The sequence below is a fragment of the Aquimonas sp. genome (assembly GCF_044377145.1).
Classification (GTDB): domain Bacteria; phylum Pseudomonadota; class Gammaproteobacteria; order Xanthomonadales; family Xanthomonadaceae; genus Aquimonas.
The window spans coordinates 115,344-228,257 of the sequence record NZ_JBILJQ010000001.1; the positions used below are offsets into that span (position 1 = coordinate 115,344).

Sequence of the window (112,914 nt, forward strand, 5' to 3'; positions counted from 1 at the left end):
CTGCTGCAGCCGGGGCGGTGACCGCGAGCGTGGAGCAGGCTCAATCCGCCACGCGTAGAGACTGCCGGCCGGTACCTCGCAGGGGTTTCGAGGGTCGCAGCGGCAGCACCGCCCCGCCCATCGCGGCCGCCATCCGGCTCCGGCGGGCTTCGGCGCCCGCGCGCAGGTTGTCGCCTGGGCTTTTCTGCACCGCGACCTCGCTGGGGCTTGGCGAGCGCATCGCCGCCTAGCAGCCTGTCGGACTTTGGCTGGCCGGGCTGCAAATCCGCCTACGCGGTCCACCTTTCCGCCGATTCCTGACCATGAGAGCCCACTATTGGCCTGCGAATTGTCGAAAAACTGTCCTCGCGCAGTCGGATTTTCGCCTCGACCCCCAAAGCCCGACAGGCTGCTAGTTGAGGGCAGCCAGACCTGACAGGCGCACCGCAATACTTGCAAGACACCTGCTTTCACCTATTGGCATAATCGTCGCCTGTTCTCAGCTAGGTCGCCATGGCCGTTCCCACGCGTCGATTGCACCGTTTCCTCCTGGGCTGGGCACTGCTGTTCGGCCTGGTCATGTTGGTGCGCGCGCTGGGCGGGTTGCAGCCGGCTTCACTGCACGGCTTCGATCTCTTCAGCACCCTGCTGGCTGATCAGCAGCCCAGCACCGAGATCGTGCTCATCGGAATCAACGATGACGACATGCTTCGTTTCGGTTCGCCGCCCTACGAGGACGATCGTTACGTCGATGCCTTCAGCCGGCTGTTCCGCGCCGAACCTGCCGCGGTGATCTGGGCAGGCCTGCGGCCAGTGCACATGGGCAGCGGCGCCGAGGAGCTGAATACAATGATCCGCAGCCAGCCACGCTGGTTTATCGGGGTCTCACCTGCCGGTGCGGCGCAACCGGAGATCCCCGCCCTACCTGCGTTCATGGAGGCCGGCAGAGTCGGTCATCTGACCCAGGTCGCCGACCGTGACAACGCCACGCGCCGGATCTTGCTCTCGCTGCGCAGTCCGGACGGTACAAGGACGCCCCACCGCGGACTGCTTGGCGTCAACGCCTACCTCCAAGCCCGCGAACCGCAGCGTGAGCCGCTGCGGCTGGACGCCGACAGCACCCTGCTGCTGGAGAACGTGCGCTACCCCGCGCACCCGTCCGGGAGGTTCGGCGAATACCTGAGCGGGCTCGATGACTCGGCACTGTGGAGCCACCTGCTGCAGGACGTGAGGCGCGCTGACTATCGCAGCTACAGCCTTTCGCAGCTGTTGGACGGCCAAGTCGACGACGACGCCTTGCGCGATCGACTTCTGGTCGTGGGCACCGACTCCATGCTTCGCTTGCGTCCGGTGATGTCGGCCACCAGTTTTCGTTGGTTCGACGCCCCGCAGTGGCTCAGCACTCTCGTACTCACCGCGCACCAGATCGACAGCCTGCTGGCGCTCGCACGCGGCCAGGCACGGCCATTTGTGGCGCTGGGCGAGCCCGCCACCTGGGTGCTGCTGGGGACGTATCTGGCGGCACTGCTGTGGCTGCTCATGCGCGGCCAGCGCGTATCCGCATGGACTGCCCTGGCAGCGGCTGCGGCCGCCCTGACCCTGGGGCTGGCCCTGTTTGCGCATGCCTTGGGGGTCTGGCTTCCTTGGGTGCCGGCCCTGCTGCTGTGCCTCGGCGCCTTTGTCTGGCGAACCCTGCTCGGGCTTGAGCAAAGCTCACGAGAGCGCGAGCGGGCGGGTTTGCTGCAGAGGGTCATTGATTCACTGCCGGATCCCATGTGCGTGATCGACGCCGGCGGCACCATCAAGGTCGGCAATCGCGCTTTCGGCCGGCTTGCTCTGACTGATCAACTCGGCCGACTGCAGCTCAGCAACGCCGTCGATGCGGACGCCCTCGTACTGCATCTACCCTTTGGCGACGCCGAGCTGCACGTCGACGCGCTCGGGGGAGATCGGCTGCTGCGGGTGCTGGCGTTCAGGCGGCAGGATCAGGTGGTGCAAGACTTCGGCCGGATCGAAGCGGCAGTCGAACATGCACTGGCAGACACCGGCAGCGCCTCGCCGCTGCAGTTGGCGCTGATCGAAGTGGTCGACCATGCCGCACTGGTCGAGCACGACAGTGACAGCTTCGCCGAATTGGCGGCGCGTGAACTGACGCAGCGGATCGCCGCCAGTTTTGTCGAGGCGCGGCTGCTGTGCCGGATCACGCCGGCGATCTGGCTGCTGCTTTGGGCCGCTGATGAAAAGGCCGCCGCCGACCTGCAGGACGGGCTAGCCAATGCCGTCGCCTGGCCCCTCAATCTGCAGGGCCGGGCGCTTTCGGTCGAGCTTCGCTCGGTCACGCGGTCGCTGCCGTCCGCGCCGGTCGCCGGGCTGCGCTTGCTCGTCGACGGTCTGCGCGATCAACTGCGCACATCGGCCGCGGCAACAGTGACCAACCGCCGCTGAGCATCTCCCGGGTCAGTTGAGCGCTGCTGCGTCAGCGGCCGACGCATTGCTCCCGGTACTGCGCCGGCGTCACTTCGAAGGCTTTCTTGAAACTGTTGCCGAAATGCGACTGCGATGAAAAACCGCAGGCCAGGGCAATCTCGACCAGCGGCAGGCCGGTGTCCGCCAGCAGGGCGCGGGCGTGTTCGAGTCGGCGTCCGATGATGAAGGCCAGCGGCGTGGTGCCGGCCTGCTCCCGAAGCAGGCGGACCAAGTAGGTCATCGAACAACCCAGATGGCGCGCCAGATCCTCCACCGCCAGATCAAATGCAAGGCGCGTATCGACGAAACGACTGAGGCTTCGCAGCAAGGCCTGTGCCTCGCTGTCGGACGGAGTCAGCGCATGGTTGAGCAGGTCCAGCAGCGAGCTGTCGAGCGACTCCGGCAAGCTGCCCATCGCCGACTGTGCCAACACGAACTGACACCAGTGTTCGAAGCCGGGCTGATAGCGAGGCGCTGGCGCCATCAGCCAGCCCGCGATGGCAGCCGGTGCCTGCTGCAGCTCGACGATCAGCAGGTTGAAACCGTTCGGGCTGCGCCAGCGCAAAAAGGTACCCATGCGCGCAGCAACCGCCATGCGTGGCGCAAACGACTGTTCGGGGCTCCCCAGCCATTGGGTTTGAGCCAGGCCCTCCATATGGGCATACAGCGTGGTCGGCGCACTGCTGGTTTCGGCGTGAATCCCGGGCAGGCAGGTCTGCCGCCGCACGCGCAGCCGCGCGCTTTCTACCAGCACCCGCGTCGGCGAGGGCTTGCTCAACAGGCTCGACCGGTGCGCTGGGTCATTCGCGCAGTGTCGCCATTCGGGGGTTCAAGCGGAGTGGGTCCGAGTGTGGCTGCCGCCGACCGCGCAAGCATAGCCGCTGCCGCGGCCGCGCGGCCCCACCTGCACCCGGTGGGACCGCGTGGGAAGCAGAACGCCCCCCGGCCTCAGCCGCCCGAGAGGATCAGTTCAGCGGCTACCGCTGCCGCGCCAACGTCACTGACTGAACGGCCCTGTGACCAGCTCTGGGTCGCCGGCAACCTCAACAGGTAGGCGTTGTTGATGACCTGGGTCCGGTTGGGATCACTGAAATAGGCGCCGTGCGAGTAGGCCGGATTGCGATAGCGGTAGCACGCGACGCTGCGCACCCAGCAGGCGCTGTCGCTGCTGATGAAGCGGTCGCCGAAGTTGAACGCCTCACTGGTGAAGGAATGCCAGCGGGCGTTGCCGACGCGGCTACCGGCGGTACTGTTCAGATCGCGCATGAACTGCGAGTCAGAAACCGCCTGGATGCCTTGGGTAGTCCCCGAGAACGCCCCAGCAATGGTGCCGCCATGCGGCACGCCGTAGCTGTAGACGCCCAGGATCGGCATCGCCGCGAGGCTGGGGAAATCCGGATCGCCGCTGGAAGCGCGCGACACAGCCTGGCGCACCACCAGACCGCCCAGTGAATCGGCGATCACCCGCACCGGCCGACCGAAATCGCGGTACTCCTTGGCCACAGCCCAGGCGAAGCGATAGGCAACGTGGCGCAAGCTGGTATCGCGGGTCAGCACGGTGATGTTGGTGGGCGCATCCTGTCTGCGCACGCCGGAATCACCAAGGAAGTTCTTGGTATAGACAGTGCTCTGCAGATTGATGTCGCAGTTGAAGTTGTCGCTGTAGTAGCCGACGGTGCGGATGCGGCCGGAGATGCCGGTGGCGCGCAGGATGTTGTCCTGGTTGGCCCAAATGCCGCGACAATTCCAGGCATCGTTGCCGCCGCTGCCGTTAGCGGAGCTGTTGTAACCATGCAGAAGCAGAACCGTGTCGGTGGCCGCCGCCTCAGCACGCGGCGCAGCGCCGAGCAGCAGGGCAAAGCCGACCGCAGCGGCGGTGAGCAAATGATTGCAGAAAACTCTCATGAGAAACCTCGTTCGGGAAGAAAGCCGGGGGCGCGCAGGCAGCGCAAGCAATGCGCAGCGCTCAATAATGTTATCTCCCGTTTCTTCCTGCGTATTGCACAAACCGCCCGCGGGCTGGCAGAAAAAGCCCGTCGGCTGCCCGATCAACCGGCTGCCGACGGGCCGCGGGATCAGCAGCCCGGCGAGGCAGCCGCCGCCGGCGTGCTGTCAAGAATCACGCCAGCCGGCGCCGAAATCAGACCCGGAATGAAGCCCTGCACGTTCCAGTCGACAGTTTCATTCGGGCGCAGCACTTTGCTGGCGATAGTGGAGGCGGTCGGGCCGGCCGGGCAGCGCACGAAAGCGCGAGCGATCGGCTTCTGCACGCCGTTTTCGCGGATGCGAAACGCACCGTCGTAGTGCCGCGACTTGGCAACCGCGCCGGAACACGCCTGCTGGCCGGGATACGCCGCGATCTGCAGCCTAGCGGTCACGCAAACGCCGCTGCGGTTGGTCGCGGCGAAATTCAACAGATACTCCGCACCGTAGTTGGCGGTGGACCAGGGATCGCTGTCACGCCCTTCGGACTGCCCGGAGTTGTTGGCCGAGTAGTAGCGCAGGGCCGGTGCCCGCTGCGAGGCACTGGAGGGCGTCGGCGTCTGCGGGTTCATCACGCAGCTGCTGCCGACCTGCTGGTTGGGCGGCGCCGAGAGGAATTGCCAGCCGCGCGAGGAGGTAGCGCTGGTAATGCTGGCACTGGTGGAGCCGGCCCAGCGCTCGAACCGGTAGATCCCTGCGGGTCGGCCCCAGCCAATACTGTTGAGGTCGGTGCAGGGCGCACCACCGAACACATTCTGGCTACCGTCCGGGTTGAACGTCGAGGGCACGTTGCCCCAGGCGTACTGACGCTTGCTGAGCGTATTGGCCAGCGATTCCGAGAAATTGTTCGCAGACGCCGCCACCACCCGCACGCGCAGGCAGCCCGAGGTCGCGCGGATCTTGATGCGGGCGTCCAGCGACGCGCCGCGGGTGCCACGCAGCATGAACAATGGAAACGGCTGGCTGATGGTGCGGCCGCTGACGTTGATGAAACGCGAGCCGAAGTTGTCGCTAAGCGCATTGATCCAACTGGGCAGGCTGCCCGTCAGTGATGCCAACGAGACCGAGTATGAGGGGCTCTTGCCCGGATCGAGCGTGGTGGCGGTGTCACCAAGAACGTCGCGTTGGGAGATCGCCGAACCATAGGCATTGAAGGTCGCACTGGAGCCGGCGGGCTCGATCAGCAGGAAGATCCGATCGACCTGCTGATCACTGCCACTGGGTGCTGCCAGCAGATGGTGCATGTAGAACGCGAACTCGCGCATTGAGCCGGACGGACAGGCGCCATCGAGCGTGCCTGTCGTGAGCGCACGGTTGACGGTACCAGCGACGATCGGCGTCATCGGGTCGGTCCCAAGCAGCAGGCCCTCGCGACTGACGCTTTCAGGATTGTTGCTGACGACGATCGGGCTTCCCTCCATGGTGCCCGGCAAGGGCTGAAGGCTGCCGTAGGCCGGTTGAGCCTGGCTGCTGCCGCTCCAGGCGGCGCAGACAGCCAGGACCGCAACACTGAAGGCAAGCAGCGGGTGACGCGTGGATTGGAACATCGAGATTCTCCTAAGACGTGGGCGCCACCGACGCCAGGCTGCGCGGGGCGCCTTACTGTAGGGCCGAGCAGTCGGGCAGGTCTGTCAGAAACGACGCGATGGCTGTCAGGTTTCCACCAACGCCCTTGAACAGTTCACGACTTGCAATTCATCGCTGCGAAAAATGCAACGCCTCCGCATGAATGCACTGACATCGTCAAGCCATCAGCCGAGTGAGGACCCGAGCATCGGAGCCGGCCGCAGGCGCAGATCTGGTTGATCCTGTCGGCGCCGGGAGCTTTCACCGGAACGGATCCCGCAACAGCGGACGAACCTCATCGGCCCCGCGGCCAGCGAGAACGCCGCGCATGCAGGCGCCGAATGCATCGCCAATCGCCAGCGACGTCGACGTCGACGTCGACGTCGACGATCAACAGTTTGATCGGGATGAGCACGCCATTGCGGAGCGCATCCGCACATCAGGCAATGCGTAGGGGTGAAGCTCCGAACTGAGAAAGCTGCCACCTGCGCCCCGAGCAAGAGCAAGCTCTACGGCAACCACAACGAAGCCTTCTTCGCGGCCCGATATGACACCGACTCGGACCGGGTGGCTGCCGATTCTTAAGGCTCGACTGTCTCAACCCAGGCATTTCAATCCCAGCGCGCTGCGCTGCCGGAGGCAGCACCAAGCGCAACGACTCACGCCGCCGGCGGCACCGACGATGCAAAACTCTCGCGCTGCGCCACCGTTTCGAGCCACGCCGCAAGCTTCGGCGCAACCGATCGCCATTCGATCTCGGGCAACCGGAAATCGAGGTACGCCAGCGCCGCAGCCGAGGCCATCGCGCCGAGATCGAAGTGCTGCGCCAGCGCCTCGGCCTCCTTCTCCAGCTCGACCACGCCGCGCAGGATGGCGCTGCGCCAGCGCGTCAGCCAGTCCGGCGAACGCTGCGATTCGATCCGTCGGCCTTCCATCACGCAGGAGACGGCCGCATCGGTGATGCCGTCGGCGAGTGCCTCGCGACGCAGCACCTGCCATCGCTCGATGCCCGACGCAGGGACACTCCGCGGCTCGGCCACGCTGTCCAGATAGGCACAGATCAGCGGGCTGTCGAACAGGGTGAATCCGGGCGCGACGACCAAGGCCGGCACCTTGGCCAAGGGATTGGCGGCCAGCAGTTCGGGCGGGTCGAGCAGCGGGTTGGCGGCCACGATCTGCACCTGTGCCTGCAGGCCTTTTTCGATCACCAGCATGCGTACTTTGCGCGCGTAGGGCGATGTCGCGGAATAGATCAGCTGCATGGCGGGCTCCGGAAAACAGACAGCGCGCACGCTAGCAAATCCGACCAACGCGATGCGACACCGACTGCATACGTATGCGGCCGCGGCTTGGCTTCCCCGTCGCGCGGCGTGCGGGCACACTCGCGCAAACGTGCGCGTCAGACGCACCCACCAACGTGTGAAGGGGCGGGACATGCAGGATCAACGGGTACGTGAAGTGGTGATCGTCGGCGGCGGCACCGCCGGCTGGATGACGGCCGCCGCGCTGTCCAAGGTGCTGAGCAAGGACTACTCGATCCGCCTGGTCGAATCCGAAGAGATCGGCACGGTCGGTGTCGGCGAGGCGACCATCCCGTTGATCAAGGTGTTCAACACCGCGCTGGAACTGGACGAGCAGGACTTCGTGCGCCGCACCCAGGGATCGTTCAAGCTCGGTATCGAATTCGTCAACTGGCACCAGCTGGGCGACAGCTACATCCATGGCTTCGGCAAGATCGGCCAGGACCTCGGCGTGGTGCCGTTCTACCACTACTGGCTGAAGCTGCATCAGCAGGGCCTGGTCGGCCATTTCGACGACTACTCGATCAATACCGCGGCCGCACGCGCCAACAAGTTTCTGCCGGCACGCAGCGACCGCCCGAACTCGCCGATCGCCGATATCGGCTACGCCTACCACTTCGATGCCGGCCTGTATGCGCGCTTCCTGCGCGGCTATGCCGAAGCGCGAGGCGTGGTCCGCAGCGAGGGCAAGGTGGCGACGGTCGAGCAGCACCCGGAGTCAGGCTTCGTCACCGCGGTAACCCTGCACAGTGGCGAGCGCATCGGCGGCCAGCTGTTCATCGATTGCTCGGGCTTCCGCGGCCTGCTGATCGAGCAGACCTTGCAGACCGGCTACATCGACTGGACCCACTGGCTGCCCTGCAACCGCGCGGTCGCGGTGCCCTGCGAATCGGCCACGCCGCTCACGCCGTATACGCGTTCAACCGCGCGCAAGGCCGGCTGGCAGTGGCGGATTCCGCTGCAGCATCGCACCGGCAACGGGCATGTGTTCTCGAACGATTTCATCAGCGAGGACGAGGCCACCGCGATCCTGCTCGCCAACCTCGACGGTAAGCCGCTGGCCGATCCGCGCGTGCTCAGTTTCGTCACCGGCAAGCGGCGCAAGTTCTGGAACAAGAACGTGGTAGCGGTTGGTCTTGCCAGCGGCTTCATGGAGCCACTCGAGTCCACCAGCATCCATTTGATCCAGTCGGCGATCGCGCGGCTGACCGCGTTTTTCCCGCATGCGGGCTTCGAGCAGATCGACATCGACGAGTTCAATGCCCACTCGGATTTCGAGTTCGACAAGATCCGCGATTTCCTGATCCTGCACTACCACGCCACTGATCGCACCGACACGCCGTTCTGGAACTACTGCCGCAACATGGACATCCCCGACAGCCTGCGCCACAAGATGGAGCTGTTCCGCAGCAATGGCCGGATCTTCCGTGATGGCGGTGAACTGTTCGCCGAGCCGAGCTGGGTGCAGGTCATGCACGGCCAGGGCCTGCGCCCCCGCGGCTACCACGCCCTGGTCGACGCGCAGACTGACGAGGCCATCCGCAAGCACGTCGACACCGTGCGCGCGGTGATCGCCAACTGCGTGCAGGCCATGCCGACCCACGCCGACTTCATCGCCAAGCACTTCGACGCCAAGGCGCTGCACGCGGCCTGAGGCCACGCGTGGGCCAATGCAGCACGCGCAGACGGAGCTTGCTGCGTGCGGCTCTGAGGCAAGTCGACGGATGCGCGAGGTGCAGACACACAAAGACAAACCCCCGCCGGGGATGCGGGGGTTTGCCTTGTCGGCCTCGGCATTCCGCTGCCGCGGAATGCCGGCTGCACCGCGAGCGCGGTCGTGGGCCCGGCTCGCTCCATGAGCGCAGGCCATGCGCTCATGATCTGGCTTCAAACCACCGTGGTCCGGCCGCTGACGGCCGGACCAACTAACCCTCAGAACCGGTAGTTGACGCCCAGCAGATAGTTGCGACCATATTCGAAGAACTGCCGCGGTCGGTCTTCGATCTGGTCGAAGTTGGATTTGAACGGTTCGTCGGTGAGGTTGTTGACCTGGAACAGGAAGGTCAGGTCCTTCAGCATGCCGCTCTGGATCTGATAGCCCAGCTGCAGATCGACCACCGCCTCGCCCTCGAAGAAGATCCGGCTTCGGTCGCCGCCGAAGCCCTGCACTTCACCCAGGAACTCCGAGCGGCTGCGGCGGCTGGCGCGGGTCGAGAAGCCCCAGCGTTCGAAATACAGGGTGATGTTGGAGGTGTACTTCGAGAAGCCGGGCAGCTGGGTGGCCGGACGATCCGGACCGTCCGGGCGGATGCTGGTCGAGCTGTCGGTGTAGCTGGCCTGCAAACCGAAGCCCTGCAACGGCTCCCACAGCATGTCGAAGGGCACCGACAGCGCGTACTCGAAGCCCTTCAAGGTGCCGCCTTCGCCGTTGGCGGGGCGGGTGAGTTCGCCGATGGTCGATGCCGGGATATCCACTGGCAAGGTGCCAGGCGGAATCGCCAGACCGGCGAAGTCAAACGGCAGCGCCTGTTCGTAGATGTAGGTGCGCAGGTCCTTGTGGAACCAGGCGACCGACACATAGCCACGGCCGCCGAAGTACTTCTCGTAGGACACGTCGAACGCATTGGCGATCCACGGCCGCAGCTCGGGGTTGCCGCCGCTGCCGCTCCAGATTCGGCGATCGCGGTTGATGCCGAAGCTGGCATTGGCGCGCAGCTGGTCCATGCGCGCGCGCGCCAGCTGGCGGCCGGCGGCGAAGCGCACCGTCTGGTCGTCGGCGATCGACAGGCTCCAGTTCATGCTGGGCAGATAGTTGCGGTAGTCGGCGCCGCCGTTGATCGCATCGCCAACCGGATTGCCGTCATAGGTCGCAAAGCCCGACGAGCTCTGGTCGGTGTCGACGGCCTGGATGCCGAAGTTGCCGACCAGCGGCATACTGCCGATCTCGGTCATCACATTGGCCTGGAAGAACAGACTGGTGGCGCGCTCGTCGATCTCCCAGTTCTTGTTGGCGATATCTCCATTGAAGTTGCCACGACGCCGATACACGCTGTCGAGCGCCGCGCGGGCGTCGTAGCCGAGCAGGCCGGACAAGCCGGCGAAACCGAACGAGGAATTGGTCAGCAGGCTGCCGGGGATGGCAAGGCTGGCGCCATCCCGGCAGGCCTGCAGGCACAGGAAGTTCTCGTTTGACCCGCGGCTTTTCTCGCGATCGGCGATGTTGAAGCCGAACTCGATCGAGCTGATCGCGCCGGATTCAAAGCTGCGCTCCAGATCGACCCGCGCTGAGGTCAGAGTGTCCTCGACCTCAAAATCCTTGACGTAGCCATCCTGGCCCCAGCCGCCGGCATCGATCAGGCGGAAGTTGTTGGGGTCGGCATAGTCCAGGCCCAGATCGAAATCGAAGTAGCCGTCCGGGTTGAAGCGGATGCTGAGGGTATCGACCACACCGGCCGGGAAGCCGGCATAGGTTTCCAGGATGCGTTCTTCGCGCTTCGCATCCGAGCGCGAGAGGTCAGTGCGCAACGCCCAGCTGTCTCCGAACTTGAACTCCTGGTTCCAGCCGAAGGCCAGCAATTCGTCCTCGGCGCCGTTGAAGTCGTTGCGCATCACCGGGTCGAAGCTGTTGAAGCTTGCTTCGCGGTAGGTCCGGGTGCTTGGATCGCGCGTACCGCTGACAAAGCCGCTGAAGCCGAAGCCGAACTCCATGCCACGCTTGAACTCTTCCTTGTCGAACTTCGAGTAGTAGAAGTCGACGATCGAGGAATAGCTGTCGCTGGGGCGGAACTCAACCGCCGCCATCAGGCCATCACGGGTGTTTTCATTCTCGAAGTCGTACAGCTTGCCGCCACAGATTCCACCCGGACCGGTGCCGTCGCCATCGCAATCGTAGTTCCACGCCTCGAACTGATGCCCCTGGGTCGGGTTGTTCAGTCGCGCGTAGCCCAGCGCCAGGCCGATGGTGTTGTCGGCGTACTGGTCGACATAGGACAGGCTGAAGCGATTGCCGTTGTCCTTCTCACCACTCAGGCGGCTCTGATCCAGCCGCGCATTGACCGCGATCACCCGTTCGGAAAAGTTCAGCGGCCGCACAGTCTGCAGATCGACCGTGCCGGACAGGCCCTGACCGATCAGCGAGGCATCCGGGGTTTTGTAGACCACCACCTGGTTGACCAGCTCGGCCGGGTACTGGTCGAACTCGACGCCACGGTTGTTGCCGAGGCTGACCTGCTCGCGACCGTTCAAAGTGGTGGTGGAGAAGTCGCCGGCGAAGCCGCGGATGTTGATCTCGGAAGCGCGGCCGCGATCGCGCTGGGCGGTCAAACCGGGCAGACGCGCGATCGAGTCGGCGATGCTGAGATCGGGCAGCTTGCCGATGTCCTCGGCCGAGATCGCTTCGACAATGGAGGTGGAGGACTGTTTGGTCTCGATGGCGTTCTCGATGCCGCGGCGGATGCCGGTGACTTCGATCACGTCGAGCTCGGCGGCCTCTTCGGCCTTGGCCCGCTCCTGTTCGGCCTTGGCCTGTTCCTCGGCGGTCAGCGTTTGCTGGGCCGCCATGCCGGCATCGGCGTACGCCGTCTGGGCCAGTAGCACCACCGCTGATGCGAGCGCCATGCTCAGCACGTTGCGCTTCATATTCAACATTGTCCCCTCCACTCGATCCTGGTTTGTTTAGCCCGGCAACGCTGCGTTCAACAGTCCGCTGGTCGGGTCTTGTGCTGCATGCGGAGGCCGTCGGCACTCCTTGAACTCTGCTCCAGGCACGGGCCTGGCTGCCGCGGGAAGGCCCCGCCGCGCCAGGACCTTTCCCCGTCCTTTCAGCGCGGGGCGATGGTAGCCCCGGCCCTTTCGCACTGGCTTCGGCCTGCATACGTATTCATGCAAACCCGCGTCTATGCAGGCTTTCTGCGGGCTGCAGCGGGGTGGAATAGTCGGCGTCGGCGAGCGCTCTGGGCGCCCCACTTTCGCCACGAAGCTGTTGCGACGCAGCACCGCTGACATCCCCAGCGAAACTTCGCAGACAGCGCCATGAGCGAATTCGATGCTGCGCACGCACACCTTCTACGGAGCTGCCGATGCCCCTGCACTGCCCCCTCACCCAGGCCGTCAACGGCTTTCGGCCGCGCAGCCGCGGCGTATGCATCGGCATCGTGTTGGCGCTGTTCAACGACCTTGCCATCGCAGCATCGCCCCCCGCTGACGCCACAACTGCGCAGCACATCGCCTCGCCCGACTGGCGCGACCAGGTCATCTACTTCGCCCTGATCGACCGCTTCGACGACGGCGACCCCGGCAACAACGACCAGGGCGCGGGCGAGTTCGATCCGGCCGATTCGCGTCGCTACAGCGGCGGCGATCTGGCCGGGCTCAGCCGCAGGCTCGACTACGTTCGCGGGCTCGGCGCCACCGCGCTGTGGATCACCCCGCCAGTGCGCCACCAGTGGTGGGACGGCGCGGTCAACTACGGTGGCTATCACGGCTACTGGGGCCAGCACTTCATGCAGGTCGATCCGCACTTCGGCACGCTCGATGACTACCGGCAGCTGGCACGCGCGCTGCACGGGCGCGGCATGTATCTGGTGCAGGACATCGTGGTGAACCACACCGGCAACTACATGCGCTATCCCGATGCACACGATCCGAAAGCGCCGGCCAGCGGGTTCGTGATCAACACTGAGGCCCTGCCCACCCAGGCGCCGACGCAGTGGCCGTTCGATCACAACGACGCCCGCGACCCGCAGCAGCGCGCGCTCGACATCTACCACTGGAACCCGGCGATCCGCGACTACGCCAACCCGGATCAGCTGCTGAACTGGCAGATGGCCGACCTGGATGATTTGAACACCGACAACCCGCTGGTGCGGCGCGCGCTGCGGCAGTCCTACGGCTACTGGATCCGCGAGGTCGGCGTCGATGCGTTCCGGGTCGACACGGCGTTCTACGTCGCGCCAGAGTACTTCCGCGACTTCATGCACGCCGCGGATGCAGCGGCGCCGGGTGTGCTCGCGGTGGCGAAGGCCAGCGGCCGCGAGGACTTTCTGCTGTTCGGCGAAGGCTTCGGCATCGACCGCGCGTTCGAGGACACCCAGGCGCGGCGCATCGAAACCTATGCCCGCGATGCGCAGGGCCCGCTGCTGCATTCGATGATCAACTTCCCGCTCTACGGCAGCACACTCGATGTCTTCGCGCGCGGCCGACCGCCGGCCGAGCTCGCGCATCGGATCGAAAGCATGCTGGCCGTGCACGCCGACCCGCACCGCATGCCGAGCTTCGTCGACAACCACGACGTCGACCGCTTTCTCGCCACCGGTACTCAGGCCGGGCTGCAGCAGGCCCTGCTGCTGACGATGACCCTGCCCGGCATCCCGGTGATCTATTACGGCACCGAACAAGGCTTCCGCTCGGTGCGCGGCTCGATGTTCGCCGGCGGCTGGGGCGCGCAGGGCCGCGATCATTTCGACACCGACTCGGCGCTGTATCGCTACCTGCAGCGCGTGACTGCGCTGCGCCATGCCGAACCTGCCCTGCGCCGTGGTCGACCGCGCCTGTTGGCAGCCGAATCCGCTGCGCCGGGTGCGTTGGTCTATCTCACCGAACACGCCGGCGAGGCAGTGCTGACGGCCTTCAACAGCGCCACGGCAGCCAGCCTGTACGGTGCGATCGACACCGGCCTTGCGCCCGGCACGCAGCTGCGTCCGCTGTTCGCGATCGACGGTACGGCGCCATCGCTGCAGGTGGATACCGACGGCCGCATCGACCTCAGCCTGCCGGCGCTGTCCGGCTATGTCTGGAAGGCCGGACCGGTAGTGACCGCTGAGACCGCAGCCGCCTCGATCAAGCACGCACGGCCACGGCTCGACGCGCTGCCCACCGAGCCCGTTCGCGAGCGCCTGCGGGTGCACGGCCAAGCCCGAGCGAACGCCGACCTGCAGCTGGTGCTGGATGGCGATTTCGGCAGAGCGACGGTCCTGCGCAGCGATGCCGAGGGCCAGATCGACAGCGAGCTCGACGTACGCGGCCGGAGCGATCCGGCGCTGACCCATCGGCTGCAGTTGTGGGATGGCGAAGCCGGCCTCGCCTCGTTGTCGCAATCGTTCCGGGTCGAACCGGTGTGGACCGAAGTCGCGGTGGTGACCGACCCGGCCGGCGATGATCATGGCCCTGACGGCCGTTACCGCTATCCGACCGATCCCGGCGGGGCCGGGCGCGGCCTGCTCGATCTGCTCGGCGCGCGCGTCTCAACAAGCGGCGGCAGCCTGCGGCTGGACATCACCCTCGCCGGGCTGAGCCAGGACTGGAACCCCGCCAACGGCTTCGACCGCGTGGCGCTCACCGTCTACATCGAACTGCCCGATCAGGCCAATGGACTGCAGCTGATGCCGCTGCAGAACGACGAGCTGCCCGACGGCCTGCGCTGGCATCGGCGGCTGCGCGTGCACGGCTGGTCGAATGTGCTGTTCTCGCCTGACGGCGCCGCGACCGACAGCGAAGGCACGCCGGTCGGCAGCGCCGGAATCGAGGTCGATCGAGAGGCCAGCCAGATCCGCCTGAGCCTGCCGGCGCGTGCGCTCGGCAGTCTCAGTGAACTCGCCGGCGCGCGGCTGTACGTCACCACCTGGGACTACGACGGCGGCTACCGCCGGCTCAGCCCGGCCGGCGGCAGCATGCAGTTCGGCGGCGGCGACGGCGAGCGTGATCCGCTGTGGATGGATGCATTGCGGATCGACCTGCCGCAGCGGCCTTGAACACCCCGGAAACCTCCGGGGATTCGTGCTGCCAAGCCCGAATGGATGTGCTCACTGGTGGCCGCGCCTGCGAACCTCGCGCGGTCGCAGCCACCGCTAAGCGGCGGAACGTGTGCAGCGGCGTGCCCGGCGTTGACCGGGCACCTCCCCAGCTCTTACTGGAAGCGCATCAGCATGAAGTCGACATCGCTGACCAGGCTGGTGGTGCGCAGCAGCCCGCCGACCACCGTCTTGCCGTCGGGCTGGATCGACACCGACGCACCTTCCGATCGGGTCCACTGGCTGAACATCTGGCCGCTGCCAGTCATCCCGTCGGTGCTGAACGACTCAATGGTCATCTGGCTCAAGGGCGCGACGCCATAATTGCCCTGCGGAACAAACCGCCCGACCACCCGAACACCCGTAGCGGTCGCGGCCACGGCGGCCGGCTCGTTGTAGCTGCAGAAGTCACCGCTGCCGCAGCCCAGGCTGCTGCCACCGCCAGAGAGCGTACGCATGCCGTTGGGATACAGGCTGATGTCACGCGCCCCGCTCGTGGTCAGCCGGATCACCACGCCCATGGACTTCAGGTACCGGCTCGGGTCGATGTCGGCGTTGCTGTTGTAGATCAGATGGGCCGGATTGACGTTGCCCAGCAACAGCACCCGGCCGCTGGCATCGAGCGCCAGATCCGCCAGCAGATCGGTCTTGTCGCTGCCGGGCACGTCGATGGCCTCCACGCGGCGGCCATTGCCGTTGAAGCTCGAATCGAACGCACCGGCCGGCGTGACACGCGCTACCCAGAGATCGACGTCATTGCCGAACAGCGGATCGACCTGCTTCGAGTAAACACTGTTTCCGGCGAAGTAGTAAGCCTGCGTACCAACCGCGATACGCAGCGCCGAGTCGTCCTTGCCTGGGCGGATGTCGAACACGATGGAGCCCGGCGAACCGGCGATACCGGCCGCGTTGAAACTCGTATCGAGCTGGCCGGCGGCGGTGAGCCGCAGCGCGAAGCCGTACTTTTCGCCGCTCGTGAGCACGCCGTTGCCGGTAACCAAGGAGCGACCGTCAGCAAGCACCTTGAGGTCGCTGAACTCGATCGCGCTTGCGTTTGTCGCGCAGTAGGTGAAAACGCCAAAGCTGCCGAACCCGCCGTCCAGCGCTCCCTTCATCACCGCGTTGTCGAGCACCTTGTAGACAACGCCGCAGCGCTTGCCGTTGTTCAGGTCGTTGAAGCCCGCCGCGAGCACGGCTCCGGTATTGCTGGCGTCGAAGGCCACCGCGGTCAGGCCGCTGGATCTGCCCTGGCGCTCGGCGCCGAAGGTGACCCGGCTGGCGCCGCTGCTGCCATTGGAGAACAGAGGGTCCTTGCTGCCATTGGCCAGCCGCTTGAACAGCACGCCAAAGGTCGGCCCGCCGGCAGCGACGAACTCGACCCGCCCGACGCTGTAGATCGAACCAGTGCCCGGCGCGATCGCCATGTCCGTGAACAGGTCGGCCTTGCTGGTGCCGCGGTCGAGGTAGTCCTGAGCTACGCCGCTGCCATTGAAGCTGGGATCGAGGGCGGACGCGTTGCAGCTGAGAATCAGACTGCTGCCCGCAAGTGCAGAGAGGATGAGCGAGGTGAGGCGCATGAGGGTTCTCCAGGGCGAATGAGCGGCGAACTGCCGGTCATGGCTTGAGGAGACGCATTTCAGACGCGAAGCCTGACATCGACGCGTTCGCCGGGTCGATCAGCCAGACCGCAGCGATGAGCGCCACGCACCTCGCCAGGGGGCTGGCTCTCGGCAGACCCCCTTCAGCGAGACCCAACAGCCCCCGCACTGTTCGACGTCGCACAGACAGCAGCGCCGGCTGCGCGCCCACTCTGCGATCACTCACCTGCCCACACCAGCGGGGCCTGACCCCAGTGCAGGCCATCCCCATGCAGCCCGAGGCGCCAATGGCCATCCCACTGCCTCGCGAACCGGCCACCGAGACCGCGCGCAAAGCGCCCACTCGACTAGAGCGCTTCGACGAGATCACCCATGGCGGCCTGCCGGCGGGCCGGAGCAGCTTGCTGCTGGGCGGCCCCGGCTCCGGCAAGACCATCTTCGCGATGCAGTTTCTGGCGCAGGGCGCGCGCGTCTACAGCGAGCAGGGCGTGCTGGTCGCGTCCGAGGAATCCACGGAGCGCCTGGATGCAAAGAGCGCGCGCACCGCCGATGCCCTGAGACACACCCAACTGGATGCGTCTGAAGCGCAGATCGCTCTGCGGAAGGAAGCCCTGCAGGCCCGCAGCAATCTGCGCGCCTTCTGCCTGGCCCAGCGAGCCGGACGCCATCAGATCGAAGTAATCGATGTGTTGAATCAGCCCGACCGGGCGCTGGGCGAGGGCATCTTCACGACCGCGACTTCGAGCAGATTGCTGCCGCCGCGGGTTCGGCGGATGGTCGGCTCCTTGGGAGACACCGACGCTGTCCGCCATGCGCTCAGCCTCGACAGTGACGACGATGCAACCGCCTGAGCCCGCGGTGGACATCAGCGCGGCCGACGAGCTGTCGATGCTGATCGCTTCGCTGCATGAATCCGAGCAGCGCATCGATCTGCTCACCCGCGGCCAGATCGACTCGGTGGCCAGCAGCGATGACCACACCTATCTGCTGCGTCGCGCCCAGGCGCAGCTGCTCGAGGACGCCGCCGCCAAGAACGCGCACATCCTCGATGCACTGCCGGCGCACGTGGCGCTGCTGGATGCCGACGGCGTGATCGTTGCCGTCAACGCTGCCTGGCACAACTTCGCTGAGGCCAATGGCTTCGCGGCCGGCAAGGACGACCTCGGCAGCAACTACCTTGCAGTGTGCGAGCGGGCGGGCGGACCGGGCCAGGCCGACGCCCAGCACGCGGCCCACGGGATCCATACGGTGATCACCGGTGCACGCGCCTGCTTCGCGCTCGAATACCCGTGCCACTCGCCGCTGCAGAACCGCTGGTTCGAACTGCGGGTCACGCCGATCGAGGGCGGCCGCCCCGGAGGCGTGGTGGTGATGCATGTGAACATCACCAGTCGGCGGATCGCCGAGGGCGAATCGGAAGAGCTGCAGAGGCAGTTCGCCGACCTGCTGATGAACATGGACCTGGCCTCGGTGATGCTGGACCTGGAAGGGCGGATCACCTTCTGCAATGAACACCTGCTCCGACTGAGCGGCTGGCGCCGCGAAGAGGTGCTGGGCGCGGACTGGTTCTCGACCTTCATTCCGCCGGCGGTCACCCTGCTGAAAGAGCGCTTCAACGGCATGCTGGAGGAAACCATCACGCCCGGACACGGCGAGCACGCGATCCTGACCCGTGGCGGCGATCTCAGGCTGATGCGTTGGAGCAACTCGCTGCGGCGCTCGGCCTCCGGCGAAGTGGTGGGCACCGCCAGCATCGGCGAAGACGTCACCGAGCAACGCCTGGCGGAGATCCGCCTGCGTCAGCTGAGCCGCGTGCAGCGAGTGCTGAGCGGAATCAGCACCCTGATCGTGCGCGCCACCGATCGCGACTCGCTGTATCAGGGCGCGTGCAGGATCGCGGTGGACAGCGGCGGCTTCCGGATGGCCACACTGCTGCTGGTCGACGCTGACCAAGCCCGGATTTCACTGGCCGCAACCGCCGGCAAAGACCCGACGATGATCGAGGATGTTCGGCAGTCGTTCGCCGATCCGTTGCTGGCGTCCGCTTCGCTGAGCGCGCAGGCCATCCGCGAACGCAAGCTCGTCGTCTGCAACGACTTTACTGGCGACAGCCGTCTGACCATGAGTGACAGCGACCTCGAACGCGGGGTGCGTTCACTGGCCGTGCTGCCGCTGCTGATCGCCGATCGCGCGCTGGGCGTGTTCATCCTCTACTCCAACGAACTCGATTGCTTCCAGCCCGATGAGCTGGTGCTGCTGAGCGAGCTGACCGATGAGATCGCCTTCGCGATGGACCATCTCGACAAGTCGGAGCGGTTGGCCTTTCTGTCGTTCTACGACCCCTTGACCGAGCTGCCCAACCTGCTGCTCTTTCAGGATCAGTTGGATCGCTACATCGCACTTTGACCGAGCTGCCCAACCTGCTGCTCTTTCAGGATCAGTTGGATCGCTACATCGCACTCGCCCGCCAGGACGGCGGACGCGTCTGCGTCGTGATGATGGACCTTGATGGCTTCACCGACATCAATCAGCGCCTGGGCTGGGCGATCGGTGATGAGCTGCTGCGCGCTGTCGCGCTGCGTCTGCGCAAGGAACTGGCCGAGCCGTTCGCGCTCGGCCGCACCGCCGCAGACACCTTTGCCCTGGCCTGCTCCTACCGAACGCAACTGCAGGCGGATCGGCTGCGCGATGACAGCATGGGCGCGCTGCAGCGGCCGTTCGAAGTGGGTGGACATTCGATCAAGCTCTCGGCCCAAGCGGGCATCGCCCTGTACCCGGACGACGGCGAGGACGGGCGTGCCGTGTTCCGCAATGCCGAGTCCGCGCTCAAGCGCGCCAAGGCCAGCAGGCAGAGCTATGTCTACTTCTCGCACGAACTGCACGCCCTGGCGGCGAGGTGGTCGGCGCCGAGGCCTTGATCCGCTGGCAGCATCCGAGCCGCGGCCTGCTGGGCCCGGCCGAGTTCATCGAGCTGGCGGAGGAAACCGCGCTGATCATCCCTATCGGCAGCTGGATGCTGCAGAGCGTCTGTTGCCAGCAGTCAGCCTGGATCGTGGCCGGATTGCCGGTGGTGCCGGTGGCAGTCAACGTCTCCGCTGTGCAGTTCGAGAAAGGCGATCTGCTGCAGGTGATTCGCGCCGCCCTGCTCGACAGCGGACTGCCACCGCGCATGCTGCACATCGAGTTGACCGAATCCGCGGTGATGCGCGAACCCACCGCCGCCGCGGTGACCCTGCATGCCATCCGCGCACTCAGCGTCGAACTCTCGCTGGACGATTTCGGCACCGGCTACTCGTCGTTGGCGCATCTCAAGCGCTACCCGTTCAGCACGGTCAAGATCGACCGCAGCTTCGTTACCCACATCACCAGCAATATCGAGGATGCCGCCATCGCCACCGCGATCATCGCGATGTCGCATCAGTTGGGCCTGCGCGTGGTCGCAGAAGGCGTCGAAACCCAGGGCCAGTTCAACTACCTCAGCGCGCGGTGCTGCGACGAAATGCAGGGCTACCTGTTCAGCCGCGCTGTTGCAGCGAACGACTACGAACACCTGCTGCGCGCAGGCACCCGCCTGCCACTGCCGGAGGGCGGGGATGTCTCCCTTTCCACCCTGCTGGTGGTCGACAACAAACCCGATATCTGCACCGCACTGACGGCCGTGCTGAGCCGCGACGGCTATCGAATCCTCAGCGCAGCCAGCGCCGAGCAAGCACTGGATCTGCTGGCCGTCAACAGCGTGCAGGTGATCCTTGCAAATCAGCGCATGAGCGCAATGACCGGCACCGAACTGCTCGGCAAAATCGCCAGCCTCTACCCCGCCGTGGTGCGCATCCTGATGTCCGCCCACACCGAACTATCGGTACTGACCGCGGCCGTCAACCAGGGCGCGGTATTCAAACTGATCGCCAAACCCTGGGATGAAGACCAGCTCAGACAGCAAGTGCGCGAGGTGTTTGAGCATCAGCGGGCGAGTAGTCATCTGTAGCGATGAGGTCGCCGTGGGCGGAACTTGAGTTGTTCCGCTGGATGCGTGCCTACGGTCGAACAGAAACTGTTTCTCCACTCCGCACGCAAGAGCCGACCGTTCGCGGCCATCGCCTCATCGATGCCTGCGCACTCGTCGCGAACCGGTCACCGGATCCCACACCGGGCCGGCCGTGGACTCGCGGCATGCCGGCCGGGGACCCCACTGAAGGGCGTTGGAGCCACCAAGCCGCAGCCTCCGTCCAGCCTGTCGGGCGATGCAGGCTGGTCCCGAGATCGGAACGGCTCTAAGCCAATTGCCGCGTCGCCAGCGCCGCGAACCGACCGTTCAGGGCCATCAGCTCCTCGTAGTTGCCGATTTCGGCGATCTCGCCGTTGTGCAGGTAGCAGATGCGGTCGGCCTTGATGATCGTCGACAGCCGATGGGCGATGGCGATGCGGGTGGCCTGCATGCGCTGCATGCTTTCGGTGACCATCGCCTGGGTGCGGTTGTCCAGCGCGGAGGTCGCCTCATCCAGCAGGATGATGCGCGGGTTGTTGACCACCGAGCGCGCCAGCAGCAGGCGCTGACGCTGGCCGCCCGACAGGCCGCCGCCGCCTTCAGACACATAGGTGTGCATGCCCATCGGCATCGCGCGGATGTCGGCGCCGAGGCCGACCGCATCGGCGGCGCGCCAGGCGTCATCGATCGACTTCGACGAAGTGCCGACGATGTTGCGATAGATGTCAGTCGGCAGCACGCGGCTGTCCTGCAGCACCACGCCCATCTGCTGACGCACTTCGCGCAGGTCGAGCGCGGCGAGGTCCTTGCCGTCGTAGTAGACCGAGCCTTTCTCCGGCCGCTCGAAGCCGATGATCAGGCGCATCAGGGTGCTCTTGCCCGAGCCCGAGCCGCCGACGAAGGCGATGAACTCGCCGGGCCGGATCGACAACGACACATCGCGCAGGATCCACGGGCCGTCCTTGCTGTAGCGGAAGTGCAGATGCGACAGCTCGATGCCGCCGGACAGCTCGCCGGGGTCTTCTTTGCCGGCGTCGACTTCGGGCACGGCGGTGAGGATGGGTTTCAGCCGCTCGTACAGCGGGATCGCGCGCAGCAGGCCGAGTGAGGCGTCCGACAGTGCTATCACTGCGCCCAGGAAGGCGCCGTAGGCCGCATTGAAGGCAAGGAACTCGCCGGTCGACAGGCCCTGCTGCTGCGGGCCGCCGGAGATGCCGACCACCGTGGCGAACACCGCCATCGACGAGATCACCGGGAACACCTTGTTGAACACGGTGACACCGTTCTGGATCAGACCGACCCGGAACGACAGTCGCCTGCTTTCGGCAAAGGTCACCGCCCAGGCCTTGAACGCGTGCGCTTCGGCGCCGGAGGTGCGCAGCTTGCCGACGCCGCTGAGCATCGTAAGCACCAAGCCAGCCAGCGTGCCGCCAAGCGCGAGGTTCTGCCGCTGCAGGCGGATCTGCAGCAGGCTGGTCGCGAACGACACCGCAGCGAACAAAGCGGTCAGGCCCATAGCCACCACTGCCAGCCGCGGGCTGTACATGAACATCAGGGCGACGAAGAACACGCTCGACAGGGTGCCGAGCAGGGCCGACACGCCGGCACCGGCCAGCAGGCTGCGGATCGCATTGATGCCGCCCGCACGAGTGGCGAGATCACCGGCGCTGTACTCGGAGAAGAAGTTCGCCGGCAGGTTGAGCAGGCGGTCCCACACCGCCGCCTGGATGCTGTAGTCCATCCGCCCCTGAATGCGCAGGGCGGCGATCTGCTGGACCATATTGAAGGCAGTACTGACTACCGCCGCCACCAGCAGGCCGATGCCGAACTGCACCAGCAGGCCGCGCTCGGCGGATGGAATCACCTCGTCGAAAATCTGCCCGGTGAACACCGGCGTCAACGCGCCAAGCAGGCCCACCGCGAGGCCGAGTGCGACCAGCCGGAACGCATCGCCGCCGAGGCCGAGCAGGCCGAAGCGCAGCAGCCCGAATACGCCGACCGGCCCATCAGGAAACGGCCGGTAGAACACCGCGCCGAACGGACCGAGCCGGGTCGAGAAGGCCTCATCAACCGGGCCACGCTCGCCGGTGGCGGGGATCACATACTCGTAGCGATTGCTCGACAGCGGCAGCAGGGCGACCGCGGCATCGCCGTCGGCCAACTGGGCCAGGATCGGACCCTGATCGAGCTGCCACCAGTTGTCGCGCAGGGCGACCGCACGCACCCGGCAGCGCGAGCTGCGCGCCACCGCGTGCAGGCGTGACTCCACCCCGGCGAGCTTGTCGAGGTCGGCCGGCGAGCTGGTCGGAATGTTCTGCGCCGCACCGACCAGGCGCACCGCAGCGGCGAACGGGTGTTCGCCCGGCTGCAGCTTCAGTACCTGGCGGCCGCGGCGCGCGGGTTTGAGCACATCGCGCAGGGCCTGCTCGGCCTGCTCGCGAGCGCGCTCGGTGTGCTCGGCCTTTTCCGACAGACGATTGAACTCGTCGACCGCGGCCAGGCGCTTGTTGATGAACTCGTAGCTGCACAGCGACTCATGGAACAGGGCGAGGCCGTCCCACAGCTCGGGGCGCGCCAGCGCCGAGAGCGCGGGATGACACACGAGGACGGTATCGCCGCCGCCGAAGTTGTCGGCCTGCACCCAGCTGTCTGGCGTCAGCGGGAACCACGCCTCGCGATGCGGCATGCCGAGCGCGTCCAGGCCCAGGAACACCAGATCGCCCTGCTCGGCCTGCAGCCACAGCACATGCTGGGTCGAGCGCGCCAGGGTGCCGTTCTGCAGCGAAACGCTGTCGCCCTGGGCGAGGTTCTTCTGCACCCGCGGTCGCGGCAGGATGTCGCGGGTGAGCGCAGCGGTGAGCTGACCGACCCAGGCGTCCAGACGCTGCGCCAGCTCGGTGGCCAGCGCGCCGTCCTGCGCCGGCTGTTCCAGCACACTGCGATCCAGCCGCCAGGCGCGCGTGCCCAGTTTGCCGACCGCCAGAAAGCCATGGCCGACGCCGAAGGTGTCGAGGTCCATGCCGAACAGCAGATGGTCAGCGAGCACGCTGGTGAAATTGCTGCGGTGGCCCTGCGCCTCGCCGTTTTCGACCGCGACGGTGAACACCTCGACCTTGCCCGATTCGATCCACCACACCGCGGTCGGATCATCGAGCAGGAACGGATTCAGGCCCGACAGCTCCAGCGCCTGACCCTGGCTGCGGAACAGCTCGGCCAATGGGTGATCGGGCGGGCCGGGAACGGCGATGGCGGCCGCGATGGGCAGTTCGGTCGACATGCTCAGTCCTTGATCAGCTCGGCGTACAGGCCGCGCTGTTCTTTCAGTTGATCGTGGGTGCCACGCTGCACGATGCGTCCGCGCTCCATGACGATGATCTCGTCGCAGTCGCGGATCGAGGTCAGCCGGTGGGCGACGATGACGCAGGTGCAGCCGCGCCGGCGGATGGCTTCGTCGATCTCCATTTCGGTGATCGGGTCCAGCGCCGAGGTGGCCTCGTCGAGGATCAGCATGGTCGGGCTGCCGACCAGGGCGCGCGCGATTTCCAGCCGCTGCGCTTGCCCGCCGGAAAAATTGCCTCCGCCTTCCTCGACCTCGGAGGCATAGGCGCCGTCGCGGGTTTCGATCACCTCGGCGATCGCGGCATCGCGCGCGGCGGCCGTCACCAGCGCATCAGGCACGGTCTCGTCCCAGACCGTGAGGTTGTCGCGGACAGTACCGCGGAACAGGAACACCTCCTGATCGATCACGCCCAGCGAGTTGGAGATCAGCCGGTGCGGTAGCGCCTGACGATCGATGCCCTGGAACAGGATCTCGCCGGACCAGGGCGTGTACAGGCCGGCGATGAGCTTGGCCACGGTCGACTTGCCCGAGCCCGAGCCGCCGACCAGGGCCACTCGCTGCCCCGGCTTGATGTGCAGATCGAAGTCTTCGATCAGCGGTTTTTCCAGTGGGCTGTAGCCGAAGCACAGCTTGCGAAGCTCGATCTCGCCGGACAGCTTGATCAGGCCCTTGGCCGCGGGCGAGGTGGTGCGGGCTGCGTCGTAGAAGGCGTCCTGCGGATTGGCCAACACGTCGTCGATGCGGTTCATGTCGGCTTCGAGCTCCTGCAGCGCGCCGCCGAACGCAACCAGGTTGTTCAACGGCCGCACAAAGCTGAACATCAGCGCCTGGTAAGCCACCAGCATGCCGACGGTGAGTGCGCCGTCCATCACCAGCAGGCCGCCGTAGACCAGGATGCTGACGCTGATCAGGGCCGACACCAGCGGCGGCACCGAGGACATGGTGGCCGACAGCGAACCCAGCGCCTGCTCGCTCTTCAGCGCCTTGGCCTGGTAGCCGGCCCAGCGGGTGAAGAACTCCGGCTCCGAGCCGGTGGCCTTGATGGTCTCGATCATGCGCAGGCCGCCCATGGCGGTGCCGACCAGCTTGCCGCTCTCCTGCGCCAGCCGCCGACTGGCGTCGACCCGCGCCCGCGCGACCTGTTTAACCGCAGCGAGGTTGATGCCGGCGAGGCCGATGCAGAGCAGGGTCAATGGCACGCTGTAGAACAGCATCAGCACCGCGTAGAACACGATCAGCACGCTGTCGATGACGAGGGTGACCAGGCGCCCGGAGATCAGGCTGGAGACCTTGTCGTTCAAGGCCACGCGCGAGCCGATCTCGCCCGCGAAGCGCTGCGCGAAATAGCTCACCGGCAGACGCAGGATGTGGTTGAAGAAGTCGGCCGAGGTGCGCAGGGCCAGGCTGGTTTCCAGCCGCAGCAGCACGCTTTCCTGCAGCCAGGTCAGCATCGCCATCACCGCTGCAGTAATCGCCATCGCCCACAGCAGCGGCTGCAGCAGGTCGGCGCGGCCGCCGATCAGGTACTCATCGATGAACAAGCGGCCGAAGGTCGGCACCACCAGACCGGGTATCACCAGGGCCAGCCCGCACAGCACCGCGAACAGCAGCGGCACCTGGGCGCCGCGCAGGCGCTCCAGCAGCTGCCGCTTGAGGTCCGGCGAGGTGCCGCCCTTCTTGAAGTCCGGCCCCGGCTTCAGGGTCAGCACCACGCCCGAGAACGAGCCGTCGAGCTCCTCCATCGAACAGGTGCGCGGGCCGCTGGCGGGATCGTTGAGAAAGGCGCGACCGTTGCGGAAGCCCTCCAGCACCAGGAAGTGGTTGAAGTTCCAGAACAGGATCGCCGGCAGCTCGATGTCGTACAGGGCTTCGAGTTCCTGCTTGTAGCCCTTGGCTTCCAGCCCGTACTTGCGCGCGGCCTTGAGCACGTTCGAGGCCTTGCTGCCGTCGCGCGAGACCCCGCACTCCTGGCGCAGCTCTTCCAGGGTCACGTGCCGGCCGTAGTACGAGAGAACGATCGCCAGCGCCGCGGCGCCGCATTCGACGGCCTCCATCTGCAGGCGGGTCGGCGTGGTATAGCGGCGCGACTTCGGCTGCTTCGCGGGCTTGGCGGCCTTGTCGGCGGCGGGAGCGGCGGCGGCCATCTCAGTTCGCCCCTTCCAGACGCTGGAACATCGGCAGCACGTAGGCGATCGGGCGACGCCGCTCGATCACGATGCCGCCTTCGCTCAAGGTGCCGGAGAACACGCCGGTCGGTGGCCCGTTGCCGGACGACCAGGCAAAGCCCGAGGGCGTGTCGGGGTTCGGTTCGAGCGTGGCGATGACTTCGATCGGCGGGCCTTCGGTCGCCAGCGCCTCGACCAGCGAGTCGTTGCGCAGCACGCGGCGCAGGGCCTCCGGCGAGACCGGGAAGTCCGACACGCTGCGCACCGTCGCCAGCATGAAGCCGTATTCCTCGGGCCGGACGGTACTTGGCGAGATCCGCACCTGCATGCCGGTGCGGATCTTCTTGCCTTCGGCGGCGCCCACATACAGCACCGCTTCGAGCGGGCGCGCTTCGTTCTCCAGCGTCAACACCTGCATGCCCGGTGCGACCAGATTGCCGGGGTCGACCGAGACTTCGAGCACGCGACCGTCGTAGGGGCTGGTGATCACGCTGACCGCATCGCGACGGGCGGACAGCGATGCCAGCTGACGTTTGGCTTCGTCGATCTCGGCGCGGCGCGCGGCGCCGCCCTGCTGGCGGCTGCGCTCCTGCGCTGTGCGTTCGGAGGCGATCTGCGCCAGCCGCACCGCGGTGGCCGCGCGCGCCTGCTCAGCTTGTGCCAGTGCGCTGCGCGTGGCCAGCAAGGCGCTGCGGGTGATCAGGCCCTGCTCGACCAGCTGCGCCTGCACTTCCACACGCTCGCGCAGTGCGCTGGCCTGGCTGTCGAAGTCGGCCATGCTGCGGCGGGTGCTGATGGTTTCCGCATCCAGTGCCGCCAGCGCCTGCGCCAGATTCTCCTGTTCGAGCGGCCCGACAGCCTCGGCCTGGGCGGTGAGTTCAAGCAGGCGCTGCTGCTGGTTGTCGAGGCTGAGCAGCAGGTCGGGCTGGGCCACCTCGGCCAGCACCTGACCCTTGGTGACGCGATCACCGGGGCGCACGTGCACGGCGCTGAGCGGCCCCTGGCTGGCGGCGGTCACCGCCAGTACCGCTTCACCGCGCAGCAGGATGCATTGGCCGCGAATCTGCGTGCCGACGCTGCCGAACACCGCCCAGATCAGCGCGACCAGCAGCAGCAGGGCCAGCCCGACCAGGGCCATCCAGGCGCGCGGCGGGGTCACCTGCATCATCAGGTCGAGCTGCTCGGGCGAGGCCAGCTTTTCCAGTGCAGCCTTGCGGAACAATTTGTTCTCGCTCATCGGGAATCTCCAAGGGCCAAGCTGCCCGACACAATCGGGGCGTTTGATGAGAGGGCGAACGGCGCAGCGGCGCCGGTCGCGAATTCGAGTGCGTACAGGTCGGCCGCCGCAGCCTCGGCGGAGATCGCCTGAGCGACTGCGACCGGGCCGTCGATTGCGGCAGCGGGGTCGGCTTGCGCGGCGGCGTTTGACGAGAAGGCGAACGGCGCGTCAGCACCGGTCGCGAATTCGAGTGCGGACAGGTCGGCCGCAGCGGCTTCGGCGGAGACCGCCTGAGGGTGGCGATCGATAGTGTCGTCGTGGCCGCGGCCCGCGCTGGCGTTGACGGTGGGCGATGACGGTGTCGATCTCGCGGTGGCGGTCGCAGCGCGATCGGAGAACATATCGAGTTCTCCGCAGCTCGATTCCAGCAGCCAGGCCCGACCGGCACCTGCAGGCGCCTGCAGCCCACCCAGGCGCCAGCGCAATTCCAGCAGCTGGCGCGCCTGGGTCTCGGCGCTGGCCAGGGCCTGGGCCGCGGCGCTGTCGGCCAGGCTGCGGCTGTTGAGGACTTCCAGCAGGGAACCCTCACCGGCGCGCAGGCGTGCTTCGGCGCCTTCGGTGGCGCGCTGGTAGTCCTGCGCGGCGCGCCGCCGCAGCGCGAGCTCATCGCTGGCCTGCGCCAGCGTTTCCGCCAGCTGGCGCAGCGCGTGGAACTCACTGCGACGGCGCTGCTCAAGGCCTAGTCGGGCCTGGATCTGCAGCGCCAGCGCCTGTTCGATCTGCCCGCCCGCGCGGCGCCGGCGCAGCTCCAGATCACCGTCCAGGCTGAGCAGCACGGTCGGGCCGCGCAGGGTGTCATCGAAGGCTTCACCCAGGCCGCGCCAGATCTTGGCGCTTTCCGAACGCGCCGAGTAGGCGAACGTGAGGCTCAGGTCCAGCCGCGGGCGCAGGCCGTCCTGGGCCGCCATCAGCATCAGCGCGGCCTGCTCCTCGCGGCTGCGCAGGCTGTCGAAATCGGGCGTGCGCTCAACCCGCGCCTGCCATTCACTCGGGCTGCCAGCACAGCGCGGCAGCGCCGCCAGTTGTTCCAGCTCAGACGCACCCGGCTGCGGCAGCAGCGCATCGGCGGTGAGGCCCAGCCGTTGACGCAGGCTGCGCTCAGCACCGAGCACCGCGGCATCCGCCTGCAGTATGGCCGCGGCTTCAGCGACCGCCTGGGCTTCCGACTGCGCCAGTTCACCGCGGCTCAGCAGATCGCCACGGGCGAGCTCGCGCAGGCTGCCGAGGAGGGCTTCGGCGCGCTCGGCGCGGCGCTCGGCCAGCGCCCGCTGCGCCTGCGCCGCGGCCAAGCCGATATAGGCCTGCAGCGCTGTGTAGACGCTCAGACTACGAGTCGCGGCGTAGTCGCTGCGGGCAGCATCGACGGCGACGACGGCCGCATCACGCGGCGTGCGCAGGGCCAGGCCACCGCCGCGCCCGAGCGGCAGGATGAAGGTCAGGCCGACGCCGGCGCGATAGGCCGGCAGCAGGCCCTGGCCGCCGAAGCGCGGCGAGCGCACCTTGCCGCCGAAATTGCTGACCACGCCATCGAAGCCGATGCTCGGCACCACGCCAATGCCGTTCTCGAAGCGGCGCTGCCAGCTGAGCAGGCCTTCGATCTGCTGGCGGATCTCGACCTCGGGCATCACGCCGAGCTCGGCCCGACTCTGCCGCGCGCTGGCGGCGATCTGCTCGGAGTCGCGGATGATCTGTTCGATGTTGGAGCGGTTGTCGAAGGTGTTCTGCTGCTGCAGCTCGCGCAGGGCGGCCGCCACCGCCGGGTCGCTGGCATCGCGCTGCAGGGCCTCGACCAGCGCTTCGAAGCGCGCGCGCTCGGCGGCGGCATCCGGCGGGTCGCAGATCTCGCGGCCGTTGATCAGGATGATGTTGCCCTCGCAGTCGAGGCTGACCGGGCCGGGACCCGCATCAAGCTCGGCCTGCAGATTGGCGGCGAGGTTGCGGAAGCGCGAGTCGATCTGTTCGAACAGAAAGCGCCGCCCTTCCTCGGCACGCACCTGGGTCGGCAGCAGCTCACCGCGGCCGTAGTTGTAGCTCAGGCTGGCCACCCACTGCGGCTCGAACGCACCGGCGGCGTCGTCGCGCTGGCCTTCGGCGCTGTGCACTTCGGTGGCGGCGAACTCGAGCGCGGGGCTGTCGCCCAACGCTGCTGCGATTACCCAGGCGATGTCGTCGGCCGCGGCCGTGCGCGCCAGCAGCAGGGCCAGCAGCAGCACCTGCGCGGGCGCGCTTCGACTCATCGTGCGGCGGGCGCTGCGACTGGCTTCGCGTCGGACTTCGCGGCCGCAACCGGCAGGCGCGGATCGAGCAGGCTGGCATCCAGCACCAGCAGGTCGACTGCACGGATGCTGGCAGCGCCCTCGGTGTCGAACTGCAGCAGTGCACCCGCCGCATGGCGCAGCGCGACCAGGCCGCTGGCGACGCGGTACTGCGCATTGATCGCCTCCAGCACGGCGGCGGTGCGGCGCTCTTCGGTCAGCAGCAAATCAATCACCGTACCGGCGCCGCCGGACAGGCGCTGACGCTCACCGTCGACGCTGCGGTTCCAGCCGTCGACCGCGCGCTGGCGTAGCTCAAATTCCTGCAGCGACAGCCCCAGCTGCTGGCCGAGCTGCTGCAGCTGGCGCGCCACGCTGCGCTCGGATTCGCGCAGCTGCAGCGCCGACTGCGCCTCGCGCGCCTGCTGCTGCGCGCGGCCGCCGGCGGCGCGGAGGCCGATCGGGCGCTCGTAGCTCCAGTTCAAGGAAATGCTCGGCCCGGTCCAGCGGCCCAGCAGTGAGCCGCGCAGTTGCTCCAGCACGCGTGAGCCCTCGTCGACGCCGGTGGCGAATACATCGATGCCGAGATCACTGCTGCTGCGACGATCCGACTGCGCCTGGCCCAGGCGAAGCGCAGCCGCCGCGCGCTGGCTGAGCGCGCTCTGCACATCGGCGCGCTCGGCCGCGACGGCGGCCCACAGCGCGGGCTCCTGCACGGCGTCCAGATGGCTGACGCGCAGCTCCAGCGGCAGCGCATCGGCCGCCAGCGGCAGGGCGAGCGCGGCATCGTGGCCGATCGCTGCGGCCAGCGCGGCCTGACCGACCGCTCGGCTACGCTGCGCCGCCAGCTGGGCGGCTTCAGCCTGCGCCAGCGAGGCATCCGACAGGGTGGCTTCGCTGCCCGGCAGCAGGTCGGCGCGGATCAGCGCCGCGGTCAGCGTGGCCAGCTGCCGCTGCCGCTCCAGCGAGTCCATGAGCACGGCCTCACGACTTTGCAGGGCGACCAGCAGCCAGTAGCGATCGACCACGTCCGCGACCACCGCCGACAGCTGGTACAGCAGGGCCGCTTCGGCCGCACGCTGTTCGGCCGCAGCGGCGTCGATCTCGCTGCCCGGCGCACCGCGGCCCGCGCCCAGCGGCAGGTTGAAGCGAAAGCCGATCCGGCTGCGGTAGAGATCGAGCACGCCGGAACCGCCGTCCTCGCTGGCGCGCGGCTTGCCGTCCTTGTTGAAGCCGAACACCGACAGGTTGGCGTAGGCCGCGGCGCTGCCGCCGCTGCGAAATGCGCGGCGCAATTCAAGGTTGGCGGAGACATCGTGCGAGACCTCGGCATCCGGCACTTCACCCAGCCGAGCCAGCCGCTCACGCTCGCGCGCTTCCTGCGCGGCGGCATCGGTGGCGCGGCGTCCGGCCGCCGTCACCTGCTGCTGGATCGCGTCCTCGCGCAGGGCTTCGATCTCGGCGCGGGTCACCGGCGAATCGGTGCCGGCCAGCAGGGTGTTGAGCAGGTCGAGCCGAGCCTGATCGTCGGGATTGGTGAAGCGAAAGTTGGCCGGATCGGAGGCGACTTCGAGTGCATTGGCGAGCGCCGCATCGGCATTGATGCGCTCGCTTTCGAGCGTGCCTATGGTGGTCTGGATCTGTTCGCGGCGGGTGACCTCGGCGGCACGCGCGGAATTGGTCAGCTCCTCGTTCAGGCGCTCGATCGACAGCCGCCCGGAGATCACCGGATCCAGTGCGCCAAGGGTCTCCAGAGCGCGGCCGCTGGCGAGCTGGACCTCGGTGCGCTGAATCTCGACCGCCGGGCTGCTGCGCAAGGCGGCGTCGACGGCATCCAGCACGCTCAGGCTCGGTGCTTCGGCGCTGTTTGCGAGTGGCGCCCATGCCGAGCTCGCGATCAGCACCAGCACCAGCATGCATTGATGGCTACGCATCGGTCAGCGCCCGCCGCGCGCCGCGGGTTTCGCCGACGAACTCGGCATACGGCGCCATCCAGCGCTGGGCGAACGCGGCCATGCCGGCGTGCCGCCACGGCGTGGTGAACATGCCGCGCTTGAAGCCGAATTTGCGCAGGCGTCGGAACGATTCCCCGTACAGCGGCAGGATACGGCCGAGCCGGCCGAGATCAGCGCGGATGAAGCTGCAGGTGTAGCGCACGGTGTCGGCATCCAGACGGTGGGTGATGATCCAGCCGACCACCTCGCCGCGGTAGCGCAGGCCGACGCTGGTGCCGGGCTCGAAGCCCATGGCGTCGTGATCCCAGGGCTGCAGGTCGGGCGCGATCCAGGCGGAGGCACGCTGACTGGCCTGCAGCTTCGCGCGCTCCTCATCGCTGAGGTCCGCCCAGCTGAAGACGCTGTACTCGCTGCGCAGCGGATAGCGCCGCAGCCACTCGGCTTCGGCCATCTTTGCGGCGTCGAAGCGGACGCTGAGCATGCGCGATTCCGGCGCACCGAAGCCGCATTTCGCCAGCAGGCCGGGCACTGCTTCGCCCTGCGCGCTGCCGTGCATCCAGGTTGCCTCGATCTGCTGTGCGCCCTCGGCGCGGGCGATCTGTTCGATGCCGCCGATCAGCGCACGGCCCAGGCCGACCCGACGCAGGCCCGGCACCACGAACACCGACAGCAGGGTGATGGTTGGCGCGGCAGGCACGCGCTCGGCCAGGGCCAGGCCGAGCGGGCCGCCGTCCTCGCCACGCGCGCCGAGCGCGATCGGCAGCACCACGCGGGTGTCGCCCTCGCGGTGACGCGGCTGCGGGCGGCCGTCGAGCAGATGGCGATAGGCCGGAAAGGTCAGCGCGGCGTAGCGCGCGGCCTGGTCGGGATCGAGACTGTGCAGAACAACCTGGGTCATGGGCTCACCAGTACAAGTGCCAAGCTCCGCCGAAACGCAGCGCGTGCGCCTGCAGAGTGATTCGCCACTCGCCCGTTTGCGCGGCGCGCAAGGGGGCGATCTGATGCAACAGGTGGCCGTCGTGCAGCACCGCTTCGCCGACCGTGTAGGCCTGTTCCTGCACCGGCGGCGCGCTGGCCAGCAGGGCACGGCGCTGTTCGGCGTCCAGGGTTTCGATCTGGCGGCCGTCCAGCGGCCACAGTCGCAGCCCACCGCCACTGGCCGGCAGGCACAGCGGCAGGGTCACCGACAGGGTGTGTTCTTCATCGACCGCGCCTTCGTGACTCCAATCGAGCCCGCGGTATTGACGGTCGGCGTGGATGCTGGCGAACGGGCGCTCGAATGCGGGCGCGGCGCCGAAGATGTGGAAGCCCGGCAGCGCTTTGTCGCGCGCCAGCAGCACCGGCGCATCCAGGCTGCGCTGCATCGCTGCGCGCAGGAGTTCGATCAGGGCGCCGAACCGATCTGCAAGCCATGGGTTGGACTGCCGCGCGCGTTCGACATAAACCTCGGCGCCAGCGCTGGCATCCAGATAGCTGGCGGTGCCCAGGGTGTGGAAGGGCACGTCGCAGCGCCGGATGCGCCAGTCGCTGCGGCTGTCCAGCACCGCCTGCGACCACTGCGCAGATTCGGCGCAATCGAGCACCGGCAGCCGCCGGCAGACGGACTCAGTCATGCAGCTCGCTCCAGCGCAGGCCGAGCAGGGCCGGATTCGGCAGCGCGGCGTCGCGATACGCGGACCAGCCCCAGGCCAGACCGCGCACGCCGCGCAGCAGGCTCAGGCCACGCGGTTGATCGAGGCGCTCGCGGCGCTGCGCCCAGCGCTGCTGAAGGGTGTCAAAGCGAGTGTCTGCGACCGCGGCGAGTGCGTCGTCGGCGGTGATGCGCGCGATCGCCTGCCAGGCCAGCAGACGACCGAGTTCGCCGCAGCAGAGGTGATCGACGCTGGCTTCCGGCAGCGTGGACAGGGCCGCGCGTGCGGCCTGTGCGGCTGGACTGTTCAGACCCAGACCGAGCATCGCGCGGGCCAGCAGCACGCCACTTGCCCCATTGCACCAGGCATTGAGCGCCGCCGGCTGGCCGGGTGTCGCCGGCCAGTTCGCGGTGTGCGGATCGAACAGCGCGTCTTCGGCCACGCACAGCTGCTCGGCATGCGCGCGCCAGTGGGGCTGATCGAAGGCGCGCGCGGCAAGCCCGAGCGCGAGCGCCATGCCGGCCAGACCGTGCGCAAGTCCCGGCTGCGGCTGGCCGCTGTAGCCGACTGGCAGGGCGGGCTGCAGCAAGGTCATGGCGCAACGCTCGGCCAGCTCCAGCTCGGCCGCCTGCGGCGCACGCAGCGCCTGCACGGCCAACGCGAACAGCAGGCCGGCGACGCCGCCATCGAGATCGAGTGCCGCCGGCAGCGGCTGTTCGCGAATGCTATGCAACAGGGACGCCGTTGATGACACACCAGCGCCGTCGAGATCCAACTCGGCGTCGCGACCCGGATCGGACAGCGCGAATGCGTGGGCATCGGCCTGCACCGCAGCCAGCAGCTCGCCAGCCACACCGCGCAGCAGGCTGGGCGCTGCGGGCTGGCCGCTCCATGCAGCGAGGCGACCGGCCAGGCCGCTGCAGTGCGGCTGCGCGCGCAGCTGCAGGGCGGTGCGCAGTTGCTGCGCCTGCGCGTCGATGGCGCGCGAATCCAGCGTGCCAAGCCGCTGCGTCAGCACTTCGTTCGCCGAGCGTACAAACAGCTCGGGCCCATCGACGCGGAAGCCACGCGCCTGCGCGGACAGTTCGAACAAGGGGATATCGCCGCGCTCAAGCTGGGCGCGCTCTTCGGCCGCCAGCGCCCATTCCGGCGGCGGCTGCGGGTAATCGAGCAGGGGCGCATGCAGGCTGTCGGTGGCGAGAATGCCCAGCGCGCCGTCGCCAAGCGCGCGCGGTTCGCGCAGCGCCGCCAGCACGCTGGCATACACCGCGCTCGGGCGATACACAACGCGCAGCATCAGTGTGGGTTCAAACAGCCGCGACAGCAGCGCCTGTGTGCCTGTGCTGCACAGGGCATGCAGCAGGCGGCGGAAGCCACTGTCGATCCGCGCCTGCTCGTCTTCGGTCAAGTGTCGTCCGAGCGCCTGCTCCAGCGCGCCAATTCCAGCTGCATCCTGACCACTGCTGGCGCAGCGGAAGTCGAGCAGGCCATTGGCGAGCACGCCGTTCTCGTAGGCATCGGCCGCCGCGCGCTCCGGCTGCAGCAATGCTTCGAGGTCGAACAGCTGCAGGCCACGCGCCGTCAGCTGCAGGTTATCGCGATGCAGATCGCGCGCATTGCCGAGCCAGGCCAGCGCGAGCAAGGCGCCGAAGTCTTCGAACACGCTGCCGGGCAGGACAGAAGGATCGCTCAGCGCACGCGCCTCGGCCTGATAGCCGTAGCCGTCGAGCGCGAGCGCGGGCAGCGCGGGCGGCGCCGGCAGGCCGGCTGCGGCGAGCGCGCGGCAGACCTCCGCGAAGGCGACGTCGATGCGCAGGCAGCGCGGCTTGAAATACAGCGCGCCGGCGGCGAACTCCAGCCGCAGCACCTGCTGGCCGTCGCGATGACGATCGCAGTCGGCTGCACTGATCCGCAGCGGCCAAGCGCCGAACTCGAGGCCGAAGGTCTGCGCGCGCACATCGGCATCCGCATGCAGGCGATGCCACAGCGTGCGCAGTTGAGCACTGGCCTGTGTGCGGGCCTCAGCCAGCTGGCGGGCCAGCACCGGCCAGGTTTCGAACGCGGCCTCGATCGATCCACCGTGGCTCGCGAGCGCCGAACCAACCCGGGCGAAGTGCTGGGCCAGCACTTCCTGCAGCGGGCGCAGGCTGTTGCGCTCGGTAGCGCTGGCAGCGGGCAGCGCGTCGGTGAACACCTGCTCCGCCCAGCGCGCCCAGTCGGGGCGACCGTCGGCCCGGGTCCAGTCCAACGCAGGCTGCAGCTGGACAAGCTGCTGCGCCAGCTCAGGCATGTCCACTGGCTGTGCCAGCGCGGCGCACGCGGCCTGCACGCTCCAGCCGTCCCAGGCCAGGCGGCGCTGCCAGCGCAGGCTGCTGCCGGGAGCATCGCCGAGCAGGCGCTTCCACAGGCGGCAGGCGGGGGTGTCCTGGGTTTCGCACAAAGCGGCAAACAGCGCAGGGCCTGCGGCCATGCGCTCATCAAAGCGGCTGGCCGCACGCGCGCGCCGGGTGGCGTCGCGCATTGCTTCCAGCGGCGGAATCGGGTGTGCCCAAGGGGCGGACTGAATAGGCATGAAAGGGCGCCCGCTGCAGCAGCGGGCGCCGGTTCCATCAGCCGACGTTGGTGGTGATCTCAACGCGGGTACCGACACCCGCGGTGTCGTTGCAGATGTAGGTGTTGCTGGACTCGTGGCGGTCTCCGCCGCCGCCGTCCTTGCCCTTGCCGCCGGCGACCTGCTCCAGGTCAGCATCGGACAGCTCGCCGCTGACCGGAGCCGCGTAGGGAGCGATCAGGTAGATGGTGTCGGCGGTTTCCTCGACAACCTTCACTTTCATGCTGTCCGGCAGGCTCTGGCCCATCTGCTTGGCGAGTACGGCCTTCGGATCGGCCAGCAGGGCTTTGCGGTAGTCCGGATTGTTGACTGCGAAGGTGCCGATGATGTCGAGGATCTCGCCGCGCGTGATGTTGGTGCTCATTGTGCATCTCCGTAACTGATGTTGGGATTGGGCCGGAGCGCAGCGCCGGGGCGCTGCGCTGGCCGGGCAAGCCTATGCACGGGGCGTGCCACCCATCACAGTTTTCGCAAGCGGCTTGATTTCGCTGCTCAAGCCGTGGAGCCGCTTCAGGCCAATGGAGCCCACACTCCAGCGCAATAGAGCCGGATCTCCATTTCTCGATCCGCAGCGGCGGAGATCCGACCTGTATCCGGGTTCGCGAACCGCTCCGGACGCTGGGTGGAATCCGCATTCGGATGAACAGAAGGCCGGCTGGCGCGGCTGTCCGCAACGAGCGCGTCGACGCGGCTTCGAGCGGTGCCAGCAAGCATTCGATCGCAAGGCCCGAGAGCGCCAGCGACTGCACCACCGTCAGGCGCAGGGCTTCAGATCGTGGTGCCGCAGGAAATCCATGAGGCGCTGATAGTCGGTCTCGACCAGCCCCAACAGGGGCAGCATCCGGCGGTAGCTGCCTTCAGCCCGGGCGAGCGCCTGTCGGACCAGCTCGCGCAGTTCGCGGCGGTTGAAATCGCGGTTCAGGAACGGCGCGTGCACGTCGGTCCAGAACTGCAGCCTGCCGCTGGCCAGCTGCTGCAGCAGTGCAGCTTCGTCACGCGGCGCCGCGGCTTGGCCTGTGCTCAGCAGCTGCTCGAAGTCAGGCGGAGCGATGCGGTCGCCGTCGGCCATCGCGTAGCCCATCGACACCACGTTCGCGAGCTCCCGGCAGTTGCCAGGCCAGGCATAGCGCGTCAGCAGCTGCAGGCTGTCGGCGTCGAACTGCTTGTCAACGCCGTAGCGCCGCGCCAGTCCACGCAGCTGGTGGTTGGCCATCAGCAGCCAGTCGTCCTCACGCTCGCGCAGCGGTGGCACCAGCAGCTGGAAATAGCGCAGGCGAAAAAACAGATCGTTGCGAAAGGCGTCGCGTGCGATCAAGCCTTCCAGAGTGCGGTTGGTGGCCGCCACCAGTCGCACCTCCATCGGCTGCAGACGGCTGCCGCCGAGGCGCGTGAACTCAAGCTCAGCGAGCGCTCGCAACAACATGCGCTGCGCACTCATGTGCAGATCGCCGATCTCGTCCAGAAACACCGTGCCACCTTTGGCCTGCTCGAACACGCCGGCGCGCTCGGACACCGCGCCGGTGAAACTGCCCTTTTCGTGCCCGAACAGCTCGCTGACGGTGAGGTTGCCCTCCTGGTGCTGGGGGCAATTGACCGCCACGAACGCTTTCGCCGACTGCGCCCCCAGCAGATGCACGCTGCGCGCGACCAGCTCCTTGCCGACACCCGACTCACCGGTGATCAGCAGAGGCTCCTGGAAGCCCGCCACCTTGGAAATCTTGCGCTGCAGCTCGCGCAGCGCCGGGCTGCGGCCGACCATCGCCAGCGGCCGCCGCTCGCCGAAACGGCGCAGCCCGCGCTCCATCAGATCACTGCCGAACTGGGTAAACGGAGAGCGCATCACCGCTGCGGCGAACGGAGGCAGGACAGAGCTGGGAGACATGCGGAATCCTGCAGGGGCGCGCCGCGTGCGGCCGCCGCTCGTAGCGATGAGTGATTGCGTGGAATCTCGCCGCGGCGAGCACTGCGGTTAAGCAAGGCTCGCGCCACACACGATGGATGTGTCACATTGCGGCGACCTGATCACGGCCTGATGCGGATGGACCGAGCGCATGTATTCCAGATCGCCTGCGAGCGCGCCGCGATCAGCGACTTCGCCGATCAGTTTGCGCAATGGGCTGACGCTGCCGGCCTCGACATGCGCGTCAGCATGGCCTTCCAGGTCGCCCTCGATGAGGTGCTGACGAATGTCGCCGACTACGCCTTCCCGGACGGCGGCGGCACACCGATCGAGGTGCGCGTCGACCTGATCGACGAGCAGGTGCAGGTCGAAGTGATCGACCGCGGCGTGGCGTTTGATCCGCTGTCGCGGGCCGCGCCTGACACCGATCTTGCATTGGAAGACCGCGACATCGGCGGGCTCGGCATCCACCTCGTACGCGAGCTGATGGACGAGGTCAGCTGGCGTCGCGAGAATGACCGCAACCTGCTGCACCTGCGCAAGCGCATCGCGCCTGCCGCCTGATCTTCCGCATCCCGCCCGCGATCTGCATCCCCGCAGGCTCTCTCAGTCCCTCGCTTTGCCCCCTCGGATCCGACATGCTCACTTTCGAAGACATCACCGCCGGCAGCCATCGCGTGCTGGCGCTCACCGGCCGCCTCGACACCAACACCTCCAGCGAGCTTGATCGCCATCTGGCCGAGCATGTCGGCCTGGCTGACCGGCTGGTGCTGGAGCTGACCAGCATCGAATACGTCAGCTCGGCCGGCCTGCGGGTGGTGCTGATGCTGGCCAAGAAGCTGCAGCGTGGCGGCGGCGCGCTGGTGCTGTGCGGGATGAACGCAGGCGTGCGCGAGGTGTTCGACATCGCCGGCTTCAGCAAGATCCTCACCATCGAGCCCGACCGCGCCAGCGCCTTGACGCGACTCGGGTGAGGCGGCGCCTGATGAGCAGCGAACGCCAACAAATCGTCGGCAGCCGGCAGCGGCAGCGGCTGCCGCCCTGGCTATCTGGCGTGGCCGTCGGGCTGCTGGTGGCCGCTGCCTTCAGCGCCATTGTCGGCGTGGTGTTCTGGCGCGCGCAGGAGGCGATGATCGGCGAGATCCACTCCGGTCTCGCACGCACCGCACGCATCGCGGCGCGCGGCATCGATCTGGATGTGCATGCCCGGTTCAACGATCCCGCTCAGCATCTGCAGCCCGACTACCAGCGGGCGATCGAGCCGCTGCGCGACGTGCTCGCTGCAGATGCGGAGATTGCCTACGCGTGGACGCTGATCGAGCGCGATGGCCGCCTGTGCTTTGTGCTGGATGGCTCCACGCCGCGCCCGGGCGACACCGAAATCGACCCCGACTGGGTGCAGATCATGGAGGAGTTTGAAGACCCGCCGGCGGATATCTGGACCGCCCTGCGCGAAGGCCGCGGCATCGTCTCGCGGCCCTATACCGACGAATGGGGCAGCTTCATCAGCGCATTCGAGCCGCTCAAGAACGCGCAAGGTGAGGTGGTCGCAGCGCTCGGGATCGATATCAGCCTGAACGAATTCGAGGCGCGCCTGAAACCCGTGCGCGAAGGCAGCCTGCTGGCCTTGGGGCTGGGCCTGCTGATCGCCCTGATCACAGGCATCGCGGTGTGGTACAGCCGCAAGACCGATCGCACCGCACGCGAGCTGGCGCGTCAGCTGAGCACCGTCAACGCGCTGCTGGAAGTGTCGCGCGCGCTGTCGGCCGGCGTGCGCCTGGACGAACTGCTGCCGGTGATCGTGGCCAAGACCACCGCTCTGATGGGCGCCGAGCGCAGCACTCTGTTTCTGCACAACCCGGCCACCGGCGAGCTGCGTTCGAGCTATGCCCAAGGCTCGGCTGAAGGCGCGTCGATCGTGCTGGAACCTGGCCGCGGCATCGCCCAGCGCGCGCTCAACAGCGGCCGTCTGCAGAACGTGCCGGACTGCGCGGCCGACCCGGATTTCGATGGCCGCAACGGCAGCGGCCAGACCCCACGCAACCTGCTGGCGCTGCCGGTGCTGCGCGGCGATGGCCAGAGCATCGGCGTGCTGGAAGTGATCAACAAGCGTGGCGAAGACGGCTTCGACAGCGATGACGAGGTACTGCTGCAGGCGCTCGGCGGGGTGGTGTTGATGGCTTTCGACCGCGCCCGCCTGACCGAGGTCTATGTCGAGAAGCAGAAGCTGGACGAAGCCTTGAAGCTGGCCGCCTCGATCCAGATGAGCATGGTGCCGAGCAGCTTCCCCGCACCCGGCAGCGGCCCGATCGAACTGCATGCCGCGTTGATACCTGCCAAGGAAGTCGGCGGCGACTTCTACGACTTCTTCTGGCTCGAAGGCGGGCGGCTGGCGCTGGTGATGGCGGATGTGTCGGGCAAGGGCATGCCGGCGGCGCTGTTCATGGCCAAGGCCAAGACCCTGGTCAAGGCCGCTGCGCTGCTGATCGATGCGCCCGAGGATGTGCTGCGCCGGGCCAATGACGAACTCTCCGTCGACAACGACGCCGGCATGTTCGTCACCCTGTTCCTGGGCATCCTCGACACCCACAGCGGTCTGATGACCTACAGCAACGCCGGCCACAACCACCCGCTGCATGTGCATGCGGGCGGGCTGTCGGTGATCGGTGGCGCCGAAGGCGTGGCGCTTGGCGTGATGGAGGGCCTGGAGTATTCAGCCGCTGAACTTCAGCTGGCACCCGGCGATGTGCTGCTGCTGTACACCGACGGTGTCAATGAGGCGATGAACAGCGCCGGTGTGCCCTGGGGCAATCCGCCGATGGAGGCCGCGGTGGCGGCAGCACAGGGCGACATGGCGGCACGCAACCGCGCCCTCCTGGATGCTCTGAGCGGCTATGTCGCCGAGGCCGAACAGAGCGACGACATCACCCTGCTGCAGGTGCGCTGGCAGCCGCGTTGAATCCCTGAAACGCGACAGCCGCCGCGTATCAATGCGGCGGCTGTGAGCGCAAAGCTCAGCGCTTGATGACGATCGGCACCACGATGGTCGGGTCTTTCCAGTACAGGCACTCCGCCGGGGTGTTGACCTCGCACACTTCGGCGACGATGTCGTCGGCGTGGAAGCCGGCATCGATCAGGGCCTGGCGATGGCGGGGCGAGAAATCGCGCACCTCGTCGGAGAAGTAGGTGAACACTCCGCCCTTCTTCAGCAGGCGATGCGCTTCGGCGAAGAAGAACCAGTGCGTCGCCACCTCTTCTTCCTGGGTCGGGTAGGTGTCGAACAGGATGCCGTCGAAGGATTCCGGCTCGAGAGTGGCGATCACGTCCTGCCAGAAGCCGAAGCGCGGGGTCACGCTGGGGTGTTCCTTGGCGAACGCCTGCAGGCGCTCGAACACCTCGGCGTTGGCCTCGATGATCACGTGCTCGGCCACCGGATGGCGCTGCACGTAGCCCGCCGAAATGGCCATGCCGAAGCCGAGCTCCAGCACCCGCCCGCCGCCGCGCGCGGCGACATCGGCCAAGGCCTGCATGTAGTTGTCTTCCCAGTCTTCCATCACCGGATGGCCGGCGATCTGCAGCTTGCCGTCGGCATACACGGCCTTCTCGGCCTGCCAGGCCTCGCGCTGTTCGGGGAAGCCGATGTCCAGCATCTTCTGGTAGTTGGGGTTTTCCTGGACGGCGATGTCGGGCTTGATCATGACTCTGTTCTCTTTTTTGTGTTCAACGGATGGGGTAGCGGGTCAAGGCGAAACTGAAATACAGCACGCAGGCGAACATCAGCACATAGGGCAGACCGTCCATGGCGAAGGCTTCCATGGCGAGGCCGATCGCGAGGATGCCGAACATTCCGCCCAGCGCCTCCATGATCGAGGCCATGCCGTTGGCGGCGATCTGATCGGCACCCTCGAAACGCTCGGAGATCACCGCGAGGCAGATCGAGTACAGGCCGCCCATCACGCCGCCCCAGCAGAACAGCAGGCCCTTGGCCAGCCACGGGTCGTAGATCGCCATCGGCAGGCCGACCGCTGCCGCCACCGACAGCAGCACCAGGCCCATCAGCACATACCGACGATCGAAGTGATCGGACAACCAGGCGAACGGCATCTCCAGCACGATCGCGCCGAGCATGAAGGCCGACAGCAGCAGCGCGGCCTGATCGAACGCCAGCCCGTTGTTGATGCCGTAAAGGGTGATAAAGCTCTGCAGACCGAGGATGGTGGTGCCGGTCAAGGCGATCGCGAACATCACCGCCGGCGCGCGGCGCAGGGTCGACACCAGGCTGCCTTGGACAGCACGCTCGAAGCGCGGCGAGAAGATCCGCCCGCCGAGGATCGGAATCGCCGCCAGCGTGCTGAACAACGCGCTGAGCAGCAGTGCGCTGCGAGTGGCTGTGGTGATCTGGCCATCCGGGCCAAACGAAAAGTGCTGGGCAAGCAATTGGTCAAGCCACTGCAGGCCCGGCGCGACTGCGGATTCGAAGCCCCCGATGCCCTGCGCCAGCACCGGCCCCAGGGCCAGGCCGATCGAAATCGAGCTGCCGTAGAGGGCGATCAGCAGGCCACGCGCGCCGCTGAAGCTCAGGCTGTTTATCCAGGTCTGCAGCAGACTGCCGAACAGCACATTGCCGAGCCCGTGCAGGGCGACCAGGAACAGCCAGGCCGGAACCTCCACGACATAGCTGAGCAACACCAGCGCCGGCAGCCGCAACAGGGTCGAGATCAGCAGCCAGGTGTAGAGGCGTGCGATACCGAGCAGGCGCGGCATCGCGCCGCTGACCGCGAACACCGACACGAACTCGATCGCCATGATCAGGCCGATCATCGATTTGCTGACACCGTAGCTCTCAAGCGCGGTCGGAAACACCACCGCGTTGATGCCGATCGAGATCGCCTGGATGAAACTGGCGGCAGCGATCAGCAGGGCCGCCACGGCCGCGCTGCGGGCCTGGATCACGTGTCCGCTCCGTCGCCGGACGCCCGGCCCAGTCGGCGCAGATCGGCATACAACGCATTGCGTCGGCGGTGCAGTTCCAGGATGAAGCGGCGCAGAAACCACACCGCGGCCGCGGTCAGGAAGGCAATGAAAAACGCAGTCACCAGCGCGCGCTGGGTGGCGCGCTCGATCGGCTCCAGACGGTCGAGATAGTCGGAGACATCGAGATCAAGACCCAGCACGGCATAGAACTGACCTGCTTCGTCCAGCAGCGGCACATAAGCGCTGACGAAGGTGCCCCACTCATCGGTGTAGGGCTCGTCGCTGGCTGTGGTGGTCTGCTCGCGCAGCGCCGTGACGATTTCGGCCGGCGGATCGGGATAGGGCTCAAGCAATGCAACCCGAGTGTCGTCCTCGCCTTCGGCCGGTTGCGGCGTGGCATCCAGCACGAACAACACCGCATCGCCCTTGAGCACCGCGGTGTACAGAAAGGCGATCTGCGGGTCGGCCTTGCGGGCGCGGATCAACATCTGCTCCTGCGCGATGAACTCCGGCGCCGACTCCTGCTCGGCGCTGTCGAAGCGCCGATGCAGATCGGCATCGACCAGGGTCGACAGCACGTTGGCGGTGCGCAGCAGGCCTTGCCGGATCTCCTGCTTCTGCGCCACCAGCGCGCGCTGATAGATGAAGCCGACCGTGATGAAGGTCGCCAGCATCAGGGCGACGAACACGATCAGCGCTTCCAGCAGCGGTCGGATCCGGTAGGTACCCGGCGCGTGTTCGGCCAACAGGGCAGCCGCGGAATCGGCGTAGGCGTTCGCATCGGGACGAGGCTTGGTTTGGTCGGTCACAGGCATCCACAGCAGCAGGGCTTTGAAAGGTCGCCACGACGAGCGGGCGGTGAGGCTGGGTGCGACCAGCGCACCCAGCCGCACATGCTGTATGGCTGCGGCCGATAGCACCAGAGATCAGGCTGCTCGACTCAACGGCCGCATCCCGCATGCAAATCGCGCGCCAAATGCGCACCGTCCCGGTCAGCAAATCCGCGCCAAGGCTTTACCATGCGCGCATGCCCGCCATTGTCCTTGCCACCTTGAACGCCCGTTTCGCCCACGCCTCGATGGGTCTGCGCTGCCTGCGCGCCAACTTGGCCGAGCTGCGCGACGACTCCGTCATCCGCGAATTCGTGATCGGCCAGAAGACCGAGGAGATCGTCGAGAAGCTGCTGGCGGATGCGCCGCGCGTGCTCGGCCTCGGCGTGTACATCTGGAACGTCGAGGAGACCACTCGCGTGGTGGCGCAGCTGCGCGTGGTCGCGCCCGAGCTGCTGATCGTGCTCGGCGGCCCCGAGGTCAGCCATGAGGTCGACCAGCAGCGCATCTGCGCTCTGGCCGACTACGTCATCACCGGCTGGGGCGATGTCAGCTTCACCGAACTCGCGCGTGCGCTGCTGGCCGGCGAACGCCCGCCGGCGCGGGTGATCCCAGGCACGCAGCCGCCGCTGACCGAGCTGGCGATGCCGTATGCCGAGTACAGCGAGGACGACCTGCAGCGCCGCCATGTGTATGTCGAGGCCTCGCGCGGCTGCCCGTTCAAATGCGAGTTCTGTCTGTCCGCGCTCGACAAGACTGCCTGGCCGTTTCCGCTGCCGGCCTTCCTGCAGGCGCTGGACGATCTCTACGCACGCGGCGCGCGGCAATTCAAGTTCGTCGACCGGACATTCAACCTGAAGGTCGACACCTCACTGGCGATCCTCGGCTTCTTTCTGGACAAGCTCACTGCAGCACCCGATGACCCGGTGTTCGTCCACTTCGAGCTGATCCCCGACCACCTGCCAGAACGCCTGAAGGAAGTCATCGCACAGTTCCCGCCCGGCAGCCTGCAGTTCGAGATCGGCATCCAGAGCTTCAACCCGGAAGTGCAGGCGCGGGTCTCGCGGCGCCAGAACGACGCCGCCGCCGAGGCCAACCTGCGCTGGCTGCGCGCCCACAGCCGCGCGCATCTGCATGTGGACCTGATCGCGGGCCTGCCCGGCGAGGACATGACGAGCTTCGCCGCCGGCTTTGATCGGCTGGTGGCGCTGGCCCCGCACGAGGTGCAGTTCGGCATCCTCAAACGCCTGCGCGGCGCGCCGATCGCGCGCCACACGATGGAGTTCGGGCTGCGTTTCAACCCGGATCCGCCCTACAACATCCTCGCCACCAACGCAGTCGACTTCGCCACCCTGCAGCGGCTGTCGCGGTTCTCGCGCTACTGGGACATCGTCGCCAATTCCGGCCGCCACCCGCGCGGCCTGGCCCTGCTGCTGGGCAGCTCGCCGTTCGCGCACTTTCTCGACTTCAGCGACTGGCTGTACGCGCGCATCGGCCAGACCCATGCGATCGCGCACGAGCGTCTGGTGCTGCTGATGCGTGAGCATCTGCATGCCTTGGGCGACAAGCCATCCGAGCAGATCGACCGCGCCCTGGTGGAGGACTACCGCGCCGCTGGCGGCCGCTCACGCTTCGACTTCGAGCCCGCCGACAGCGCCGCCCCGCTGCCGCGCAGCCGCGGCGGCCAAAGCGCGGGTGCCACGCCGAAGCGCCAGGCCCGGCATCTGCAGGCGGGCGCAACCGGAAGCTGAGGCGGTGTCGGGCGCACCCGCGTGCTCCCGATCGCGAGAGCGGATGATTGCGCGGCGCGCTGGCCTCAGCCGCCCGCTCGCCCGAGCGCGGCAACGGCAGTGAGCCAGCGCTGACGCTGCGCCGGCGTGGCGTGTCGCAGCGGTGCAAACGCGGTCAGGCGCACCGGCCGAATGCCGCAGAACTCCAGCACGGTCTGGCGCATCTGCCGGTGTGCGGGCGCGCCCCAGACCCAGCGGAAGTACCAGCCGGGCGTATCGAGGGTGGTGATCAGGCGTGCGCTGCGGCCGCTGAGCAGGCGGTCCCAGAACGGAGAGTTCTTGCGGTAGCGGAAGCCAAAACCCGGCAGCAGCAGGCGATCCAGAAAGCCCTTCAACAGCGCCGGCACCCCACCCCACCAGACCGGGTACACGAACACCAGATGCTCGGCCCACAGGATGTCGGCCTGGGCGCGCTGCAGATCGGGCTCCAGCGGCTGGATCTCGCGATAACCACGATGCAGGATCGGATCGAAGTCGAGGGCGTGCAGCCTCAGCTCACGCAGCTCGTGGCCGGCAGCACGCGCGGCATCGGCATAGCTCTGCGCCAGTGCGGCGCAGAAGCTCTCGGAATCAGGGTGGCCCAGCACCAGCAGGATGCGCATCGCGGTTCACTCGTTGACGTCAGGACCGCCAGTGTTCCATCTGCCCCATGGGGCAGAGTCAAGCACTGGTTTCGTCGAGTCGACACAGCGCTTCCGCGCACACGACTGCCGTGATCGCAATCCATGTTCAGCGGACAAGCTCGCTGCGCTCATGCCTTCACGCAGGCGGCCACCGAAGCCGGATGCGTGACGGCCTCCGGGCAGGCGATCAACTCGGCGATGCCCGCGTCGATCCGCGCCAGCTCGGCCTGCAGCCGGGCGATCTCGGCCTGCGTCCGCTCGCGTTTTGCGTGCAGGCGCCGCAGCACTTCCTGCCAATCGGCGCGCTCGACCCAATCGAGCTCGGCCAGCCGGAAACCGAAGCCCTGGGCCAGCCGGATCATCTGCACGCGATCGAGCTGCGTATCGCTGTAGATCCGATAGCGCCCGCGACGCGCGACGGCGCCGAGCAGGCCCAGCGATTCGTAATGCCGCAGCGCTTTCGCGCTGGCGCCGGTGGCGCGGCTCAGATGTCCGATCTGCATCAGCGCACGGCGCGACGGAGTGAAAGCTTGCCGGCCGCGCCGGCCGCAATTCGCGGCTGCAGGCTCATGCCTGCACACTCCGCGCATCGCGCCGTAGCCCCTCTCGCACCGCCACGCCGGTGGCGGGGAAATCGCAAAACACCGCATCCACTCCCAATCGCAGTGCAGCGGCAAGCTCGTTACGCACATCGGTATGACCTTCGCCCACACGATCATCGCGATAGGTCCATGGATGCACGCGCAGGCCGGCCGCATGAGCCGCCTCGAGCAGGCCACTGCTGCGTTCGGGCGCGCGCCACAGCAGGCGTTTGTCGACGCCAAGGCCGTGCAGCCAATCGCCATGCGCGGCGACGGCCGCGTGCCAGTCATCCGACTGCGCGAGCAGCAGGGTGCAGGGCAGGCCCGTGGCCGCATGCACGCGACGCAGCGGTTCGACCTCGAAGCACTGCACCCAGATCTCAACGGCGGAGGGCAGTTGCTGCAGTGATTGAAGAAACAGCGGCACCGGGTCCAGGCCGCGGGCAGTGAACTCGGCCGGATGCTTCAGCTCCGGGTACAGGCGAATCGGCTGGGCGCGTTCAAGCGCCGCCTGTGCTGCCCATTCGAGCAGCTGCGGCCAACTCGGCACGCCGTGGTAGCCGTCGTGCTGGCGGCTGCGTCCTTCGAAGGGTTGGCGCGCGCGCAGGCGGCCGATTTCTTTCGCGCTGAAATCGGTCGACAGCCAGTCCTCACCGCGGCAGCGCGCGCTGAACTCGGCATGCGAGGCGATATCGGTGCTGTGCGCCAAGGCGGGTTCATGCCGGGCAATCAGCATCCCGTCGGCGGTCGGCACCAGATCGGGCTCGATCACGTCGGCGCCCTGCCCCAGACCCAGCGCATAAGCGACCAGGGTGTGCTCGGGCAGCAGACCGCTGGCGCCGCGGTGGGCAATCACCAGCGGGGGTTCGCCATCGAGGGTGTTCCAGATCATTCGGCACCTCGTGCATGAGCGGCGCAGCTTGCCGGGTTCCGATGACAGCCGTGCGCGCACAGTTTCATCGCTGAACGTTCAGCCGACCGACCCACGGGCCAGGAAGGCGACCACGCCATCCAGAAACATCTGCACCGAAAGTGCGACCAGCAGCATGCCCATCAGACGCTCAACCGCAGTCAGCACGCGGCGCCCGAGCAGACGGTAGAGGAAGGTCGACGAGAACAGGATCACCGCCGTCGCCAGCCAGGCCAGGAACAGGGCCAGGCTGAAGTCGCCCATCCGACCCGGCTCGGAGCTCGACATCAGCATCACCGCGGCCATGCCGGACGGACCGGCGATCAGCGGGATCGCCATCGGCACGATGAAGGGCTCACCCTCCGGCGTCTCGCCGAATACGCCCTCGGGGGTCGGGAAGATCATCCGGATGCCGATCAGGAACAGCACGATGCCGCCGGCGATCGACACCGATTCCTGGCGCAGATGCATCGCCGCGAGGATGTACTGGCCACCCCACAGGAAGGCGAACAGCACGCCCAGCGCGATCAGCAGCTCGCGCGCCAAAACCCAGCGCTGGCGCTCGGCCGGAACCTGCTTCAGCAGGCTCAGAAAGATCGGCACATTGCCCAGTGGATCCAGAATCATGAACAGCAGGATCGCGGCCGACAGGGTGCTCATGCGCGCAGTACCTCGCCATGCCGCTCGGCGGCAAGGCCCGTCAGCAGCTCAACGCAGCGGGAAGCGTGCGCGGACGGCGGCGGCCATTGCCCGGGGTCTTCGGCGAAATAGGCCCGCGAGCGCAGATTGCTGCGGGTCGGGCCGGGGCGGAAGCCATTGACCCGCAGCGGTGAGCCTTCGAGCTCCTGCACCAGGATGCTGAGCACACCTTCCAGTCCATGCTTGCCGATGCCATAGCCGCCCCAGTAGGCGCGGCCGACGAGATCCAGATCTTCAAGGGTGAACACCAGCGCCGAGGCCTGGCCGCTCGCCACTGCGCTGGCTCGCAGCAGCGGAATCAGTGCGCGGCTGAGCATCAGCGGTGCGGTCAGGTTGATATGAATCGCGCGGACCAGGTCGAGCGGCTCGCTGTTCTCGATCGAGGCCAGGCCCTTGAACTCGGCCGCGGCATGGAACACCGCGTGCAGCCCGCCCATCTCGGCGTGCAGGGTATCGGCCAGCTGCGCATAGTCGGCCGGCGTCGCGCCTTCGAGATCCAGCGGATAGATCGCCGGCTCCGGGCTGCCATCGGCGACCAGTTGGTCGTAGACCTGTCCCAGCTTGGGCACGCGCCGACCGAGCAGAACGACCTGCGCACCGGCCTGGCCCGCAGCGCGCGCGACCTCGGAGCCCAGCCCACCGTGCGCACCGACCACCAGCACGGCGCGGCCGGCCAGCGGCTTCTGAGCATCCGCACTCATGCCGGCTTCTGCGCCTCGGCGACGATGCGCGCCAGCTCGCCGGCCTCATGCAGCTCCAGGGTGATGTCGCAGCCGCCGATCAACTCGCCGTGGATGAACAGCTGCGGGAAGGTGGGCCAGTTCGAAAACCGCGGCAGTCCCGCGCGCACTTCCGGGTCCTGCAGCACATTGACGGAATGGAACTTCGCGCCGCAGGCCTTCAGTGCCTCGACCGTGCGGCTGGAGAAGCCGCACATCGGAAACTGCGGCGTGCCCTTCATGAACAGCACGATCGGCTGTTCGTCGAGGACGGCTTTGATGCGATCGAGGGTGGCGTTCATGCGCTGCTCCAAGGGCGCCGGTGCGATCAGCGCCGGCAGTTGCGGGGGGAAGGAAGCGTCGTTGGCGACTTGAACATCCTGCTCACGTCGAGCCAATGGGACGGCTTGCTACAATTTTCCCACACGAGGCCGCCGTACAGTGCATGCGCTGTCAGCCGACGTCTCGCGTGGCCCCGGCACAACGCCGTGGCGCCGCGGCCCGGTGGGTCCATTGACCTGCCGCCGCATTCCCCTCCACCGCTCGCCCTGAAGGAACCGTCATGGCCATCGAACTGCCAGCCCTGCCCTACGCCCGCGACGCCCTCGCCCCGCACATCTCGGCCGAGACGATCGACTTCCACTACGGCAAACATCACCAGACCTATGTCACCAATCTGAACAACCAGATTGCCGGCACCGATTTCGAAGCCAAGGATCTGGAAGCCATCATCCGCAGCTCGACCGGCGGCATGTTCAACAACGCCGCCCAGGTGTGGAACCACACCTTCTATTGGAACTGCCTGGCGCCCAACGGCGGTGGTGAGCCGACCGGCAAGCTGGCCGAGGCCATCAATGCCGCGTTCGGCAGCTTTGCCGAGTTCAAGGACAAGTTCACCCAGACCGCACTGACCACCTTCGGCTCCGGCTGGGCTTGGCTGGTGCAACGTCCGGACGGCAGCCTCGCGCTGGTGTCGACCTCGAACGCCGCCACCCCGCTGACCGGCGACGACCGCGCCCTGCTGACCTGCGACGTGTGGGAACACGCCTACTACGTCGACTACCGCAACGCACGGCCGAAGTACGTCGAGGCGTTCTGGAATCTGGTCAACTGGGACTTCGTCAGCCGCCAGATGGCGTAAGCGAACTCCTTGTGGATCGATAAGCCGCTGTGCTAAAGTTCGCGGCCCGCACAGCCGGGCAGTTAGCTCAGCGGTAGAGCACTACCTTGACATGGTAGGGGTCACAGGTTCGATCCCTGTACTGCCCACCAGCTTCATCAGAAAGCCCCGCCTCGCAGCGGGGCTTTTTGTTTGGCCGGCGGAGGTTGCCTCCCGTGTCACGGCCAGGTCCATCGGCGATACTCGCGCCCCCCTTGTGCCACGCGCGAACCCTCATGATTCCTCCCGTCAATGTCTCCGGGCACCTGACCTCGGCCGCGGTCGGCCAGACCGATATCGACCCCGCCGAAACCCGCGAATGGCTGGAGGCTTTCGATGCGGTGGTCAGTCGCGAGGGGCAGCAGCGCGCGCAGTACCTGTTCGATCGACTGGCCGACCATGCGCTCGGCCGCGGCGTGCAGTCGGCGCGGGCGCGGGTGACGCCCTACTGCAACACGATCCCGCTGGCGCGGCAGCCGCACTATCCGGGGGATGAAGCGCTGGAGGCGAAGCTGGCCGCGGCGATCCGCTGGAACGCGCTGGTGATGGTGATGCGCGCCAATCGCGATGGGCTTGAGCAAGGCGGCCATATCGCGTCCTACGCGTCGGCGGCGGATCTGTTCGAAGTCGGCTTTCAACACTTCTTCAAAGGGTCGGCGCAGGCCGGCGGCGGCGATCTGGTGTTCTTCCAGCCGCATTCGGCGCCGGGCGTGTATGCGCGTGCCTTTCTCGAAGGCCATCTTAGCGAGCAGCAGCTCGATCACTATCGACGCGAAATCGGTGGCCACGGTCTGAGCTCGTATCCGCATCCGTGGCTGATGCCCGATTTCTGGCAGTTTCCGACCGGCTCGATGGGGCTGGGGCCGATCAATGCGATCTACCAGGCGCGCTTCCTGCGCTACCTGCATCACCGCGGCCTGAGCGAGAGCAGCCAGCGACGGGTCTGGGGCTTCTTCGGCGACGGCGAGATGGACGAGCCGGAATCGATCGGCGCGCTGTCGCTGGCCGCGCGCGAAGGCCTCGACCATCTGAGCTTCGTCATCAACTGCAATCTGCAGCGGCTGGACGGACCGGTGCGCGGCAACGGACGCATCGTGGACGAGCTGGAGGCGCTGTTCACCGGCGCCGGCTGGCATGTGATCAAAGTGCTGTGGAGTTCCGATTGGGACTTTCTGTTCGCACGGGATACCACGGGCGAACTGCTCCGCGCATTCGCGAATACGGTCGACGGCCAGTTCCAGACTCTGTCAGCCAACGATGGCGCCTATAACCGCGAGCGCTTCTTCGCGCAGTCACCGGAGCTGGCCGCGCTGGTCGCCGATCTGTCGGATGCGGACATCGACCGCCTGCGTCGCGGTGGCCACGATGTGCGCAAGCTGCATGCGGCCTACGCTGCGGCGGTGGCCCATCGCGGCCAGCCGACGGTCATCCTGGCCAAGACCATGAAGGGCTTCGGCATGGGCAGCATCGGCCAGGGCCGCATGACCACGCATCAGCAGAAGAAGCTCGACACCGATCAGCTGCGCGACTTCCGTGATCGCTTTGGGCTGCCGCTGCCCGATGCCGGGCTCGACGAGCTGCCCTTCTATCGCCCAGCCGAGGACAGCGCCGAACTGCGCTATCTGCGTGCGCGGCGCGAAGCGCTGGGCGGCTATCTGCCGCGCCGGCGGATGCAGGCCTCGGCCGCAGTGGCTGTACCGCCGGCGCCCGTCTGGGCGGGCTTCGCGCTGAATGCCGATAGCAAGGAGATGTCGACCACGATGGCGGTGGTGCGCATGCTCGGCAATCTGTTGAAAGACGCCGAGCTCGGGCCACGAATCGTGCCGATCGTCGCCGATGAAGCACGCACTTTCGGCATGGCCAGCCTGTTCCGTCAGGTCGGCATCTACTCGCCACACGGCCAGCTCTACGAGCCCGAGGACCTCGGCTCGATGCTGTACTACCGCGAGGAAACCAGCGGGCAGATCCTTGAGGAAGGCATTTCCGAGGCCGGCGCGATCAGCTCGTGGATCGCCGCTGCGACCAGCTACAGCGTCAGCGATACGCCGATGCTGCCGTTCTACATCTACTACTCGATGTTCGGCTACCAGCGCGTGGGTGATCTGGTCTGGGCGGCGGCCGACCAGCGCGCCCGCGGCTTTCTGCTGGGCGCGACCAGCGGCCGCACCACTTTGAACGGCGAGGGTCTGCAGCATCAGGACGGCAGCTCGCTGGTGATGTTCGCGACCGTTCCAAACTGCCGCAGTTTTGATCCGACCTTCGCCTACGAGATCGCCGTCCTGCTCGAGCACGGCATGCGCGCGATGCTGGAGCAGCAGCGCGACGAGTTCTATTACCTGACGGTCGGCAACGCCAACCTGGCCCAGCCTTCACTGCCGGCCGGGATCGACAGCGCGGACATCGTGCGCGGCCTGTATCGCCTGCCCGGTGCGACTTCCGCCGGGGTCCAGCTGCTGGGCTCGGGCGCGATCATGGCCGAGGTGCTGCGCGCACAGGTACTGCTGCGCGAGGATTTCGGTATCGAAGCCGCGGTGTGGAGTGCTACCAGCTACAGCGAGCTGCAGCGCGAGGGGATTGAATGCGAGCGACTGACGCGACTCGGCCGCCCCACCGAAGCGCCATGGGTGGAGCGCGCCTTCGCCGACAGCCGCGGTCCGATCATCGCCGCCAGCGACTACGTGCGCGCCTGGCCGGAGCTCATCCGCGCCTTTGTGCCGCGGCGCTATCTGACCCTCGGTACCGACGGCTTCGGCCGCAGCGATACCCGCGCCGGGCTGCGCGCATTCTTCGAAGTCGACGCCGAGTCGATCGTGATCGCCGCACTTCACGCACTGGCGCAGGAAGGGGCGCTTGCAGACACGCAGGTCGTCGTTGCGCGCGAACGCTATCGCAGAACTCACTGCGACGCCTCGCCTTGGCGACTGTAGTTGCCAAAGAGACTCGGCCGCGACCTCGTCCCTGCATTCTGAGATGAGCCCGGAGGCAACGGTCTTGCGACATGTGCCCGATCTCACAAAAAACCGCATGATGCACGCCGAATGTTGCGTGTCGACTGCAGCATCGTCTGTTGCTGCCATCGACCCGAATCGGTCTTGACCAGGGGCCTCATGTCGCACTCGATCCTCCGCGCCTTCGCCTGCGGTGCGCTGCGCTTGCTTATGCTCGCTGGGCTGATCGCTGCTTCGACCGCAGCGGCGAGCGCGCGCTTTCAGGTATTCACTTCCCGCGATGGCCTGCCGCAGCAACAGGTCTTGAGCCTGCACCAGGACGGGCTGGGCTATCTGTGGGTCGGCACTTTCAGCGGGCTGGGCCGCTACAACGGCCGCGAGTTCCGCACCTACAGCACCGCCGACGGCCTGGCCAGCAACACCGTGCAGGCGATGGCGACCACGACTGATGGTCAGCTTTGGGTGGGCACCACGCGCGGCTTGTGCCGACGTGCGCAGAACAACACACGATTCGAGTGCCCGAGCCTCGCACCGTTGCCGGCGGTGTCGGTGCAGGCGCTGGTCACCACCGGCAGCAGCTTGCTGGTCGGCAGCGCCGAGGGCCTGTTCCTGCTGCTTCCGGCGGTCGAAGGCGGTGATCTGCAGCAGCCCGAGGTGCGCCGGATCGTGCCTTCACTGAACATCAGCAGCCTCGCCGGCGCTGAAGACGGCAGCGTCTGGATTGGCACTCAAACCGGCCTGCTGCGCTGGAGCCCGGTGAGTGGCCAGTACGCCACGGTACATCTGCCGATGGGTGAAGCCAGCGCGATCTCGGCCCTGCTCAGCGAACCCGACGGGGTGTGGATCGGCAGCAGCAACGGCCTGCTGAAGATGGCCGAGGGCGCCATCGTGCCGATCCCCGGCCTGCCCGAGCAGGCCGTCGACATGCCGATCTCGGCGATCGCACGTGGGCCCAACGGTGAACTCTGGGCGACCGGCAACCGCGGCGTGCTGCGCCTGCGCACCGATCAGGCTCGCCTGCTGCAGACCGACGACGGACTGGCCAATCTGCACAACCACACCGTGCTGGTGGATCGCGAGGGCATCGTCTGGATCGGCAGCGACGGCGGCCTGAGCCGGCTGCAGACGGGCGATTTCGAGTCCTATCTACGCGGCGATGGGCTGCTCGGCGAAATGGCCCGGGTGGTGCGCGAAGACGCCGAGGGCCGGCTCTGGATCGGCTCGCGCGAAGGCGTGCAGATCGTCAGCCACGATGGTCAGCGCTGGCGCTTCGATCGTGCGCAGACGATCACCCGCGCGCAGGGCCTGATCGACGAGCGCGTGTACGACGTCGCCTTTCCGGCCCGCGGCGAAGCCCTGATCGCCACCAATCACGGCGTGGCCCACTGGCGCGAGGGCGAGGGCGTGGTGCGCGTGATCCTTGAGCAGGATGGCCTGCCGGCGCAGGCGACGCGCTCGCTGCGGGTCGAGGCCGATGGCCGGGTCTGGATCGGCACCATGACCGGTGTGGCGCTGATGCGCGACGGCGAAGTGCGCGCAGTCGCCGATCCGCTGCTGTCGCAGGCACGCGCGCTGAGCATTCGCGAAGATGGCCGTGGACGGCTGTGGTTCGGCACCCTGCACCACGGCCTGCTGCGGATGGACACTGATGGCAGCGTCCGCCGGCTGGGCAGCGATGCCGGTCTCACCGACGAGATCATCTGGGACATCGCTGTCGATGGCGAGGGCGGACTGTGGATCGGCAGCAATGGCGACGGCCTGTTGCACATCGATCGGGAGGACCGGGTCGAACGCTTCACCACGCAGGACGGACTGGTCGACAACTTCGTCTGGAACGTATTGGCCGAACCAGATGGCACGGTCTGGGCCTATACCAGCCGCGGACTGGCGCGCAAAAGCCAACAGGGCTTCTCGCACTTCGGCGAGGCCGATGGCCTGCCCAGCCCCGAGGGGTCGGCCACCGCCGCGCTGCGAACCCGCACGGGCGAGCTGTGGTTCGGCGCATCCACCGGCCTGACCCGATACGCGCCGGATGTGGCCGCCCGCGCGCCGCAGTCGCCCGCGGTGATCATCGAAGAGGCAACGGCCGGCGGCGCCCAGGTGCAGGCCGGCAGCAGCTTGCCGGGGGGCGCGCGCGATCTGGCGCTGCAGTTCGCGGCGCTGCACCTGCAGCGCCCGCAGGATCTTTCCTATCGCTTCCGCCTGCTCGGTGGCGATGGCGCCTGGTCGGCCCCGTCCGCCTATCGGCCGATCACCTATGCCGCACTCGCGCCGGCCAGCTACGTGTTCGAGGTGCAGGCGCGTGCCGGCAGTGGCGACTGGGGCCCGATTAGCGCGTTCGCCTTCGACGTTCCACCCGCCGCCTGGGAGCGCCCCGGTCTGTACGTGCTCGGCCTGCTCGCACTGCTCGCCGCCTTGGGCCTGCTGGTGCGCTTCCGCCTGCGGCGCGCCGAGGCCCGCAGAACCGAGTTGGAAGCCCAGATCCAGAGCCGCACGCTGGCGCTGGCCGAGGCCAACCGCCGGTTGGAGCAGGCCTCGCTGAGCGACCCGCTGACCGGGCTCGCCAATCGCCGCTTTCTGGCGCGCCAGGTGAGTGCTGATGTCGCGCAGCTGCGGCGCGTGTATCGCAGCCCGGCCGCACCCGGCGTGCACCGTGATCTGGTCTTTCTGATGGTCGATATCGATCACTTCAAGCAGATCAACGACAGCCACGGCCATGCCGCCGGTGACAACGTGCTGCGGCGCTTTGCCGCCCTGCTGGTGGACTTGATTCGCGAGTCCGACTACGCGGTGCGCTGGGGAGGCGAGGAGTTCCTGATCGTCGCCCGCCAGGCTGACGCACACCAGGCCGGGGCGATGGCCGAACGCATCGTCCAGCGCGTGCGCGACACCCGCTTTCCGCTGGAGGGCGGCCAGGGCGAGCTTGGCTGCACCTGCTCGATCGGCGTCGCCGCAGCACCCTTCATCCCCGGTGATCCGGAGTCGCTGGAGTGGGAGCAGGTGGTGGCGCTGGCGGATGCCGCTGTCTATCACGCCAAACGCCGCGGCCGCGACGGCTGGGTGGAAGTGGCCGCGGCCCCAAACACTTGCAGCGCCGACCTGCCCGATCTGCTGGAAGGCGCCCGCACCTCGATCGAGGCCTCTGCCGCCCGCGGCCTGCTGACACTGCGCACTTCGACCCAGACTCAACCCGGCTGACGCCCGCAAACGACGCTCGCCGGGTCTGGACGGCCCACAGTGCTCGCCCAGATCCGCAACCAGCGCAGTGCTTCGCACTTGATCGAACGCATCTGCGGCGTCTTTTCGCGGCTGCCGACGTTGCTCTTCCTCGCCATAGCGCTGCAATGGCTCGTCGTCGGGGCTTGCCAGCCGCGCAAAGCCACTCGCAGCTACCGTCCGCCAAGTACGAATCACTACACGAGCAGCCTGTCGGACTTCGGTTGGCCGGGCTCCAAATCCGCCTCGACCCCCTAGGCCCGACAGGCTGCTAGCCGTCGAGCTCAGCCCAGCGCGCGAACGCGATCTCAAGATCGCCCTGCAGACGCGCCAGCTCGCTGCCTGCCGCGCTCACTTCAGCGGCACCGCGCTGATAGAAGCCAGGATCGGCCATGCGCTTGCCAAGCGCGGCGATTGCGTTCTCCAGGGTTTCAATTCGCGCCGGCAGCAGCTCCAACTCGCGCTGATCCTTGTAGCTGAGTTTCTTGCGCGACGGTGCGGCAGCGGCGGGTTCGCTGGGGATGGCCGTCGTCGTCGCGCTGGGCGTCGGCTCTGCCGCGGCGCGGGCGCTGGCGACAATGCGGCTGCCACGCTGGCGCAGCCAATCGCTGTAGCCGCCGACATAGTCACCGACCTGGCCCTCGCCTTCGAACACCAGGCAGCTGGTCACCACGTTGTCGAGAAACTCGCGGTCATGCGAGACCAGGATCAGGGTGCCGCCGTATTCGCCGAGGCGCTCTTCCAGCAGTTCCAGGGTTTCGACGTCCAGATCGTTGGTCGGTTCGTCCATCACCAGCAGGTTGGACGGCTGTGCGAACAGTTTCGCCAGCAGCAGGCGATTGCGCTCGCCGCCCGACAGCATGGTGATCGGCGCACGCGCGCGTTCGGGCGTGAACAGGAAGTCCTGCAAGTAGCCCAGGGCGTGCTTGCGGCGGCCGTCCAGTTCGATGTACTCGCGGCCTTCGGCGACGTTCTCCAGCGCGTTCCAGTCGTCGCGCAACGCCAGCCGGTGCTGATCGAAATAGGCGACTTCGAGCTGGGTGCCCAGATTGATCTCGCCGGCGTCCGGCTTCAGCTCGCCAAGCAGCAGGCGGATCAGGGTGGTCTTGCCCGCGCCATTCGGCCCGATCAGGCCGATCCGGTCGCCGCGCTGGACCACGGTGGAAAAATTCTCCAGCAGCGGACGCTCGCCGAAGCGGTGGTAGAGACCCTTGGCCTCGACCACGCGCTTGCCCGACGGCGCGGCCACAGCCATCTGGATATTGACCTGACCCTGCTGCTCGCGCCGCTGCGCACGCTCGTTGCGCAGGGCCTTCAGCGCTCGCACGCGGCCCTCGTTGCGGGTGCGGCGCGCTTTGATGCCCTGGCGGATCCAGACTTCCTCTTCGGCCAGCTTGCGGTCGAACAGTGCCGAGGCCTGCGCTTCGGCATGCAGGCGCTCTTCCTTGCGCCGCAGGTAGTTCTCGAAATCGCCCGGCCAACTGGTCAGTTGACCACGATCGATTTCCAGAATCCGGGTCGCCAAAGCGCGCAGGAAGCGGCGGTCATGGGTGATGAACACCAGCGCGGTCTTCAGCCCCTTGAGGGTTTCCTCCAGCCAGTCGATCGAGCTGATGTCGAGGTGGTTGGTGGGCTCGTCGAGCAGCAGGATGTCCGGCGCGGATACCAGCGCCTGGCCCAACAGCACGCGACGCTTCATGCCGCCCGAGAGCGATGCGAAATCGGCCTCACCGTCCAGGCTCAGTCGCGACAGTACAGCTTCGACGCGCTGCTCCAAGTCCCAGCCCTGAGCTGCCTCGATGTTCTCCTGCAGGTCGGAAATGCGGTCCGCCATCGCCGCCTCGCCGATCCGTGGCAGCAGCGCGTGGTACTCGGCCAACCAGTGGCCGAGTTCACCCAGGCCGGAAGTCACCACTTCGAAAACGCTGCCCGAAGTCGCCTGCGGGACTTCCTGCGCCAGCCGCGCCACGCGCACGCCGGACGACAGCCGGCGTTCGCCTTCATCGGGGCTGATCTCGCCGGAGATGATCCGCAGCAGGGTGGACTTGCCGGCGCCGTTGCGGCCGACGATACAGATCCGCTCGCCCGGCTCGATGGTGAGCTCGATTTTCTCGAGCAAGGGCGGGCCACCGACGCTGTGGCTGAGGTTGAGCAGTTGCAGTAGAGGCATTGGAGTTCGGGAGTGGGGAGTGGGGAGTGGGATTCGGGAGCCGCGCGGCGCAAGGGCGGCCAAACGCGGCATTCAACACTGATGGGAGAGCGGGCCGCGGGCCGCGTGAGCGGACGCGGCGGGCGCCTGTATGCGCAAGCTCTGACCTCGCAAACGGACCGTGCGGCCAGAATTCCGATGACCCGCTGCAGGCGCGAAAGGTCTCGCGGAAGATCGAAGCCATCGGAGCCATCGGAGCCGTCGGGCTTGCGACGCGGTAGCGAAGCCAGCGCTGAACACTCAGGGCGAAGTGCGCTTCGACACCTGCGCCCGCATGCGAAGAATCGGGCGAGCTCAGGATCCGCGAGGATCGCCGGCACCGCTGAAGGTCATTGGCTGCCGCGCTGGGCGCCGAATTGTCTCACACCCGCTCAACCCAGCAGCGCCACCACGTCGCGCTCGATGCTTTCTGGCGTATCGGTTGGCGAATAGCGCCGCACCACCCGGCCATCGCGGTCGATCAGAAACTTGGTGAAGTTCCACTTGATCGACTCGCTGCCGAGCAGGCCTTTGGCCTCTTTCTTCAGGTGCTGGAACAGCGGGTGTGCACCTTTGCCATTCACTTCCACTTTGGAGAACAGCGGGAAGTTGACGTCATAGCTCAGGCTGCAGAAATTCTTGATCTCAGCCTCGTCGCCCGGCTCCTGGTGTCCGAACTGATCGCAGGGGAAGCCCATCACCGTCAGGCCCTTGCCCTCATATTTGCGATGCAGTGCTTCAAGCCCCGCGTACTGCGGCGTGAATCCGCATTTCGACGCGGTATTGACTACCAGCAGCACGCGCCCGGCGTAGTCGCGCAGGGTCTGAGCATCGCCGTTGATGCTGGTGACGCTGAAGTCGTAGAGATTGCTCATGGCATGGGCTCGTCAAGTCGGGGCTTCAGCGCGCGCGCTGATGACAGCGCGCGGGCTGCGCAGGGCTTCAATGGGCGTAGCGGTCGGTGGCACGCACCAGCGCATCGATGTTGCCGGGCTCCAGCGCGGAATGGCCGGAATCCGGGGTGATGTGAAGCTCGGCCTCCGGGAATGCGTGTTTCAGGTCCAAGGCGTTCTGGATTGGGCACACCACGTCATAGCGCCCGTGCACGATGGTGGTCGGGATATGCCGGATCTTCGGCACATCACGCAGCAGTTGATCTTCAACCTCGAAGAAGCCGCCGTTGACGAAGTAGTGGCTTTCGATCCGCGCGAATGCCAGTGCGAAATCATCGGCCTTGTGCGAGTCGATGAAGCTCGGGTCCTGGTGCAGAAAGCTGGTTGCGGCTTCCCATACAGACCAGGCGCGGGCGGCTTCCACCCGCACGGCTACATCGGCCGAGGTCAGGCGTCGGTGGTAGGCACTGATCAGGTCAGCCCGCTCGACTGCCGGAATCGGCGCCAGGTACTGCTCCCAGGCATCCGGGAACAGGCGCGAGGCACCCTCCTGGTAGAACCATTCGAGCTCCCAGCGCCGCAGCATGAAGATGCCGCGCAACACCAGCGCGGTGACCCGCTGCGGATGCGATTGCGCGTAGGCCAAGGCCAAGGTCGAACCCCAACTGCCGCCAAACACCTGCCAGCACTCGATGCCGAGGTGCTCACGCAGGCGCTCGATATCGGCGACCAGATCCCAGGTGGTGTTGTCGATCAGATCGGCATGCGGCCGCGAGCGGCCCGCGCCGCGCTGATCGAACAGCACGATCCGGTACTTCGCGGGATCGTGGAACTGCCGCATCTTTTCGCTGCAGCCACCGCCCGGCCCGCCATGCAGCATCACTACCGGAATACCGACCGGGTTGCCGCATTGTTCGAAGTAGAGAGTGTGCCGGTCCGACACGGCCAGCTCGCCGGTGGCAAAGGGTTCGATCGCGGGGTACAGGGTGCGCATGGGCGGGTCGCTGACGAAGAGATGATCGTCGAGTTTAGCCCGAGGGCGCCGAAAGACCGAGCCTGGATGACCGACATCGCCGCGCGTACCGCTGCCGACGTGCGGCTCGCGCTGCACGCGCAGGGGCGCCGGCATCGCGCCATCGTCGGGCGACGCGCGCTTCGCAGGAGCGCCAAGGTATGGGTTAGAACAGATGCAGTGAAGAGCCACTGCCAGCCGTGCTTCGATCAGTTGGTCGGGGCGGCCGGATTTGAACCGACGACCCTTTGCCCCCCAGGCAAATGCGCTACCAGGCTGCGCTACGCCCCGACATGTTCTGATCTGCTGCTCGCCGCCGCGGGACACGAGGTCTACCACAGCGAGCGGGCAAGTATAACCAAGGCGGTGTGGCTTGTCTTGGGTTGTGCGCTTCAGCGCTTCAACAGCTGCAGCACTTCCTCAAGCTCCATCCGCACCTGACGGACAATCTGCGCCGACAGGCCGGCGTCCTGCCGGTTGCCCTCGCCTTCCAGGCGCTGGCGTGCACCGGTGATCGTGAAGCCTTCTTCGTACAGCAGGCTGCGGATCTGGCGGATCGTCAGCACATCGTGGCGCTGGTAATAGCGACGGTTGCCGCGGCGCTTGACCGGCTTCAGGCTCGGAAACTCGGTTTCCCAGTAGCGCAGCACATGCGGCTTGACCTGGCACAGCTCGCTGACTTCACCGATGGTGAAGTAGCGCTTGGCCGGGATCGCCGGCAATTCGGAGTTACTGCCCGGATCCAGCATAGGCTTCCACCCGCTCCTTCAGTTTCTGCCCCGGGCGAAAGGTGACCACGGTGCGCGCCGAGATCGGAATCTCCTCGCCGGTTTTGGGATTGCGGCCAGGCCGCTGATTCTTCTTGCGCAGATCGAAATTACCAAACCCGGACAGCTTCACCTGATGACCGGTTTCCAACGCATCACGCAGCACATCGAAGAACGCATCGACGAACTCCTTGGCCTCTCGCTTGTTCAGCCCCACTTCGTCAAACAGTCTCTCGGCCATCTCGGCCTTGGTCAGTGCCATGTCACCCCCTGAGCGTGGCGCCGAACTGCGCAGACAACGCAGCCACTGCATCGGCAATGGCGCGGTCCGCATCCTGATCGGTGAGGGTGCGTGAAACGTCCTGCAAAATCAAGCCAATAGCGAGGCTTCTGAAGCCCGGTTCTACCCCTTTGCCCTGGTACTGATCGAACAGCACCACCGCCTCGACACGACCTGCCAGCGCGGTTTGCAGGGCCGCCTCCAGCGCCGACCACGGGTGCTGCTCGGCGACCAGCACGGAGATATCCCGACGAACGGCAGGGAAACGGGACACAACCCGCGCGCGCGGCAGCTGCCGCACCAGCAGGGGCTCCAAGTCGAGCTCGATCACGGCTACGTCGACATCAAGGTCCAGCGTCTTGGCCAGCCGCGGGTGCAGAAAACCGATCTGGCCGATGCAGTCCTCGCCCAGAAGGATGTCGGCACTGCGGCCCGGGTGCAGCCAGGCAACGCGGGTCGGCTCGAAGCGCACGCGCCCGGTCGAGCCCGCCAGCGCCAGCAGCGATTCGACGTCACCCTTCAGGTCATAGAAGTCGATGTCTCGCGCCGGCAGGCTCCACTGCTCGGCAGCCGCGCGGCCCACCGCCACCGCGGCGACTCGCAGGGTTTCGATCGGGCCTGCCGCGCCGGCTTTGAATACGCGGCCGAGTTCGAACAGGCGCGGGCGGGTGTCCTGATGATTCATGTTGCGCGCTGCGGCCTGGACCAGCCCGGGCAACAGCGCCGGACGCATCACCGCCAGCTCGGCCGACAGCGGATTGGACAAGGCAACCGCCCCAGCCTCCAACGCCCACGATTTGAGCAGGGTCGCGTCGACAAAGGCGAAGCAGATCGTTTCGCGATAGCCGCGAGCGGCGATGGCGCGGCGCAGCTCGCCATCGCTGAGCCGCGTCTCCGATTGCATCACCAGCGGAATCGCGCCGGTCGGAGTGCTGGTCGGGATCGTCTCGTAGCCGTGGATGCGGACGATCTCTTCGATCAGGTCCTCTTCAATCGCGATATCGAAGCGCCGGGTGGGTGGGGTGACCCACCAGCCGCCGCCGAAATGCGAACCGCGCAGGGAATCGACGGTTTCAAGGGCGGAGCCATCGAAGGCTTCGACCTGCATGTCCAGCGCGCGCAGGATCCGCTCGACCTCCGCATCGTCGATGTGCACGCCGAGCACGCGGGCCAGGCGCGCCCGACGCAGTCGCACCGCTGTCGGCGCCGGCAGATGTTCGGGCAGCGCCGCCTCGGTGACCGGACCCGCCTTGCCGCCGCCAACCTGCAGAATCAGCGCGGTTGCGCGCTCAAGGGCGATGCGCGGCAGTTCGGGATCGACACCGCGCTCGAAGCGATGCGAGGCATCGGTGTGCAGGCCGAGCTTGCGCGCACGGCCGATGATCGCATCCGGCGCGAAGTGCGCGCTCTCGAGAAAAACGTTGCGCGTGGCGGTAGTGACGCGGCTGTCCCAACCGCCCATCACGCCGGCCAGGGCGGTCGCACGATCGGCATCGGTGACGACCAGAAAGCCCGGCGCCAGCTCGACCTCGCGCTCATCCAGCAACTTCAGTTTCTCGCCCTCTCGTGCGACGCGAACGCCCACAGGGCCGTGCAGCGCGTCGCGATCAAACGCGTGCATCGGCTGCCCGAGCTCCAGCATCACGTATTGGGTGACATCCACCAGCAGGCTGATCGGGCGCACACCCGAGCGGCGCAGGCGTTCGGCCATCCAGAGCGGCGTCGGCGCGGCAGCGTCGACATCGCGGATGACGCGACCGCAATAGCGCGGCGCCGCGGCGCCGGCGTTCAACTCCACCGCGATCGCATCATCGCCGTCGACAACAGCGGCGGCGACTTCCAAAGGATTGACGCGCGCACCCAATGCCGCGGCGACGTCATAGGCGATGCCGCGCACGCCGAAACAGTCAGCGCGATTGGGCGTCAGCTTGATCTCGATGCTGGCGTCCGGCAGGCCGAGAAAATCGGCGAAACCGACGCCGACCGGCGCGTCGGCCGGCAGCTCCATCAGGCCGGAGGCATCGGCATCGACGCCGAGCTCCTTGGCCGAGCACAACATGCCGAACGACTCCACGCCGCGCAGCTTGGCTGGCTTGATCTGCAGACCGCCGGGCAGGATCGCGCCCACGGTGGCCAGCGGCGCCTTCAGCCCGGGCCGCGCGTTCGGCGCGCCGCAGACGATCTGCACGGCACCGTTGCCGGTGTCGACGCTGCACACCTGCAGCCGGTCGGCCTCCGGATGGCGCACGCAATCGAGAATCTGCACCACCACCACGCCAGCCAGACCCTCGCCCAGGGCGGTTACTTCCTCGACTTCCAGACCAATCGCAGTCAAGCGCGCGGTCAACTCCTCACGCGATGCAGACACATTGACGTGCTCGCGCAGCCAGCTCTCAGAAAACTTCATTGCTTGTATCCATCCTGAGCAGTCCGCCAGTCGACGCCTGCCACGCTTGTTCGAAGGTTCGCCGAAGAGGTGCCGCCCGCGGGCAGCGCTTCAACGATTCCCCACTCCCGATTCCCCATTCCCGTCCTCAGGCAAACTGCCTGAGGAACCGCGTGTCATTCTCGAAAAAGCTGCGCAGGTCGTTGACACCGTAACGCAGCATCGCAAAGCGCTCGATACCGATGCCGAAGGCAAAGCCGGTGTAGCGCTCGGGGTCGATGCCGCAGCTGCGCAGCACGTTCGGATGCACCATGCCGCAGCCCAGCACTTCGAGCCAACGCTCGCTGCCGTCCTCGCGATCCCAGCGGATATCGACCTCAGCCGAGGGCTCGGTGAACGGGAAATAGCTCGGCCGGAAACGCATCGAAAAATCGCGCTCGAAAAACGCATCGACGAACTGCTTCAGCGTGCCCTTCAAATCAGCGAAGGTGCTGGTCTCGTCGATCAGCAGACCTTCCATCTGATGGAACATCGGCGAGTGGGTTTGATCGGAATCCGAACGGTAGACCTTGCCGATCGCGATCATCCGGAACGGCGGCTGGCGCTCGCGCATGTAGCGCACCTGCACCGGCGAGGTGTGGGTGCGCAGCAGCCGGCCGTCCGGGAAGTAGAAGGTGTCGTGCATGGCGCGCGCCGGGTGGTGCGGCGGAAAGTTCAGCGCCTCGAAGTTGTGCCAGTCGTCTTCGATCTCGGGGCCGTCGGCCAGCTCATAGCCCATCCGCGCGAAGATCCCGGCGATGCGCTCGGCGGCGCGGGTGACCGGATGCAGGCTGCCAGCCGATGCGGCGCGACCGGGCAGCGACACGTCCACCCGCTCGGAAGCGAGGCGTGCATCCAGTTCGGCTTGTTCGAGCGCGCCGCGGCGCAGGCCAATGGCCTCGGTAAGCGCCTGCTTGACGCGATTGACCTGCTCGCCATGCGCTTTGCGATCCTCGGGCGGCAGCCCGCCCAGCGCCTTCAACTGTTCGGTGATCAGGCCGGTCTTGCCCAACAGGCGCACGCGGATCGCTTCCAGCGCATCGATGCTGGCGGCGGCGTGGATCTCGTTCGCGGCGCTCTGCGCCAACGCGTCCAGGTCACTCATGGGGCCTCACTCTGGCTTTGGCAGGCAATGCGAGCCTGCCTGCAAGCAGCGCGGCGCAGTGGGCGCGCGCTACCGGAATGCTCAAAACGCATGTGGGGAAGAGCAAGCCCTTCCCCACATGTGATTCCGCACCGGCTCAAATGAGCCGGGCGGCGTGTCGTGTCACGCGTGCTCAGGCCGCCAGAGCGCCCTTCGCCTTCTCGGCCAGCGCGCCAAAGGCGGGCAGGTCGTGAACGGCGATATCCGCCAGCACCTTGCGGTCGAGGCTGATCGAGGCTTTCTTCAGGCCGTTCATCAGGCGGCTGTAGGACAGACCGAACATGCGGGCCGCCGCGTTGATGCGGACGATCCACAGTGCGCGGAACTGACGCTTGCGCTGCTTGCGGCCAATGTAGGCGTACTGGCCGGCCTTGGTAACGGCCTGCTTGGCAACGCGGAACACCTTGCGGCGGGCGTTGTAATAGCCCTTCGCGCGCGCGAGGACGGACTTGTGACGACGGCGGGCGGTGACGCCCTTTTTGACTCGTGCCATGGTTGCAGTGCTCCCTTACAAGTACGGCAGCATGCGCTGGACGCGGCCGGCGTCCTCCGCACGTACGTGGTTGGTGGCACGCAGACCGCGCTTACGCTTGGTCGACTTCTTGGTCAGGATGTGGCTCTTGAACGCGTGGCCGCACTTGAACTTGCCGGAAGCGGTCTTCCGGAAGCGCTTGGCTGCGGCCCGGTTGGTCTTCATCTTGGGCATGGTGGAACTCCTCGGATGCGGCGGATATCGCCGCGGTTTATGTCACCCGGAATGCGCGGCCTGCCGGCGAACCGACACAGCACTTGTGGAGCACATCCCGCGCTTGTGTCCGCAGGTCTGGGGCCGAAGGCCGCAGGCTGCGGTGATGCATCGGCCCGCCCGAGTCACCAATGGACCGTACGGGCGCCCGCCACAAAAACACCGCGGCGGGCAAAGCCACCAATCGTTCGCGAACGAAGACCAGCGATACGCCCTGCCTGCATCCTGCCGGCGGGGCTGTTGTCGACCGCCCCGCAAACGGGGCATTGCCTGCACCGGCGAATGCCGGTGCGCGTTCCAGTCCATCGGAACGGATCTAACCTTGCCTGCACCCTTAGGCCAAACCCTGACGAAACGAAGGCCCCGCTGACCGGGGCCTTTGTCGACGCAGCCAAGGCGGGACGGCGCTACTGCTTTTTCTTGGGCGCGATCATCATGATCATCTGGCGGCCTTCCAGACGCGGCCGTTGCTCGATCACCGCCTCATCGCCGAGGTCGGCTTCGATCTTGGCAGCCATCGCCAGACCGAGCTCCTGATGGGCCATTTCGCGGCCCTTGAACCGGATGTTGATCTTGACCTTGTCGCCTTCCTCAAGGAAGCGCCGGATGTTGCGCAGCTTGATGGCGTAGTCGCCGACATCGGTGGTGGGACGGAACTTCAGTTCCTTCAGTTCCACCTGCTTCTGCTTCTTCTTGGCGGCGCTCGCCTTCTTCTGCTGCTCAAAGCGGAACTTGCCGAAATCCATGATGCGGCAGACCGGCGGATCGACATTGGGCTGGATTTCGACCAAGTCGAGTTCCAGGTCCAGCGCCATGCGCAGGGCATCGTCACGGCTCAGAACGCCGACATTCTCGCCTTCGGCACCGATGACGCGCACGCGCGGCACCCGGATTTCGTGGTTCTTGCGGTTCAGCTTTTCAGTATTGATTCGCGTGTCTCCGTGCGGGTTCGCTGGGCCGAAACAACAGGCAAGCGCCTGATTCCTAGAGGAATTCAGGCTTTCGCCGTGTTACCCGGACCGTTCTCTGCGCGTAGCCGTTCGATCAGATCCGGCAGGCTAAAGCTGCCGAGGTCTTCCCCTGAACGCGTGCGCACTGCAACCAGTCCGTTCTCTTTCTCGCGGTCGCCCACGACAAACAGATACGGGATCTTCTGCAGGGTATGCTCGCGAATCTTATAACCGATCTTTTCGTTTCTCAAGTCGGCCTCTACGCGGAAGCCTTGCGCGACAAGGGTTTGGGTCACCTCGCGCACGTAGTCGGCTTGGGCGTCGGTGATGTTCATCACCACCGCCTGCACCGGCGCCAGCCACAGCGGGAACAGGCCGGCGTGATGCTCGATCAGGATGCCGATGAAGCGCTCCATCGAGCCGACGATGGCCCGGTGCAGCATCACCGGATGCCGGCGCGTGCTGGTTTCATCGACGTACTCCGCGCCGAGACGGCCCGGCATCATGAAGTCGACCTGCATGGTGCCGACCTGCCAACCGCGACCGATCGAGTCGCGCATGTGGTATTCGATCTTGGGGCCGTAGAAGGCGCCCTCACCCTGCAGCTCCTGCCATTCGACGCCGCAAGAACCGAGCGCCGCCCGCAACGCGTGCTCGGCCTTGTCCCAGGTCGCGTCGTCGCCGAGCCGCGAGTCCGGGCGCAGCGCGATCTTCAGCGAGATGTCGGTGAACCCGAAGTCGCGGTAGACCGCCATTGCCTGTTGGTGGAAGGCGGTGACCTCAGCCTCGATCTGATTCTCTGTACAGAAAATGTGGCCGTCGTCCTGGGTGAAGGCGCGTACCCGCATGATCCCGTGCAGGGCGCCGGAGGGCTCGTTGCGGTGGCAGCCGCCGAACTCGCCGTAGCGGATCGGCAGGTCGCGGTAGCTGTGCAAGCCGGAGTTGAAAATCTGCACATGGCCCGGGCAGTTCATGGGCTTCACCGCATAGGTCCGCTTCTCGGACTCGGTGAAGAACATGTTTTCCTTGTAGTTGTCCCAGTGGCCGGACTTCTTCCACAGGCTCACGTCCAGGATCTGCGGGCAGCGCACTTCCTGGTAGCCGGAATGTCGGTAGACGCCGCGCATGTGCTGCTCGACGGTCTGCCACAGGCTCCAGCCGCGCGGGTGCCAGAACACCATGCCCGGCGCTTCCTCCTGCTGATGGAACAGATGCAGCTGCTTGGCGATGCGGCGGTGGTCGCGCTTTTCGGCCTCTTCCAACTGGTGCAGATGAGCCTTGAGGTCCTTGTCGTTCAACCAGGACGTACCGTAGATGCGCGAAAGCATCTGGTTGTTGGAATCGCCGCGCCAGTAGGCGCCGGCCACCTTCATCAGCTTGAACGCGCGCAGCTTGTCGGTGCTCGGCACATGCGGGCCACGGCACAGGTCGGTGAACTCGCCCTGGGTGTACAGGGACAGGTCCTCAGCGGCCGGAATCGACTCGATGATCTCGGCCTTGAAGTGCTCGCCCAAGCCACGGAAAAAGGTGATCGCATCGTCGCGCGACTTGACCGTTCGGCTGACGGCCAGCTTCTCGGCGACGATCTTCTGCATCTCTTCTTCGATTTTCGGCAGGTCGTCCGGCGTGAACTGACGCTCGTAGGCGAAATCGTAGTAAAAGCCGTTGTCGATCACCGGGCCGATGGTGACCTGAGCGCCCGGGTACAGGCGCTGCACCGCCTGAGCCAGCAGATGCGCGGTGGAGTGGCGCAATACTTCAAGCGCGTCTGGATGCTTCTCGGTGACGATCTCAAGCGCGGCGTCGGCAGCGATCCGATGGCTGAGATCGACGAGACGACCGTCGACCTTGCCCGCCAGCGCGGCCTTGGCCAAACCGGCGCCAATACTGGCGGCGACTTCGCCGACTGTGACTGAGTTTTCGAAGTCCCGACGGCTGCCGTCAGGAAGGGTGATCTGGACCATGGCGGAACTCACTGGCTGATGGCAGACGACACGCGTCCGCTGGAACTGAAGGAATGCTGCAGGCAACAAAAAAGGGCGCAGGCGCCCTTGATTGCGGGTGCACGCGCAGGTCAGGTTTCAGTCGCTGGTAGTAGACATGTCGCACGCTCGGCCGGCGTTTCCGCCCGGCCACCTCGTTGACGAACGCCCCACACGGGGCTGGATGACTTGGATGCTGTTTCGCAGCGAGCGCAAAACTAGACCCGCCCGGCCTGTGCTGTCAACGCGGGCCGGGCGAGTGCACGCTTGATCAGCGCGACTCGATAAGCTCGACGCCGTCCATACCCTGGGCCAGCGAATGAACATCGCCACCCTGAGCCAGCTTGATCTTCAAGCGCACTTCGTTGGTCGAGTCGGCGTGGCGCAGTGCGTCCTCGTAGGAGATCTCGCCGGCTTGATAGAGCTCGAACAGGGCCTGGTCGAAGGTGCGCATGCCCAGATTGGTCGACTCCTTCATCACTTCCTTCAGCTTGTGGATCTCGCCGTCGCGGATGTAGTCCTGGATCAGCGGAGTGCCGAGCAGAATCTCCAGCGCCACGCGCCGCCCCTTGCCGTCCGGCGTCGGGATCAGCTGCTGCGCCACCACGCCCTTCAGGTTCAGCGACAGATCCATCAGCAGCTGATTGCGGCGGTCGTCCGGGAAGAAGTTGATGATGCGGTCCATCGCCTGGTTGGCGTTGTTCGCATGCAGGGTGCACAGCACCAGATGGCCGGTTTCGGCAAAGGCGATCGCGTGGTCCATGCCTTCGCGGGTACGCACCTCGCCAATCATGATCACGTCCGGCGCCTGGCGGAGGGTGTTCTTCAACGCGGCTTCCCAAGTGTCGGTGTCAATGCCGACCTCGCGCTGGGTGATGATGCAGCCTTCGTGCTTGTGCACGTACTCGATCGGGTCCTCGATGGTGATGATGTGGCCCGAGGAATTCTGGTTGCGGTAGCCGATCATCGCCGCCAGCGTGGTCGATTTGCCGGTGCCAGTGGCGCCGACCATGATCACGATGCCGCGCTTGGTCATCGCCAGGGTCTTGATGACCGGCGGCAGATTCAGCTCATCGCAGGTCGGGATGCGCGTTTCGATCCGGCGCAGCACCATACCGACCTGGTTGCGCTGATAGAAGCAGCTGACGCGAAACCGCCCCACGCCGGACACGCCGATCGCGAAGTTGCACTCGTGGGTTTTCTCGAACTCCTCGCGCTGGTTCGGCGTCATCACATTCAGCACCAGATCGCGGCTTTGCTGCGGCGTCAGCGGCGTCTGCGTGATCGGCTGCAGGCGCCCGTGGACCTTGATGGTCGGCGGCATGCCGGACGTGATGAACAGGTCCGAGGCCTTCTTGTGGGCCATCAGCTTGAGATAGCTGGTGAAATCGATCGTGCTCATGGCGGGCTCCTTCGGAGCGGGATTCGGGATTGGGGATTCGGGATGGAACGACCGCTGGCGCGGCGGCTGGGACTCTCAGTGCTTCGGGCGGAGACGGAATCGGAACACAGCCACAAGGGAGCTCTCCCAATCCCGAATCCCCGATCCCAAATCCCGGCTCTCAGTCAAACAACCGCTTGTCCTTCGCGTAGTCGCGTGCCGACTGGCGCGTGACCAGGCCACGCTTGACCAGATCCTGCAAGCACTGGTCGAGGGTCTGCATGCCGACGTTCTGGCCGGTCTGGATCGACGAGTACATCTGCGCGACCTTGTCCTCGCGGATCAGGTTACGGATGGCCGGCACCGCGACCATGATTTCATGCGCGGCGACGCGACCGCCGCCGACCTTCTTCAGCAGCGACTGCGAGATCACCGCGCGGAGGCTTTCGGACAGCATCGAGCGCACCATCGGCTTTTCGCCGGCGGGGAACACGTCGATGATGCGGTCGATGGTCTTGGCGGCCGAACTGGTATGCAGGGTGCCAAACACCAGATGGCCGGTTTCGGCGGCGGTCAGCGCCAACCGGATGGTCTCGAGATCACGCAACTCGCCGACCAGGATGTAATCGGGGTCTTCGCGCAGCGCCGAGCGCAGGGCCTCGTTGAAGCCGTGGGTGTCGCGATGCACTTCGCGCTGGTTGATCAGGCATTTGTTCGAGGTGTGCACGAACTCGATCGGATCCTCGACCGTCAGAATGTGCCCGTACTCGTTCTTGTTGACGTGATCGACCATCGCCGCCAGCGTGGTCGACTTGCCCGAGCCGGTCGGGCCGGTCACCAGGATCAAACCCTGCGGCACTTCGATCAGCTCGCGGAAGATCTTCGGCGCGTTCAGATCCTCCAGCGTCAGCACTTCCGACGGGATGGTCCGGAACACCGCACCGGCACCTCGATTCTGGTTGAACGCATTGACGCGGAAGCGCGCGAGGCCCGGAATCTCGAACGAGAAGTCGACCTCGTAGAACTCTTCGTAATCGCGCCGCTGCTTGTCCGACATGATGTCGTAGATGAGTGCGTGCACCTGCTTGTGGTCGAGCGCCGGGATGTTGATCCGGCGGACATCGCCATCGACCCGGATCATCGGCGGCAGCCCGGCAGACAGATGCAGGTCCGAGGCCTTGTTCTTGACCGAAAACGCCAACAGCTCTGCGATATCCATGAGTCCCGCGTCCCCTGCAATCAAATCCGAACGACCGGCGCGCCTGAAGTCCCAGGAGCGCATCCGGCTAGACTAGCCGCTTGGTGCTGCACCCGGCCCGGCGGTCGGGAGCGCGGGCGCAGACACATCGAGTATATCCTTGAAGAACACCATGGCGATGCCAGCTCCGACCCAGTTCGAGACCGCTCTTGCCGAGCGACTGCAGGCCCTGCAGCAGCGCGTCCGCGCCGCCGCCGCAGGACGTGAGGTCCAATTGCTCGCCGTCAGCAAGACCCAGCCGGCCGAGGCGGTGAGTGTATTGGCCGCAGTGGGTCAGACCGCCTTCGGCGAAAACTACGTGCAGGAGGCTCAGGACAAGATCCAGGCGCTCGCAGGCACACCGCTTTGTTGGCATCTGATCGGCCACCTGCAGTCGAACAAGTGCACCGTAGCGGCGCAGTTGTTCGACTGCATACAGGGCGTCGACCGCGCCAAACTGCTGCCCCTGCTGGACGCAGGCCGCCAGGCCAGCGGGCGCGGGCCGCTCGACATACTGCTGCAGGTCAACATCGACGATGAAGCCAGCAAGTCCGGCTGCGCGCCCTCCGCCCTGCCTGCGCTCGCCGAAGCAGCCGCCAACTTCAGCCAGCTGCGTCTGCGCGGAATCATGAGCATTCCTTCGCCCGACCCCGACATGGCGCGACGCCAGCGCAGCTTTGCTGCATTGCGCAGCGTGTTCGAGCGCCTGCGCGCGGAGCACCCCCAGATTGACACCCTGTCGATGGGCATGAGCGAGGACTTCGAGCTGGCGATTCGCGAGGGCGCCACCCTGGTTCGAGTTGGCAGTGCCCTGTTCGGACCGCGCGCTGTGGCGAACTGAGCATCGGGATTGGCGCATCGCGCGAAATGATCCGCGCGCAGGCCGCTATCCTGTCGTCCCGACCTGGATTTCGTCCCGCATGCCCACTTCCGACGCTGCACTTGCGACTCCCGGCCTGACTGCCTTCATCGGCGGCGGCAATATGGCGCGTTCGCTGATCGCCGGTCTGCGCCGACAGGGCCGGCCCGGCGACAGCCTCGTCGTCGTCGAGCCTGTCGAAGCCCAGCGGGCCGCATTGACCGCCGAGTTCGGGGTGCAGGCCTTCGCCGACGCTGCGGAAATCGCCGCCAGCGCAGATTTGCTGGTGCTCGCGGTCAAACCGCAGTTGATGGAGCCGGTCTGTCGAGCGCTGGCGCGGAATCTCAAGACCGACGCACTACTGATCTCGATCGCCGCAGGCATTCCCTGCGCCCATCTCAGTGAATGGTTGGGTACGCCCTGCATCGTTCGATCGATGCCGAACACGCCAGCCCTGCTCGGCGCCGGAGCCACCGGGCTGTATGCGCCGCCCACCGTCACCGCCGAACAGCGGCTGGCGGCCGAAGCGGTGCTGCGCAGTGCCGGGGTCACCGTCTGGATCGAAGACGAGAACCTTATGGATGTAGTCACCGCACTATCGGGCAGCGGCCCGGCCTACTTCTTCCTGCTGGTTGAAGCCCTGGTCAGCGCCGCTGTCACCCAGGGCCTGCCGCGCGAGGCTGCGGAAACCCTGGCCCGACACACCGCACTCGGCGCCGCGCGCATGCTGGTCGAAGGAGGTGAGGACGCCGCCGAACTGCGCCGACGGGTGACGTCGCCCGGCGGCACCACCCATGCCGCGGTCAGCCGCTTCCAGGCCGATGGTTTCGAAGCCGGTGTCGCTGCGGCCGTCGATGCTGCGGTTCGCCGCGGCCGTGCGCTTGCCGGCGCCTGAGCCCGCCCCCACTACCGTTGTTGACGCAGCAGCCCCCGGAAAACGACCCATGAGCTATTTCGCCCAAGCCGGCATTCTTCTGATCGAAGTGATCATGGGCATGCTGGCCGCCCTGTTCGTGCTGCGAGTCGCCTTGCCGCTGGCGCGCGCGAACTTCTACAACCCGATCTGCCAGTTCGTGTATCGAGCCACCCACGCGGTGGTGTCGCCGCTGCGGCAGGTATTGCGGCCGATCGGGCGATTCGAGACCGCCGCCGCCCTGGTCGCCTGGCTGATCGTGATGGTGAAAGTCTGGCTGGTGTTCCTGCTGCAGGGCATCACGCTGGGTCTGGCGGCATCGCTGGTGCTGGGCCTCGCCGGCGCGATCGCGCTGATCATCGATATCGCCTTCATCCTGATCATCGTCCGGGCGATTCTGAGCTTCGTGAATCCATCGGGGCACAACCCCGCCCTGCCGCTGATTGCCCAACTGACCGAGCCGATGCTTGCGCCGGTTCGTCGACGGATGCCCGCGCTCGGCGGCTTCGATCTGTCACCGATGGTGGTGATCCTGCTGCTGCTGTTGGCGCGAGTGCTGGTGGTTGCGCCGATTTTTGATCTGGGCCTGTCGCTGGCGCGCTGACGCCACCTGCATGTGCGAGCGCTATGCTTGAGCATCCAGGCCCGCCGATGGGCCGCTGCCCGGTAGCCGCCATGTTCAACAATCGCTTCCTGCACGCCCTGCTGACGATGCTGCTGCTGACCGGCAGCGTATTGGCCCAGAACAGCACCACCCGCGGCCCGTACACGGTTCACTACAACGCGCTGCCGACCACCCTGCTATCGCCCGAGGTCGCTCGCAACAGCGGCATCACGCGCTCGGCCAGTCGCGGCCTGCTCAACATCGCGGTGCTGCGCGATGCCGACGGCACTCAGGTGGCCACGATCGCGCGCGTCGACGCGGCCGCCACCAACCCCGCCGGCCAGCGGCAGAGCCTGCGCATGCGGGAAGTGCGCGAAGGTGAAGCCATCTACTATCTCGGTGAACCGCGCATCAGCAGCACTGACGAGCAGCTGGACTTCGAGGTCACCGTCACCCCAGCCGGCAGTGCCGAACCGATCGTGATCCGCTTCACCCAGAGCTTCCATCCTTGAGCCTGATTGCGATCCGCCACGGCCAGGCCTCTTACGGAGCGGCTGACTACGACCAGTTGTCGGACACCGGCTACGAGCAGTCTCGCCGTCTGGGCCGCTGGCTGGCCCAGCACGCTCCGCCGCCGGCTCGGGTGGTGGTCGGGGCGATGCGACGGCATCGGCAAACCTGGGAAGCCTTGAGCGAAGGCTACGCGTCGGCGGGGATTGAACTGCCGGCGACCGAAACCGATGCTGACCTCAACGAGTTCGATCATCGCGCCGTGATCGATGGCTACGCGCGCGGCCAGCCCGACGACGCGGCCATGTTCAAGGTGCCCGCCGACGGCTCGCGGCCCGACCCGCGCACCGTGCTGCGCGGTCTGCTGGCGGCCTTGAACGCATGGACGCAAGACGGCGTGGACGGCGTACCCGAGCGGTGGTCTGAGTTCCAGGCCCGCACCCACGCCGCCGCGCAACGTCTGCATTCGAATGCAGGCACGGTGCTCGCGGTGACCTCGGGCGGGGTGATCTCGCAGTTCGCGCAGGCGGCGCTCGAAACCAGCAATGCCCGCGCGATCGAGCTCAATCTGAGCCTGCGCAACAGCGCCATCTGCGAGTTCCATCCGGGTTCGGACAGCCTGCGCCTCGGCAGCTGGAACACGCTGCCGCACCTGGCTGAGGCGCGGGAGCTTTGGACGTATTTCTGAGGGGCCGGGAATCGGGCGTCGAGAATCGAGAATCGTTTGGAAGCAAGCCCGCAGCGACACCGCGGAACGGCTAGCGCGGCCACTGTGGCTATCAAGTACAAGTCGCTCGAAATCGTTCGCGCGTGTTGCTGCCTACGCTTCTAACGATTCCCGATTCCCGATTCCCGATTCCCCATTCCCAGGGAGCGCTAGCGCCCTCGATACTTCTCATACAGCCGCGTGTGCCGGCTTGAAAGATCGACCTCGCGCCCGCTGATCCAGGCACGTTCGACGTGAGTGCGCGCTTCCAGCGGATCGCCATCGGCGATCACCAGGGTGGCGAGCTTGCCGGCCTCGATCGAGCCCACGCGATCCGCAACGCCCAGAATCTCGGCGGGTGACAGGGTGATCGCGCGCAGAGCGTCTTCAAAGCTCAGGCCATAGGCAACGGCGCTGGCCGCTTGGTACGGCAGGTTGCGCAGATTGGAGGTATCAAACCCATCGCCGGGCGTGGCGATCGCAAAACGCACGCCGGCCGTCTTGAGTTTGGCTGCCTGCGCATAGATCACATCGACCGGATCGAACCGACGCAGTGGAAGCACGTGGGTGCCGCCGAGGATGACCGGCACATCCATGGCGCGCAGGCGATCGACCAGACGCCAGGCCTCGGCGCCGCCCACCAGCACAACGCGGAGTTTGAACTCGGCGGCAAAATCCAGCGCTTGGCCGATGGCCTGGGCGTCCTCCGCGTGCATGAACACCGGCTGCTGGCGCTGCAGCGCGGGCTGCATCGCCGCCAGTCGCAGGTCAGGCGTTGCGATCGCGGATGCCGCAGCCGCCGCGCCGTAGGTGCGCGCCTGCTCGAAGGCGCGGCGCAGACCGCTCAGCTTCTCGGTTACCGCCTTCTTCGCCGCCTCGGCCACCTCGGCCGGCAGCCAGGGCTCCGTCTCATCGATGGGCCACACGACGTGCAGGCCAACCGGCGCATGCAGGGTCAGGTCCTCCCAGGTCCAGCCGTCCAGCTCGATCAGCGCCGAGGTGCCGGTGATAACGCTACTGGCGCTGGCCTGCGGGGCCGTCAAGGCCAGCAGCACGCCATTGGCGCGCGCCACCGGAATGAGCTCGCTCTCCGCATTGACGGCTACTTCAGCCCGCACATTGGCTGCATTGAGGCCCACCTCGGCGACATCGACGGTGGCGCGCACCGCGCCGATCTCGGTCAGCCCGAGCACGCTGTGGGCAGCGATCAAGCCCGGGTAAACCTGCTTGCCGCTGGCATCGATACGCTCGGCGCCGGCCAGCGAAACTTCATTTCCGCCGACCGCGACGATGCGCTCTCCCTCGATGCGCACCCGCCCATTCGAGATGGCCGGGCCGCTGACGGTGTGCACTGTGCCGCCATCAATCACGAAGGTTTGGGTCGCAGGGCGCGCCGGTGGTCCGGGCTGGGCGAAGGTGATGCCGCAGAGCACACTCAGCGCCGCGGAGAGGACTGCCCGGGTGTGCAGCGCAGGCTTAGTGGACATGGTCGTTGATCCCGCAGCTGTTGAGGTCGGCGCCGTCGTGATAGAGCCCGCGCAGCGCGCCAAAGTGCGATAACCACTGGCGATCGCCCTGGATCAACCGAAGCAAGGCCGGGTCCACCGACGGCGCAGGCGCTTCCGCGTCAGGCTTCGACGCCTCGCTAGCGCGGCGGTCGCTGGCCGCCAGAGCCAACAGGCGCTCGCGTTCGGCAAGCAGCTGCGCTTGCAGCTGCTGGTCTTCACTGCGGTCGAAGTAGCGCCGGCCATCAATCCAGGTGGTTTCCGCACGCGCGTAGTTCGACAGCGGGTGCGCTGACCAAAGCACCAGGTCGGCATCCATGCCCGGCTTGATCGCGCCGACCCGATCGCTGATCCCAAGCTGGATGGCCGGGTTCAGGGTCACCAGCTTCCAAGACTCCTCATCGCTGAGGCCGCCGTGGCGCAGCGCCTTGGCGGCTTCCATGTTGAGCCGCCGCGCCATCTCGTCACTGTCCGAATTGAACGAGGTGATCACGCCCGCGCGGGTCATCAGCGCACCGTTGTGTGGAATCCCGTCGGCGACTTCCATCTTGAAGCCCCACCAGTCGGCGAAAGTCGACGCGCCGGCGCCAATCTCGGCCATCTCGCGCGCCACCTTGTAACCTTCCAGAACGTGCTGGAAGCTCGCGACCTTGAAGCCGAACTCCTGCGACAGGCGCACGAACATCAGGATCTCGTCCTGTCGATACGAGTGGATGTGCACGCGGCGGTCGCCGCGCAGGATGTCCACCAGGGCTTCGAGGCGAAGGTCGCGACGTACGGGCTCGCTCTTCTCCAATGCCTGCTGATACGCGCGCGCGGCGATAAAGTGGTCGCGGATGATCTGCTCGACGCCCATCCGCGTCTGCGGATAGCGGGTGGTGAAACCCTCGCCCCAGCCGCTCTGCTTGACGTTCTCGCCGAGGGCGAATTTGATCCCGGTCGGCGCACCGGCGAACACCAGGCCGGCCGCATCGGCGCCCCAGCGGAGTTTGATCACCGCGTTCTGGCCGCCCATCGGGTTGGCCGAGCCATGCAGCAAGTTCGCGCTGGTCACACCGCCGGCCAGCTGGCGATAGATGTTGATGTCGGTAGGGTCGAGCACGTCGCCCACGCGAACCTCGGTGGTCACTGCATGCGAGGGTTCGTTGACGTTGCGGGCGATGGCCGTGTGCGAATGCGCATCGACGATGCCGGGGGTCAGATGACGCCCGGCCGCTTCGACGACCTGCGCTCCGCGTCCGGGTGCCAGGTCGCGACCGATCTCGGCGATGCGGCCGGAACGCACCCGCACATCGGCGCCTTCGAGCACACCGGCGGCATCGTTGGTCCACACCGTGGCGCCGCGGATCAGCAGCTCGGCGGCCGCCTCCGGCTTCGTCACGCGCGCGTACTCACCGGCCGGATAGCCGGCGAACGCCGGAATCGCAGCGCGGGCATCGGCGGCAGGTTTGGCCTCATCAACGACGGAAGCGCCGGTCGATGGCGAACGCTCGGCGCTGAATCCGTGGCGCCGACCGTCGGCGGTCTCGACGAAACCCTCGACGACATTGTTCTCAGCCAACGCGAACTCGACCCGCGCAGCGCCGGTGGGCCATGCGCTCGGCGCAGTCTCGGGCAGGCCGACCCAGCGGCCGTCCTGCTGCTTCAGCTTGAGCGACCAGTCGCCGATCTTGAGCTCGCGACTGTCGCCGCTGCCGGCAAGCGTCCACGACTCGCTGCGCGCATCGGCATGCCAGCGCACGGCCAACCCAGCACCGAGCTCACGCGCCTGCAGGGGTTTCAACTGATGACGCTCGCCCTCGACCCAGACTTCGTACAGCTGGGCCGAATCCTCGCGAAACAGGTTCTCATCAGCCACCAGCAGATTCGCGAGCTGCCCGGGCGCAATCCGACCCAGCTGGTTCGACGCTCCCAGCAGCGACGCAGGTGAAGTCGTCAAGGCGCGCAGTGCAGCCTGTTCCGACAGACCCGCGGCCACGGCGCGCCGCACGGCTGGCCAGAACTGCTTGGCGGGTTCCTTCATGCCGCGCGTGGACAGCGCGAACTTCAGCCCGGCAGCCTCCACGCGAGCCGGGTTGGCCGGCGCCTGTTCCCAGTGTTGCAGCTCCGCCAATGAGGTCTGCAGGGCGATGCCGGGCCGCTCCACCGCCGGGGCCTCCGGAAAGTTCAGTGGCAGCACCATCGGCAGCGCATAGCTGCGCAGCTGCGGCAGCAGGCGATACTCGTGGCCGGTGCCGACCAGCACCGCATTCAGTTCGAACTCGCGCTGGATCGAAGCGAATCGCCCGGCATCGAGTTCGTCGTCCATCAGCATGAACACGGGCTGGCGTCCGCTCATCACGGGCGCCAGCGCGGCCAGGCTCTGGTTCAACTGCGCACGCTGAGCGGCGTCTGCGGAAGCGACCGCATACCACCGCGCGTCCAGAAGCGACTGTCTGATCAGGGCAATGCTGCCCATCAGCGAGCCGGGATACTCCTGGCCAAACATGAAGTCGAACCCGAACACCTGCGAGACATCACTGGAGATCAGCGCATCGCGCCGCGGACCGCTGTCGACCAAGCTCAGCAATGCGCCCTGCCCCGCCAGCACGCCAGCCTGCGGCGCACTATGAACCGCCGCGAAGCCCAGCTCGCGCAAGGGTTTGGCATCGGCCGGCTTGTAGTCCAGCACGCGAGCCGCCTGGCGCTCGGGCTGTGCGCGGCGATTCCAATGCGGCGTGCCGGCCAGCTCGGCCTGCTGATCGTGCGGCGGCTGCTGGCTCGGGCTAGCGGGCTTGATTCCGCCACGGTGATGGTCATTGGGCAAACCCAGGGTGCTGATCGATTCGACGAACCCGGCGAAGATCGTGGCGCCCGCGAGGTCGCGACGTTGAACACCGTCGGGAACCCGCACCATCGGCCCGACGGCGACGATGCGGCCGTCTTGAATCAACACGGTGGCATTGTTGACCACCTGGCCCGGTTCGGTGACGACACGGGCGTTGATCAGGGCGACCTGGCGCAGTGGCCGCTCAGCGACTCCCTCGGACGGCAGCGTGCGCTGCTGGGCAACTGCTGGCATTGCCGCGAACACGGCAGCCAGCACCAAAATTGCGCAGGCGCTTCGCCGAGCGCGACTGGAATCCATGCATTTCCCCAACGGACCGCCCTGTGTCAGGGCCAGCGGCACGGTAGAACGGCCGGGGCCGCCAACTAACCGCCAGAAGTCACGTTGAGTCGAGCCGCTACACCGGCAGCGCCTGCACCCCGCGCTTGCGCACGATCAGCAGGGCCAGCTCGAGCGATTGCTCATAGTTCAGGCGTGGATCAACCGTAGAGCGATAGGCACGCTCGAGGTCGATATCTGTCAGGTCGCGCGCGCCGCCGGTGCACTCGGTGACGTTCTCGCCGGTCAGCTCAAGGTGCACTCCGCCAAGCCGAGTGCCGGCTGCAGCATGCAGATCGAACGCCTGTTCCAGCTCACCGCGAACGTTCTCGAAGCGACGCGTCTTGAATCCATTGCTCGTGGATTCGGTATTGCCGTGCATCGGGTCAGCAACCCACAGTACCTTCCGACCCTCGCGGCGCACCGCATCCAAATGCTGCGGAAGTTCGGCGGCGATCTTGCCGGCGCCCATTCGGTGGATGAAGGTCAAACGCCCCGGCTCGTTGTCGGGATTCAAAGTGTCGACCAGACGCAGCAGCGCATCAGGCTTTACCCCCGGACCCACCTTGACCGCGACCGGGTTACGGATGCCGCGCATGTACTCCGCGTGCGCACCGTCCAGAGCGGCGGTGCGCATGCCGATCCAGGGGTAGTGGGTCGACAGGTTGAACCAACCCCAGTTGCGGGGCACCTCACGGGTCAGCCCCTCCTCGTAGTCGAGCAGCAGGGCTTCATGCGAGGTGTAGAAGTCGACGCGACGCACACCCTGCGAGTGCTCGCCGGACAAGGTTTCCATGAATCGCACACCGTCACCGATGGCACGCACCATCCGGTGGTATTCCTCGGCCAGCGGCGAGTGGCTGACCCAACCCAGGTCCCAGTACTCCGGGTGGTGCAGATCGGCAAAGCCACCGTCGATCAGCGCACGTACGAAGTTCATGGTCAACGCCGAGCGCGAGTGCGCTTCAATCAGCCTGCGAGGATCAGGACGACGCGCCTCAGGCGTGAACGCGGGCGAGTTGATGATGTCGCCGCGGTAGCTGGGCAGCTCGACTCCATCCTTGACCTCGGTGTCGGCCGAGCGAGGCTTGGCGTACTGACCCGCAAAGCGACCGACGCGAATCACCGGCATGCGCAGACCGTAGACAAGCACCACACTCATCTGCAGCAACACCTTCAGCCGGTTGGAGATCAGTCCGGATTCGCAGTCCGAAAAGCTCTCCGCGCAGTCGCCTCCTTGCAGCAGAAATCGCTGTCCATCTTGAGCCTCCGCCAGCTGCCGCTTAAGCGCGAGGATCTCCAGCGAGGTCACCAGTGGCGGCAGCCTGCGCAGGTCTGCCAGCGCATCGGCATGAGCCTGCGCATCCGGATAGCGCGGCTGCTGCAGGGCCGGACGCGCACGCCAGCTGGTAGGGCTCCAATCAAGCGGGAGGTTGACGGCTTCGAGGGGGCGCTCGTATGACATAGGGAACTCCGGGGGCGTGCTGCAACGCATCAGGATCATGCCACAGGAGGTTTGGCGCGCGGCCGGCGCTTCGGACCAGATCCAAACAGTCACACCGCCATGGCGCGCCACTTCAACGGGACTCAGCCGCGGCGACGCAGTCCGGCCCAGCCTGCGCCGATCCCCAGGGCGATGAAGAACAACAGCGTCCACACCGGCATCGACAGCCCAGCAAACGCCCAATCGACTTTGGCGCAATCGCCTGAACCCGTGAACACCTTGGAGACCACCTGCTGCAGTGGGAATGACTCCAGCATGTAGCTGAGCTCCATGCCGCCGCAGGAGGGCACCTCGTCGGCAGGAAGATGCTGCATGCGGACATGCCATGCTGCGATTCCGGCACCTGCTGACGACCCGAGCATCACGAGTGCCGTGGCGAAGACCCGGGCCCAAGCGGGCCGCGGACCAACAACCGCCCCCAAAAGAAAGAACAGCCCCATGACGACGAACGCGATGCGCTGCAGGATGCAAAGAGGGCAAGGCAGCATCAGCATCCCGTGCTCCACGTAGAGAGCGAAACCAAGCAAGCCGGCGCAGACCAGGAATCCGGTGAAGAACTGCGCCCGATAGCTCCACGAAAAAGGATTCATCACTCGGCCTCGATGTGGTGACAGGTGGCGCATTGACCCGCCGCGAGCGTCAGGGTTCAAGGCGCAGAAAACAAAAACCCCGGCCGAAGCCAGGGTTTCTGAGAATACTTGCAGCAGCCGACTACTCGGCAGCGGCTTCGACAACGCCGTCCGGACGATCAACCAGCTCGACGTAGGCCATCGGCGCGCTGTCGCCTGCACGGAAACCGCACTTCAGGATGCGCAAATAACCGCCGGGACGCTCGCGGTAGCGCGGGCCGATCTCGACAAACAACTTGCCCACCGCGACCTTGTCGCGCAGGCGCGAGAATGCGAGGCGACGATTGGCGACGCTGTCGATCTTGCCCAGCGTGATGAGCGGCTCGGCGAACCGACGAAGTTCTTTCGCCTTGGGAAGCGTGGTGCGAATCAGCTCGTGCTTGAGCAACGAAGCGGACATGTTGCGGAACATTGCTTCGCGATGCGAGCTGTTCCGGTTGAGCTTGCGGCCCGATTTCTGGTGGCGCATTGGAAAGGTTCCTGATCAATAGTAGAGCTGTTGAATTTCGCTGTCGCCATCCAGGCGTTGCAACAATGGACTGCGGCTGGTCCGAAACGGCCATCCTTGGCCGCGGCTGCCGCGGACCTTCAGGTCCGTCAGCAAGTATGGAAAGCTTCGATCAGCCGAGCATGCCCTGCTGAAGGCCGGCCGGGGGCCAGTTCTCCAGCTTCATGCCGAGCGACAGGCCACGCTGGGCCAGCACTTCCTTGATCTCGGTAAGAGACTTCTTGCCGAGATTCGGCGTTTTCAGCAACTCGACCTCGGTGCGCTGGATCAGATCACCGATGTAGTAGATGTTCTCGGCCTTGAGGCAATTCGCCGAACGCACGGTCAGCTCAAGATCGTCGATCGGACGCAGCAGCACAGGATCAACACCGGTAGCAGTCTGCTTGGCCGCACCGCGATCACGCTGGGTGAAGTCGCCGAACACCGACAGCTGATCGGTGAGGATGTCAGCGGCTGTCCGCACGGCTTCCTCAGCGTCGATGGTGCCGTTGGTTTCGATATCCAGAACCAGCTTGTCGAGGTTGGTCCGCTGCTCAACGCGCGCGCTCTCGACCGCAAACGCAACCCGGCGAACCGGCGAGAACGAGGCGTCCAGCATCAGTCGACCGATCGCCCTCGACTCTTCGTCGGGACGACGACGGGAAGACGCCGGCTGGTAGCCAAGTCCGCGCTCGACCTTCAGACGCATGCTGAAAGCAACGTCCTTGGTCAGATGGCAGATCACGTGCTCGGGATTGACGATCTCTACGTTGTGATCGGTGCGGATGTCACCGGCCAGAACAACGCCGGCGCCCTGCTTGCTGAGCGTGACCGTCGCCTGATCGACGTTGTGCATGCGCAACGCAACATCCTTCAGGTTCAGCAGGATTTCCAGCACGTCTTCCTGGATGCCCTCAACCGTAGTGTATTCGTGCAGGACACCGTCGATCTCAACCTCGGTCACGGCAAAGCCGGGGATCGAGGAGAGCAACACGCGACGCAGCGCATTGCCGAGAGTGTGGCCATAGCCACGCTCAAGCGGCTCAACGACAACCTTGGCGCGATTGTGCGAGATGCGTTCAATGCCGATGCCGCGCGGACGCAGCACCTGGGTGGCGGAAACGGACATTCGGCGATTCTCCGTGGATTACTTCGAGTAGAGCTCGACGATCAGGTTCTCGTTGATATCCGAGGGCAGATCCGAACGCTCTGGCACGGCTTTGAACACACCGCTGAACTTTTTGCTGTCAACGTCGATCCAGTTCGGGACAAGGTCCATCTGCTGGGCGAGATTGGAGGCTTCCTGCACGCGCAGCTGACGCTGGGCGCGCTCGGTGAGCGCAATGGCGTCACCGGGCTTGACCTGGAACGAAGCCAGATTGACCGACTTGCCATTGACCAGCACACCGCAGTGACTGACCAGCTGACGGGCCTGCGGACGCGTCACCGCAAAACCCATGCGGTAGACCACGTTGTCCAGGCGCGACTCCAGGATCTGCAGCAGGTTCTCGCCGGTGTTGCCACGACGGGTCGAAGCCTTGCGGTAAACATTGCGGAACTGACGTTCAAGCAGGCCGTAAATGCGCTTGACCTTCTGCTTCTCGCGGAGCTGCACCGCGTAGTCAGACAGGCGACCCTTGCGGGCGGCGCCGTGCTGGCCAGGCTTCTGCTCCAGCTTGCACTTCGAATCCAGCGCACGCGCCGGGCTCTTAAGACTGAGATCTGCACCCTCGCGACGAGCGAGCTTGCAGGTGGGGCCGATGTAACGTGCCATGATCTGTAACTCCTGGAGCCGTGCGTCAGACGCGGCGCTTTTTCGGCGGGCGACAGCCGTTATGCGGGATCGGCGTGACGTCGATGATGTTGGTGACCTTGTAGCCGACCGCGTTCAGCGAACGCACGGCGGACTCGCGACCCGGACCCGGGCCCTTGATGCGAACTTCAAGGGTCTTCAGGCCGTACTCCAGAGCCACTCGCCCCGCTTTCTCAGCAGCGACCTGTGCGGCGAACGGAGTGGACTTTCGCGAACCACGGAAACCAGCACCACCGGAGGTGGCCCAGCTCAGGGCGTTACCCTGGCGGTCAGTGATCGTGATGATCGTGTTGTTGAAGGACGCCTGGACATGGGCGATGCCGTCAGTAACGACGCGGCGGATCTTCTTCTTTCCCTTGGCGGGAGCCTGCTTGCTCATGACCGATCCTTACTTCTTCATCTGCTTGCGCGGACCCTTGCGGGTGCGGGCGTTGGTGCGGGTACGCTGACCGCGCATCGGCAGGCCACGGCGATGACGCAGACCGCGGTAGCAGCCCAGGTCCATCAGACGCTTGATGCTGATACCGACTTCGCGGCGAAGATCACCTTCGACCACGAACTTGCCAACCTCCGAACGGAGGCGGTCAACTTCGGACTCGGAGAGATCCTTGATCTTGGTGCTCGGGGTGACCCCGGCAGTCGCACAGATCTTTTTCGACCGCGTACGGCCGATTCCAAAAATACTCTGAAGACCCACCCAGACATGCTTCTGGACGGGAAGGTTGACACCTGCGATGCGCGCCATGAGGCGATCTCCAACAAGGTATTGCGCGGTGAATCGGAAAGTATACGTTGGCTTCGAGGACAAATAAAGTCCCAGGGTGCCAATACCACGGCACCCCTGAAACGGCACGGGGAGATGGTGCCCGTGCTCCGGCGTTGTCTACTCCTGCCTCAGGCTTCGAAGCCCCAAGCTGGCCGTCAACTACCCGCGCGAGAAGCCGGCGCGCGGGCCGCCCTTCAGATTGGCTTTCTTCAGCAGGCTATCGTACTGATGGGACATCAGGTGAGCCTGGATCTGGGCCATGAAATCCATGACGACAACAACCACGATCAGCAGCGATGTACCGCCGAAGAAGAACGGAACTGACCAGCCGAGGCGCAGGATCTCAGGCAGCAGGCAAACCGCCACCAAGTAGATTGAACCGGCGAGCGTCAGACGCGTCAACACTGCATCAACATAGTCCGCTGTTGCCTTACCCGGGCGGATGCCCGGAATCAGCGCCCCAGACTTCTTCAAGTTCTCGGCGGTCTCCTCAGAATTGAAGACCAACGCGGTGTAGAAGAAGGCGAAGCCCATGATCAGCGCGCCGTAGAGCACGAGATACAGCGGCTCACCAGGAGACAGAGCCGCCGAGAGATCCACCAACCAGCCGATACCGCCCGCATCACCAAACCAAGTAGCAGCCGTGCCCGGGAACAGAATCAGGCTAGAGGCAAAGATCGCTGGAATCACGCCCGCCATGTTCAGCTTCAACGGCAGATGAGAACTCTGATTCATGTAGGCCTGACGGCCGCCCTGACGACGCGCATAGTTCACCGTGATCCGCCGCTGTCCGCGTTCGACAAACACCACGAAGGCAGTAACCGCAAGAACCAAGGCAAACAGGACGATCACAGTCAGCGGGTGCATGGAACCCTCGCTGACCTGAGTCAGTGTGGAGATAACAGCTCCCGGCAGCCCCGCAACGATACCGGCGAAAATGATCAAAGAGATACCGTTGCCGATACCTCGCTCGGTCACCTGCTCACCCAACCACATCAGGAACAATGTGCCGGCGGTCAACGCGATCACAGCGGTAAACACGAACCCGGGACCGGGGTTAAAGACGACCGATCCGACCGAACTGCTTTGACCTTGTAGGGCCATCGCGATGCCGAAGGCTTGAAACACCGCCAACAGCACTGTTCCAATTCGGGTGTACTGAGTGATCTTGCGACGTCCGCTCTCGCCTTCCTTACGCAGCTGCTGGAGCGAGGGGAAGATCTGCGAAGACAGCTGCACGATGATCGACGCTGAGATGTAGGGCATCACGTTCAAAGCAAATACGCTCAGTCGCTCGAGCGCACCACCAGAAAACATGTTGAACATCTGTACCACGCCGCCCTGATCCTGCATCAGGGCGACCATGGCGTCAGGATTGACGCCAGGGACTGGCACGAACGTGCCGAACCTGTAGATGATCAGCGCGCCGAGCACGAACAGCAGGCGCTGACGCAGTTCAGTCAGCCGCCCCAGAGCAGCCAGGGAACTTGCACCCGCGATGTTCGACTGGGCCACGGTTTACTCCACCGATCCGCCGGCAGCCTCAATGGCTGCCTTGGCACCAGCGGTGGCGGTGAGGCCACGCACTACGATCTTCCTGTCCAACTCGCCCTTCTTGACGATCTTGGCGGTGCGAGCGCGCGAGGACACCAGATTGGCGGCCTGCAGCGCGGGGAAATCGATCACGTCGCCGGCAATCAGAGCGAGCTGGTACAGGAACACCTGACCAACATCGTCCTTCATCTTTGATCGAAAGCCGACCTTCGGCAGGCGGCGCTGAAGCGGCATCTGACCGCCTTCAAAACCTGCCTTAACCTTACCCTTGCCGGCGCGCGCGAACTGCCCCTTATGACCGCGGCCGCAGGTCTTACCGAGGCCGGAGCCGATCCCGCGACCGACGCGAACGCGATCCTTGCGGGCGCCATCAGCGGGCGAAAGTGTATTGAGACGCATGGTGTTCTCCAAGGTTTCCGCTTACTGCTCGACGCGGACCAGGTAATAGACAGTGTTGATGAGGCCGCGCACGCTCGGGGAATCCTTGAGCACGCGAACATCATTCAACTTGCGCAGGCCAAGCGCCTTGACCGACAAGCGGTGACGCGCCTGCGTGCCACGCAGACCTTTGACCAAGCGGACCGTAACGGTCTTCACTTCATCAGCCATGGGTGATCTCCTCGACCTTCTTGCCGCGCTTGGCAGCGATCTTTGAAGGCGAATGCATCGCCTGCAGACCCTTGATGGTTGCGCGAACCAGGTTGATCGGGTTGCGCGATCCAACGGCCTTGGCGAGAATATTCTTCACCCCAGCAGCTTCGAGAACAGCGCGCATTGCCCCGCCCGCGATCACGCCCGTACCTTCCGACGCAGGCTGCATGTAGACGCGGGCTGCACCGTGGTTGGCCTTGATCGGGTACCAGACGGTTCCCGAGTTCAGCTCGACGCTGACCATTGCCTTGCGTGCGTACTCCATCGACTTCTGGATCGCGACCGGCACTTCCCGCGCCTTGCCGTAACCGAAGCCGACACGGCCAGCGCCATCTCCCACCACAGTCAACGCGGTGAAGGTGAACTGCCTGCCGCCCTTGACGGTCTTGGAGACGCGATTGACAGCAACCAGCTTCTCCAGCATGCCGTCGCTGTTGTCGCGATCGTTCGTGCTCATTGGTATCTCTCGATGATTACGGCACTAGGGCCGCTTGTTGTTGTGGTGCCACACCCCACCAAAGCGGGGATCAGAACTTCAGGCCACCCTCACGCGCCGCATCGGCCAAGGCCTTGATGCGACCGTGGTAGCGGAAGCCCGAGCGGTCAAAGGCGACCGCCTCGATACCTGCAGCCAAAGCACGCTTGGCAATCACCGACCCAACGCGCGAAGCCGCGTCCTTGTTCTTCAGTCCTGTCAGGCCCTCGCGGACCTCCGACTCAAGTGTCGAGGCGAACGCCAACACCTTGGAACCATCGGCCGTGAAGAGCTGCGCGTAGATATGCTGGCCGGTGCGGGAAACAGACAAACGAGCAGCGCCGAGCTCGCGGATGTGCGAGCGCGTGGTCTTGGCGCGGCGGAGACGAGCAATTTTCTTTTCCATGGTTTTTTCCTTGAAGGCGGAAGGCGGAGGGCAGCGAGGCCAGAGGCCGTCGCTGCAAGCGGAACCGCGTTAGGCCTTCTTCGCTTCCTTCATCACGATCTTCTCGCCCGAATAACGCACACCCTTGCCCTTGTAAGGCTCCGGCGGGCGGAAGGCGCGAATCTTGGCTGCGACCTGACCTACGGCCTGCTTGTCAGCACCACGAATCAGGATCTCGGTCTGGGTCGGGGTCTCGATGGTGATCCCTTCCGGCGCACTGAACACGACCGGGTGGGAAAATCCAAGACTGAGATTGAGATCGCGACCAGCAACAGATGCGCGATAGCCGACGCCGACCAGCTCGAGCTTCCGCGAGTAGCCGTCGGAAACGCCGGTTGCCATATTGGCTAGGATCGCACGTACCGTGCCGGCCATGGCGATGAGATCGTCATTCGCCGGGGCGACGCGCAACTCACCGGACTCGACAACAACATCCACACCTGCAGGCTTGATGAGCGACAGCGAGCCTTTCGGGCCCTTGACGAGGAAGCTGCTGGCATCCTGGGAAAATTCGACGCCCTTGGGCAACGGAATGGGCTTCTTGGCAACGCGAGACATTGGAAACTCCTATCAGGCCACCAGACCCAGGACTTCGCCACCCAAACCCTCAGACCGGGCTTGGGAGTCGGTCATGACGCCCTTGGAAGTTGAAATGATGGCCACGCCGAGACCGCCAAGAACGCGGGGCAGTGCAGCCTTGCCGCGATACTGACGCAGGCCGGAGCGGGAAAAACGCTCGAGCTTCTCGATGACCGGCTTGCCCAGGTAATACTTCAGGGCGATTTCGAGGACAGGTTTGCTGGCATGCGGGATCACCTGCACATCGGCAAGATACCCCTCGCTCTTCAAAAGATTGGCGATGGCGACCTTGAGATTCGAGGACGGCATCTGGACGGTCTTCTTGCCAACAGCCGCCGCATTTCGAATGCGGACGAACATGTCGGCGATGGGATCAGTCATGCTCATTGATGGACACCTTTGAGTAGCACCGATATCCGCTTTCGCGAACGGCATTTTTTAGTTGGACGCCCGGCCTTCGGGGGCTCGGGCGGTATAGCGGAAGCCGCTTAGTCTACCAGCTTGCCTTGCGAAGGCCAGGCACATCGCCACGCATCGTCGCTTCACGCAGCTTGTTGCGGCCCAAGCCGAACTTGCTGTAGACGCCACGAGGGCGACCAGTGAGCGCGCAGCGATTGCGCTGGCGGCAGGGCGACGCATCGCGCGGCAGTTTCTGCAGCTTCACCTGCGCAGCAGCCTTGTCCTCGTAGGAAGACTTTGGGCTGGCGATGATCGCCTTGTACTCGGCGCGGCGCGCAGCGTACTTATCAGCAATCTTGGCCCGCTTGATCTCGCGGTTGACCATGGAGGTCTTGGCCATTGGATAGATTCCTTCGAGAATCAGTTGCGGAACGGGAAACGAAAGCACTCGAGCAACGCTTTGGCTTCGGCGTCGGTCTTGGCGGTGGTGGTGATGGCGATATCCATACCGCGGATCGCGTCGACCTGGTCGAAATCGATCTCGGGGAAGATGATCTGTTCCTTCACACCCATATTGTAGTTGCCGCGACCGTCAAACGAACGACCGGACACACCGCGGAAGTCACGAACGCGCGGGAGCGAGATGCTGATGAAACGGTCGAGAAACTCGAACATCTTGGCCCGGCGCAGGGTGACCTTGCAGCCGATCGGCCAACCATCGCGAATCTTGAAGCTGGCGACAGACACGCGAGCCTTCGTCGTCACTGGCCTCTGACCAGACACCTTTGCCATTTCAGCGACGGCATTTTCCAGAATCTTCTTGTTGCCTACGGCTTCGCCCACGCCCATGTTCAACGTGATCTTGCTTAGACGCGGAACCTGCATCACGTTCTGGTAACCAAAACGCTCCATCAGCTTAGGGACGACTTCGTCCTTGTAAAACTTTTCGAGACGGGTACTCATCGTTACATTCCTCAGGCGTCAATCGCCTCACCGCTCGAGCGGAACACACGCAGTTTGCGTCCATCCTCGAGCACCTTGAAGCCAACGCGGTCGCCCTTACCCGTTGCCGGGTTGAAAAGCATGACGTTGGAGATATGGATCGGCGCTTCACGCTCAACGATGCCGCCCGGCTGGTTGGCCTGGGGGTTCGGTTTGGTGTGGCGCTTGATCAGATTGATGTTCGAGACGAGCAGACGGTCACCGACCACTCGCACAACCTCGCCCTTCTGACCCTTGTTCTTACCGGTGATCACCAGAACCTGGTCACCTTTGCGAATACGGTTCATGGCTTCTCCTTACAGCACTTCAGGAGCCAGCGACACGATCTTCATGAACTTCTCACCGCGCAGCTCGCGCGTGACCGGCCCGAAGATGCGCGTGCCGATCGGCTCGTGCTTGTTGTTCAGCAGGACAGCTGCGTTGCCGTCGAAACGGATCAGCGAGCCGTCGCCGCGGCGAACACCCTTGCGGGTGCGGACAACAACGGCATCGTACACTTCGCCCTTCTTGACCTTGCCGCGGGGAATGGCGTCCTTGACAGACACCTTGATGATGTCACCAATATGGGCGTATCGGCGCTTTGAGCCGCCGAGCACCTTGATGCACATCAGCTCCTTAGCTCCGGAGTTGTCTGCCGCATCAAGGTAAGACTGCATCTGAATCATGACGTATCTCCTTGAGTGCGATCAGGCGCCGCGACTGACGACTTCAACAACGCGCCAGGTCTTGGTCTTCGACAACGGGCGGCACTCCACCACGCGGACGATGTCCCCTTCCTTGCAGCTGTTGTCTTCGTCGTGAGCGTGAAGCTTCGTCGAACGGCGCAGGTACTTTCCGTAGAGCTCGTGCTTGACACTACGCTCGACCAGCACGGTAACGGTCTTATCCATCTTGTTGCTGACCACGCGACCTTCGACGGTGCGGGTTGTCTGGGTGTTGTCGCTCATGTCGGTCGCCTTACGAGTTCGGGCCCAACAGCATCTTGACCTGCGCGATTTCACGGCGCACGTTCTTCAGCTGGTGGCTCTGGGTCAACTGGCCGCTACCCTTCTGCATACGCAGATTGAACTGCTCGCGGCGCAGGTCGAGGAGATGGGCCTTCAGGTCAGCGGCCGACTTCTGGCGGAGTTCTTTGATATCCATCAGCGCACCGTCCGGGTCACGAAAGAGGTCTGGACCGAAAGCTTCGCGGCCGCCAGGCGAAACGCCTCGCGCGCGGATTCTTCCGGGATGCCCTCGATTTCATACAGAACGCGGCCGGGCTGGATCAACGCGACCCAGTACTCGACGTTGCCCTTGCCGCTACCCATTCGCACTTCGATCGGCTTCTGGGTGATCGGCTTATCAGGGAACACGCGGATCCACAGCTTGCCACCACGTTTGACGTAGCGACTGATGGTCCGGCGGGCGGCCTCGATCTGGCGGGAAGTCAGCTGTCCGTAGGTGGTGGCCTTGAGGCCGTACTCACCGAAGCTGACCGCTGCACCATTCCAGGAGAGACCGGTGTTCCGGCCCTTGTGTACCTTGCGGTACTTTGTTCTTTTGGGCTGCAACATGAGTGAATTCCTTACTTGGCGTTCTGGCGGGGAGCCCGCTCGGAACGCTCTTCAGTCTTTTCCTGGCCAACCTGCGAGTAATCGAAAATCTCGCCCTTGTAGATCCAGGTCTTGATGCCAATGACGCCGTAGGTGGTGTGCGCTTCGGCGAAGCCGTAGTCAACGTCAGCGCGAAGCGTATGCAAAGGCACGCGACCCTCGCGATACCACTCAGAGCGAGCGATCTCGGCGCCATTGAGTCGGCCCGCAACATTGACCTTGATGCCTAGAGCGCCAAGACGAATAGCGTTACCGACTGCGCGCTTCATGGCGCGACGGAACATTATGCGACGCTCCAGCTGTTGGGCGATCGACTCTGCAACAAGCTGAGCGTCGAGCTCCGGCTTGCGGACTTCAGCGACATTGATGTGCACGGGCACACCCATGATCGCGCTGACGTCCTTGCGAAGCTTCTCAATGTCTTCGCCCTTCTTGCCGATCACCACGCCTGGACGGGCGGTGTGGATCGTCACTCGAGCTGTCTTTGCCGGACGCTCGATCTGGATACGGGAGACGCCGGCAGCCGCCAGGCGCTTGCGAAGCATCTCGCGGACCTTAAGGTCCCCAGCGAGATAGCCGGCAAACTCGCGCTTGTTGGCATACCACTTGGAATTCCAATCCTTGGAGATACCAAGGCGAATTCCGATCGGATGAACTTTGTGACCCATCGTGCGTCCCCGATTACTGGCCGTTGCCCACAACCACAGTAATGTGGCTGGTGCGTTTCAGGATGCGAGCGCCACGACCTTTGGCGCGAGCGTGGAAGCGCTTCATGGTCGGACCCTCATCTACGAAGATGCGGGCGACCTTCAGATCGTCGACATCGGCTCCGTCATTGTTCTCGGCGTTGGCGATAGCCGACAGCAGAACTTTGCGGACGATTTGCGCGGCCTTCTTCTCACTGAATTTCAGTAGATTCTGGGCACGGTCGACGGGTAGGCCGCGAACCTGGTCGGCGACCAGGCGGACCTTCTGGGCGGAAATACGGGCACCGCGGAGGATGGCTTGGGTTTCCATTGCAATCGCTCCTTAGCGGCCGGACTTCTTGTCGCCACCATGACCCTTAAAGGTCCGGGTGACGGCGAACTCGCCGAGTTTATGACCGACCATGTTCTCGTTGATGAGCACGGGAACGTGCTGGCGGCCGTTGTGGATCGCGATGGTCAGACCGATCATGTCCGGCAAAACCATCGAGCGACGGGACCAGGTCTTGATCGGGCGCTTGTTATTCGTGGCCGCTGCGGTCTCCACCTTCTTGGCGAGGTGCAGATCGATGAACGGACCTTTCTTGAGTGAACGTGCCATGACCTATTCCTATTACTTCCGGCGCCGCACGATGAACTGCTCGGTGCGCTTGTTGTTGCGGGTCTTGTAGCCCTTGGTCGGCACACCCCAAGGGGTGACCGGGTGGCGACCACCCGAGGTGCGGCCTTCACCACCGCCATGCGGATGGTCGACCGGGTTCATGACCACACCGCGTACGGTCGGGCGGACGCCCAGCCAGCGCTTCGCGCCAGCCTTACCGATCTTCGTGAGGTTGTGCTCGCTGTTGCCAACTTCGCCGATGGTGGCCCGGCAGTCAGCCGGCACCTTGCGCATTTCACCGGAACGAAGACGCAGGGTGGCGTATCCCTGCTCACGCGCGATCAGCTGAGCCGAGGCGCCTGCGCTACGCGCGATCTGAGCCTTCTTGCCTGGCTTCATCTCGATGCAATGCACAGTGGTACCGATCGGGATGTTACGCAGCGGCAGGGTATTACCGACCTTGATCGGGGCGTCGCGGCCAGCCATGAGCTGATCGCCTACCTGAACACCCTTCGGCGCGATGATGTAGCGACGCTCACCATCCGCGTAGCACAGCAACGCGATGTGTGCGGTGCGGTTGGGATCGTACTCGATCCGCTCAACCTTGGAAGCGATACCTTCCTTGTCTCGCTTGAAATCGACAATGCGGTAGTGCTGTTTGTGGCCACCACCAATATGGCGCGTGGTGATTCGACCTGCATTGTTGCGACCACCAGTGCGAGACTGCGCCTCAACCAGCGGAGCATACGGATCACCCTTGTACAGGTGATCCCGACTGACGCTGACCTTGGAACGGCGACCGGGAGAAGTCGGCTTGTAAGTGATAACTGCCATGACTGATTACCTCAGGCCCGAGCCATAACGTCGATCGACTGGCCTTCGGCCAAGCGGACGTAGGCTTTGCGCCAATCGCCGCGACGACCCGCGCGGGAACGGAAGGACTTGGTCTTGCCCTTGACATTGACGACGTTCACCGCCTCAACCTTGACCGAAAAGAGTTGCTCGACGGCAGCCTTTACATCAGCCTTGGTCGCGGTAGAAGCGACTTCGAAGACGTACTGGTTTGAGACTTCCTGCAGACGCGCGCCCTTTTCCGAAATAAGGGGCGAGCGCAGCACGTTTAGGATGTGCTCGGTGCTCATGCCAGCCACTCCTCGATCTTCTTGACCGCATCAACGGTCACCACGACATGATCCGCCGCCACCAACGAGACAGGATCCAGACCCTGCACGTCACGCACTTCCACATACGGAATGTTACGCGCCGACAGATACAGGCCTTCAGAACCGGACTCGGTGACAAGCAGCGGGCGCTTGCCCAATTTAAGCTCAGCCAGCTTCGCGACCAGCAGTTGCGTTTTCGGCTGCTCAAGCTCGATCGAGTTGACCACCAGCAGCCGGCCATGACGATTGAGCTCGGAGAGAATTGAACGAAGGGCCCCGCGATACATCTTGCGGTTGACCTTCTGCTCGAAACTGCGCGGCTTGGCAGCGAAGCTGACACCGCCACCGACAAAGATCGGGGCGCGGTAGTCGCCATGACGCGCACCACCGCCCTTCTGCTTTTTGAATTTCTTGGTTGTCCCGGTCACTTCTGAGCGGGTCTTTTGCGCCTTGGTGCCCGCTCGGCCAGCATTGCGATACGCGACCACCACCTGATGCACGAGATCCTTACGGTACTCACGCCCGAAAACCTCATCGGAGACCGTCACTGTCTGGGCACTACCCACGACTGCAAGTTCCATGACTGCGCTCCTTAAGCTTTCGCGGCCGGACGGACGATCACATCGCCGCCAGGTGCACCGGGGATGGAGCCACGCACGGCGATCAAGCCGCGCTCGACGTCGACTTTCACCACAATAACGTTCTGCGAGGTCTGGTTCACGGAGCCCATGTGGCCGGACATCTTCTTGCCCGGGAACACGCGACCCGGCGTCTGACGCTGACCAATAGAACCCGGCGAACGATGCGACAGGGAGTTGCCGTGGGTAGCGTCACCCATCGTAAAACCATGACGCTTGATGGTGCCCTGAAAGCCCTTGCCCTTAGTGACACCTGCGACGTCGACCTTCTGGCCCTCGGCGAAAATGTCGGCACGGATCTCAGCGCCGATCGCGTACTGGCCGACTTGCTCGGCAGCAACTCGAAACTCCCAAAGACCGCGACCGGCTTCAACCTTTGCCTTCGCAAAGTGACCCGCCTCAGGCTTGTTCAGGAGCGCGGCGCGCTTGGCGCCAGCAGTGACTTGGATGGCGGCATAGCCATCCGATTCAGGGGTCTTGACCTGAACGATGCGGTTAGGGGTCGCCTCGATCAGGGTGACCGGGATCGACTCACCCGCTTCGGTGAAAACCCGGCTCATGCCGCACTTGCGGCCTACGATTCCGATGCTCATGGGATTTGCCTCAGTACAGCTTGATCTGAACGTCGACACCGGCCGCGAGCTCGAGCTTCATCAGCGCGTCCACGGTCTTGTCGTTCGGATCCACGATATCGAGCACGCGCTTGTGCGTGCGGGTCTCGTACTGGTCGCGAGCGTCTTTGTCGACGTGCGGCGACACGAGCACGGTGTAACGTTCGGTCTTCGTGGGCAGCGGGATCGGGCCGCGCACTTGCGCGCCGGTCCGCTTTGCGGTCTCCACGATTTCGCTCGCGGAACGATCGATCAAACGATGATCAAACGCCTTGAGCCGAATCCGAATCTTCTGGTCCGCCATGGGCCTGGGTCCTTGGTTTTCGTTAAAGAGCGACGGGGGTGGGAGCTTTTGTCCCACCCCCCGGGTGCAAGCCCGCTATCGTATCAGAGGATGACTTTGGCGACAACACCGGCGCCGACGGTACGACCACCTTCGCGAATCGCGAAACGCAGGCCTTCTTCCATCGCGATCGGAGCAATCAAAGTCACAACCATCTTGACGTTGTCACCGGGCATCACCATCTCGACGCCTTCGGGCAGCTCACAGCTACCGGTCACGTCGGTCGTACGGAAGTAGAACTGCGGGCGGTAGCCCTTGAAGAACGGCGTGTGACGACCGCCCTCGTCCTTCGACAACACATAGACCTCAGCTTCGAACTGGGTGTGCGGCTTGATCGAACCCGGTTTGCACAGCACCTGACCACGCTCAACGTCGTCGCGCTTGGTGCCGCGCAGCAGCAGACCGGCGTTGTCGCCTGCCTGGCCCTGGTCGAGCAGCTTGCGGAACATCTCGATGCCAGTGACCGTGGTCTTGACCGTCGGGCGGATGCCCACGATTTCGACTTCTTCACCGACCTTGACCACGCCACGCTCGATGCGGCCGGTCACCACAGTGCCGCGACCGGAGATCGAGAACACGTCTTCCACCGGCATCAGGAAGGTCTTGTCGACGTCACGCTGCGGCTCCGGAATGTAGGTGTCCAGCGCTTCGACCAGCTTGATGATCGAGGGCACGCCGATGTCCGACTGGTCACCTTCCAGCGCCTTCAGCGCCGAACCGTGGATGATCGGGGTGTCGTCGCCCGGGAAGTCGTACTTGCTGAGCAGCTCACGAACTTCCAGCTCGACCAGCTCCAGCAGCTCGGCGTCGTCCACCATGTCCGCCTTGTTCAGGTAGACCACGATGTAGGGCACGCCAACCTGACGCGCCAGCAGGATGTGCTCACGGGTCTGCGGCATCGGGCCGTCAGCCGCCGAACACACCAGAATCGCGCCGTCCATCTGCGCGGCGCCGGTGATCATGTTCTTCACATAGTCAGCGTGGCCGGGGCAGTCAACGTGCGCGTAGTGGCGGTTCGGCGATTCGTACTCGACGTGCGAGGTCGAGATCGTGATGCCGCGAGCCTTCTCTTCCGGCGCCTTGTCGATCGCGTCGTAGGCCTTGAACTCGCCACCAAAACGCTCAGCACCCACCTTCGTCAGCGCCGCCGTCAGCGTCGTCTTGCCGTGGTCAACGTGACCGATCGTGCCGACATTCACATGCGGCTTGGTGCGCTCGAATTTTCCCTTGGCCATGACTTTGCTATCCCGGTGAACTCAAGAAGACGGAGAGTGTGGATGGGTACTGCAGAGTGTGGTGCTCATGACTGGAATCGAACCAGCGACCTCTTCCTTACCAAGGAAGTGCTCTACCGACTGAGCTACATGAGCACGCTTTGTTTGTCACAGGATCCCTCGGTAGGGTACCTGCCTAGCCCGGCAATCCCGGCCTTGAAGGGCCTAAGCGCCTGAACATTTTGCCCCAAACCAGCCTGGATGGAGCGGGAGACGGGAATCGAACCCGCACCATCAGCTTGGAAGGCTGAGGTTCTACCGTTGAACTACTCCCGCCCGCCGGTGCCAGCTGAAGCATCAAACGGTGGTGGAGGGAGGTGGATTCGAACCACCGAAGGCGTAAGCCAGCAGATTTACAGTCTGCCCCCGTTGGCCGCTTGGGTATCCCTCCAACAGAGAGCCCCGCATTTTCAACGTGTCGAAGCGATCTGTCAACGGTTGATCGAAAGAAGTTTTGGCCGGCTGCCGCTTCAGACGTTGAACAGGAAGTTCAGGACGTCGCCGTCCTTGACCACGTACTCCTTGCCCTCGGCACGCTGCTTGCCGGCTTCCTTGGCGCCCTGCTCGCCCTTGAAAGCGACGAAGTCGTCGAAGGCGATGGTCTGGGCACGGATGAAGCCCTTTTCGAAATCGGTGTGGATCACGGCGGCAGCCTTCGGAGCTGTGTCGCCCTTGTGGATCGTCCAAGCGCGGACCTCCTTCACCCCGGCCGTGAAATACGTCTGCAGACCGAGCAGGTCGTAGCCGGCTCGGATCAAACGGTTAAGACCCGGCTCCTCGAAACCGAGATCATCGAGGAAGGTCTGCCGGTCGGTGTCATCAAGGTCGGCGAGCTCGGCTTCGATCTTGGCGCATACCGCCACCACGGGCGCGTGCTCTCGAAGGGCGAACTCACGCAGCCGGTCGAGGTGCGGGTTGTTCTCGAATCCGTCTTCAAGCACGTTGCCGACGTACATGGCCGGTTTGATCGTGAGCAGGCACAGCGGCTTGAGCAGCAGCTTGTCCTCTTCACTGAATTCGATCGCGCGAGCGGGACGGCCTTCGTTGAGCACGGGCAACACGCGCTCAATCAGGGCGACCAGCTTCTGCGCGTCCTTGTCACCGGACTTGGCGCGCTTGCCCTCGCGCTGGAGGGCTTTCTCCGCTGCGCTGAGGTCGGCCAGCGCCAGCTCGGTGACGATCGTCTCGATGTCGGCGATCGGATCGACACGACCCGCGACATGCACCACGTTCGGGTCGTCGAAGCAGCGCACGACGTTCACGATGGCGTCGGTCTCGCGGATGTTGGCAAGGAACTGGTTGCCCAGACCCTCCCCTTTGCTGGCGCCGGCGACCAGGCCGGCGATATCAACGAACTCGACGATCGCCGGCTGGATCTTCAGCGGCTTGACGATTTCGGCCAGCTTCTGGAGGCGCGTGTCCGGCACTTCGACGATGCCGACGTTGGGCTCGATCGTGCAGAACGGATAGTTTTCAGCGGCGATACCCGCCTTAGTCAGCGCGTTGAACAGAGTGGACTTGCCTACGTTGGGAAGTCCGACGATGCCGCATCTGGTGGCCATGGGTGTGTGTCCGGGAATCGGGAATGGGGAGTGGGGAATCGCTCGAACAGGCCACGGCACGGGTGAACTCTCGGCTCTACCCCGTTCCCGCATCCCTATTCCCGATTCCCGGGAGTATGCAGCCGCTTCATCGCTTCCGAAAACTCGCCGCGCACAAGCAGCGGCAGTTGATCGATGGCGGCGTCCAAGCTGCGCTGGATGGAGATTTCGTCGTCGCGCCCGGGCCGGCCCAGCACCCAGGGGGTGACTTTGTCTTTCTGCCCCGGGTGGCCTATGCCGATGCGCAAGCGATGGAAGCGTCCGTGGCCGAGATGCGCGAACAGATCGCGCAGGCCGTTTTGGCCGCCGTGGCCGCCGTCAAACTTGAGCCGGGCGGTGCCGACAGACAGATCGAGCTCGTCGTGAGCGACCAGCACTTGCTCGGGCTCGAGCTTGAAATAGTTGAGCGCAGCGACGACGGATTGGCCGCTGCGGTTCATGAAAGTCGCAGGTTTCAGCAGCCAAAGACTGGCGCTGCCGATGTCCGCGCGAACCGCCTCACCGTGCAGTTTCGCCTCGTGACGGAAGCGGACACCCGCCTGCTCGGCCAGCCGATCGGCAAACCAGAAACCCGCGTTGTGACGCGTCTGGGCGTACTCGGCGCCGGGGTTGCCCAAGCCGACAATCAATCGCAACGCGCTCATGCGGCGAGACATGCCCCGCCAGCCACTGGGCTGGCAGGGCAGTGTGTCTTACTTCTTGTCGGCGGGTGCAGCAGCCGCGACCGCTTCGGCCTCGGCGACCTTCGACAGGCGCGCGATGACCACGGCCACGTCGTGCTCCTTGCCCAGCTTCAGCTCAGGCACTTCGATGCCTTCCGGCAGCTTCACTTCGGACAGGTGGACGGTGTCGCCGGCCTTCAGCCCCGACAGATCGACCTCGATGAACTCAGGCAGGTCGGCCGGCAAGCAGGCGACTTCGATCTCGTTGACTTCGTGCGTGATCACCACGCCACCCGCCTTGCCGGCCGGCGACACGTCCTGGTTCAGGAAGTGTAGCGGGACGCGCACGCGGATGATCTCGTCCGCCGACACGCGCAGGAAGTCGATGTGCATGATCTGGGGCTTGACCGGATGGCGCTGCAGGTCACGCAGAATTACCTTCTGGACCTGACCGTCGACGATCAGATCAAGGACCGAGCTGTAGAACCATTCATGGTCCGAGGCGAGCCAAATGGTGTTGTGGTGGATCTCGATGCTGATCGGTTCGGCGTGGCCGCCATAGACCACGGCAGGCACCTGCCCCGTGCGGCGCAGGCGGCGGCTCGCACCTTTCCCTGCGTCCGTACGGAGAGTGGCCTTGATTTCATGCTGGGTTGCCATTGTGTTGCCTTTGCTTGGGAAGTAAGCCGCCTTGCGACGGCCGGTTTGCCCTCCCCGCGACCAGGGAGGGCAGCTGTGGTCAGTCCACGTAGAGCGAACTGACGGATTCTCCGAACGCGATCCGGCGGATGGTTTCCGCCAGCAATTCGGCCACGCTGAGCTGACGGATGCGGCCGCAGGCACGGGCCTCTTCCGACAGAGGGATGGTATCGGTCACCACGAGCTCGTCGAGCTGGCTGTTGGTGATGTTGCTGATCGCCGCGCCCGACAGCACAGGATGCGTGCAGTAGGCGATCACCTTGCGCGCGCCGTGCTCTTTCAGCGCAGCCGATGCAGCACACAGGGTGCCCGCGGTGTCGACGATGTCGTCGACCAGAACGCACGTCTTGCCCGATACGTCGCCGATGATGTTCATCACCGTCGCCACATTGGCGCGCGGTCGGCGCTTGTCGATGATCGCGAGGTCTGCGTCATCCAGCCGCTTGGCGATCGCACGCGCGCGAACCACGCCGCCGACATCCGGGCTGACCACGATCAGATCCTTGGTGCCTTGCGTGCGCCAGACATCGGCCAGCAGCAGCGGCGAGGCGTAGACGTTGTCGACCGGAATATCGAAGAAGCCCTGAATCTGATCGGCGTGCAGGTCGACCGTGAGCACGCGATCGGTGCCGACCGCGCTGAACATGCGCGCTGCCACCTTGGCGGTGATCGGCACACGCGCCGAGCGCGGGCGGCGATCCTGACGGGCGTAGCCGAAGTACGGCACAACAGCGGTAACGCTGGCGGCCGAGGCGCGCTTGAGCGCATCCACCAGCACCAACAGCTCCATGAAATTCTCGGCGGTCGGCGCACAGGTCGGCTGGATCACGAACACTTCCTGCCGACGCACGTTTTCCTCGATTTCGACCGCCACTTCGCCATCGGAGAAGGTGCCGACGACGGCCTTTCCAGGCCGAACACCCAGCTCACGGCAGACCGCGCTGGCGAGGGGCCGGTTGGCGTTACCGGTGAAAACAAGAATGCCGTCAGTATTCACATAACACCTGTTGGGGCCGCGCAAGTCGACCAGGATCGGGTCGGGCCACCGCGGCCCAACGCATTAGTGCCGCCGCCAGCAGGAGCGCCCTGCCCGTCACCGACCGAACCCCGCGCGCCGACCGGGCTGCAGCTGAGGCTTGAAACAGAAACTGGCTGGGGCGGCAGGATTCGAACCTGCGAATGCCGGAATCAAAATCCGGTGCCTTACCACTTGGCGACGCCCCAACACGAACCGAACTCTTGCTGCCTACTGCGGCATGCGCCGCCCTACAAACCCAAAGCGCGATGCACTGGCGACACATCGCAGGCCTCGGCGATCCAACTGTCAGGGGCCGGAGCAGCTGCCGCCCAACATCGAGCCAGTATCGCCTGGGCGGCTTCGGCCTCGCTGCGGCGCGCGAAGCGCGCAAAGCAGCAGCCGCCGGTACCGCTCAAACCCACCTGCCATGCGCTGCCAGCGCCGACCTGCCTGAGCGCCGCGAGCGCCGCGCCAACACGCGGCGAACGCGCCACCAGCGGGCTTTCGAACGCGTTGCCGCGCTCAGCCCCGCAAACAAAGCCCGCAATTGTCGCGGGGGGCGCATCCCGTGTCAATTCAGGTGCTTGGAACAGCTCCGAAGTTGGCACCGAAACCCCGGAATCGAGCACCAGATACGCACTGTCGCCAAGGCTCAAGGGCTGCAGGCATTCGCCGACGCCCTCGGCCCACGCGGACCGGCCGTGCACGAAGACCGGAACATCTGCCCCCAAGCGCAGCCCGATCGCCGCCAGCACGTCCAGCCCGAGGCCGAGCCCCCACAGCGCATTGAGGCCGAGCAATACGCTGGCCGCGTCCGAACTGCCGCCGCCCAGACCACCGCCCATCGGGATCCGCTTGTGGACCTGGATATCGACTCCGAAGGAACAGCCGCTAGCGGCCTGCAATGCGCGCGCGGCGCGCACTGCGAGGTCCTGCTCGACGCCGACACCTTCAGCGCCGCAAAGCCGCTCGATACGTCCGTCCGCTCGCCACTTGAGCTCAACCTCATCCGCCAGATCAATGAGTTGGAACACAGTCTGCAGCAGGTGATAGCCATCAGCACGACGCCCGACGATCTGCAGAAACAGGTTGAGCTTCGCAGGCGCCGGCAGCCGCAGCGTGCCGCGCTCAGCCATCGTTCGGGCCCCAGCGATCCACCACCAGCCGCACGCGTCGACCGCCCGATTCGGCAAACACGCGGGTCGGCAATGCAGGCTGGGCCGCCTCGTCCCAGCCGCGATACTCGATCCGCCAGCCGGCTTGGTTGATCAAGGCCGGCAGGCCGTCGCCACCAAAGGCGATATCGGCGGCACCGCGCGCGCGCGCGCCACGGACCCAGGCCACCAGTTGCCGCACCGGCATCGACCAGCCGGTCGCCTGCTGCAGTAAATCCTCGGCGCTGGGGCCGTACAGATCGCCGCCCTCCAGGCCCTGCAGCGATGCGCCGCCGGCATCGCTGCTGAGGCGCCAGCTCTGCCGCGATACCGGCGCGCTGAACTGGATGATGAAATCATCGCCGCGCTGTGCCCAATCGAGCCGGCCGCTGCCGCCGTCACCCTCGCCTGAAATCGCGATCCGGCCGCTCAACTGCCAGTCCGACTGTGCGACCAGCGCAGCTTCGCGCCCGGCCTGCGCAGCCAGCAGCTCCGAGTCCGCTCCGCGAATGGGCGCTCGCGCGCAGCCGGCGACCACAATGACCGCCAACAGCAACGCCGCAACTCTCAAGCAGGTCATGCGCCGAGCCGCTCACGCAGACGCTGGATGGCGCGATTGGTGGCATCCAGCGCTGCGCCCTTCTGCCAGATCTCGCGTGCTTCGGCATCGCGCCCCAATGCCAACAGCACCTCAGCGATGTGCGCAGCGATCTCGGCGTCTTCCTGAGCGGCGAACGCGCGCTGCAGATAGTCCAGCGACTCCTCCAGGCGCCCGAGTTTGTAGAGCACCCAGCCCATGCTATCGAGGATCGCCGGCTGCTCGGGCGCAAGCTCAAGCGCCCGCTGGATATAGCCCAGCGCTTCCTCGTGATCCTCGGTTCGATCGGCCATGGTGTAGCCCAACGCATTGAGCGCGTCTGCATCGTCGGGGTCTTCGGTTACCAGCACCTGCAGATCGATGATCGCCTCCGGCACGCGGTCGATGCGCTCGTAGGTCAGCGCGCGCGCGTACAGCAGGGCGCGGTCGCCTTCGAAAATCTGCAGGCCGCGGTTGAGCGCATCGATCGAAGGCTCGAGCTGGCCGCGACGATTGAGCAGCTCACCCTCCAGCAGGAAGGCGTTGCGCAAGGATTCGCCGTCCTCGGTGTCGCTGGCCTGGGCCTCGCGCAGCACCGCGACCGCCTCGTCCTGACGCCCCGCCTGCTCGTGCAGTACCGCAATGCGCAGCTGCGCGGACAGGATGCGGGTCGGATCATTCACCGCTGAGTACCAGCCCAGCGCGTCCTCGTCGCGCTCAAGCACCTCGGCGATCTGGCCCAGCAGGAAGCGCCGGTCGTCGCTGATCCCGGCATCGAACACCACCGCGGCTGCGCCAAGGGCAGGGTCGATCGCCGTGATCGCATCGGCCTTGATCAGGCTGTACAGCGCCTCCAGCGCACCCGATTCGCCGATGCGCGCAAGGTAGGCGGCGCGGCCCGCAAACGTGGCATCACTTTGCACGCCTTCACCCAGCAGTTCCGCAGCGCGCTGGGTCTGACCCAAACCGTCGAGCAGGGAGGCCGCGCGCAGACGATCGGGAATTTCCTTGAGGCCGAGCCCGATCACCGCATCCAACGCCTGTGCCGCTTCGTCCTTCTGATCCTGGCGCAGCAGCACTTCGGCCCGCCACAGGCCGACGCGGCGATCCTGCGGAAAGCGCTCGGCAGCGATTTGAAGAATGCGCGTGCTCAGTTCGGCCGAGCCCCACTGCTGAGCCAGGCCGCCCAAGGCAACCCACAGCGCGAAGTCGTTCGGTAGATCCGGGTACTCGACCAGCAGCTGCAGGGTCGGCAGCGCATCGCGTCCGCTGCCGGCCAGGGCCTGCACACCGAGACGGCGCGCGTCCTCACCCTCATCCATCAGCTCCGCCAAGCCCTCGGCGGCGTCATCGAATCGCTGCTCGCGAATCAGGGCCAGCAACTCGAACTGCCGACCGGGCAGCGACTCGGGCGCCAGTTTGCGCCAGCGCTTCAATGCTTCGGCCAACAGCAGGCGCTCATCGGCCAGCAGGGCGACCCGCGCCGCGCGCTCGGCCACGGCGGGGTCATCCGACAGCTGCGCGGCCGAGACGTAAGCCTGGGCCGCGGCGATCGAGTCGCCCTCCTGCAGGGCGAACTCGCCTTCCAGCAGCGGCCGCAGCGCATCGCCCAGCAAGGGCGCTGCCGGCGGGGTGGGTTCAGCCTGGGCGGACATCGCCGGCAGCGCCGACGCCAGCACAAGCAGCAGGTAGAATGCGGAGCGTTTCATCGACCTTCACGTGAGAGTCCGGAGCGCGCCGCAGGCTGCGGCGCGCCGGGCCGGAATACGAGCGGCAGTGTACCCGAACCCCCCTTCCGACCGACCGCAGCGCCGCCTGCTGGCGCTGGGCCTGAGCCACCAAACGGCACCGGTCGCCCTGCGCGAGAAGGTGGCGTTCGCGGCTGACCGTCATGCGCAATCGCTGCATGCACTGCTGCGCCGGCCCGGGGTGGAAGAAGCGGCCTTGGTATCGACCTGCAACCGCACGGAAATCTACTGCTGTGTCGCCGCCGGCGCCGAAGGCGAACCGGCGCGCTGGCTGGCCGAGACACATGGCCTGGACGGCGAAACACTGCGTCAATGCTTGTACCAGCATGAGGACGCCGCCGCGGTGCGGCATCTGTTCCGGGTGGCGATCGGGCTGGACTCACTGGTGCTTGGCGAACCGCAGATCCTCGGCCAGGTGAAGGATGCCTGGCAGCTGGCGCACGATGCCGGCGGCCTGCGCACCGGGCTCGATCGGCTGTTCCAACACGGCTTCGCGGTCGCCAAACGGGTGCGCACCGATACCGGCATCGGCGCCCATCCGGTCTCGGTCGCGTTCGCCGGCGTGCGCCTGGCGCAGCAGGTGTTCACCGACATCCGCGAAGCTACCGTGCTGCTGATTGGCGCCGGCGAAACCATCGAGCTCGCCGCGCGCCATCTGGTTGAGCTGAAAGCGCGCCGGCTGCTGGTGGCCAACCGCACGCTGGAGAACGCGCAGACCCTGGCCAGCCGCATCGGCGGCTACGCGCTCAGTCTCGACGACCTGCGCAAACACCTGCCCGAGGCTGACATCGTGATCTCGGCCACCGCCGCACGCGAGCCGATTCTGTACCGCGCAGATCTTGCGCATGCGCTGCGCGTACGGCGGCATCGGCCCATGTTCGTGCTCGACCTTGCGGTGCCGCGCGACATCGCCGAAGACGTCGCCACGCTGGAAGACGTATTCCTGTACACCGTCGACGATCTGGACCAGGTCATCGAAGACAATCTGCGCTCGCGCCGCGAGGCCGCACAGCAGGCCGAAGCAATCGTCGATCTGCAGGTTGAGCACTTCCTCGGCTGGTGGCGTGCCGCCGATCGCCAGGGCCTGATCCGCACGATCCGGGCCCACGCCGAACGCGAGCGCGACGCCGTGCTGGCGCGGGCCGAACAGATGATCGCCCAAGGCAAGCCGCCTGAAGACGCCCTGCGCTATCTCGCCAATACCCTCACCAACAAGCTGCTGCACGCACCGTCCGCCAGCCTGCGCGCCGCCGCGCAGCGCGGCGATGTCGAGCTGTTCCGCGCCGCCGAGCAACTGTTCGCCGGCGCTGAACCCGCAGCGGAGGACAGCGCCGAGCTGTCGACCGACAAGGCCCCCCATGAGCCCCAGCATCCGCAAGAAACTCGACGCACTGGCTGAGCGCCACGAAGAGGTCGGCCTGCTGCTGGCCTCGCCGGACGCCGCCGCCGACCCCAAGCGCTTCCGCGAGCTGTCGCGCGAGTACGCCCAGCTCGAACCGCTGGCCCGCGCCCTGCGCGAGCACGAGGGTGTGCAGCGCGATCTTGCCGCCGCGCGCGCGCTGTTGACCGACCCGGAAATGCGCGAGATGGCCGAAGACGAGATCGCCGGCCTGCAGACGCGCCTGACCGAGCTGGACGAATCGCTGAGCCTGCTGCTGCTGCCGCGTGACCCGCGCGACGAGGCCAACATCTTCTTGGAGATCCGCGCCGGCACCGGCGGTGACGAGGCGGCGATTTTTGCCGGCGATCTGTTCCGCATGTATTCGCGCTATGCCGAGAACCGGCGCTGGAGCGTCGAGCTGCTGTCGGCCAGCGAGGGCGAACACGGCGGATTCAAGGAGGTCATCGCGCGGGTCGAAGGCGCGGGCGCGTTCTCGGCACTGAAATTCGAATCCGGCACCCACCGCGTGCAGCGCGTACCGGACACTGAAAGCCAGGGCCGCATCCACACCTCGGCGGCGACGGTCGCGATCCTGCCCGAGCTCGACGAGATCGACGAAATCGAGATCCGCGACGGCGATCTGAAAGTCGACACGTTTCGCGCCTCCGGCGCCGGTGGTCAGCACGTCAACAAGACCGATTCGGCGATCCGTATCACCCACCTGCCCACCGGCATGGTCGTCGAGTGCCAGGACGAGCGCAGCCAGCACAAGAACCGCGCACGCGCCATGAGCCTGCTGAAGGCGCGACTGCTCGACGAGCAGCGCAGCAAGCAGACCCAGGCCCAGGCCGAATCACGCCGCCTGCAGGTAGGCTCGGGCGACCGCAGCCAGCGCATCCGCACCTACAACTTTCCGCAGGGCCGGATCACCGACCACCGCATCAACCTGACCCTGTATCGCCTGCCGGAAGTGCTGGCGGGGGATCTCGGCGAGCTGATCCAGAGCCTGACCCGCGAAGCCCAGGTCGATGAGTTGAAGTTGCTCGGCCAGTAGGAAGACGCCGGGCTGCCCAGCGGACGCACAAGTCGCCACAATCGAGCTCCCAGCGCGAAGGCAGGCGGCCGATGAAGACCAACAAGAAGCACTACGAAGAACTGCTCAAACCGCTGCAGCGCGAGCTGGTGCAGGTCCAGCAGTGGCTGCAGAACACCGGCACCCGCGTGGTCGTGCTGCTGGAAGGCCGCGATGCCGCCGGCAAGGGCGGCGTGATCAATGCCATCGCCAACACGCTGAATCCGCGCGCCTGCCGGGTGGTGGCCCTGCCCAAACCCAGCGACCGCGAGCGCACCCAGTGGTACTTCCAGCGCTACGTGTCCGAGCTGCCCGCCGGCGGTGAGATCGTGCTGTTCGACCGCAGCTGGTACAACCGCGCCGGCGTCGAGAAGGTGATGGGCTATTGCAGCGCCGTCGAGTACGAGCGCTTTCTGAACCAGGCGCCGGCGTTCGAGAAGATGCTGGTCGATGACGGCGTGCTGCTGTTCAAGTACTGGCTGTCGGTGGATCAGGCCCTGCAGGAAGAACGCTTCGCCGAGCGCGCTGCGGACCCCTTGAAGCGCTGGAAGCTGAGCCCGGTCGACCTGGCCGCGCGACAGAAATACGCCGAGTACGGCAACGCCCGCGAAGCCATGTTCCGCGCCACCCACAGCGCGCATTCGCCGTGGTGGCTGGTCGACTTCAACGACCAGCGTCGCGGCCGCCTGAACCTGATCCGCCACCTGCTAGACCACCTGCCCAGCCACCCGGCAGCGGAACCGGTGATCGAGTTCGAGCCGCTGCCCGAGCCGCTGCTGAAGGAACGCTTCGAGGGCGCGGTGCAGCCGATTGCGGATCGCTTCAAGAGCGCGAACGGCAACGGGCATTGAGACCAGACAGACCCTTCGAAGCAGGTAGGTTGGGACAAGTCGCAGGCGCGTGCCAACAGCGCAAGGTTCCACGCGTCTCATCGCTGAGCTCCGGACGCCTCATCACAGACTTCGATGCGCCCGCACGCATCGCTCACGCGATCTTGGGCCGCTCTGCGCTTGGCCCAAGCTGCGTGTGGAAGCCCCTCTCCCCGCGGGAGAGGGGTTGGGGAGAGGGCCGGGCGAAGCTCAACCGCTCAGTGCGACGTCAACAGCGATGCTTTGCGCTTGGTAAGTCAGTCCAACACCCCGCCCTCACCCCCAGCCCCTCTCCCAGGGGAGAGGGGAGCCGAACTCGCCTACGCACGCATGCGGCCATGCGAGTTCACTGAAAGCCCCGGTCCCACAAGGAGGGATCAGGAGGACAGAACCTCAGCCCGCCTGCGCGCGCAGCGCTTCGAGCAGCGCGGAATCCGTCAGCGGCGCCTCCCACAGCAGCACACGCAGGCCATTCGCCGGCACCTCGATGCGTGCCTCGCGGCCGAGCGTGATCACCTCACCGCTCTCGGCATCCTTCCACTCGCCGGGCTGCAGGTCACGGCCCAGCGCGATCGCACGCGGCTCCGCTGACTTGTTGAGCAGGACCAGCGCGGTCTGGTTCGCGTCGTTGGCCTGCAGCACGCGATAGAACGCCGCCTCATCGCCCTCGAGCTTGAGCGTGAACTGTAGACCGCGCTGCAGCGCCGGCAGGCGCGCGCGCAGCTGGGCGACGCGGATCAGCCCCTGGCGTATTGGATGATTGCGCGCAGCCTCGATGCCTTCGACGCCGAAGTAGTTGCGGTTGCCGTTGTGCTCCACCGCACCGCGCTCGAAGCCCGACTCCGAGCCGTAGTAGATGACCGGAATGCCGCGCGCGGTAAACAGCCAGTGGTGGGCATTGATGAAACCCGCATCCGACGCATCCATCCGCGCCATGTCGTGGTTGTCGTAGAACGTCATCAGCTCGTACGGGTTCGCATACGGGCCGTCCTTCAGGAACAGGGTCGGCGCCAGCGCGGCGAAGTCCGAGCCATCCTTCTCGAACACTTCCAGCAGTGCCTTCTTCATCGCGAAGTCGAGCACGCTCATGCCTCCGTTCTCGGGGTGGGTATAGATCGCGGTTTTGGCGGCCTCGTAGTCGAACACTTCGCCGAACATGAAGAAGCCCGGATGCCGGGCGCGGATGCGCTCGCTGAAGCCACGCCAGAACTCGGGCTTCACATGGCGCACCGTGTCGACGCGGAAGGCATGCGCGCCCTGTTCGATCCACTGCAGATAGGCGCCGACCAGATGCTCCATCAGGGCGGGACTGTCCTCATTGAAATCGCCGAGCTGGGCCAGATCAGGCTTGACGTTGTAGAAGGCGTGCAGCGGGTTGTTGGCCGGATCGAGTTGGTCCGGCGGCAGATTGCCGTGGTCGGCGATCAGGCTGCCGTCGGCCCCGTACAGGCGACCGAACTCGGCCTGATCGACCGGCATCGACCAGGCCGGCGAACCATGATTGGCGACGATGTCGAGCACGATCTTCAGGCCCGCATCCTTCATCGACGCGGTGAAGGCCCGGAAGTCGAGGCCTTCGCTCGGCAGGTGTTCGTCCAGCACGTAGAAGTTCTTCGCCCAATAGCCGTGATAACCCGACTTGCCGCGGTCAGTCAGAAAACTGGTCTGGGTGATCTCGTCGCCGCCGGTGAAGGCCTCATCCGGGTTGTCGACGATCGGCGTGATCCACAGCGCCGAGAAACCCATCTCGCGGATGTAGTCGGCGTGGTCGAGGATGCCGCGGAAGTCACCGCCGAGATAACCGATGTTGTCGGTGCGGCCATCGTTCCACTTCAGCGGGATATCGAAGGTGCGGTGCGCACCGCCCTGCTCGCGTTGGTCGTTGCTCGGATCGCCGTTTACGAAGCGATCGGTAACCACGAAGTACACGGTTTCTGAGGCAAACGGTTCAGTCGTGCCGATAAATCGGTCGACGGTCGCGACGTTCGATGTCGCTGGTGAAGCCGCTTGCTGCGTGGACACCTCGCTGGTGCAGGCGGCGAGAAGGGTCAATGCGGTCGCGAGAGCGAGCGTTCGGATCTGCATGGGCAACTCCAGTGCGGGCGCGCTGACGCCCCGGATGGACAGTTTCAGGTTGGGGATTTCAGTGCGCGGCCGCGGGCGCAGCCACCAGGGCAGCGCGCGGCTCACGCACGAACACCAGGCACATCGCCGCAAGCACCAGACTGCCGCCGGCAATCAGCAGCGCGTAGATCGCCTGGTTGTCGAACAGCAAACGCAGCACTGCGCCCAGCGCAGTGGCGGCAACGATCTGCGGGATCACGATGAACATGTTGAAGATGCCCATGTAGACGCCCATCTTTTTTGGCTCGACCACGCTCGACAGCAACGCGTAGGGCATTGACAGGATGCTGGCCCAGGCGATGCCGACCAGTGCGAACGAGCCGATCAACCAGGCCGGCGACGGCACCACCGCCATCGACAGAAAGCCGACGCCACCGAGCAGCAGCGACACGCAGTGCACCAGCCGCCGGTTCAACACATGGCGCGAGGCATACAGCGCCAGCAGCAGGGCCGCGGCCATCGATGAGAGCCCGTAGTAGCCCATGTAGGAGCCGACCAGATCAGCCGCGTTCTGGAACGCAGCGTTGGCCGAGCCGAAGGCTTCCGCCTGCGCCGCGATGCCCATATCGAAGGCCGAAGGATCAGGCGCTGGCGCCTTGAACACGTGGTCCGTCAACGCCGGCGTTGCCATGCTCCACATGCTGAAGAACGCCAGCCAGCTGAAGAACTGCACGATGCCGATGCTCAACATCTGCTTCGGCATATTGATGATGTCGCGCACGATGTCGACCACCAGATTGCCGCGTTTGCGCTCATCCATAAACTGCTGCATGTCCTCGGGCGGGTCCTCGCTCGTGGTGAACACAGTCACCAGGATGCTCGCCAAAAAAACGAAGGCGCCGATAGCGAAGGCGATCTGCACCGAGGGCGGCACCACGCCCAGCTCGGCCTGGTTGGAAACGCCCATCAGGGTGACGAACCAAGGCAGATTGCTGGCGACCCAGGTGCCGATACCGATGATGAGGGTCTGCACCACGAACCCGTAGGAGCGCTGCTCCTCCGGCATCTTGTCGGCGACCAGGGCACGGAACGGCTCCATGCTGATATTGATCGAGGCATCCAGCACCCACAGCAGGCCGACCGCCATCCACAAGGTCGGCGAGTGCGGCATCGCCACCAGGGCGATCGATGCCAGCACCGCGCCGATCACGAAGAACGGCCGCCGCCGGCCGAGGATCGGATGCCAGGTGCGATCGGACAGATAACCGATGATCGGCTGCACCAGCAGACCGGTAAGCGGCGCTGCGATCCACAGCAGCGGCAGCGCGTCCTTCTCGGCGCCAAGCGTCTGGAAAATGCGCGACATGCTGCCGCCCTGCAGCGCAAAGCCGAACTGGATGCCCAGAAAGCCGAAGCACATGTTCCAGATCTGCCAGAAACTCATTTGCGGCTTGCCACTCATCGGCGACGGCTCCCTTCGCTGCTGCGGTTGTGCCGGCATGCGGACATGCGGCGATGTGCAGTGGACGGAAGACGCTACGCCGCCAGTCGCCGCGTGGGCGAGCTTGGTGGTCGCATCGCGATATAGGGCTACGTCGGAACATTCTGTTGAGCTCCGTGCGTCGCCACCCCTCCCTTGGGCTGCATTGGTCCGAACCGTGTCAGCCCGGGCCGGGGCTAGCTTAGCCGCCACAGCCGCAGCGGCACCGCGCTGCATACGTATTCACGTGCTGGGACTGCGCCGGCAAGCGCGCACGAGAAGCTCCGCCGCAAACGCAAACGGCCACGCAATGCGTGGCCGTTTGCGTTGCAGATCGAGTGCAGCGGCTCAGCGGGCAAGGATCTCGTCGGCCAGATGATCGGCGCGATAGACCTTGCGCAGGGCTTCGATCATCGCACCCGAATGCACCGACACCGCACGGTTCAGTCGCGAGTCGTACCAGTAGGCACCGCCGAGGCCGTGGATATTGCTGTCGAACACCAGGCCCACCACCTCGGCCTTGGCATTGATCACCGGGCTGCCGGAATTGCCGCCGATGATGTCATTGGTGCTGACGAAGTTCATCGGCAGATCCAGATCCAGCGCCGCGCGCGCGCGGTCCCAGCTCGGTGCGAGCTTGTAGGGTTCGGCGCCGGTGGCGCGCTCGTACAGCCCGCGGATCCGGGTCATCGCCGGCACGGTCGCACCGTTGTATTCCCAGCCCTGCACGGCACCGTAGGACAGGCGCAGGCTGAAGGTCGCGTCCGGATACACACCCGTGCCTTCCTTGGCGAAGCGGGCGCGCGCGATCAGCTCGGCGTTCTTCTGCAGCACCGCCTGCACTTCGCGCTCGTAGCGGGCACGCAGTTCACGTGCCGGCGGGTCGATACTGCGCGCGAGAACAATCATCGGATCCTCGGACTTCGCGATTGCATCGGCGCCGCCTTCCCAGAGCGCGCGGCGCACGGCCACGTCCTGCAGGGTGGTGCCATCGACCAGGCGATCGGCCAGCTGCTGCGGCGACTCCTTGCCCAGCACCTGGCGTACCAGCGAGTGGTCAGCGCCCAGCTCTTCGCGCAGCTTGGCCAGGCTCCAGCCCAGCTTGACCTTCTCGAAGGCGGGATAGATCGGCTGTTCGGCGAACAGGCCTTGTTCGACGCGCGGCAGGCTGGCCTCGGCGAATTCGCGCAGGCGCTCGGCGTTGGGCTTGGTCCGCTCGGCCGCGCCGCGTACCAGGGTGCGGGCCACGCCGAAGTAGTCGGTGCTGAAGCCGCGACCGCCCTCGACGAATCCATACGCGGTCTCGAACTCGGCGAAAGTGCGCGTGGCCTGGGCGATTTCGGCCCAGGGGTCGCCGACCGATTCAGCCAGTTCAGGGTCCGCAGCCACAAACGCACGCAGCTCGGCTTCGGCCTCGCGCTTCGCGGCGAACACGCCGGCATCGTTCAGCGCGGTCAAGCGGCCGCGCAGCGCCTTGAATCCGTTCTCGATGCCAAACAGGTCGTTCTGGGCCTGACGCGTCTGCTCGGCGCCGAGCGCACCGAACTGCAGCAGCACGCCGCGCATTTCGGCCATGCTCAGCAGGCGGTCAATCAGGGTGCGGTCGCGCAGCGCTTCGAGCTGAGCGACGGTCAGGGCGCGCTGGGTCGAGCCCGGGTGGCCGGTGATCATCACCAGTTCGCCCTCGGCGGCGCCTTCCGGATTCAGCGGAAAGAAGTTCTCAAGCTCAGCCGGCTTGCCATCGACGTAGGCGCGCAGCAGGCCCATGTCGAGGTTGTAGCGGGGGAAGTTGAAGTTGTCGGGATCGCCGCCGAAGAACCCGGACGCGAACTCCGGCGCGAACGCCAGCCGAACGTCCTG

At 65.7% G+C, this 112,914-nt stretch carries 105 protein-coding genes and 6 tRNA genes (2 of these 111 running past the window's edge); 26 read left to right on the forward strand and 85 right to left on the reverse strand.

The window, feature by feature from the left end; all coding sequences use genetic code 11:
- On the forward strand, positions 1–21 hold the final stretch of the coding sequence (locus ACIQ7H_RS00475) for an amidohydrolase family protein (RefSeq protein WP_395787261.1). Its footprint begins 1,566 nt before the window's first position; the window shows 21 of its 1,587 coding nt (coding positions 1,567–1,587); its start codon lies beyond the left edge, outside the window; it ends in the stop codon at positions 19–21.
- A gap of 471 nt (positions 22–492) precedes the next feature.
- Entirely contained in the window at positions 493–2,424 is a 1,932-nt protein-coding gene (locus ACIQ7H_RS00480) for a CHASE2 domain-containing protein (protein ID WP_395787263.1), read from the forward strand.
- Positions 2,425–2,455: 31 nt separating this feature from the next.
- Here the strand turns inward: ACIQ7H_RS00480 and ACIQ7H_RS00485 are convergent, their stop codons facing one another.
- From ACIQ7H_RS00485 to ACIQ7H_RS00495, 3 genes are all read right to left on the reverse strand, one after another.
- On the reverse strand, positions 2,456–3,223 hold the full coding sequence (locus ACIQ7H_RS00485; protein ID WP_395787265.1) for a helix-turn-helix transcriptional regulator: 768 nt from the start codon (positions 3,221–3,223) through the stop codon (positions 2,456–2,458).
- Between the two features lie 170 nt (positions 3,224–3,393).
- Complete coding sequence (locus ACIQ7H_RS00490; RefSeq protein WP_395787267.1) at positions 3,394–4,350, reverse strand: hypothetical protein; 957 nt, start codon at positions 4,348–4,350, stop codon at positions 3,394–3,396.
- Positions 4,351–4,520: 170 nt separating this feature from the next.
- Entirely contained in the window at positions 4,521–5,975 is a 1,455-nt protein-coding gene (locus ACIQ7H_RS00495) for a hypothetical protein (RefSeq protein WP_395787269.1), read from the reverse strand.
- Positions 5,976–6,322: 347 nt separating this feature from the next.
- On the opposite strand from ACIQ7H_RS00495, the gene ACIQ7H_RS00500 reads away from it, so the two are divergent.
- Positions 6,323–6,448 (forward strand): hypothetical protein, encoded by a 126-nt coding sequence (locus tag ACIQ7H_RS00500; RefSeq protein ID WP_395787271.1) that lies wholly within the window; start codon positions 6,323–6,325, stop codon positions 6,446–6,448.
- A gap of 205 nt (positions 6,449–6,653) precedes the next feature.
- Here the strand turns inward: ACIQ7H_RS00500 and ACIQ7H_RS00505 are convergent, their stop codons facing one another.
- Positions 6,654–7,256 carry a glutathione S-transferase N-terminal domain-containing protein gene (locus ACIQ7H_RS00505; RefSeq protein ID WP_395787273.1) on the reverse strand — a complete coding sequence of 201 codons (603 nt, stop codon included), beginning with the start codon at positions 7,254–7,256 and terminating at the stop codon, positions 6,654–6,656.
- A 172-nt stretch (positions 7,257–7,428) separates the two neighbouring features.
- Between ACIQ7H_RS00505 and ACIQ7H_RS00510 the strand changes: the two genes are divergently transcribed.
- Positions 7,429–8,949 (forward strand): tryptophan halogenase family protein, encoded by a 1,521-nt coding sequence (locus tag ACIQ7H_RS00510; RefSeq protein ID WP_395787274.1) that lies wholly within the window; start codon positions 7,429–7,431, stop codon positions 8,947–8,949.
- Between the two features lie 278 nt (positions 8,950–9,227).
- On the opposite strand, the gene ACIQ7H_RS00515 is transcribed toward ACIQ7H_RS00510, so the two are convergent.
- Complete coding sequence (locus ACIQ7H_RS00515) at positions 9,228–11,942, reverse strand: TonB-dependent receptor (protein ID WP_395787275.1); 2,715 nt, start codon at positions 11,940–11,942, stop codon at positions 9,228–9,230.
- Between the two features lie 431 nt (positions 11,943–12,373).
- On the opposite strand from ACIQ7H_RS00515, the gene ACIQ7H_RS00520 reads away from it, so the two are divergent.
- On the forward strand, positions 12,374–15,043 hold the full coding sequence (locus ACIQ7H_RS00520) for an alpha-amylase family glycosyl hydrolase (protein WP_395787277.1): 2,670 nt from the start codon (positions 12,374–12,376) through the stop codon (positions 15,041–15,043).
- A 155-nt stretch (positions 15,044–15,198) separates the two neighbouring features.
- Here the strand turns inward: ACIQ7H_RS00520 and ACIQ7H_RS00525 are convergent, their stop codons facing one another.
- Positions 15,199–16,659 carry a hypothetical protein gene (locus ACIQ7H_RS00525; RefSeq protein WP_395787278.1) on the reverse strand — a complete coding sequence of 487 codons (1,461 nt, stop codon included), beginning with the start codon at positions 16,657–16,659 and terminating at the stop codon, positions 15,199–15,201.
- Positions 16,660–16,967: 308 nt separating this feature from the next.
- Between ACIQ7H_RS00525 and ACIQ7H_RS00530 the strand changes: the two genes are divergently transcribed.
- From ACIQ7H_RS00530 to ACIQ7H_RS00545, 4 genes are read left to right on the forward strand one after another with little or no spacing between them, the layout of a single operon-like run.
- Positions 16,968–17,531 carry an ATPase domain-containing protein gene (locus ACIQ7H_RS00530; RefSeq protein ID WP_395787280.1) on the forward strand — a complete coding sequence of 188 codons (564 nt, stop codon included), beginning with the start codon at positions 16,968–16,970 and terminating at the stop codon, positions 17,529–17,531.
- A complete protein-coding gene (locus tag ACIQ7H_RS00535) occupies positions 17,518–19,086 on the forward strand; it encodes a PAS domain S-box protein (RefSeq protein ID WP_395787281.1) in 1,569 nt (522 codons plus the stop codon). Before ACIQ7H_RS00530 ends, ACIQ7H_RS00535 begins: the two co-directional genes overlap by 14 nt.
- Positions 19,083–19,598 carry a diguanylate cyclase domain-containing protein gene (locus ACIQ7H_RS00540; RefSeq protein WP_395787282.1) on the forward strand — a complete coding sequence of 172 codons (516 nt, stop codon included), beginning with the start codon at positions 19,083–19,085 and terminating at the stop codon, positions 19,596–19,598. The genes ACIQ7H_RS00535 and ACIQ7H_RS00540 overlap by 4 nt, the downstream gene beginning before the upstream one ends.
- On the forward strand, positions 19,577–20,665 hold the full coding sequence (locus ACIQ7H_RS00545) for an EAL domain-containing protein (RefSeq protein ID WP_395787284.1): 1,089 nt from the start codon (positions 19,577–19,579) through the stop codon (positions 20,663–20,665). The genes ACIQ7H_RS00540 and ACIQ7H_RS00545 overlap by 22 nt, the downstream gene beginning before the upstream one ends.
- A gap of 286 nt (positions 20,666–20,951) precedes the next feature.
- Here ACIQ7H_RS00545 and ACIQ7H_RS00550 read toward each other — a convergent pair whose 3' ends face one another.
- The 10 genes from ACIQ7H_RS00550 to ACIQ7H_RS00595 form a co-directional block, all read right to left on the reverse strand.
- Positions 20,952–23,942, reverse strand: coding sequence for an NHLP bacteriocin export ABC transporter permease/ATPase subunit (locus tag ACIQ7H_RS00550; protein WP_395787286.1), 2,991 nt, complete (start codon positions 23,940–23,942; stop codon positions 20,952–20,954).
- Positions 23,943–23,944: 2 nt separating this feature from the next.
- Entirely contained in the window at positions 23,945–26,149 is a 2,205-nt protein-coding gene (locus ACIQ7H_RS00555) for an NHLP family bacteriocin export ABC transporter peptidase/permease/ATPase subunit (protein ID WP_395787288.1), read from the reverse strand.
- Between the two features lies 1 nt (position 26,150).
- Positions 26,151–27,407 carry an NHLP bacteriocin system secretion protein gene (locus ACIQ7H_RS00560; RefSeq protein WP_395787290.1) on the reverse strand — a complete coding sequence of 419 codons (1,257 nt, stop codon included), beginning with the start codon at positions 27,405–27,407 and terminating at the stop codon, positions 26,151–26,153.
- The gene (locus ACIQ7H_RS00565; RefSeq protein WP_395787292.1) at positions 27,404–29,686 is read right to left on the reverse strand and encodes a TolC family protein; all 2,283 of its coding nucleotides are present in this window, start codon (positions 29,684–29,686) and stop codon (positions 27,404–27,406) included. The genes ACIQ7H_RS00560 and ACIQ7H_RS00565 overlap by 4 nt, the downstream gene beginning before the upstream one ends.
- Positions 29,683–31,638: a TolC family protein gene (locus tag ACIQ7H_RS00570; protein ID WP_395787294.1), complete on the reverse strand. Its 1,956-nt coding sequence runs from the start codon at positions 31,636–31,638 to the stop codon at positions 29,683–29,685. The genes ACIQ7H_RS00565 and ACIQ7H_RS00570 overlap by 4 nt, the downstream gene beginning before the upstream one ends.
- Positions 31,631–32,557 carry a GNAT family N-acetyltransferase gene (locus ACIQ7H_RS00575; RefSeq protein ID WP_395787296.1) on the reverse strand — a complete coding sequence of 309 codons (927 nt, stop codon included), beginning with the start codon at positions 32,555–32,557 and terminating at the stop codon, positions 31,631–31,633. The genes ACIQ7H_RS00570 and ACIQ7H_RS00575 overlap by 8 nt, the downstream gene beginning before the upstream one ends.
- 4 nt (positions 32,558–32,561) lie before the next feature.
- Entirely contained in the window at positions 32,562–33,272 is a 711-nt protein-coding gene (locus ACIQ7H_RS00580; protein ID WP_395787298.1) for a hypothetical protein, read from the reverse strand.
- Complete coding sequence (locus ACIQ7H_RS00585; protein ID WP_395787300.1) at positions 33,265–35,862, reverse strand: DUF4135 domain-containing protein; 2,598 nt, start codon at positions 35,860–35,862, stop codon at positions 33,265–33,267. Before ACIQ7H_RS00585 ends, ACIQ7H_RS00580 begins: the two co-directional genes overlap by 8 nt.
- A 37-nt stretch (positions 35,863–35,899) precedes the next feature.
- Positions 35,900–36,265, reverse strand: a complete 366-nt coding sequence (locus ACIQ7H_RS00590; protein ID WP_395787301.1) for an NHLP leader peptide family RiPP precursor — start codon at positions 36,263–36,265, stop codon at positions 35,900–35,902.
- A gap of 390 nt (positions 36,266–36,655) precedes the next feature.
- A complete protein-coding gene (locus tag ACIQ7H_RS00595) occupies positions 36,656–37,783 on the reverse strand; it encodes a sigma 54-interacting transcriptional regulator (protein WP_395787303.1) in 1,128 nt (375 codons plus the stop codon).
- Between the two features lie 150 nt (positions 37,784–37,933).
- Between ACIQ7H_RS00595 and ACIQ7H_RS00600 the strand changes: the two genes are divergently transcribed.
- The 3 genes from ACIQ7H_RS00600 to ACIQ7H_RS00610 all read left to right on the forward strand — a co-directional run bounded on the left by ACIQ7H_RS00600 (position 37,934) and on the right by ACIQ7H_RS00610 (position 40,760).
- Entirely contained in the window at positions 37,934–38,365 is a 432-nt protein-coding gene (locus tag ACIQ7H_RS00600) for an ATP-binding protein (RefSeq protein WP_395787305.1), read from the forward strand.
- A 74-nt stretch (positions 38,366–38,439) separates the two neighbouring features.
- Positions 38,440–38,775 carry an STAS domain-containing protein gene (locus ACIQ7H_RS00605; protein WP_395787307.1) on the forward strand — a complete coding sequence of 112 codons (336 nt, stop codon included), beginning with the start codon at positions 38,440–38,442 and terminating at the stop codon, positions 38,773–38,775.
- Between the two features lie 11 nt (positions 38,776–38,786).
- The gene (locus ACIQ7H_RS00610; protein WP_395787309.1) at positions 38,787–40,760 is read left to right on the forward strand and encodes a SpoIIE family protein phosphatase; all 1,974 of its coding nucleotides are present in this window, start codon (positions 38,787–38,789) and stop codon (positions 40,758–40,760) included.
- Between the two features lie 55 nt (positions 40,761–40,815).
- Here the strand turns inward: ACIQ7H_RS00610 and ACIQ7H_RS00615 are convergent, their stop codons facing one another.
- From ACIQ7H_RS00615 to ACIQ7H_RS00625, 3 genes are read right to left on the reverse strand one after another with little or no spacing between them, the layout of a single operon-like run.
- Positions 40,816–41,499 carry a class I SAM-dependent methyltransferase gene (locus ACIQ7H_RS00615; protein ID WP_395787311.1) on the reverse strand — a complete coding sequence of 228 codons (684 nt, stop codon included), beginning with the start codon at positions 41,497–41,499 and terminating at the stop codon, positions 40,816–40,818.
- Between the two features lie 22 nt (positions 41,500–41,521).
- Complete coding sequence (locus tag ACIQ7H_RS00620) at positions 41,522–42,754, reverse strand: MFS transporter (protein WP_395787313.1); 1,233 nt, start codon at positions 42,752–42,754, stop codon at positions 41,522–41,524.
- Entirely contained in the window at positions 42,751–43,695 is a 945-nt protein-coding gene (locus ACIQ7H_RS00625) for a hypothetical protein (protein WP_395787315.1), read from the reverse strand. Before ACIQ7H_RS00625 ends, ACIQ7H_RS00620 begins: the two co-directional genes overlap by 4 nt.
- Positions 43,696–43,802: 107 nt before the next feature.
- Between ACIQ7H_RS00625 and ACIQ7H_RS00630 the strand changes: the two genes are divergently transcribed.
- Positions 43,803–45,356 (forward strand): DUF4080 domain-containing protein, encoded by a 1,554-nt coding sequence (locus tag ACIQ7H_RS00630; RefSeq protein WP_395787317.1) that lies wholly within the window; start codon positions 43,803–43,805, stop codon positions 45,354–45,356.
- 65 nt (positions 45,357–45,421) lie between these two features.
- Here the strand turns inward: ACIQ7H_RS00630 and ACIQ7H_RS00635 are convergent, their stop codons facing one another.
- The 6 genes from ACIQ7H_RS00635 to grxD form a co-directional block, all read right to left on the reverse strand.
- Positions 45,422–45,997: an NAD(P)H-dependent oxidoreductase gene (locus tag ACIQ7H_RS00635; RefSeq protein ID WP_395787319.1), complete on the reverse strand. Its 576-nt coding sequence runs from the start codon at positions 45,995–45,997 to the stop codon at positions 45,422–45,424.
- Between the two features lie 149 nt (positions 45,998–46,146).
- Positions 46,147–46,521, reverse strand: a complete 375-nt coding sequence (locus ACIQ7H_RS00640; RefSeq protein ID WP_395787321.1) for a MerR family transcriptional regulator — start codon at positions 46,519–46,521, stop codon at positions 46,147–46,149.
- A 64-nt stretch (positions 46,522–46,585) separates the two neighbouring features.
- Complete coding sequence (locus tag ACIQ7H_RS00645) at positions 46,586–47,491, reverse strand: glycerophosphodiester phosphodiesterase family protein (protein WP_395787323.1); 906 nt, start codon at positions 47,489–47,491, stop codon at positions 46,586–46,588.
- 78 nt (positions 47,492–47,569) lie between these two features.
- Entirely contained in the window at positions 47,570–48,169 is a 600-nt protein-coding gene (locus ACIQ7H_RS00650) for a YhgN family NAAT transporter (protein ID WP_395787325.1), read from the reverse strand.
- On the reverse strand, positions 48,166–48,909 hold the full coding sequence (locus tag ACIQ7H_RS00655; RefSeq protein WP_395787327.1) for an SDR family NAD(P)-dependent oxidoreductase: 744 nt from the start codon (positions 48,907–48,909) through the stop codon (positions 48,166–48,168). Before ACIQ7H_RS00655 ends, ACIQ7H_RS00650 begins: the two co-directional genes overlap by 4 nt.
- A complete protein-coding gene (grxD, locus tag ACIQ7H_RS00660) occupies positions 48,906–49,229 on the reverse strand; it encodes a Grx4 family monothiol glutaredoxin (RefSeq protein ID WP_395787329.1) in 324 nt (107 codons plus the stop codon). The genes ACIQ7H_RS00655 and grxD overlap by 4 nt, the downstream gene beginning before the upstream one ends.
- 260 nt (positions 49,230–49,489) lie before the next feature.
- On the opposite strand from grxD, the gene sodB reads away from it, so the two are divergent.
- The 5 genes from sodB to ACIQ7H_RS00685 all read left to right on the forward strand — a co-directional run bounded on the left by sodB (position 49,490) and on the right by ACIQ7H_RS00685 (position 56,508).
- On the forward strand, positions 49,490–50,068 hold the full coding sequence (gene sodB, locus ACIQ7H_RS00665; protein WP_395787331.1) for a superoxide dismutase [Fe]: 579 nt from the start codon (positions 49,490–49,492) through the stop codon (positions 50,066–50,068).
- Between the two features lie 56 nt (positions 50,069–50,124).
- A tRNA-Val gene (locus ACIQ7H_RS00670) sits at positions 50,125–50,199 on the forward strand.
- 123 nt (positions 50,200–50,322) lie between these two features.
- On the forward strand, positions 50,323–53,013 hold the full coding sequence (mdeB, locus tag ACIQ7H_RS00675; protein ID WP_395787333.1) for an alpha-ketoglutarate dehydrogenase: 2,691 nt from the start codon (positions 50,323–50,325) through the stop codon (positions 53,011–53,013).
- Between the two features lie 180 nt (positions 53,014–53,193).
- The gene (locus ACIQ7H_RS00680) at positions 53,194–56,232 is read left to right on the forward strand and encodes a diguanylate cyclase (RefSeq protein WP_395787335.1); all 3,039 of its coding nucleotides are present in this window, start codon (positions 53,194–53,196) and stop codon (positions 56,230–56,232) included.
- Between the two features lie 39 nt (positions 56,233–56,271).
- The gene (locus ACIQ7H_RS00685; protein WP_395787337.1) at positions 56,272–56,508 is read left to right on the forward strand and encodes a hypothetical protein; all 237 of its coding nucleotides are present in this window, start codon (positions 56,272–56,274) and stop codon (positions 56,506–56,508) included.
- A gap of 13 nt (positions 56,509–56,521) precedes the next feature.
- Here ACIQ7H_RS00685 and ACIQ7H_RS00690 read toward each other — a convergent pair whose 3' ends face one another.
- The 14 genes from ACIQ7H_RS00690 to ACIQ7H_RS00755 all read right to left on the reverse strand — a co-directional run bounded on the left by ACIQ7H_RS00690 (position 56,522) and on the right by ACIQ7H_RS00755 (position 71,236).
- Positions 56,522–58,420 (reverse strand): ATP-binding cassette domain-containing protein, encoded by a 1,899-nt coding sequence (locus tag ACIQ7H_RS00690; RefSeq protein WP_395787339.1) that lies wholly within the window; start codon positions 58,418–58,420, stop codon positions 56,522–56,524.
- 410 nt (positions 58,421–58,830) lie between these two features.
- Positions 58,831–59,313, reverse strand: a complete 483-nt coding sequence (locus tag ACIQ7H_RS00695) for a glutathione peroxidase (protein ID WP_395787341.1) — start codon at positions 59,311–59,313, stop codon at positions 58,831–58,833.
- A 67-nt stretch (positions 59,314–59,380) separates the two neighbouring features.
- Complete coding sequence (gene pip / locus ACIQ7H_RS00700) at positions 59,381–60,325, reverse strand: prolyl aminopeptidase (protein WP_395787343.1); 945 nt, start codon at positions 60,323–60,325, stop codon at positions 59,381–59,383.
- Between the two features lie 232 nt (positions 60,326–60,557).
- Positions 60,558–60,634 (reverse strand) — tRNA-Pro (locus tag ACIQ7H_RS00705).
- A 101-nt stretch (positions 60,635–60,735) separates the two neighbouring features.
- Complete coding sequence (locus ACIQ7H_RS00710; protein WP_395787345.1) at positions 60,736–61,092, reverse strand: MerR family transcriptional regulator; 357 nt, start codon at positions 61,090–61,092, stop codon at positions 60,736–60,738.
- Positions 61,073–61,372 carry an integration host factor subunit alpha gene (locus ACIQ7H_RS00715; RefSeq protein ID WP_395787347.1) on the reverse strand — a complete coding sequence of 100 codons (300 nt, stop codon included), beginning with the start codon at positions 61,370–61,372 and terminating at the stop codon, positions 61,073–61,075. Before ACIQ7H_RS00715 ends, ACIQ7H_RS00710 begins: the two co-directional genes overlap by 20 nt.
- Position 61,373: 1 nt before the next feature.
- Positions 61,374–63,797 (reverse strand): phenylalanine--tRNA ligase subunit beta, encoded by a 2,424-nt coding sequence (gene pheT / locus ACIQ7H_RS00720; RefSeq protein ID WP_395787349.1) that lies wholly within the window; start codon positions 63,795–63,797, stop codon positions 61,374–61,376.
- A gap of 127 nt (positions 63,798–63,924) precedes the next feature.
- The gene (gene pheS, locus ACIQ7H_RS00725) at positions 63,925–64,920 is read right to left on the reverse strand and encodes a phenylalanine--tRNA ligase subunit alpha (RefSeq protein WP_395787351.1); all 996 of its coding nucleotides are present in this window, start codon (positions 64,918–64,920) and stop codon (positions 63,925–63,927) included.
- Between the two features lie 172 nt (positions 64,921–65,092).
- Positions 65,093–65,452 carry a 50S ribosomal protein L20 gene (gene rplT, locus ACIQ7H_RS00730; protein WP_395787353.1) on the reverse strand — a complete coding sequence of 120 codons (360 nt, stop codon included), beginning with the start codon at positions 65,450–65,452 and terminating at the stop codon, positions 65,093–65,095.
- A gap of 15 nt (positions 65,453–65,467) precedes the next feature.
- Positions 65,468–65,665 (reverse strand): 50S ribosomal protein L35, encoded by a 198-nt coding sequence (gene rpmI / locus ACIQ7H_RS00735; protein ID WP_395787355.1) that lies wholly within the window; start codon positions 65,663–65,665, stop codon positions 65,468–65,470.
- A gap of 446 nt (positions 65,666–66,111) precedes the next feature.
- The gene (infC, locus tag ACIQ7H_RS00740) at positions 66,112–66,633 is read right to left on the reverse strand and encodes a translation initiation factor IF-3 (protein WP_395787516.1); all 522 of its coding nucleotides are present in this window, start codon (positions 66,631–66,633) and stop codon (positions 66,112–66,114) included.
- 65 nt (positions 66,634–66,698) lie between these two features.
- Positions 66,699–68,618: a threonine--tRNA ligase gene (thrS, locus tag ACIQ7H_RS00745; RefSeq protein WP_395787357.1), complete on the reverse strand. Its 1,920-nt coding sequence runs from the start codon at positions 68,616–68,618 to the stop codon at positions 66,699–66,701.
- 289 nt (positions 68,619–68,907) lie between these two features.
- Complete coding sequence (locus ACIQ7H_RS00750) at positions 68,908–70,038, reverse strand: PilT/PilU family type 4a pilus ATPase (RefSeq protein ID WP_395787359.1); 1,131 nt, start codon at positions 70,036–70,038, stop codon at positions 68,908–68,910.
- A 160-nt stretch (positions 70,039–70,198) separates the two neighbouring features.
- Positions 70,199–71,236 carry a type IV pilus twitching motility protein PilT gene (locus ACIQ7H_RS00755; protein ID WP_395787361.1) on the reverse strand — a complete coding sequence of 346 codons (1,038 nt, stop codon included), beginning with the start codon at positions 71,234–71,236 and terminating at the stop codon, positions 70,199–70,201.
- Positions 71,237–71,393: 157 nt separating this feature from the next.
- Between ACIQ7H_RS00755 and ACIQ7H_RS00760 the strand changes: the two genes are divergently transcribed.
- From ACIQ7H_RS00760 to ACIQ7H_RS00780, 5 genes are all read left to right on the forward strand, one after another.
- Entirely contained in the window at positions 71,394–72,095 is a 702-nt protein-coding gene (locus tag ACIQ7H_RS00760; RefSeq protein ID WP_395787518.1) for a YggS family pyridoxal phosphate-dependent enzyme, read from the forward strand.
- Between the two features lie 79 nt (positions 72,096–72,174).
- On the forward strand, positions 72,175–73,008 hold the full coding sequence (proC, locus tag ACIQ7H_RS00765) for a pyrroline-5-carboxylate reductase (protein ID WP_395787363.1): 834 nt from the start codon (positions 72,175–72,177) through the stop codon (positions 73,006–73,008).
- A 49-nt stretch (positions 73,009–73,057) separates the two neighbouring features.
- Positions 73,058–73,630 (forward strand): YggT family protein, encoded by a 573-nt coding sequence (locus ACIQ7H_RS00770; protein WP_395787365.1) that lies wholly within the window; start codon positions 73,058–73,060, stop codon positions 73,628–73,630.
- A gap of 71 nt (positions 73,631–73,701) precedes the next feature.
- Positions 73,702–74,142 (forward strand): DUF4426 domain-containing protein, encoded by a 441-nt coding sequence (locus ACIQ7H_RS00775; RefSeq protein ID WP_395787367.1) that lies wholly within the window; start codon positions 73,702–73,704, stop codon positions 74,140–74,142.
- Positions 74,139–74,828 (forward strand): histidine phosphatase family protein, encoded by a 690-nt coding sequence (locus tag ACIQ7H_RS00780; protein WP_395787369.1) that lies wholly within the window; start codon positions 74,139–74,141, stop codon positions 74,826–74,828. The genes ACIQ7H_RS00775 and ACIQ7H_RS00780 overlap by 4 nt, the downstream gene beginning before the upstream one ends.
- 188 nt (positions 74,829–75,016) lie before the next feature.
- Here the strand turns inward: ACIQ7H_RS00780 and ACIQ7H_RS00785 are convergent, their stop codons facing one another.
- The 43 genes from ACIQ7H_RS00785 to ACIQ7H_RS00995 all read right to left on the reverse strand — a co-directional run bounded on the left by ACIQ7H_RS00785 (position 75,017) and on the right by ACIQ7H_RS00995 (position 104,149).
- Positions 75,017–76,333, reverse strand: coding sequence for an amidohydrolase family protein (locus ACIQ7H_RS00785; RefSeq protein WP_395787371.1), 1,317 nt, complete (start codon positions 76,331–76,333; stop codon positions 75,017–75,019).
- On the reverse strand, positions 76,323–79,412 hold the full coding sequence (locus ACIQ7H_RS00790) for an amidohydrolase family protein (protein ID WP_395787373.1): 3,090 nt from the start codon (positions 79,410–79,412) through the stop codon (positions 76,323–76,325). The genes ACIQ7H_RS00785 and ACIQ7H_RS00790 overlap by 11 nt, the downstream gene beginning before the upstream one ends.
- 163 nt (positions 79,413–79,575) lie before the next feature.
- Positions 79,576–80,961 carry a class II 3-deoxy-7-phosphoheptulonate synthase gene (locus tag ACIQ7H_RS00795; RefSeq protein WP_395787375.1) on the reverse strand — a complete coding sequence of 462 codons (1,386 nt, stop codon included), beginning with the start codon at positions 80,959–80,961 and terminating at the stop codon, positions 79,576–79,578.
- A 122-nt stretch (positions 80,962–81,083) separates the two neighbouring features.
- Entirely contained in the window at positions 81,084–81,590 is a 507-nt protein-coding gene (locus ACIQ7H_RS00800; protein ID WP_395787377.1) for a disulfide bond formation protein B, read from the reverse strand.
- Between the two features lie 121 nt (positions 81,591–81,711).
- Positions 81,712–82,098 (reverse strand): 50S ribosomal protein L17, encoded by a 387-nt coding sequence (rplQ, locus tag ACIQ7H_RS00805; RefSeq protein WP_395787378.1) that lies wholly within the window; start codon positions 82,096–82,098, stop codon positions 81,712–81,714.
- Positions 82,099–82,249: 151 nt separating this feature from the next.
- Positions 82,250–83,245: a DNA-directed RNA polymerase subunit alpha gene (locus tag ACIQ7H_RS00810; RefSeq protein WP_395787380.1), complete on the reverse strand. Its 996-nt coding sequence runs from the start codon at positions 83,243–83,245 to the stop codon at positions 82,250–82,252.
- Between the two features lie 18 nt (positions 83,246–83,263).
- Positions 83,264–83,890 (reverse strand): 30S ribosomal protein S4, encoded by a 627-nt coding sequence (gene rpsD, locus ACIQ7H_RS00815; protein ID WP_395787382.1) that lies wholly within the window; start codon positions 83,888–83,890, stop codon positions 83,264–83,266.
- Between the two features lie 25 nt (positions 83,891–83,915).
- Positions 83,916–84,308: a 30S ribosomal protein S11 gene (rpsK, locus tag ACIQ7H_RS00820; RefSeq protein WP_298850931.1), complete on the reverse strand. Its 393-nt coding sequence runs from the start codon at positions 84,306–84,308 to the stop codon at positions 83,916–83,918.
- Positions 84,309–84,317: 9 nt separating this feature from the next.
- Positions 84,318–84,674: a 30S ribosomal protein S13 gene (gene rpsM, locus ACIQ7H_RS00825; protein ID WP_395787385.1), complete on the reverse strand. Its 357-nt coding sequence runs from the start codon at positions 84,672–84,674 to the stop codon at positions 84,318–84,320.
- Between the two features lie 180 nt (positions 84,675–84,854).
- A complete protein-coding gene (secY, locus tag ACIQ7H_RS00830; protein ID WP_395787387.1) occupies positions 84,855–86,210 on the reverse strand; it encodes a preprotein translocase subunit SecY in 1,356 nt (451 codons plus the stop codon).
- A gap of 3 nt (positions 86,211–86,213) precedes the next feature.
- The gene (gene rplO, locus ACIQ7H_RS00835; RefSeq protein WP_395787389.1) at positions 86,214–86,648 is read right to left on the reverse strand and encodes a 50S ribosomal protein L15; all 435 of its coding nucleotides are present in this window, start codon (positions 86,646–86,648) and stop codon (positions 86,214–86,216) included.
- Positions 86,649–86,669: 21 nt separating this feature from the next.
- On the reverse strand, positions 86,670–86,858 hold the full coding sequence (rpmD, locus tag ACIQ7H_RS00840; RefSeq protein WP_395787391.1) for a 50S ribosomal protein L30: 189 nt from the start codon (positions 86,856–86,858) through the stop codon (positions 86,670–86,672).
- Complete coding sequence (rpsE, locus tag ACIQ7H_RS00845) at positions 86,851–87,357, reverse strand: 30S ribosomal protein S5 (RefSeq protein ID WP_395787393.1); 507 nt, start codon at positions 87,355–87,357, stop codon at positions 86,851–86,853. Before rpsE ends, rpmD begins: the two co-directional genes overlap by 8 nt.
- A gap of 70 nt (positions 87,358–87,427) precedes the next feature.
- Positions 87,428–87,781, reverse strand: a complete 354-nt coding sequence (rplR, locus tag ACIQ7H_RS00850) for a 50S ribosomal protein L18 (RefSeq protein ID WP_395787395.1) — start codon at positions 87,779–87,781, stop codon at positions 87,428–87,430.
- 69 nt (positions 87,782–87,850) lie between these two features.
- On the reverse strand, positions 87,851–88,378 hold the full coding sequence (gene rplF, locus ACIQ7H_RS00855; protein ID WP_395787397.1) for a 50S ribosomal protein L6: 528 nt from the start codon (positions 88,376–88,378) through the stop codon (positions 87,851–87,853).
- Positions 88,379–88,390: 12 nt separating this feature from the next.
- Complete coding sequence (gene rpsH, locus ACIQ7H_RS00860; RefSeq protein WP_395787399.1) at positions 88,391–88,786, reverse strand: 30S ribosomal protein S8; 396 nt, start codon at positions 88,784–88,786, stop codon at positions 88,391–88,393.
- Between the two features lie 106 nt (positions 88,787–88,892).
- Positions 88,893–89,198: a 30S ribosomal protein S14 gene (gene rpsN / locus ACIQ7H_RS00865; protein WP_395787520.1), complete on the reverse strand. Its 306-nt coding sequence runs from the start codon at positions 89,196–89,198 to the stop codon at positions 88,893–88,895.
- Between the two features lie 20 nt (positions 89,199–89,218).
- Complete coding sequence (rplE, locus tag ACIQ7H_RS00870) at positions 89,219–89,761, reverse strand: 50S ribosomal protein L5 (protein WP_395787401.1); 543 nt, start codon at positions 89,759–89,761, stop codon at positions 89,219–89,221.
- Between the two features lie 11 nt (positions 89,762–89,772).
- Positions 89,773–90,087 (reverse strand): 50S ribosomal protein L24, encoded by a 315-nt coding sequence (gene rplX / locus ACIQ7H_RS00875; RefSeq protein ID WP_395787403.1) that lies wholly within the window; start codon positions 90,085–90,087, stop codon positions 89,773–89,775.
- Between the two features lie 9 nt (positions 90,088–90,096).
- Positions 90,097–90,465 (reverse strand): 50S ribosomal protein L14, encoded by a 369-nt coding sequence (gene rplN / locus ACIQ7H_RS00880; protein WP_395787405.1) that lies wholly within the window; start codon positions 90,463–90,465, stop codon positions 90,097–90,099.
- Positions 90,466–90,486: 21 nt separating this feature from the next.
- Entirely contained in the window at positions 90,487–90,747 is a 261-nt protein-coding gene (rpsQ, locus tag ACIQ7H_RS00885; RefSeq protein ID WP_395787407.1) for a 30S ribosomal protein S17, read from the reverse strand.
- 10 nt (positions 90,748–90,757) lie between these two features.
- Complete coding sequence (rpmC, locus tag ACIQ7H_RS00890) at positions 90,758–90,943, reverse strand: 50S ribosomal protein L29 (protein WP_395787409.1); 186 nt, start codon at positions 90,941–90,943, stop codon at positions 90,758–90,760.
- Positions 90,943–91,356, reverse strand: coding sequence for a 50S ribosomal protein L16 (gene rplP / locus ACIQ7H_RS00895; protein WP_395787411.1), 414 nt, complete (start codon positions 91,354–91,356; stop codon positions 90,943–90,945). The genes rpmC and rplP overlap by 1 nt, the downstream gene beginning before the upstream one ends.
- Positions 91,357–91,367: 11 nt before the next feature.
- Positions 91,368–92,063 carry a 30S ribosomal protein S3 gene (gene rpsC / locus ACIQ7H_RS00900; protein ID WP_395787413.1) on the reverse strand — a complete coding sequence of 232 codons (696 nt, stop codon included), beginning with the start codon at positions 92,061–92,063 and terminating at the stop codon, positions 91,368–91,370.
- Positions 92,064–92,076: 13 nt separating this feature from the next.
- Positions 92,077–92,412: a 50S ribosomal protein L22 gene (gene rplV / locus ACIQ7H_RS00905; RefSeq protein ID WP_395787415.1), complete on the reverse strand. Its 336-nt coding sequence runs from the start codon at positions 92,410–92,412 to the stop codon at positions 92,077–92,079.
- A gap of 12 nt (positions 92,413–92,424) precedes the next feature.
- Positions 92,425–92,700, reverse strand: a complete 276-nt coding sequence (rpsS, locus tag ACIQ7H_RS00910; protein ID WP_395787417.1) for a 30S ribosomal protein S19 — start codon at positions 92,698–92,700, stop codon at positions 92,425–92,427.
- Positions 92,701–92,712: 12 nt separating this feature from the next.
- A complete protein-coding gene (gene rplB / locus ACIQ7H_RS00915) occupies positions 92,713–93,534 on the reverse strand; it encodes a 50S ribosomal protein L2 (RefSeq protein ID WP_395787419.1) in 822 nt (273 codons plus the stop codon).
- An 11-nt stretch (positions 93,535–93,545) separates the two neighbouring features.
- The gene (gene rplW, locus ACIQ7H_RS00920) at positions 93,546–93,842 is read right to left on the reverse strand and encodes a 50S ribosomal protein L23 (RefSeq protein WP_395787421.1); all 297 of its coding nucleotides are present in this window, start codon (positions 93,840–93,842) and stop codon (positions 93,546–93,548) included.
- On the reverse strand, positions 93,839–94,444 hold the full coding sequence (gene rplD / locus ACIQ7H_RS00925; RefSeq protein ID WP_395787423.1) for a 50S ribosomal protein L4: 606 nt from the start codon (positions 94,442–94,444) through the stop codon (positions 93,839–93,841). Before rplD ends, rplW begins: the two co-directional genes overlap by 4 nt.
- Before the next feature lie 11 nt (positions 94,445–94,455).
- Positions 94,456–95,094, reverse strand: coding sequence for a 50S ribosomal protein L3 (gene rplC, locus ACIQ7H_RS00930; protein ID WP_395787425.1), 639 nt, complete (start codon positions 95,092–95,094; stop codon positions 94,456–94,458).
- A gap of 10 nt (positions 95,095–95,104) precedes the next feature.
- A complete protein-coding gene (gene rpsJ / locus ACIQ7H_RS00935; protein ID WP_091244219.1) occupies positions 95,105–95,416 on the reverse strand; it encodes a 30S ribosomal protein S10 in 312 nt (103 codons plus the stop codon).
- 83 nt (positions 95,417–95,499) lie between these two features.
- Positions 95,500–96,690 carry an elongation factor Tu gene (gene tuf, locus ACIQ7H_RS00940; protein ID WP_395787427.1) on the reverse strand — a complete coding sequence of 397 codons (1,191 nt, stop codon included), beginning with the start codon at positions 96,688–96,690 and terminating at the stop codon, positions 95,500–95,502.
- Positions 96,691–96,749: 59 nt separating this feature from the next.
- Positions 96,750–96,825, reverse strand: a tRNA-Thr gene (locus tag ACIQ7H_RS00945).
- 106 nt (positions 96,826–96,931) lie between these two features.
- Positions 96,932–97,005 (reverse strand) — tRNA-Gly (locus ACIQ7H_RS00950).
- Between the two features lie 29 nt (positions 97,006–97,034).
- Positions 97,035–97,120: transfer RNA gene (locus ACIQ7H_RS00955), tRNA-Tyr, on the reverse strand.
- A 79-nt stretch (positions 97,121–97,199) separates the two neighbouring features.
- Entirely contained in the window at positions 97,200–98,291 is a 1,092-nt protein-coding gene (gene ychF, locus ACIQ7H_RS00960; protein WP_395787522.1) for a redox-regulated ATPase YchF, read from the reverse strand.
- A gap of 95 nt (positions 98,292–98,386) precedes the next feature.
- Complete coding sequence (pth, locus tag ACIQ7H_RS00965) at positions 98,387–98,974, reverse strand: aminoacyl-tRNA hydrolase (RefSeq protein WP_395787429.1); 588 nt, start codon at positions 98,972–98,974, stop codon at positions 98,387–98,389.
- Positions 98,975–99,022: 48 nt separating this feature from the next.
- Positions 99,023–99,652: a 50S ribosomal protein L25/general stress protein Ctc gene (locus ACIQ7H_RS00970; RefSeq protein WP_395787431.1), complete on the reverse strand. Its 630-nt coding sequence runs from the start codon at positions 99,650–99,652 to the stop codon at positions 99,023–99,025.
- A gap of 79 nt (positions 99,653–99,731) precedes the next feature.
- Entirely contained in the window at positions 99,732–100,688 is a 957-nt protein-coding gene (locus ACIQ7H_RS00975; protein WP_395787433.1) for a ribose-phosphate diphosphokinase, read from the reverse strand.
- Positions 100,689–100,840: 152 nt separating this feature from the next.
- Positions 100,841–100,915: transfer RNA gene (locus ACIQ7H_RS00980), tRNA-Gln, on the reverse strand.
- A gap of 42 nt (positions 100,916–100,957) precedes the next feature.
- The gene (gene ispE / locus ACIQ7H_RS00985) at positions 100,958–101,845 is read right to left on the reverse strand and encodes a 4-(cytidine 5'-diphospho)-2-C-methyl-D-erythritol kinase (RefSeq protein WP_395787435.1); all 888 of its coding nucleotides are present in this window, start codon (positions 101,843–101,845) and stop codon (positions 100,958–100,960) included.
- Entirely contained in the window at positions 101,838–102,443 is a 606-nt protein-coding gene (gene lolB, locus ACIQ7H_RS00990; protein ID WP_395787437.1) for a lipoprotein insertase outer membrane protein LolB, read from the reverse strand. Before lolB ends, ispE begins: the two co-directional genes overlap by 8 nt.
- On the reverse strand, positions 102,440–104,149 hold the full coding sequence (locus ACIQ7H_RS00995; protein ID WP_395787439.1) for a tetratricopeptide repeat protein: 1,710 nt from the start codon (positions 104,147–104,149) through the stop codon (positions 102,440–102,442). The genes lolB and ACIQ7H_RS00995 overlap by 4 nt, the downstream gene beginning before the upstream one ends.
- A gap of 67 nt (positions 104,150–104,216) precedes the next feature.
- Between ACIQ7H_RS00995 and hemA the strand changes: the two genes are divergently transcribed.
- The 3 genes from hemA (at position 104,217) to ppk2 (ending at position 107,492) form a co-directional block, all read left to right on the forward strand.
- The gene (gene hemA, locus ACIQ7H_RS01000) at positions 104,217–105,587 is read left to right on the forward strand and encodes a glutamyl-tRNA reductase (RefSeq protein WP_395787441.1); all 1,371 of its coding nucleotides are present in this window, start codon (positions 104,217–104,219) and stop codon (positions 105,585–105,587) included.
- Positions 105,547–106,623, forward strand: coding sequence for a peptide chain release factor 1 (gene prfA / locus ACIQ7H_RS01005; protein ID WP_395787443.1), 1,077 nt, complete (start codon positions 105,547–105,549; stop codon positions 106,621–106,623). Before hemA ends, prfA begins: the two co-directional genes overlap by 41 nt.
- A 71-nt stretch (positions 106,624–106,694) precedes the next feature.
- Positions 106,695–107,492 carry a polyphosphate kinase 2 gene (gene ppk2, locus ACIQ7H_RS01010; RefSeq protein ID WP_395787445.1) on the forward strand — a complete coding sequence of 266 codons (798 nt, stop codon included), beginning with the start codon at positions 106,695–106,697 and terminating at the stop codon, positions 107,490–107,492.
- Between the two features lie 411 nt (positions 107,493–107,903).
- Here the strand turns inward: ppk2 and ACIQ7H_RS01015 are convergent, their stop codons facing one another.
- The 3 genes from ACIQ7H_RS01015 to ACIQ7H_RS01025 all read right to left on the reverse strand — a co-directional run.
- Complete coding sequence (locus ACIQ7H_RS01015) at positions 107,904–109,595, reverse strand: alpha-amylase family glycosyl hydrolase (RefSeq protein WP_395787447.1); 1,692 nt, start codon at positions 109,593–109,595, stop codon at positions 107,904–107,906.
- A 58-nt stretch (positions 109,596–109,653) separates the two neighbouring features.
- Positions 109,654–111,036 (reverse strand): MFS transporter, encoded by a 1,383-nt coding sequence (locus tag ACIQ7H_RS01020; RefSeq protein WP_395787449.1) that lies wholly within the window; start codon positions 111,034–111,036, stop codon positions 109,654–109,656.
- A 366-nt stretch (positions 111,037–111,402) separates the two neighbouring features.
- Positions 111,403–112,914: the 3' portion of a S46 family peptidase gene (locus ACIQ7H_RS01025; RefSeq protein WP_395787451.1), read on the reverse strand. The gene runs 549 nt beyond the window's last position; the window shows 1,512 of its 2,061 coding nt (coding positions 550–2,061); the start codon falls outside the window, past its right edge — the gene reads right to left on this strand; the stop codon is at positions 111,403–111,405.

Coding starts and splice junctions, on each gene's coding strand:
- ACIQ7H_RS00480 (WP_395787263.1), top strand. CDS start 493: ATGGCCGTTCCCACGCGTCGATTGCACCGTTTCCTCCTGGGCTGGGCA.
- ACIQ7H_RS00490 (WP_395787267.1), bottom strand. CDS start 4,350: ATGAGAGTTTTCTGCAATCATTTGCTCACCGCCGCTGCGGTCGGCTTT.
- ACIQ7H_RS00495 (WP_395787269.1), bottom strand. CDS start 5,975: ATGTTCCAATCCACGCGTCACCCGCTGCTTGCCTTCAGTGTTGCGGTC.
- ACIQ7H_RS00500 (WP_395787271.1), top strand. CDS start 6,323: ATGCAGGCGCCGAATGCATCGCCAATCGCCAGCGACGTCGACGTCGAC.
- ACIQ7H_RS00505 (WP_395787273.1), bottom strand. CDS start 7,256: ATGCAGCTGATCTATTCCGCGACATCGCCCTACGCGCGCAAAGTACGC.
- ACIQ7H_RS00510 (WP_395787274.1), top strand. CDS start 7,429: ATGCAGGATCAACGGGTACGTGAAGTGGTGATCGTCGGCGGCGGCACC.
- ACIQ7H_RS00515 (WP_395787275.1), bottom strand. CDS start 11,942: ATGTTGAATATGAAGCGCAACGTGCTGAGCATGGCGCTCGCATCAGCG.
- ACIQ7H_RS00520 (WP_395787277.1), top strand. CDS start 12,374: ATGCCCCTGCACTGCCCCCTCACCCAGGCCGTCAACGGCTTTCGGCCG.
- ACIQ7H_RS00525 (WP_395787278.1), bottom strand. CDS start 16,659: ATGCGCCTCACCTCGCTCATCCTCTCTGCACTTGCGGGCAGCAGTCTG.
- ACIQ7H_RS00530 (WP_395787280.1), top strand. CDS start 16,968: ATGGCCATCCCACTGCCTCGCGAACCGGCCACCGAGACCGCGCGCAAA.
- ACIQ7H_RS00535 (WP_395787281.1), top strand. CDS start 17,518: ATGCAACCGCCTGAGCCCGCGGTGGACATCAGCGCGGCCGACGAGCTG.
- ACIQ7H_RS00550 (WP_395787286.1), bottom strand. CDS start 23,942: ATGTCGACCGAACTGCCCATCGCGGCCGCCATCGCCGTTCCCGGCCCG.
- ACIQ7H_RS00555 (WP_395787288.1), bottom strand. CDS start 26,149: ATGGCCGCCGCCGCTCCCGCCGCCGACAAGGCCGCCAAGCCCGCGAAG.
- ACIQ7H_RS00560 (WP_395787290.1), bottom strand. CDS start 27,407: ATGAGCGAGAACAAATTGTTCCGCAAGGCTGCACTGGAAAAGCTGGCC.
- ACIQ7H_RS00565 (WP_395787292.1), bottom strand. CDS start 29,686: ATGAGTCGAAGCGCGCCCGCGCAGGTGCTGCTGCTGGCCCTGCTGCTG.
- ACIQ7H_RS00570 (WP_395787294.1), bottom strand. CDS start 31,638: ATGCGTAGCCATCAATGCATGCTGGTGCTGGTGCTGATCGCGAGCTCG.
- ACIQ7H_RS00575 (WP_395787296.1), bottom strand. CDS start 32,557: ATGACCCAGGTTGTTCTGCACAGTCTCGATCCCGACCAGGCCGCGCGC.
- ACIQ7H_RS00580 (WP_395787298.1), bottom strand. CDS start 33,272: ATGACTGAGTCCGTCTGCCGGCGGCTGCCGGTGCTCGATTGCGCCGAA.
- ACIQ7H_RS00585 (WP_395787300.1), bottom strand. CDS start 35,862: ATGCCTATTCAGTCCGCCCCTTGGGCACACCCGATTCCGCCGCTGGAA.
- ACIQ7H_RS00590 (WP_395787301.1), bottom strand. CDS start 36,265: ATGAGCACCAACATCACGCGCGGCGAGATCCTCGACATCATCGGCACC.
- ACIQ7H_RS00595 (WP_395787303.1), bottom strand. CDS start 37,783: ATGTCTCCCAGCTCTGTCCTGCCTCCGTTCGCCGCAGCGGTGATGCGC.
- ACIQ7H_RS00600 (WP_395787305.1), top strand. CDS start 37,934: ATGCGGATGGACCGAGCGCATGTATTCCAGATCGCCTGCGAGCGCGCC.
- ACIQ7H_RS00605 (WP_395787307.1), top strand. CDS start 38,440: ATGCTCACTTTCGAAGACATCACCGCCGGCAGCCATCGCGTGCTGGCG.
- ACIQ7H_RS00610 (WP_395787309.1), top strand. CDS start 38,787: ATGAGCAGCGAACGCCAACAAATCGTCGGCAGCCGGCAGCGGCAGCGG.
- ACIQ7H_RS00615 (WP_395787311.1), bottom strand. CDS start 41,499: ATGATCAAGCCCGACATCGCCGTCCAGGAAAACCCCAACTACCAGAAG.
- ACIQ7H_RS00630 (WP_395787317.1), top strand. CDS start 43,803: ATGCCCGCCATTGTCCTTGCCACCTTGAACGCCCGTTTCGCCCACGCC.
- ACIQ7H_RS00635 (WP_395787319.1), bottom strand. CDS start 45,997: ATGCGCATCCTGCTGGTGCTGGGCCACCCTGATTCCGAGAGCTTCTGC.
- ACIQ7H_RS00640 (WP_395787321.1), bottom strand. CDS start 46,521: ATGCAGATCGGACATCTGAGCCGCGCCACCGGCGCCAGCGCGAAAGCG.
- ACIQ7H_RS00645 (WP_395787323.1), bottom strand. CDS start 47,491: ATGATCTGGAACACCCTCGATGGCGAACCCCCGCTGGTGATTGCCCAC.
- ACIQ7H_RS00650 (WP_395787325.1), bottom strand. CDS start 48,169: ATGAGCACCCTGTCGGCCGCGATCCTGCTGTTCATGATTCTGGATCCA.
- ACIQ7H_RS00655 (WP_395787327.1), bottom strand. CDS start 48,909: ATGAGTGCGGATGCTCAGAAGCCGCTGGCCGGCCGCGCCGTGCTGGTG.
- grxD (WP_395787329.1), bottom strand. CDS start 49,229: ATGAACGCCACCCTCGATCGCATCAAAGCCGTCCTCGACGAACAGCCG.
- sodB (WP_395787331.1), top strand. CDS start 49,490: ATGGCCATCGAACTGCCAGCCCTGCCCTACGCCCGCGACGCCCTCGCC.
- mdeB (WP_395787333.1), top strand. CDS start 50,323: ATGATTCCTCCCGTCAATGTCTCCGGGCACCTGACCTCGGCCGCGGTC.
- ACIQ7H_RS00680 (WP_395787335.1), top strand. CDS start 53,194: ATGTCGCACTCGATCCTCCGCGCCTTCGCCTGCGGTGCGCTGCGCTTG.
- ACIQ7H_RS00690 (WP_395787339.1), bottom strand. CDS start 58,420: ATGCCTCTACTGCAACTGCTCAACCTCAGCCACAGCGTCGGTGGCCCG.
- ACIQ7H_RS00695 (WP_395787341.1), bottom strand. CDS start 59,313: ATGAGCAATCTCTACGACTTCAGCGTCACCAGCATCAACGGCGATGCT.
- pip (WP_395787343.1), bottom strand. CDS start 60,325: ATGCGCACCCTGTACCCCGCGATCGAACCCTTTGCCACCGGCGAGCTG.
- ACIQ7H_RS00710 (WP_395787345.1), bottom strand. CDS start 61,092: ATGCTGGATCCGGGCAGTAACTCCGAATTGCCGGCGATCCCGGCCAAG.
- ACIQ7H_RS00715 (WP_395787347.1), bottom strand. CDS start 61,372: ATGGCACTGACCAAGGCCGAGATGGCCGAGAGACTGTTTGACGAAGTG.
- pheT (WP_395787349.1), bottom strand. CDS start 63,797: ATGAAGTTTTCTGAGAGCTGGCTGCGCGAGCACGTCAATGTGTCTGCA.
- pheS (WP_395787351.1), bottom strand. CDS start 64,920: ATGAGTGACCTGGACGCGTTGGCGCAGAGCGCCGCGAACGAGATCCAC.
- rplT (WP_395787353.1), bottom strand. CDS start 65,452: ATGGCACGAGTCAAAAAGGGCGTCACCGCCCGCCGTCGTCACAAGTCC.
- rpmI (WP_395787355.1), bottom strand. CDS start 65,665: ATGCCCAAGATGAAGACCAACCGGGCCGCAGCCAAGCGCTTCCGGAAG.
- thrS (WP_395787357.1), bottom strand. CDS start 68,618: ATGGTCCAGATCACCCTTCCTGACGGCAGCCGTCGGGACTTCGAAAAC.
- ACIQ7H_RS00750 (WP_395787359.1), bottom strand. CDS start 70,038: ATGAGCACGATCGATTTCACCAGCTATCTCAAGCTGATGGCCCACAAG.
- ACIQ7H_RS00755 (WP_395787361.1), bottom strand. CDS start 71,236: ATGGATATCGCAGAGCTGTTGGCGTTTTCGGTCAAGAACAAGGCCTCG.
- ACIQ7H_RS00760 (WP_395787518.1), top strand. CDS start 71,394: ATGCCAGCTCCGACCCAGTTCGAGACCGCTCTTGCCGAGCGACTGCAG.
- proC (WP_395787363.1), top strand. CDS start 72,175: ATGCCCACTTCCGACGCTGCACTTGCGACTCCCGGCCTGACTGCCTTC.
- ACIQ7H_RS00770 (WP_395787365.1), top strand. CDS start 73,058: ATGAGCTATTTCGCCCAAGCCGGCATTCTTCTGATCGAAGTGATCATG.
- ACIQ7H_RS00775 (WP_395787367.1), top strand. CDS start 73,702: ATGTTCAACAATCGCTTCCTGCACGCCCTGCTGACGATGCTGCTGCTG.
- ACIQ7H_RS00785 (WP_395787371.1), bottom strand. CDS start 76,333: ATGTCCACTAAGCCTGCGCTGCACACCCGGGCAGTCCTCTCCGCGGCG.
- ACIQ7H_RS00790 (WP_395787373.1), bottom strand. CDS start 79,412: ATGCCAGCAGTTGCCCAGCAGCGCACGCTGCCGTCCGAGGGAGTCGCT.
- ACIQ7H_RS00795 (WP_395787375.1), bottom strand. CDS start 80,961: ATGTCATACGAGCGCCCCCTCGAAGCCGTCAACCTCCCGCTTGATTGG.
- ACIQ7H_RS00800 (WP_395787377.1), bottom strand. CDS start 81,590: ATGAATCCTTTTTCGTGGAGCTATCGGGCGCAGTTCTTCACCGGATTC.
- rplQ (WP_395787378.1), bottom strand. CDS start 82,098: ATGCGCCACCAGAAATCGGGCCGCAAGCTCAACCGGAACAGCTCGCAT.
- ACIQ7H_RS00810 (WP_395787380.1), bottom strand. CDS start 83,245: ATGTCCGTTTCCGCCACCCAGGTGCTGCGTCCGCGCGGCATCGGCATT.
- rpsD (WP_395787382.1), bottom strand. CDS start 83,890: ATGGCACGTTACATCGGCCCCACCTGCAAGCTCGCTCGTCGCGAGGGT.
- rpsK (WP_298850931.1), bottom strand. CDS start 84,308: ATGAGCAAGCAGGCTCCCGCCAAGGGAAAGAAGAAGATCCGCCGCGTC.
- rpsM (WP_395787385.1), bottom strand. CDS start 84,674: ATGGCGCGCATCGCAGGTGTCAACCTTCCCGTCCAGAAGCATGTCTGG.
- rplO (WP_395787389.1), bottom strand. CDS start 86,648: ATGCGTCTCAATACACTTTCGCCCGCTGATGGCGCCCGCAAGGATCGC.
- rpmD (WP_395787391.1), bottom strand. CDS start 86,858: ATGGCTGATGAAGTGAAGACCGTTACGGTCCGCTTGGTCAAAGGTCTG.
- rpsE (WP_395787393.1), bottom strand. CDS start 87,357: ATGAGCACGAACGATCGCGACAACAGCGACGGCATGCTGGAGAAGCTG.
- rplR (WP_395787395.1), bottom strand. CDS start 87,781: ATGGAAAAGAAAATTGCTCGTCTCCGCCGCGCCAAGACCACGCGCTCG.
- rplF (WP_395787397.1), bottom strand. CDS start 88,378: ATGTCTCGCGTTGCCAAGAAGCCCATTCCGTTGCCCAAGGGCGTCGAA.
- rpsH (WP_395787399.1), bottom strand. CDS start 88,786: ATGAGCATGACTGATCCCATCGCCGACATGTTCGTCCGCATTCGAAAT.
- rpsN (WP_395787520.1), bottom strand. CDS start 89,198: ATGGCCAAGACCTCCATGGTCAACCGCGAGATCAAGCGGGCCAAGATT.
- rplE (WP_395787401.1), bottom strand. CDS start 89,761: ATGAGTACCCGTCTCGAAAAGTTTTACAAGGACGAAGTCGTCCCTAAG.
- rplX (WP_395787403.1), bottom strand. CDS start 90,087: ATGAACCGTATTCGCAAAGGTGACCAGGTTCTGGTGATCACCGGTAAG.
- rplN (WP_395787405.1), bottom strand. CDS start 90,465: ATGATTCAGATGCAGTCTTACCTTGATGCGGCAGACAACTCCGGAGCT.
- rpsQ (WP_395787407.1), bottom strand. CDS start 90,747: ATGAGCGACAACACCCAGACAACCCGCACCGTCGAAGGTCGCGTGGTC.
- rpmC (WP_395787409.1), bottom strand. CDS start 90,943: ATGGATATCAAAGAACTCCGCCAGAAGTCGGCCGCTGACCTGAAGGCC.
- rplP (WP_395787411.1), bottom strand. CDS start 91,356: ATGTTGCAGCCCAAAAGAACAAAGTACCGCAAGGTACACAAGGGCCGG.
- rpsC (WP_395787413.1), bottom strand. CDS start 92,063: ATGGGTCACAAAGTTCATCCGATCGGAATTCGCCTTGGTATCTCCAAG.
- rplV (WP_395787415.1), bottom strand. CDS start 92,412: ATGGAAACCCAAGCCATCCTCCGCGGTGCCCGTATTTCCGCCCAGAAG.
- rpsS (WP_395787417.1), bottom strand. CDS start 92,700: ATGGCACGTTCACTCAAGAAAGGTCCGTTCATCGATCTGCACCTCGCC.
- rplB (WP_395787419.1), bottom strand. CDS start 93,534: ATGGCAGTTATCACTTACAAGCCGACTTCTCCCGGTCGCCGTTCCAAG.
- rplW (WP_395787421.1), bottom strand. CDS start 93,842: ATGAGCACCGAGCACATCCTAAACGTGCTGCGCTCGCCCCTTATTTCG.
- rplD (WP_395787423.1), bottom strand. CDS start 94,444: ATGGAACTTGCAGTCGTGGGTAGTGCCCAGACAGTGACGGTCTCCGAT.
- rplC (WP_395787425.1), bottom strand. CDS start 95,094: ATGAGCATCGGAATCGTAGGCCGCAAGTGCGGCATGAGCCGGGTTTTC.
- rpsJ (WP_091244219.1), bottom strand. CDS start 95,416: ATGGCGGACCAGAAGATTCGGATTCGGCTCAAGGCGTTTGATCATCGT.
- tuf (WP_395787427.1), bottom strand. CDS start 96,690: ATGGCCAAGGGAAAATTCGAGCGCACCAAGCCGCATGTGAATGTCGGC.
- ychF (WP_395787522.1), bottom strand. CDS start 98,291: ATGGCCACCAGATGCGGCATCGTCGGACTTCCCAACGTAGGCAAGTCC.
- pth (WP_395787429.1), bottom strand. CDS start 98,974: ATGAGCGCGTTGCGATTGATTGTCGGCTTGGGCAACCCCGGCGCCGAG.
- ACIQ7H_RS00970 (WP_395787431.1), bottom strand. CDS start 99,652: ATGGCAACCCAGCATGAAATCAAGGCCACTCTCCGTACGGACGCAGGG.
- ispE (WP_395787435.1), bottom strand. CDS start 101,845: ATGGCTGAGCGCGGCACGCTGCGGCTGCCGGCGCCTGCGAAGCTCAAC.
- lolB (WP_395787437.1), bottom strand. CDS start 102,443: ATGACCTGCTTGAGAGTTGCGGCGTTGCTGTTGGCGGTCATTGTGGTC.
- ACIQ7H_RS00995 (WP_395787439.1), bottom strand. CDS start 104,149: ATGAAACGCTCCGCATTCTACCTGCTGCTTGTGCTGGCGTCGGCGCTG.
- prfA (WP_395787443.1), top strand. CDS start 105,547: ATGAGCCCCAGCATCCGCAAGAAACTCGACGCACTGGCTGAGCGCCAC.
- ppk2 (WP_395787445.1), top strand. CDS start 106,695: ATGAAGACCAACAAGAAGCACTACGAAGAACTGCTCAAACCGCTGCAG.
- ACIQ7H_RS01015 (WP_395787447.1), bottom strand. CDS start 109,595: ATGCAGATCCGAACGCTCGCTCTCGCGACCGCATTGACCCTTCTCGCC.
- ACIQ7H_RS01020 (WP_395787449.1), bottom strand. CDS start 111,036: ATGAGTGGCAAGCCGCAAATGAGTTTCTGGCAGATCTGGAACATGTGC.